Origin of the sequence: Rhodococcus koreensis (genome assembly GCF_017068375.1) — a bacterium.
Classification (GTDB): domain Bacteria; phylum Actinomycetota; class Actinomycetes; order Mycobacteriales; family Mycobacteriaceae; genus Rhodococcus_F; species Rhodococcus_F koreensis.
On the sequence record NZ_CP070610.1, the window covers coordinates 921,212 to 1,036,554 of the forward strand.

At 64.1% G+C, this 115,343-nt stretch carries 99 protein-coding genes and 10 pseudogenes (2 of these 109 running past the window's edge); 65 read left to right on the plus strand and 44 right to left on the minus strand.

Translation table 11 applies throughout. The annotated features are described in order from the left end of the window. From JWS14_RS45135 to JWS14_RS45155, 5 genes are all read left to right on the plus strand, one after another. A protein-coding gene (locus tag JWS14_RS45135; RefSeq protein WP_061043346.1) for an SDR family NAD(P)-dependent oxidoreductase crosses the window boundary here: on the plus strand, positions 1-56 show its end. The gene continues 754 nt to the left of window position 1, outside the view; only the last 56 of its 810 coding nucleotides appear in the window; the start codon falls outside the window, past its left edge; it ends in the stop codon at positions 54-56. 13 nt (positions 57-69) lie between these two features. Then, complete coding sequence (locus tag JWS14_RS45140; RefSeq protein ID WP_206016727.1) at positions 70-1,329, plus strand: Tm-1-like ATP-binding domain-containing protein; 1,260 nt, start codon at positions 70-72, stop codon at positions 1,327-1,329. After that, positions 1,322-2,341 (plus strand): Gfo/Idh/MocA family protein, encoded by a 1,020-nt coding sequence (locus JWS14_RS45145; RefSeq protein WP_061043348.1) that lies wholly within the window; start codon positions 1,322-1,324, stop codon positions 2,339-2,341. Before JWS14_RS45140 ends, JWS14_RS45145 begins: the two co-directional genes overlap by 8 nt. A gap of 11 nt (positions 2,342-2,352) precedes the next feature. Continuing rightward, positions 2,353-3,693 (plus strand): MFS transporter, encoded by a 1,341-nt coding sequence (locus JWS14_RS45150; protein ID WP_061043349.1) that lies wholly within the window; start codon positions 2,353-2,355, stop codon positions 3,691-3,693. Between the two features lie 139 nt (positions 3,694-3,832). Next, complete coding sequence (locus JWS14_RS45155; protein WP_061043350.1) at positions 3,833-4,645, plus strand: mycofactocin-coupled SDR family oxidoreductase; 813 nt, start codon at positions 3,833-3,835, stop codon at positions 4,643-4,645. An 870-nt stretch (positions 4,646-5,515) separates the two neighbouring features. On the opposite strand, the gene JWS14_RS45160 is transcribed toward JWS14_RS45155, so the two are convergent. Beyond that, positions 5,516-6,829: an ROK family transcriptional regulator gene (locus JWS14_RS45160; protein ID WP_241031810.1), complete on the minus strand. Its 1,314-nt coding sequence runs from the start codon at positions 6,827-6,829 to the stop codon at positions 5,516-5,518. 158 nt (positions 6,830-6,987) lie between these two features. Between JWS14_RS45160 and JWS14_RS45165 the strand changes: the two genes are divergently transcribed. The 4 genes from JWS14_RS45165 (at position 6,988) to JWS14_RS45180 (ending at position 12,503) form a co-directional block, all read left to right on the plus strand. Beyond that, positions 6,988-8,436 (plus strand): aldehyde dehydrogenase, encoded by a 1,449-nt coding sequence (locus tag JWS14_RS45165; RefSeq protein WP_061043351.1) that lies wholly within the window; start codon positions 6,988-6,990, stop codon positions 8,434-8,436. A gap of 350 nt (positions 8,437-8,786) precedes the next feature. Then, positions 8,787-9,929: a substrate-binding domain-containing protein gene (locus tag JWS14_RS45170; RefSeq protein WP_061697486.1), complete on the plus strand. Its 1,143-nt coding sequence runs from the start codon at positions 8,787-8,789 to the stop codon at positions 9,927-9,929. Then, positions 9,926-11,452 (plus strand): sugar ABC transporter ATP-binding protein, encoded by a 1,527-nt coding sequence (locus JWS14_RS45175; protein WP_061043353.1) that lies wholly within the window; start codon positions 9,926-9,928, stop codon positions 11,450-11,452. The genes JWS14_RS45170 and JWS14_RS45175 overlap by 4 nt, the downstream gene beginning before the upstream one ends. 4 nt (positions 11,453-11,456) lie before the next feature. Next, positions 11,457-12,503 carry an ABC transporter permease gene (locus JWS14_RS45180; RefSeq protein WP_082764671.1) on the plus strand — a complete coding sequence of 349 codons (1,047 nt, stop codon included), beginning with the start codon at positions 11,457-11,459 and terminating at the stop codon, positions 12,501-12,503. Between the two features lie 1,057 nt (positions 12,504-13,560). Here the strand turns inward: JWS14_RS45180 and JWS14_RS45185 are convergent. From JWS14_RS45185 to JWS14_RS45200, 4 genes are all read right to left on the minus strand, one after another. Next, complete coding sequence (locus tag JWS14_RS45185; protein WP_206016971.1) at positions 13,561-13,929, minus strand: histone-like nucleoid-structuring protein Lsr2; 369 nt, start codon at positions 13,927-13,929, stop codon at positions 13,561-13,563. 131 nt (positions 13,930-14,060) lie between these two features. After that, positions 14,061-14,438, minus strand: a complete 378-nt coding sequence (locus JWS14_RS45190; RefSeq protein ID WP_206016728.1) for a hypothetical protein — start codon at positions 14,436-14,438, stop codon at positions 14,061-14,063. Positions 14,439-14,614: 176 nt separating this feature from the next. Then, complete coding sequence (locus tag JWS14_RS45195; RefSeq protein WP_005261941.1) at positions 14,615-14,977, minus strand: cupin domain-containing protein; 363 nt, start codon at positions 14,975-14,977, stop codon at positions 14,615-14,617. Between the two features lie 531 nt (positions 14,978-15,508). Then, entirely contained in the window at positions 15,509-16,702 is a 1,194-nt protein-coding gene (locus JWS14_RS45200; RefSeq protein ID WP_206016729.1) for an MBL fold metallo-hydrolase, read from the minus strand. 509 nt (positions 16,703-17,211) lie between these two features. On the opposite strand from JWS14_RS45200, the gene JWS14_RS45205 reads away from it, so the two are divergent. Together JWS14_RS45205 and JWS14_RS50820 are read left to right on the plus strand one after the other, a co-directional pair. Continuing rightward, positions 17,212-18,609, plus strand: coding sequence for an NAD-dependent malic enzyme (locus JWS14_RS45205; RefSeq protein WP_095869603.1), 1,398 nt, complete (start codon positions 17,212-17,214; stop codon positions 18,607-18,609). 206 nt (positions 18,610-18,815) lie between these two features. Then, positions 18,816-18,996, plus strand: a pseudogene (locus JWS14_RS50820) (glutamate dehydrogenase); the annotation flags it as partial. A 223-nt stretch (positions 18,997-19,219) separates the two neighbouring features. On the opposite strand, the gene JWS14_RS45210 reads toward JWS14_RS50820, so the two are convergent. The 6 genes and pseudogenes from JWS14_RS45210 to JWS14_RS45235 all read right to left on the minus strand — a co-directional run bounded on the left by JWS14_RS45210 (position 19,220) and on the right by JWS14_RS45235 (position 25,109). After that, entirely contained in the window at positions 19,220-19,513 is a 294-nt protein-coding gene (locus tag JWS14_RS45210; RefSeq protein WP_206016730.1) for a hypothetical protein, read from the minus strand. A 641-nt stretch (positions 19,514-20,154) separates the two neighbouring features. Beyond that, positions 20,155-20,253, minus strand: a pseudogene (locus JWS14_RS45215) (transposase); the annotation flags it as partial. 186 nt (positions 20,254-20,439) lie between these two features. Further along, positions 20,440-21,495: an acyl-CoA dehydrogenase family protein gene (locus JWS14_RS45220; protein WP_061698725.1), complete on the minus strand. Its 1,056-nt coding sequence runs from the start codon at positions 21,493-21,495 to the stop codon at positions 20,440-20,442. Between the two features lie 8 nt (positions 21,496-21,503). Beyond that, positions 21,504-22,742, minus strand: coding sequence for an acyl-CoA dehydrogenase family protein (locus JWS14_RS45225; protein WP_206016731.1), 1,239 nt, complete (start codon positions 22,740-22,742; stop codon positions 21,504-21,506). Continuing rightward, on the minus strand, positions 22,739-23,503 hold the full coding sequence (locus tag JWS14_RS45230) for an enoyl-CoA hydratase-related protein (protein ID WP_206016732.1): 765 nt from the start codon (positions 23,501-23,503) through the stop codon (positions 22,739-22,741). Before JWS14_RS45230 ends, JWS14_RS45225 begins: the two co-directional genes overlap by 4 nt. Positions 23,504-23,510: 7 nt before the next feature. Beyond that, positions 23,511-25,109 (minus strand): AMP-binding protein, encoded by a 1,599-nt coding sequence (locus JWS14_RS45235; protein ID WP_241031811.1) that lies wholly within the window; start codon positions 25,107-25,109, stop codon positions 23,511-23,513. 221 nt (positions 25,110-25,330) lie between these two features. Between JWS14_RS45235 and JWS14_RS45240 the strand changes: the two genes are divergently transcribed. The 5 genes from JWS14_RS45240 to JWS14_RS45260 all read left to right on the plus strand — a co-directional run bounded on the left by JWS14_RS45240 (position 25,331) and on the right by JWS14_RS45260 (position 29,079). Continuing rightward, entirely contained in the window at positions 25,331-26,122 is a 792-nt protein-coding gene (locus JWS14_RS45240) for a FadR/GntR family transcriptional regulator (protein ID WP_082764675.1), read from the plus strand. 147 nt (positions 26,123-26,269) lie between these two features. Next, on the plus strand, positions 26,270-27,622 hold the full coding sequence (locus tag JWS14_RS45245; RefSeq protein WP_133987647.1) for an MFS transporter: 1,353 nt from the start codon (positions 26,270-26,272) through the stop codon (positions 27,620-27,622). A 102-nt stretch (positions 27,623-27,724) separates the two neighbouring features. Further along, positions 27,725-27,967, plus strand: a complete 243-nt coding sequence (locus JWS14_RS45250; RefSeq protein ID WP_095869594.1) for a hypothetical protein — start codon at positions 27,725-27,727, stop codon at positions 27,965-27,967. Positions 27,968-28,207: 240 nt separating this feature from the next. Next, positions 28,208-28,834 carry a GIY-YIG nuclease family protein gene (locus tag JWS14_RS45255; RefSeq protein WP_206016734.1) on the plus strand — a complete coding sequence of 209 codons (627 nt, stop codon included), beginning with the start codon at positions 28,208-28,210 and terminating at the stop codon, positions 28,832-28,834. 95 nt (positions 28,835-28,929) lie between these two features. Continuing rightward, positions 28,930-29,079, plus strand: a complete 150-nt coding sequence (locus JWS14_RS45260; protein ID WP_206016735.1) for a hypothetical protein — start codon at positions 28,930-28,932, stop codon at positions 29,077-29,079. Between the two features lie 34 nt (positions 29,080-29,113). Here the strand turns inward: JWS14_RS45260 and JWS14_RS52050 are convergent. Both JWS14_RS52050 and JWS14_RS52055 read right to left on the minus strand, forming a co-directional pair. Beyond that, a pseudogene (locus JWS14_RS52050) lies at positions 29,114-29,464 on the minus strand (oxidoreductase C-terminal domain-containing protein); the annotation flags it as partial. Further along, positions 29,386-29,745: pseudogene (locus JWS14_RS52055) on the minus strand (hypothetical protein); the annotation flags it as partial. The pseudogenes JWS14_RS52055 and JWS14_RS52050, both read right to left, overlap by 79 nt. Positions 29,746-29,757: 12 nt before the next feature. On the opposite strand from JWS14_RS52055, the pseudogene JWS14_RS50825 reads away from it, so the two are divergent. After that, positions 29,758-29,946, plus strand: a pseudogene (locus tag JWS14_RS50825) (transposase); the annotation flags it as partial. 188 nt (positions 29,947-30,134) lie between these two features. Here JWS14_RS50825 and JWS14_RS45275 read toward each other — a convergent pair. The 4 genes from JWS14_RS45275 to JWS14_RS45290 all read right to left on the minus strand — a co-directional run bounded on the left by JWS14_RS45275 (position 30,135) and on the right by JWS14_RS45290 (position 35,015). Next, entirely contained in the window at positions 30,135-30,509 is a 375-nt protein-coding gene (locus JWS14_RS45275; RefSeq protein WP_206016993.1) for a hypothetical protein, read from the minus strand. A 455-nt stretch (positions 30,510-30,964) separates the two neighbouring features. After that, on the minus strand, positions 30,965-32,071 hold the full coding sequence (locus JWS14_RS45280) for a 2-oxo acid dehydrogenase subunit E2 (RefSeq protein WP_206016737.1): 1,107 nt from the start codon (positions 32,069-32,071) through the stop codon (positions 30,965-30,967). A gap of 16 nt (positions 32,072-32,087) precedes the next feature. Further along, entirely contained in the window at positions 32,088-34,424 is a 2,337-nt protein-coding gene (locus JWS14_RS45285) for a transketolase-like TK C-terminal-containing protein (RefSeq protein ID WP_206016972.1), read from the minus strand. A 303-nt stretch (positions 34,425-34,727) separates the two neighbouring features. Then, the gene (locus JWS14_RS45290; protein ID WP_206016738.1) at positions 34,728-35,015 is read right to left on the minus strand and encodes a hypothetical protein; all 288 of its coding nucleotides are present in this window, start codon (positions 35,013-35,015) and stop codon (positions 34,728-34,730) included. Between the two features lie 410 nt (positions 35,016-35,425). Here JWS14_RS45290 and JWS14_RS45295 point away from each other — a divergent pair. Continuing rightward, positions 35,426-36,117: pseudogene (locus tag JWS14_RS45295) on the plus strand (thiamine pyrophosphate-binding protein); the annotation flags it as partial. Between the two features lie 50 nt (positions 36,118-36,167). Here JWS14_RS45295 and JWS14_RS45300 read toward each other — a convergent pair. The 13 genes from JWS14_RS45300 to JWS14_RS45360 form a co-directional block, all read right to left on the minus strand. Beyond that, on the minus strand, positions 36,168-37,790 hold the full coding sequence (locus JWS14_RS45300; protein ID WP_206016739.1) for an AMP-binding protein: 1,623 nt from the start codon (positions 37,788-37,790) through the stop codon (positions 36,168-36,170). A gap of 166 nt (positions 37,791-37,956) precedes the next feature. After that, a complete protein-coding gene (locus JWS14_RS45305; protein ID WP_206016740.1) occupies positions 37,957-39,060 on the minus strand; it encodes a 3,4-dihydroxy-2-butanone-4-phosphate synthase in 1,104 nt (367 codons plus the stop codon). Beyond that, entirely contained in the window at positions 39,060-39,635 is a 576-nt protein-coding gene (locus JWS14_RS45310) for a flavin reductase family protein (RefSeq protein ID WP_332113150.1), read from the minus strand. The genes JWS14_RS45305 and JWS14_RS45310 overlap by 1 nt, the downstream gene beginning before the upstream one ends. A 156-nt stretch (positions 39,636-39,791) precedes the next feature. Continuing rightward, the gene (locus JWS14_RS45315) at positions 39,792-40,523 is read right to left on the minus strand and encodes a creatininase family protein (RefSeq protein ID WP_241031812.1); all 732 of its coding nucleotides are present in this window, start codon (positions 40,521-40,523) and stop codon (positions 39,792-39,794) included. Between the two features lie 32 nt (positions 40,524-40,555). Further along, complete coding sequence (locus JWS14_RS45320) at positions 40,556-42,475, minus strand: AMP-dependent synthetase/ligase (protein WP_241031813.1); 1,920 nt, start codon at positions 42,473-42,475, stop codon at positions 40,556-40,558. Further along, positions 42,472-43,629, minus strand: a complete 1,158-nt coding sequence (locus tag JWS14_RS45325; protein WP_206016743.1) for an ABC transporter substrate-binding protein — start codon at positions 43,627-43,629, stop codon at positions 42,472-42,474. The genes JWS14_RS45320 and JWS14_RS45325 overlap by 4 nt, the downstream gene beginning before the upstream one ends. 232 nt (positions 43,630-43,861) lie before the next feature. Beyond that, a complete protein-coding gene (locus JWS14_RS45330) occupies positions 43,862-44,581 on the minus strand; it encodes an ABC transporter ATP-binding protein (RefSeq protein ID WP_206016744.1) in 720 nt (239 codons plus the stop codon). Beyond that, positions 44,568-45,353: an ABC transporter ATP-binding protein gene (locus JWS14_RS45335; RefSeq protein ID WP_206016745.1), complete on the minus strand. Its 786-nt coding sequence runs from the start codon at positions 45,351-45,353 to the stop codon at positions 44,568-44,570. Before JWS14_RS45335 ends, JWS14_RS45330 begins: the two co-directional genes overlap by 14 nt. Continuing rightward, complete coding sequence (locus tag JWS14_RS45340; protein WP_206016746.1) at positions 45,353-46,342, minus strand: branched-chain amino acid ABC transporter permease; 990 nt, start codon at positions 46,340-46,342, stop codon at positions 45,353-45,355. Before JWS14_RS45340 ends, JWS14_RS45335 begins: the two co-directional genes overlap by 1 nt. Continuing rightward, a complete protein-coding gene (locus JWS14_RS45345) occupies positions 46,339-47,205 on the minus strand; it encodes a branched-chain amino acid ABC transporter permease (RefSeq protein WP_065491475.1) in 867 nt (288 codons plus the stop codon). Before JWS14_RS45345 ends, JWS14_RS45340 begins: the two co-directional genes overlap by 4 nt. 10 nt (positions 47,206-47,215) lie before the next feature. Beyond that, positions 47,216-48,010, minus strand: coding sequence for an enoyl-CoA hydratase/isomerase family protein (locus tag JWS14_RS45350; protein WP_164061887.1), 795 nt, complete (start codon positions 48,008-48,010; stop codon positions 47,216-47,218). A gap of 3 nt (positions 48,011-48,013) precedes the next feature. Next, entirely contained in the window at positions 48,014-48,880 is an 867-nt protein-coding gene (locus JWS14_RS45355) for an enoyl-CoA hydratase/isomerase family protein (protein ID WP_133987632.1), read from the minus strand. Beyond that, positions 48,877-50,070: an LLM class flavin-dependent oxidoreductase gene (locus tag JWS14_RS45360; RefSeq protein WP_164061888.1), complete on the minus strand. Its 1,194-nt coding sequence runs from the start codon at positions 50,068-50,070 to the stop codon at positions 48,877-48,879. Before JWS14_RS45360 ends, JWS14_RS45355 begins: the two co-directional genes overlap by 4 nt. 339 nt (positions 50,071-50,409) lie before the next feature. On the opposite strand from JWS14_RS45360, the gene JWS14_RS45365 reads away from it, so the two are divergent. Then, entirely contained in the window at positions 50,410-51,012 is a 603-nt protein-coding gene (locus JWS14_RS45365; RefSeq protein WP_065491471.1) for a TetR/AcrR family transcriptional regulator, read from the plus strand. Positions 51,013-51,855: 843 nt separating this feature from the next. On the opposite strand, the gene JWS14_RS45370 is transcribed toward JWS14_RS45365, so the two are convergent. Next, positions 51,856-53,034, minus strand: a complete 1,179-nt coding sequence (locus JWS14_RS45370; RefSeq protein ID WP_241031862.1) for a CynX/NimT family MFS transporter — start codon at positions 53,032-53,034, stop codon at positions 51,856-51,858. 126 nt (positions 53,035-53,160) lie between these two features. Between JWS14_RS45370 and JWS14_RS45375 the strand changes: the two genes are divergently transcribed. Further along, the gene (locus JWS14_RS45375; protein WP_164065310.1) at positions 53,161-53,826 is read left to right on the plus strand and encodes a FadR/GntR family transcriptional regulator; all 666 of its coding nucleotides are present in this window, start codon (positions 53,161-53,163) and stop codon (positions 53,824-53,826) included. A 231-nt stretch (positions 53,827-54,057) separates the two neighbouring features. Next, the gene (locus JWS14_RS45380; protein ID WP_164065311.1) at positions 54,058-54,411 is read left to right on the plus strand and encodes a VOC family protein; all 354 of its coding nucleotides are present in this window, start codon (positions 54,058-54,060) and stop codon (positions 54,409-54,411) included. Between the two features lie 484 nt (positions 54,412-54,895). Here JWS14_RS45380 and fdhD read toward each other — a convergent pair whose 3' ends face one another. The 3 genes from fdhD to JWS14_RS45395 all read right to left on the minus strand — a co-directional run bounded on the left by fdhD (position 54,896) and on the right by JWS14_RS45395 (position 59,022). Then, a complete protein-coding gene (gene fdhD / locus JWS14_RS45385) occupies positions 54,896-55,723 on the minus strand; it encodes a formate dehydrogenase accessory sulfurtransferase FdhD (protein WP_206016747.1) in 828 nt (275 codons plus the stop codon). Continuing rightward, positions 55,723-58,026 (minus strand): FdhF/YdeP family oxidoreductase, encoded by a 2,304-nt coding sequence (locus JWS14_RS45390; RefSeq protein WP_164065313.1) that lies wholly within the window; start codon positions 58,024-58,026, stop codon positions 55,723-55,725. The genes fdhD and JWS14_RS45390 overlap by 1 nt, the downstream gene beginning before the upstream one ends. An 81-nt stretch (positions 58,027-58,107) precedes the next feature. Continuing rightward, positions 58,108-59,022, minus strand: coding sequence for a LysR family transcriptional regulator (locus tag JWS14_RS45395; protein ID WP_206016748.1), 915 nt, complete (start codon positions 59,020-59,022; stop codon positions 58,108-58,110). Positions 59,023-59,750: 728 nt separating this feature from the next. Here JWS14_RS45395 and JWS14_RS45400 point away from each other — a divergent pair. The 3 genes from JWS14_RS45400 (at position 59,751) to JWS14_RS45410 (ending at position 64,783) form a co-directional block, all read left to right on the plus strand. Further along, positions 59,751-63,059, plus strand: coding sequence for a protein kinase domain-containing protein (locus tag JWS14_RS45400; protein WP_206016974.1), 3,309 nt, complete (start codon positions 59,751-59,753; stop codon positions 63,057-63,059). Positions 63,060-63,322: 263 nt separating this feature from the next. Then, a complete protein-coding gene (locus JWS14_RS45405) occupies positions 63,323-63,769 on the plus strand; it encodes an RES family NAD+ phosphorylase (protein ID WP_164065315.1) in 447 nt (148 codons plus the stop codon). Between the two features lie 252 nt (positions 63,770-64,021). After that, positions 64,022-64,783, plus strand: coding sequence for an NADPH-dependent F420 reductase (locus JWS14_RS45410; protein ID WP_338051748.1), 762 nt, complete (start codon positions 64,022-64,024; stop codon positions 64,781-64,783). A gap of 539 nt (positions 64,784-65,322) precedes the next feature. On the opposite strand, the gene JWS14_RS45415 is transcribed toward JWS14_RS45410, so the two are convergent. Then, a complete protein-coding gene (locus tag JWS14_RS45415; protein WP_206016750.1) occupies positions 65,323-66,333 on the minus strand; it encodes an NADP-dependent oxidoreductase in 1,011 nt (336 codons plus the stop codon). Positions 66,334-66,520: 187 nt separating this feature from the next. Between JWS14_RS45415 and JWS14_RS45420 the strand changes: the two genes are divergently transcribed. The 13 genes and pseudogenes from JWS14_RS45420 (at position 66,521) to JWS14_RS45480 (ending at position 75,977) form a co-directional block, all read left to right on the plus strand. After that, positions 66,521-67,537 (plus strand): polysaccharide deacetylase family protein, encoded by a 1,017-nt coding sequence (locus JWS14_RS45420; RefSeq protein WP_241031814.1) that lies wholly within the window; start codon positions 66,521-66,523, stop codon positions 67,535-67,537. Positions 67,538-67,589: 52 nt separating this feature from the next. Next, positions 67,590-69,110: a long-chain-fatty-acid--CoA ligase gene (locus JWS14_RS45425; protein ID WP_206016751.1), complete on the plus strand. Its 1,521-nt coding sequence runs from the start codon at positions 67,590-67,592 to the stop codon at positions 69,108-69,110. 92 nt (positions 69,111-69,202) lie between these two features. Then, complete coding sequence (locus JWS14_RS45430; protein ID WP_206016752.1) at positions 69,203-70,150, plus strand: helix-turn-helix transcriptional regulator; 948 nt, start codon at positions 69,203-69,205, stop codon at positions 70,148-70,150. A 118-nt stretch (positions 70,151-70,268) separates the two neighbouring features. Continuing rightward, entirely contained in the window at positions 70,269-71,105 is an 837-nt protein-coding gene (locus tag JWS14_RS45435; RefSeq protein WP_206016753.1) for an SDR family oxidoreductase, read from the plus strand. Positions 71,106-71,343: 238 nt separating this feature from the next. Then, positions 71,344-71,543: pseudogene (locus tag JWS14_RS45440) on the plus strand (hypothetical protein); the annotation flags it as partial. 15 nt (positions 71,544-71,558) lie between these two features. Continuing rightward, the gene (gene fabG, locus JWS14_RS45445; protein WP_005563657.1) at positions 71,559-72,332 is read left to right on the plus strand and encodes a 3-oxoacyl-ACP reductase FabG; all 774 of its coding nucleotides are present in this window, start codon (positions 71,559-71,561) and stop codon (positions 72,330-72,332) included. Then, complete coding sequence (locus JWS14_RS45450; RefSeq protein ID WP_005563656.1) at positions 72,329-72,784, plus strand: MaoC family dehydratase; 456 nt, start codon at positions 72,329-72,331, stop codon at positions 72,782-72,784. Before fabG ends, JWS14_RS45450 begins: the two co-directional genes overlap by 4 nt. Positions 72,785-73,395: 611 nt before the next feature. Continuing rightward, a complete protein-coding gene (locus JWS14_RS45455) occupies positions 73,396-73,815 on the plus strand; it encodes a MarR family winged helix-turn-helix transcriptional regulator (RefSeq protein WP_206016754.1) in 420 nt (139 codons plus the stop codon). Positions 73,816-73,851: 36 nt separating this feature from the next. Next, positions 73,852-74,307 carry a hypothetical protein gene (locus JWS14_RS45460; protein ID WP_206016755.1) on the plus strand — a complete coding sequence of 152 codons (456 nt, stop codon included), beginning with the start codon at positions 73,852-73,854 and terminating at the stop codon, positions 74,305-74,307. Beyond that, positions 74,304-74,570 (plus strand): hypothetical protein, encoded by a 267-nt coding sequence (locus tag JWS14_RS45465; protein ID WP_169695331.1) that lies wholly within the window; start codon positions 74,304-74,306, stop codon positions 74,568-74,570. The genes JWS14_RS45460 and JWS14_RS45465 overlap by 4 nt, the downstream gene beginning before the upstream one ends. Before the next feature lie 13 nt (positions 74,571-74,583). Beyond that, positions 74,584-74,897, plus strand: a pseudogene (locus JWS14_RS45470) (rhodanese-like domain-containing protein). A gap of 261 nt (positions 74,898-75,158) precedes the next feature. Continuing rightward, complete coding sequence (locus JWS14_RS45475) at positions 75,159-75,329, plus strand: hypothetical protein (protein WP_005563647.1); 171 nt, start codon at positions 75,159-75,161, stop codon at positions 75,327-75,329. A gap of 207 nt (positions 75,330-75,536) precedes the next feature. Further along, positions 75,537-75,977, plus strand: a complete 441-nt coding sequence (locus JWS14_RS45480) for a hypothetical protein (protein WP_206016756.1) — start codon at positions 75,537-75,539, stop codon at positions 75,975-75,977. A 47-nt stretch (positions 75,978-76,024) separates the two neighbouring features. Here the strand turns inward: JWS14_RS45480 and JWS14_RS45485 are convergent, their stop codons facing one another. Beyond that, positions 76,025-76,216, minus strand: a complete 192-nt coding sequence (locus JWS14_RS45485; protein WP_164065325.1) for an excalibur calcium-binding domain-containing protein — start codon at positions 76,214-76,216, stop codon at positions 76,025-76,027. A gap of 39 nt (positions 76,217-76,255) precedes the next feature. Between JWS14_RS45485 and JWS14_RS45490 the strand changes: the two genes are divergently transcribed. The 3 genes from JWS14_RS45490 to JWS14_RS45500 all read left to right on the plus strand — a co-directional run bounded on the left by JWS14_RS45490 (position 76,256) and on the right by JWS14_RS45500 (position 80,374). Continuing rightward, positions 76,256-76,498 carry a type II toxin-antitoxin system Phd/YefM family antitoxin gene (locus JWS14_RS45490; RefSeq protein WP_241031815.1) on the plus strand — a complete coding sequence of 81 codons (243 nt, stop codon included), beginning with the start codon at positions 76,256-76,258 and terminating at the stop codon, positions 76,496-76,498. Next, positions 76,495-76,755, plus strand: a complete 261-nt coding sequence (locus tag JWS14_RS45495) for a Txe/YoeB family addiction module toxin (RefSeq protein ID WP_206016758.1) — start codon at positions 76,495-76,497, stop codon at positions 76,753-76,755. The genes JWS14_RS45490 and JWS14_RS45495 overlap by 4 nt, the downstream gene beginning before the upstream one ends. A 643-nt stretch (positions 76,756-77,398) precedes the next feature. Continuing rightward, a complete protein-coding gene (locus JWS14_RS45500) occupies positions 77,399-80,374 on the plus strand; it encodes a UPF0182 family protein (protein WP_206016759.1) in 2,976 nt (991 codons plus the stop codon). A gap of 327 nt (positions 80,375-80,701) precedes the next feature. Here the strand turns inward: JWS14_RS45500 and JWS14_RS45505 are convergent, their stop codons facing one another. Then, on the minus strand, positions 80,702-82,228 hold the full coding sequence (locus JWS14_RS45505) for a DEAD/DEAH box helicase (RefSeq protein ID WP_241031816.1): 1,527 nt from the start codon (positions 82,226-82,228) through the stop codon (positions 80,702-80,704). A gap of 743 nt (positions 82,229-82,971) precedes the next feature. Here JWS14_RS45505 and JWS14_RS45510 point away from each other — a divergent pair. Beyond that, on the plus strand, positions 82,972-83,226 hold the full coding sequence (locus JWS14_RS45510) for a hypothetical protein (RefSeq protein ID WP_206016761.1): 255 nt from the start codon (positions 82,972-82,974) through the stop codon (positions 83,224-83,226). 71 nt (positions 83,227-83,297) lie between these two features. Here the strand turns inward: JWS14_RS45510 and JWS14_RS45515 are convergent, their stop codons facing one another. After that, positions 83,298-83,942 carry a PAS and ANTAR domain-containing protein gene (locus tag JWS14_RS45515; RefSeq protein ID WP_095869556.1) on the minus strand — a complete coding sequence of 215 codons (645 nt, stop codon included), beginning with the start codon at positions 83,940-83,942 and terminating at the stop codon, positions 83,298-83,300. Positions 83,943-84,194: 252 nt separating this feature from the next. Between JWS14_RS45515 and JWS14_RS45520 the strand changes: the two genes are divergently transcribed. Both JWS14_RS45520 and JWS14_RS51340 read left to right on the plus strand, forming a co-directional pair. Continuing rightward, positions 84,195-84,347, plus strand: coding sequence for a hypothetical protein (locus JWS14_RS45520; RefSeq protein WP_005570150.1), 153 nt, complete (start codon positions 84,195-84,197; stop codon positions 84,345-84,347). A gap of 576 nt (positions 84,348-84,923) precedes the next feature. Next, complete coding sequence (locus JWS14_RS51340) at positions 84,924-85,052, plus strand: hypothetical protein (RefSeq protein ID WP_005570151.1); 129 nt, start codon at positions 84,924-84,926, stop codon at positions 85,050-85,052. Between the two features lie 21 nt (positions 85,053-85,073). On the opposite strand, the gene JWS14_RS45525 is transcribed toward JWS14_RS51340, so the two are convergent. Next, positions 85,074-85,718, minus strand: a complete 645-nt coding sequence (locus JWS14_RS45525) for a TetR/AcrR family transcriptional regulator (RefSeq protein WP_206016762.1) — start codon at positions 85,716-85,718, stop codon at positions 85,074-85,076. A gap of 147 nt (positions 85,719-85,865) precedes the next feature. Further along, complete coding sequence (locus tag JWS14_RS45530; RefSeq protein ID WP_241031817.1) at positions 85,866-87,308, minus strand: MFS transporter; 1,443 nt, start codon at positions 87,306-87,308, stop codon at positions 85,866-85,868. Positions 87,309-87,543: 235 nt separating this feature from the next. Here JWS14_RS45530 and JWS14_RS45535 point away from each other — a divergent pair, with 235 nt between their 5' ends. The 6 genes and pseudogenes from JWS14_RS45535 to JWS14_RS45555 all read left to right on the plus strand — a co-directional run bounded on the left by JWS14_RS45535 (position 87,544) and on the right by JWS14_RS45555 (position 92,552). Next, complete coding sequence (locus JWS14_RS45535; RefSeq protein ID WP_206016764.1) at positions 87,544-87,969, plus strand: acyl-CoA thioesterase; 426 nt, start codon at positions 87,544-87,546, stop codon at positions 87,967-87,969. A gap of 627 nt (positions 87,970-88,596) precedes the next feature. After that, positions 88,597-89,430 carry a phytanoyl-CoA dioxygenase family protein gene (locus JWS14_RS45540; RefSeq protein WP_005570156.1) on the plus strand — a complete coding sequence of 278 codons (834 nt, stop codon included), beginning with the start codon at positions 88,597-88,599 and terminating at the stop codon, positions 89,428-89,430. 28 nt (positions 89,431-89,458) lie between these two features. Next, positions 89,459-89,860 (plus strand): RidA family protein, encoded by a 402-nt coding sequence (locus tag JWS14_RS45545; RefSeq protein ID WP_206016765.1) that lies wholly within the window; start codon positions 89,459-89,461, stop codon positions 89,858-89,860. 9 nt (positions 89,861-89,869) lie between these two features. Continuing rightward, positions 89,870-90,853, plus strand: a complete 984-nt coding sequence (locus JWS14_RS45550; RefSeq protein ID WP_206016766.1) for a hypothetical protein — start codon at positions 89,870-89,872, stop codon at positions 90,851-90,853. A 24-nt stretch (positions 90,854-90,877) separates the two neighbouring features. Beyond that, positions 90,878-90,996, plus strand: a pseudogene (locus JWS14_RS52060) (acyl-CoA dehydrogenase family protein); the annotation flags it as partial. Positions 90,997-91,223: 227 nt separating this feature from the next. After that, positions 91,224-92,552: an NAD(P)/FAD-dependent oxidoreductase gene (locus tag JWS14_RS45555; RefSeq protein WP_206016767.1), complete on the plus strand. Its 1,329-nt coding sequence runs from the start codon at positions 91,224-91,226 to the stop codon at positions 92,550-92,552. Between the two features lie 183 nt (positions 92,553-92,735). On the opposite strand, the gene JWS14_RS45560 is transcribed toward JWS14_RS45555, so the two are convergent. Beyond that, a complete protein-coding gene (locus JWS14_RS45560; protein WP_206016768.1) occupies positions 92,736-93,704 on the minus strand; it encodes an alpha/beta hydrolase in 969 nt (322 codons plus the stop codon). 154 nt (positions 93,705-93,858) lie between these two features. On the opposite strand from JWS14_RS45560, the gene JWS14_RS45565 reads away from it, so the two are divergent. From JWS14_RS45565 to JWS14_RS45575, 3 genes are read left to right on the plus strand one after another with little or no spacing between them, the layout of a single operon-like run. After that, entirely contained in the window at positions 93,859-94,530 is a 672-nt protein-coding gene (locus JWS14_RS45565) for a hypothetical protein (protein WP_206016769.1), read from the plus strand. Continuing rightward, a complete protein-coding gene (locus JWS14_RS45570; protein ID WP_206016770.1) occupies positions 94,523-95,878 on the plus strand; it encodes a glutamine synthetase family protein in 1,356 nt (451 codons plus the stop codon). Before JWS14_RS45565 ends, JWS14_RS45570 begins: the two co-directional genes overlap by 8 nt. After that, positions 95,875-96,648, plus strand: a complete 774-nt coding sequence (locus JWS14_RS45575; protein WP_005570164.1) for a gamma-glutamyl-gamma-aminobutyrate hydrolase family protein — start codon at positions 95,875-95,877, stop codon at positions 96,646-96,648. The genes JWS14_RS45570 and JWS14_RS45575 overlap by 4 nt, the downstream gene beginning before the upstream one ends. A 68-nt stretch (positions 96,649-96,716) precedes the next feature. On the opposite strand, the gene JWS14_RS45580 is transcribed toward JWS14_RS45575, so the two are convergent. Then, positions 96,717-97,400, minus strand: coding sequence for a TetR/AcrR family transcriptional regulator (locus tag JWS14_RS45580; protein WP_206016771.1), 684 nt, complete (start codon positions 97,398-97,400; stop codon positions 96,717-96,719). 341 nt (positions 97,401-97,741) lie between these two features. On the opposite strand from JWS14_RS45580, the gene JWS14_RS45585 reads away from it, so the two are divergent. After that, complete coding sequence (locus JWS14_RS45585; protein ID WP_206016772.1) at positions 97,742-99,211, plus strand: MFS transporter; 1,470 nt, start codon at positions 97,742-97,744, stop codon at positions 99,209-99,211. Between the two features lie 75 nt (positions 99,212-99,286). Here the strand turns inward: JWS14_RS45585 and JWS14_RS45590 are convergent, their stop codons facing one another. Then, positions 99,287-99,955, minus strand: coding sequence for a TetR/AcrR family transcriptional regulator (locus JWS14_RS45590; protein WP_206016773.1), 669 nt, complete (start codon positions 99,953-99,955; stop codon positions 99,287-99,289). Between the two features lie 299 nt (positions 99,956-100,254). On the opposite strand from JWS14_RS45590, the gene JWS14_RS45595 reads away from it, so the two are divergent. From JWS14_RS45595 to JWS14_RS45640, 11 genes and pseudogenes are all read left to right on the plus strand, one after another. Beyond that, on the plus strand, positions 100,255-101,877 hold the full coding sequence (locus tag JWS14_RS45595; RefSeq protein WP_241031818.1) for a class I adenylate-forming enzyme family protein: 1,623 nt from the start codon (positions 100,255-100,257) through the stop codon (positions 101,875-101,877). A gap of 10 nt (positions 101,878-101,887) precedes the next feature. Next, on the plus strand, positions 101,888-102,667 hold the full coding sequence (locus JWS14_RS45600; protein ID WP_206016775.1) for an enoyl-CoA hydratase/isomerase family protein: 780 nt from the start codon (positions 101,888-101,890) through the stop codon (positions 102,665-102,667). A gap of 14 nt (positions 102,668-102,681) precedes the next feature. Then, complete coding sequence (locus JWS14_RS45605; RefSeq protein WP_025432631.1) at positions 102,682-103,776, plus strand: Zn-dependent alcohol dehydrogenase; 1,095 nt, start codon at positions 102,682-102,684, stop codon at positions 103,774-103,776. 44 nt (positions 103,777-103,820) lie between these two features. Further along, positions 103,821-105,278 (plus strand): aldehyde dehydrogenase family protein, encoded by a 1,458-nt coding sequence (locus JWS14_RS45610; RefSeq protein ID WP_206016776.1) that lies wholly within the window; start codon positions 103,821-103,823, stop codon positions 105,276-105,278. A gap of 111 nt (positions 105,279-105,389) precedes the next feature. Beyond that, entirely contained in the window at positions 105,390-107,054 is a 1,665-nt protein-coding gene (locus JWS14_RS45615) for a flavin-containing monooxygenase (RefSeq protein WP_206016777.1), read from the plus strand. Next, positions 107,051-107,428 (plus strand): hotdog fold domain-containing protein, encoded by a 378-nt coding sequence (locus tag JWS14_RS45620; protein WP_005246555.1) that lies wholly within the window; start codon positions 107,051-107,053, stop codon positions 107,426-107,428. Before JWS14_RS45615 ends, JWS14_RS45620 begins: the two co-directional genes overlap by 4 nt. Positions 107,429-107,430: 2 nt before the next feature. After that, positions 107,431-108,729 carry an NAD(P)/FAD-dependent oxidoreductase gene (locus JWS14_RS45625; protein ID WP_206016778.1) on the plus strand — a complete coding sequence of 433 codons (1,299 nt, stop codon included), beginning with the start codon at positions 107,431-107,433 and terminating at the stop codon, positions 108,727-108,729. A gap of 33 nt (positions 108,730-108,762) precedes the next feature. Next, positions 108,763-109,458, plus strand: coding sequence for a hypothetical protein (locus JWS14_RS45630; protein WP_005570176.1), 696 nt, complete (start codon positions 108,763-108,765; stop codon positions 109,456-109,458). Positions 109,459-109,500: 42 nt separating this feature from the next. Further along, complete coding sequence (locus tag JWS14_RS45635; protein ID WP_206016779.1) at positions 109,501-110,886, plus strand: flavin monoamine oxidase family protein; 1,386 nt, start codon at positions 109,501-109,503, stop codon at positions 110,884-110,886. A 64-nt stretch (positions 110,887-110,950) separates the two neighbouring features. Then, a pseudogene (locus JWS14_RS50835) lies at positions 110,951-111,104 on the plus strand (nitronate monooxygenase); the annotation flags it as partial. A gap of 63 nt (positions 111,105-111,167) precedes the next feature. Beyond that, positions 111,168-112,760 (plus strand): AMP-binding protein, encoded by a 1,593-nt coding sequence (locus tag JWS14_RS45640; protein WP_206016780.1) that lies wholly within the window; start codon positions 111,168-111,170, stop codon positions 112,758-112,760. On the opposite strand, the gene JWS14_RS45645 is transcribed toward JWS14_RS45640, so the two are convergent. Continuing rightward, a complete protein-coding gene (locus tag JWS14_RS45645) occupies positions 112,731-113,156 on the minus strand; it encodes a hypothetical protein (protein WP_206016781.1) in 426 nt (141 codons plus the stop codon). The genes JWS14_RS45640 and JWS14_RS45645 overlap by 30 nt on opposite strands. Positions 113,157-113,185: 29 nt before the next feature. Between JWS14_RS45645 and JWS14_RS45650 the strand changes: the two genes are divergently transcribed. Then, positions 113,186-115,343, plus strand: partial view of a protein kinase domain-containing protein gene (locus JWS14_RS45650; protein ID WP_206016782.1) — the 5' portion only. 1,091 nt of this gene lie beyond the right edge of the window; only the first 2,158 of its 3,249 coding nucleotides appear in the window; the start codon lies at positions 113,186-113,188; the stop codon falls past the right edge of the window.

A 115,343-nucleotide genomic window follows, 5' to 3' on the forward strand; every position in this document is an offset into this window, starting at 1 on the left:
CTCGGTTCATCACCGGTGCCACCCTGGACGTCAACGGCGGCATCCTCACCCTCTGAACAGGACCACACCGTGACCACAACAGTCGCCCTGATAGCGGCACTCGACACCAAAGCGGACGACGCCCGCTTCATTCGCGACCGCCTCCGTGAGCATGGGTTGCAGGTGCACCTCATCGATGTAGGAGTGCTCGACGTACCCCTTCTGCAGCCGGAAATCACCCGCGAGGAGGTGGCCGCCGCCGCCGGAACGGAGCTGGGCGCACTCAGGCGGCGGCACGATCGTTCGGCGGCTGTCGACGCCATGGGGATCGGCGCCCGACGAATCGTCGAAGAACTGGTCGCAGAACAAAAAATCGCGGGTTCATTCGCCCTCGGCGGCGGCGCAGGAACCACTATCGGATCGACCGTGATGCGGGATCTGCCGCTGGGCTTTCCCAAGGCAATCTTGTCCACTGTTGCTTCGGGAAACACCGCGAACTATGTCGGCACCTCGGACATTGTGATGTTCCCGTCGATTGTGGACATCGCCGGTCTCAACCGGATCAGCACAATGACCTATTCCCAAGCCGCTGATGCTTTCGCGGGCATGGTCAACGGCCTCAGTACCAGACCAAAGCCCACTCCGCTTCAGGACCGACCCCTCGTCGCCGCATCAATGTTCGGTGTCACCACGCCGACCGTGATGCGCGCCAAAAGGATTCTCGAGAACGCGGGATGTGAAGTTGTTGTCTTCCACGCAACGGGCGCCGGGGGCCGGGCGATGGAGCGCCTGATCGCGGAGGGCTACTTCGATGCAGTTCTCGACATCACCACCACTGAGTGGTCCGACGAGGTTGTCGGCGGCATTTTGTCCGCTGGCCCCACACGTCTCGAGAGCGCCGCTCTGCACGGCGTACCCCAAGTCGTGTCCCTCGGTGCCACCGACATGGTGAACTTCGGAGCACCAGACACGATTCCTGACGGATTCTCGAATCGTCTGCTCTACCACCACAACGCCGAGAACACACTCATGCGTGTCACCAGCAACGAAGCACGACAGATCGGCGAAGCGATCGGCAGAAAACTCAGCCTCGCCACTGGACCGTGCACACTTCTGATCCCCCTCCGCGGCACGTCGGCACTCGACGGCGACGGCGAACCCTTCAACTGCCCCGAGGCACGCCGAGATCTGTTCGACGCCGTGAAATCGTCCCTGACCGACTCAGCGGTGGCTGTGGTCGAAATCGACCAGCACATCAACGACGAGGCCTTCGCAAACTCTGCTGCCCGTCTACTCCTCGACTACCTCAACCACGTCCCCCACACAGCCCAAGCGAGTACCCATGTCTGAGAACAAGAAGCTCCGCGTAGCACTGATCGGCCCCGGCCGTATTGCGACAGCACATCTACCTGCCATTGTCTCCGCCAGCGACAGTGCCACTCTCGTCGCAGTGGCAGGCCTGCCACACGAGAAGGAACGCACCCTGGACCTGGCCACCCAATACGGAGCCGAGCGTGCGGTCCACGATGCTGAAGCGGTCATCCTCGCCGACGATATCGACGCGGTCGTCCTGACGGTCCCCAACCATGTGCACGCGTCACTGACCACGGCACTGGTCGAAAACGGCAAGCACGTACTCATCGAGAAGCCACTCGCCACCTCATTAGCAGACGCCGACATCATGATTGACGCCGCCAGGTCACATGACCGAGTGCTCATGGTCGGCCACTGCCGACGCTTCTTCGAGGGGGCGCAGACTGCCAAGAGGTCGGTTCCCGACCTCGGTCGGCCACTGACACTGTCTCACACGCTGGGTGTCTTCGCGGAGCATGTGGCAACGGAGTGGTGGAAGTCCGCCTCCAACGCCGGCGGGCTCGCACTGGGCCTCAACGGCCCCCATGTCATAGACACGATGCTGTGGCTTATCGGGAGCCGGCCCACGCGGGTGTATGCCCAGACTCGGCGCCTGCGCGATCTATGGGAGGGCGAGGACGAGGCCATGATGATGGTCGAATTCGAGGACGGCAGCTTGGCCTCCGGTCACATTTCGCTCAACACCCGAGTCCCTGTGAACGACAGACTCATCAACGGGCCAAAAGGCAGCATGCGGCTCACCGACGACCGGAACCTCTGGTTGAACAACACCCAAACGGTCACGGAAGAACTCACTCCCTACATCAACGGCGATTCCTCATTCAATAACCAATTCCGTGAGTTTGTCGACGCGATTCGTAAGGGCAGAGTCCCGCAGTCCTCGGCGGAGGAAGCACGGTCGGTGGTTGCCCTCATGGAAGCTGCGCACGTATCCCAAGCAACCGGGCAACCCGTCGACCTCGGCGCGTATCTGACGACCAGAACTTAAGGGAAACACCCATGTCCAGCAACAGTACGACCGTGAACCAGGTATCTCCGACATCGCGTCGAGGGCTCGCCCGCGTCGTCGCATCCAGCACGACCGGCATGGCGTTGGAAGCGTATGACTTTCTGCTGTACGGCTCAGCCGCTGCACTCGTATTCAACAAACTGTTCTTCCCGACCGAAGACCCGATCGTGGGCACGTTGCTTGCGTTCCTCAGCTACGCGCTGGGTTTCTTCGCTCGCCCCGTCGGTGGAATCGTGTTCGGCCACTTCGGAGACCGCATCGGACGCAAGCCGCTGCTGATTATCAGCCTGGTCCTGATGGGCGGCGCTACCTTCGCGATCGGACTCTTACCGACCTACGCGATGATCGGGGTGTGGGCTGCCGTCGCGCTCAGCGCGCTCCGGCTCATCCAGGGCTTTGCCCTGGGCGGAGAGTGGGGCGGGGCCATGCTCCTCGTCGCCGAGCGAGTTCCCGCACGGCGCCGCGGAGCGTGGACCAGCCTGCCCGAGGCAGGAATTCCGCTGGGCAACCTGATCGCAACCGGAGTTCTCGCCGTGCTTGCGGCCACACTCGATGACGACGCCTTCCTCGACTGGGGGTGGCGGATTCCCTTCCTGTTGTCGGCGGTGTTGCTGGTTGTGGGCTATTGGATCCGGTCGAAGGTAGAGGATGCCCCGTTGTTCGTGGAGGCCCACGAACGGGCCGAAAGCGCTGTGGCAGCGGAAGCGCCCGCCAGGACGGTTCTGCGCGAGCACCGCCGTGAGCTCGCCGCGTGTGCGAGTGCGCGCCTCACGGAGAACATCGTGTACTACGTTCTGACTGCTTTCATCCTCGTCTACGCCGTCGAGAGGAGTGGAGTAGACAAGGGCGTTGTGTTGAATGCTCTCGTCCTCGCCAACGTAGTCCAGCTCGTCGCGACGCCCTTCTTTGGTGCGCTGTCGGACAAACTTGGTCGCCGGCCCGTGCTGCTCGGCGGAGCGATTGGCACCGCGGGCTGGATCTGGGTCTTCTTTTGGCTCCTCGACACCGGGAACTCGGCACTGGTTTTTGTGGCCATGGTGGGTGGGCTGATCTTCCACTCTGCCCTGTACGGGCCGCAGGCAGCGTTCTTCGCCGAGCAGTTCCCCACCACGGTCCGCTATACGGGCATGTCGATCAGTGCCCAGGTCACGACGGTGATCGGTGGCGCTATCGCGCCGTTGATCGCCATTGCGTTGCTTGGCGCCTTCGATTCGTCGATCCCCGTGGCCATCTACGTCGCCACCGCTGCAGTGATCACTGTTATCGGAGTCGGTCTGGCGAGGGAATCGCACCGCCGGGACCTCGCGACGATGCGCGACACCACGAATTGACGCCCGGCGGTTGGGTAGACGGGCGCCACGAACGCTGAGCGGGGACAGCTTGTGACCTTTCGGTGGCGCCCACCAGCCCTCCCGCACTGACAATCAGCAACACGTGCTGAGACAACCGTACAAGCAGAGAGGAATCGTCATGGCAGGACGACTCGAGGGAAAAGTAGCACTCATTTCGGGTGCAGCGCGAGGTCAAGGTAGGTCTCACGCGGTCCGTATGGCCGAGGAAGGTGCAGATATCATCGCATTCGACATATGTCGGCAACTTGATACGGTGCAGTACCCGCTTGCCAGTTCTGAGGACTTGAAGGAAACGCAACGGCTGGTGGAAGCGCTTGGACGACGCATCCTGACCGCAGAGATAGATGTGCGTGACGCGGACACCGTTGCGCAGTTCGTCGGCGCCGGTGTCTCCGAGTTCGGTGGACTCGACATCGTCTGTGCCAATGCCGCTTTCACCTGCTTCGTCCCCAACACGTGGTCGATCACCGAGCAGGAGTGGGACGAGATGATCGGCGTCAATTTGACGGGGGTGTGGAAGACCGTCAAGGCGGCAATCCCCGCGATGATCACGGCGGGCCGCGGAGGATCTATCGCGATCACCAGCTCTTCCGCAGGTACCAAGGGCATGGTCAACCTCGCACACTACGTTTCCGCCAAGCACGGAGTCGTCGGTCTGATGCGCACGCTAGCCAATGAGCTGGCTCCGCATATGATTCGGGTCAACACCATCCATCCGACCGGAGTCAACACGAAGCTGATCAACAACGATCACGTTCGCACGTTCCTCGAGGCGCACCCCGAGTGGGACGCCAACATGGCTAACGCGCTTCCGGTGGATATGGTCGAGCCCGAGGACATCAGCAATGCCATCGTGTGGCTGGCATCTGATGAGGGCCGCTACGTCACCGGGGTCAGCTTGCCGGTCGACGCTGGTTTCGCGGGCCGCTGACACCCCTGCTGCTGGGTGTATCAACTGTATTGCGGTGTGGTGCGCACGATTCTTTACGTGCACGGCGGTTTGCTGGGCGAGAGCACAGTGCGAGGCACCGCTCCCCGCCGTATGAGCGGGCGTGGAAAGGACGGCAGCGGCCCGTGAGGCCCATCCGGTCAGTGCCCGGACCGGGCGCACCCCACCGGATCATCAGAGAGATCGAATGCCGTTATGCCTGAATATCCTGAGCGAGAGAATGTGTGGACGACGGGACGGAACCCGGGCTTTGCCGGTCCCGGTCCTGGACGGCGCGAGCCTGGCCGCGCGGCGATAGAAGCTGACGTGCGCAACTATCGACAACGGCATCGCGAACGAAGGCAAATCGGAACAACTCGTCACCCCCGGGACGAGACCGAAGCGTTTCTGTCGTTCGCTGGGATATGGGCACCTTTCGGCGGCCCGCCGGAGTGGGAGTTGTTCGTTACCTACGGAATAACTAGGGCGACATTCTTCGAGAGGCTCTGGCAGATCATCACTTCGAGGAAATGCGATCAGATCGTCGCTCAACGGCTTTCGGCCGCCTACCCGCGACCGCCATCCCATGGAGATGGGCTTGTCGGTGAACTGGTGCACGATGATCGGGCGGACACGCGTCCATGGATGCGTAGTGGGTGAACGGACGGGAAAGAGCACAGCGCCCACCGGGTTCATTGCAGTCGACGTCAGATTACAAAGGGGGAGTGGTGTCGCGGACTGTCTGGTGGTTGGTCCCCGGTGGCAATCGACGGAAATCCGTAGGAAGCAGTCGCCGCGTGCTTGCCCTGGAGTGCACACACGCTTCGACGCCGAGGATGTTGGTGCCGTCGTCCGTACGCCGGTCGAGAAACATCACCCGGCGTCGGCCGTTGCCACCAACTCGTCGATTGCTTCGGGCGCCAGGGCGTCCTCGATGACGGCCAATGCGGCCCCTCGCAATCCCGCGTCGTCGCCGAGACGCGCACGAGTAATGACCGAGGCGCGAGCTGATGAGGGAAGCGCTGACTTGTAGATCGACTCCTGCATTCCGACGAGGAACTGGTCGCCGGTGTCGACGAGGTATCCCCACACTGTCACGACGTCGGGGTTGAGGAGATTGATCACCGATGCCATGACCTCGCCGACGTGACGGCCGGCCTCGCGCACGGCTTGGCCTGCAGGTACGATCCCGGCGTTCGCCAGGTCAGCCACGTCGCGGGCGGTGTGCGCCTCGTAACCCTGCTCCACGAGGGCAGCAGCTAGGGCTGGTCCACCGGCAATGGTGTTGAGGCATCCCCGGCTCCCACACGGGCAGGGCAGGTCCACGCCAGCCATCTTGGTGTGGCCGATCTCGCCAACCATTCCGGTGGCCCCGCGCACGACGTTGTGATTGATTACGAGACCGCATGCGACAACAGTTCCGACTTTCAATGACACCAGCACGTTAGCGTCGCGCCACCCCGTTCGGTGCTCTCCGATCGCCATCAGGTTGACGTCTCTGTCCACGAAGGACGGTGCGTGGAAGGACTGCGAAAGACGTTCGGCGAAGTGGAAGTTTACCCACTCGCGACTCCCGCCCGATCGGTTTGATGCAGGGGCGGTGGAGATTTCGACGTCGCCCGGGAGTCCCAGTCCGACGCCGTAGACATGGCCTGCGGAAAGGTCGAGCTCCGCCAAGGCGTCCTTGAAGACAGTGCAGATCAGCTCGATCAGCGCGTCCGGTCCGCGGGCAACGTCGAACTGGACCTGGGTGCGCCAGAGGATCTCTGCGTCCAGGTCGGTGATTGCGAGCATCGTTCCACTCATGCCCACTTGGGCTACCAGAGTGACGCCTGCGGCTGCGTTGAACGCCAGTAGGCTTGCGGGTCGACCTCGACCCGGTGAGGTCTCTCCATCGGTGGTCAGCAGGCCGATTTGCTGCAGGATGTCGAGTCGTTCGTTGACCGTCGACCGGGCTAGACCCATCGTCTTTGCCAGCTCGGTGACGGTCTCGACCTTCCCAAGTCGGATGAGGTTGAGCACCTCGCCGGTTCTGGCCATCCGGCCGCCGGACCGTTTCGCAGGTGGTGTCCCGTTGCCGCTGCCGGTGAGGCGTCGTTTCGGGCGCATCGCCGACGGTTCCGGTGGTGATCCACCACCTCGATTTAGCGTCATGTAGTCAGCATATACGCCGACATCTGTTCCCATCCAGCCTATTGACGAAGCGTACCGACATGATTACGTTTACTTTCGACATATATGTCGTTGGGCTGCCTGCGGGCGCCACCACTCGAGCCGCGCCGTGCTGCGCCAGGTCTGCTGAAAATCTCACCACCGGTGCGGACCACCAAACAGAGGAGATCTAGATGAACGTCCCACATGCGAACGAGCTGTTTGTCGGTAGTCGTTGGGTGGCCCCCCGGAGCAGTGAACTCGCCGATGTCGTCGCACCATACGACGGTCGGGTGATTCGCCAGCTGCCTCGCCCGACTATTGATGACGCAAAAATCGCGGTCGACGAGGCGCAGGGCGCATTCGACAGCTGGGCTGGGTTGACCCATGACGCAAGACGCGAGATCGTCGCGAGGTTCTGTGGCGCGCTGGACAAAAGGCTCGATGAGATCGTTCGTGTCTGGGCACTTGAGGCTGGTATGCCGTTCCGCAACGGCGACGAACTCACCAAAGCTGCCTCGGAGCTATGGAATCGGGCGCTCGACGAGTCTCAGACCGCATCGTGGATCGAGACGCGTGAGACCTCGATGGGACGTATCGAGGTTCGACACGATCCGATCGGACCCACCGTGGGGATCGTAGCTTTCAACGGTCCTCACATGCAGTTTGCGCTGGCGATCATCCCCGGCTTGCTCGCCGGGAACACGATGATCATCAAGCTTCCGCCCGAGGCGCGGATGCTCGGATACATCTTCGCCGATGCGGCCGCGGACGCCGGATTTCCGTCTGGTGTCTTGAGCATCCTTGCTGGTGATGCCGATGTCAGTCAGTACCTCGTTGAGCATCCAGGGATCGCGGCCGTTCATTTCACCGGTGGAACCGAGGTAGGTGTTTCCGTCATGCACTCGTGTGCGGATCGCGTCGCCAACGTCGTGCTGGAGTTGGGCGGAAAGTCCGCGTCGATCGTAGCCGCGGACGCCGACCTCGACATGACTGTGCCTGCTCTCGTCGATGCGATGGCGCTTTATAGTGGCCAGATCTGCGTCGCTATGACGCGGCTTCTCGTCGCCCGAGAGATCCACGACGCAGTCGTGGACGGACTTGTCGCCGGCTTGAAGGCGCTGAAGATGGGCGACCCGGCAGACCCCGAAACCACCTGGGGCCCACTCGCGGCACCGCGCTTTCTGGACCGCGCAGAAGGCTACATCGAACGGGCCGTCGCAGGAGGCGCGACCATTGCCGCCGGAGGCGGCAGGCCGAGTGGCTTGGAAGGCTACTTCCTCGAACCCACCCTGCTGACCAACGTTACGAACGACATGGAGGTCGCACAGAACGAGATCTTCGGTCCGGTCTTCTGTGTCATTCCGTTCGACACCCTCGATGAAGCAGTCGCAATCGCGAACGCATCGCGGTACGGGCTCTCTGGATCGGTGTTCACCACCGACGAGCGGGCCGGCCTGGATGTGGCACGTCGAGTTCGATCCGGCGTCTTCATCATCAACGGCACATTCCCTTGCCTGGCGGCACCCTTCGGGGGAGTCAAGCAGTCGGGGTTTGGTCGCGAAGGCGGTCCCGAGGGGCTATTCGCGCTTACCCAGACCAAGAGCATCACCTTATCCAGCGCTGTAAGCGCGACTGCCTAACTTCCGACACCGCACTGTCCCAGTGGGCCGCCGGGCGAAAAGCTCGGCGGCCCAACCTGTATCAGGGCGCTCGGCAAATCTTCACTTGAGAGGTTCGTCAGGCCACAGCGGGTCGAATATGTGACGGAGATCTCGCGAAACCGTTGACGTCGAGAATCGACGTCATTAAAGTGATAATCGACATTAATGAGGCGGCGGTCGGTGCCACCGAAGAAACTCACGACCGACTGACGGGCCCACAGTCTTCCCATCACACATCACAGAGGTGCACCATGACCCGCGCGTCCGTACGTAGCCGGAACCCCAAACCGGACCATCCCTCCCAGCCCGGCCGCCGCCGATCCGCCCTGATGGCCGCAGCACTCCTCGTCACCGGCGCTGCCACCGCCTGCACCTCGAACGCGGCTGGCAGTGCGGGCGCGAACTGTGACACAACCACATACGACGGCGCGATCGCCGCCTACACAAGCGGCGACGTCATAGGCAAAGGCCCTAACGGTGAAATCTCCGTACCGGCAACATCCATCGAACTCACCGACGCCGAAGTAGCCCAAGTCCGCGCCATGAACGCCACCGCAGCGGTCGTAATGCACTTCTCCGGCGACAGCTGGAGCAACGCCCAGGTCGACGCACTCAAGGCCGAATTCGACAAACTAGGCATCCGAATCGTTGCCCAGACCGACGCCCAGGCCGACCCCGCCAAACAATTTTCCGATATCGAGACCGCGCTCTCGGCGAAACCGAACGTCATGGTATCGATCCCCTCCCTCGACCCCATCGCGCTTGCGCCCGCCTACCGAAAGGCCGCAGACGCCGGCGTCAAAATCGTCTTTATGGAGAACCCCGCCAAGAACTTCCAACCGGGACAGGACTACGTCGCCGTCGTCGCCACCGACAACTACGGGGCCGGCGTTCTCGGCGCACACCAATTGGCGAAAGCGCTCTGCGGAAGAGGCGAAGTGGGCGTGATCTACCACGGCGCACAGGCGCCGACGAACGTCCTGCGCGAACAGGGCTTCACCGAAACGGTCGAGAAGAACTACCCCGACATCGACATCGTGGAAAACAAGGGCCTGCTGGGCCCGGACTGGAAAGGCGAAGGTAACTCGAACGTCAACGCGTGGCTCACTAAACACCCGCGGCTGGGCGGCGTGTGGTGCTTCTTCGACGCCCCCTGTGAGGGCGCCATCGACGCCGCACGCGCCTCAGGACGCGACGACCTCGCCGTCACGACGGTGGACTTGGGAAACAACGTCGCCATCGACATGGCACAAAACGGATTCGTCAACGGGATCGCCGCCGCGCAACCGTACGATCAGGGTGCCGTCGAGGCGAAGCTTGCAGCCTACGCGCTGCTTGGCAAACCGGCCCCGGCCTTCGTCGAGCTTCCCTCCCTCCCTGTCACTCGCGACAATCTAGTCGACTCATGGAAGTCCCTGTATCACTCGGACGCCCCCAGTGACCTCCAGCAAGCCCTGGACAGCAGCCGATGAACACCACGGAGAATGCATCGATCGCGGTCTCCATGCGGGACATCCACAAATCCTTCGGCAAGGTGGAAGTTCTGCGAGGTGTCGATTTCGAACTGCGCCAGGGTGAAGTCCACGCCCTGCTCGGCGGCAACGGTGCGGGAAAATCGACACTGATGAAGATCCTGCAAGGCGTTCACCGCGCCGATGCCGGGGACATCATCATCGACGGGCGGCCAATGGACTTCCAATCACCGTTCGATGCGACAGCAGCCGGCATCGGCATGGTATTCCAAGAATTCAGCCTCATCCCGAGCCTCTCGGTCGCGCAGAATATTTTCCTCGGTCGCGAACCCCACAAGTTCGGACTAATCGACGACGGAACCCTGAACCGACGGGCGAGCACACTGCTCGACCGCATGGGCGCCGACATCGACCCGCAAAGCCTGATCGGAGATCTCCCAGTCGGGTACTGGCAACTCACCGAGATCGCCAAGGCGCTGAGTATGCAAGCACGTGTCCTCATCATGGACGAACCGACCGCCAGCCTCCCGTATTCCGAGGTCGAAGCACTGTTCACCCTTATCGGCAGGCTCAAAACACAGGGCATCTCGATCGTGTACATCAGCCATCGAATGGCCGAAATAGCACGCGTAGCCGATCGTCTGAGCATCATCCGCGACGGCCGCAGGGTCCTCACCGACGACGTGCACGCAGTCCCGCCCGAACAAGTGGCCGAATCCATCGTCGGTCGAGAGATTCTGCACGGCTTCAACAGAACCAAGCGAAACGCTGACACCCGTCCAGAGGTCACACTGTCCGTCGAGAACCTCAGCGCGGGAAACCGTCTCGACAACGTCTCGTTCCAAGTGTCCGCCGGCGAGGTCGTCGGAGTCGCCGGCCTGATCGGAAGCGGACGAACAGAATTGGCACGATGTTTATTCGGCATCGACCGAAGCGACTCAGGTCGGATAGTGGTCGACGGCAAACCCATCCGCCCCCGTCGGCCACTCGACGCCATCAGATCGGGCGTCATGCTCGTACCCGAGGACCGTCAATCACAAGGCCTCGTACGCGAACATTCCGTACGGACCAACCTGCTTCTGCCCAGCCTCTCGCGACTGACCCGGGGGCCGTTCATCGACGACAGCAGAGGCCGTGACCTCTGCGCAGACCTCGCACAGAGGCTCGGGATTCGCGCCACCGCCATCGATCAGCCAGTTGGCCGACTGTCTGGCGGAAACCAGCAAAAGGTCGTCATCTCAAAGTGGCTAGGCCTCAGCGAGATGGGAGTCCCACCGCGGGTGTTGATACTCGACGAACCCACCACGGGCGTCGACATCGCCTCCAAAACCGACATCATGCAACTGGTGCTCGACCTCGCTGACGCCGGCACCGCGATCATTCTCATCTCTTCCGAGCTCGAGGAACTCCTCGCCGTCGCCGACCGTGTCCTCGTCATGCGACGAGGACGAATCGACGCCGACTTCGACCGCGACAACATCCCCGACGAAGAGTCGCTCCAGCTCGCCATCCAAGGAGTGTGAACACATGCCCACCAAATCCAACGCCGCGAAAGCCGCGACGCTAACCACCACGTCACAGACCCAGGAGCCTCCTAGCGCAGGTACCGCACTCCCTGAACCTGGACGGCCCAGCTTCGCCTCACGATTCGGCGACCTGGAGTGGCGCGATTTCGCCATCTACATCGGTTTCGTCGTGGTCTTCCTGCTATTCGCAGTCTTCCTACGGGACGACGGATTCCTGCTGAGCAACAACCTGCTCAACATTGTCAGACAGACCGCCATCATTGCCGTCATGGCGGTAGCTGGAACCTTCGTGATCGCCGCCGCCCAGATCGATCTATCGATCGGATCCGTTGCAGGACTGTCCAGTGTCGTCACTGCCATGACCATCTCGTCGACCGGCAGCGTTCTGCTCGGAGTGTTGGCCGGACTCGGCACCGGCGTGGTGGTAGGTTCCATCAACGGAGGCCTCGTCGCTGTCCTGGGCTTGCCGTCCTTCTTGGTGACCCTCGCAATGCTGGGCATCGCCGCCGGAGTTGCGCAATGGATTTCAAACTTTCAGCCGGTGCCCATCCTGAACAAGGCCTTCACCAACCTGTTCGGCTCCGGAGACTTCGGACCTATTCCCGCACTCCTGCTCTGGGCCGGTCTCTTTGTCCTCACCGGCGTGGTGGTGATGAATAAGACGACATTCGGGCGCCAGGTACTGGCCGCCGGAGGCAATGACACCGCAGCACGCTTCACCGGCGTCCGTACCAAACGAATCACCTTTTATGTGCTGCTGATCTCGGCCATCGTCGCGAGTGTCGCCGGAATGCTCTACGCCGGACGCCTTCAGTCGGGTCGGTATCAATGGGGCTCCGGCGACGAACTCTCCGTCATCGCTGCCGTTGTTCTGGGAGGAACCAGCCTCTTCGGTGGATACGGCCGGGTCATAGGCTCGGCGATCGGAGCAGTCTTCATCGGGCTCATCAACAATGGACTGATTCTCGCGGGACTGGACGTGAGCCAGCAGATCATTATCCAAGGCGTCATCATCATCATTGCCGTCGCACTTGCGAAAAAGAAGTGAACCACCCACCCTCGGTACCTCGGAACGCGATAAACGGGCCGTTCATCAGGGGTACACCACTACTCCGGGTCGTCGTCCACATCCCGTCGAATGTCGCGAACATCGTGTAACACCAGCATCATTAGCGAACACCCCCAGGACAAGGTGATGACCATATGGACGCGGATGTTCTGATCGAGTTGACGGCGCTTTCCGTCACTCGACCCCCTCCCGGCGCGAGTGTCGAGGTTATGGCCGCATGGCACGAAGCACAATCACGCCAGTGAGTACAACTCGGTGCGAGCAGGACAGGACGGAGCCCGCGACAGCGCCCGCGCCGCACGAGCGCACCAGCGGTCACTGCAGTTGCTCCGCGACTCGGCGCGATAGCTCCGTGCGCCGCGCGCCAATAAAAACGCAGAGCGCTCGGGGCCCTGCCTCGAACAACGTTAAAGCCCTGATGTTTCGACGATGGGTGATGACCTGAAGATCTGGCTCATCACTCACCCTCTAGGCTCGTCGGGCGTCTCAGCCGCGTGTCCTCCCCGAGACCTCCGACGCCGGTGGGGACCCGCAGAACCGACGTATGCGGGTCCCCGCCACCCACGTCCTTAGGCATAGGATTGCGGAATTGACCACGCACGCGGGGGCCGTTAGTAGCGGACAAACCTGTGCCTGCTTCTCATCCTCGACGACTGTCTTCGGAACGCAACGGGGTGAGTGTGGCCCGGCCCCCAAGCGAAACGCCAACAGCAACCGCAACCGCTCGGAGAGCCAAGGCCTTCTGCAGAGCGTTGCGCGCGATGGAGCCTTCGCCGAGACCGTCGCCGCGACTTGTGGTCGGACGTGTGCAGTTGCCGGCAGTCAAAGCTGTCGGACAAATGGTTCATTGGAAGGGCGGGGATTGGTCGCGGCTGCTCCGAGGCGGGCATGCGTGTCGAATGACAGATCTGGGAGCAGAAATTAGTGCAGGAACTCTCGCCGATACGCCAGCCGCGAATGCCGACTCTCCTTCAGCCTGCCATTCCATCCACCCGATCGCGGAGCTCAAATAACAACGGCGCTCTTCTGGCGGTCGTCAGTGAGCAGCGTTGTACGCCTCCGCGATCTCGGTGGGAATTCGCCCGCGGACCCCGATGTCATAGCCCTGTTCCTGAGCCCATTCCCGTACCGCCCTCACATGGTCACGGTCCCGCCGCGCAGGTTTCCGCTTGACCTCACTACCCGACGTGAGTGTGCCTGCGGATCGATTCTTGCGGCCACCTATCTTTGTGGCGTGATCGATGTAGTGATCGAGTTTCTTGTGGAACTCCTTCGCATTCTTCGCCGATAAGTCGATCTCGTAGTCGATTCCATTTACGGAGAAGGCGATCGTCTCGCCCTTTCCTTCCACAATGGGAGTTCCGTCGATATCGTCGACGTGTTCGACAACTATTTGGCGCGCCATTCCAACTCCTTCGTCACTTTTATGCACCCACTCTACGTCCATTGCACAATGCTCGCCTCAGCCAAAATGCTGTGCCCCACACGCATGCATCGAAAATGACAACTCGGACGGAATTCTTGGCGGAAAAACCCTCATCCACCAGGCGGGTCAGCTCGAATCCACGGCGGGGTGTTGGATGTAACCGCAGTCAAGGGAGTGATACTCGATGTCCACAGGTCAGCGGCGGGCAGCGACAGGATTCCCCCAAATAGATACGGTGCCTCGCATTCGATTGTTTCGGAGTCGCCGAGGGTGAGTTGCTGTTCGTGGAAGTCGAAATGCCTTGTTGAATAACGGTACAGCTCGACAATGGTCATGAACCGCACCGGGAACGGCATCCCCCGCCGCAAGTCCTCGTCCGATTCACGGTGCAGGTGGCGGACGAGGGAGGCGCTCACTCGATCGAGTTTCGCGCCCGCTCTATTGTTGTTGAACACCAGTGCGGCGGCGCAGGAACCGTAGTAGTTCACCACCTCGAGGTGCCCAAGAGCATATGCACCGGGGTGATACAGCCGGCGAAGTCGTATTGGGAGGTGTGAGGGTGACGGGTCCGCGCACACTCGCCGGCCGTGCTACCTGGGCAAACGTCCACTACGGCGGTTTCCGCGCGCGTGTGATGAGCGGGCGGAACATGGGGCGCTGTCGTCTACCGCTTGGCGTAGTCGGCGACGCCGGTCCAGTCGATGACCACGCAGGGCTCATCGCCGAGGATCCAGGCGTCGTGTCCGGGCGGGCAGATCATGAGATCGCCGGGGCCGAACTCCATGTCTTCCCCGTCGTCCATGACGATCTTCATACGACCCGAGATGACGTAACCCATGTGAGCGGCCTGGCAGCTGTCTGTCTTGGCTATCGGTTTGACGTGTTTGGACCACTGCCAGCCGGGCTGGAAGGTCGCCCTCCCCACCGCGCCGGAAGTGACGTTGACGAGTTCGAGCTTGCCCATGTCGTCCTCGAAGGGGCGGGTTTCCTCGGGTGAATCGAGACTCTTGCGGATGAGACCGGACATCGGTTGTCCTCCCACGTCGTTGTGGCGGCACCCACAGATGCGGCGGACCTTCGACCGGCAAATAGGGAACCGCGGGCTGAAGCGATTTCCTGGCTCTTCGATTCTAGGCTGGCACTCGGGGTAGGCCTATTTGCAAAGGAGGCGGTGGTGATAACGAGGAAAATCAGGCCACATCCCGAACTCGATTGGCGAAGTTTTTTGGACTCGACATCGGGACCCCTAACAGTTGGCCCAGTTCGACGGAATCACCGCGAGCCCGAATCGGCATCCGTGCGTAAGCTCCTCGCGAGCGGAACCCTGAAGACCTACAAGGACTTCCCGCACGGCATGCCCAGCACACGAAGGCGACGCAGGTTTGGCGTGGGTGGCGAACGCACCGGTCCGCGCCATAGCCCTAGACCGATCCGGTTGCGGAATCGGCTTCTGCAAAGCTTGTCGCCTCGAAGGGCCGACGTGTCGCGGTAGCTCCCGCTGGGCCTGTGGGCAGTTCGGTGGCTGATGGACCCGTAGCTCCGATGATGAAGACCGGCGTCACGCCGCCGTCCCGTGCTCCAGGCTTCCGTGGACGAAAGTCGGGTGGGTGCCCGGTGCGAAGGGGCTGGCGGTCAGTTCGCTGGTGGGGAAGAACTGCACGAAGCGGCTGTCGTGCTGTGATCGGTCGACGAGGGTCTTTTCGACGACGCAGAAGGTGTATTGCTGTGCGGTGGACTCGATGGTGTTGGCGTTGATGATGAGTTCTTGGCCCCACCGCGAAGCCCACCCGGAAATGCCTGGCAACTTGCTGTGTTCGGGGGTCAGCAGCTCGGCGGCGAGCACGTTTTCCGACATCCCCCACACGCCGGTGTCGGTGTTGAGTAACAAGGTTTGGTTGCCAGTGGCGTGGCCGGGAGTGCGGATGAGGGCGACGCCGGGGCCGAGCAGTCGGTCACCATCGATGGGCAAGATGCGGTCGGGGTCGAGATCGATGAAGGTCTCGGGCTGGTACCAAGGCCGCTGCAACGGGTGCAGGTCCTTCATCGCTTCCAGCTCGTGGCGCTGGACCACCAGCTTGGCGTTGGGGAACCAACCCTGTACCGGGGTGTCGGGGGAAATGTCGGTCTGGGGCTTGGTGGTGCCGAGTAATCTGCGCACGTCTTGGGTGTGCAGGTGGTCGAAGGCCAGGTAGTCCACCTCGACCGGATCGATGCCTAGCCTGGCGAGGTTCGCGGGAACGGTGCCGTGCTCGGTCAGCATTCTGGCGAGCACCGGCGCCGGTGTTTGATCGCGGAGTGCGGCAAAATACGGGGTGTTGGCGTCGAGCTCGAAATCGCTGGGCTCCCAAACGAGTGTCTTCTGTGTCCCGTCGCTGTCGTTCCAGCGCACGATCATCATTCGGTTGGTGATGAACAGGAATGGTGCCGGTGAAGACGGGGCGCGCCACAACCCGAATTTCGTCGGATAGGGCAACGTAATCAGGTCGTGTGTGGAGACGCGCGAGGGCGTACCGGTCGCGGCGAACTCACGTTTGAAGTCGGCGGCGGCTTGCCGCGCGATGCGCAATGCCGCACCCGGTCCGCCCGGGGTGGTGTGGATGCGCTCGAGGGTGGGGATTGGTGCGCCGAGATCCACAGGGGCGGGTACCGGAATCGTCAGCGGGGCGCCGCTGGTCGCCGCCATGTGTCGTGGCTCTGCGGTGGGGATCATGCGTTTGAGCGCTTCGAGGGGGGCGGTGATCACTGTGGACATGTTCACGACGTTAGACCTGGTCAGGGTATGAGTGCTGAGCATGGGAGGACCAAGATGGTTGGCTTCTTTTGGACGTCGAGGGAGTGGGCGTGTTGCCCCCTCCGCAACGAACAGCGTCGTAGACAAATGCGCATTTGACGCCTGGCCATGGACTCGACCGGAATGGTGAAGTGCCCGATGGTTCGGGTAGTCCGGGTCGTCCCGCACGCCGATCCGCTAGCGGGCGCCCGGGTGTGTCCGTCTTTCAGTGAGCACCATCGCGCCGGTAGGCGACTGCAAGCCCAAGGGCGCAGAGTTCGGCTACGACACCGTAGCCCTGCCGGTGCGGGCGCTCCGAGGAACGATCGCCGCCGAGCGGAGCCGGATGGTTGTCCTCTTGTCCGGATCGGCGATGGCCGAGCAGACTAAGGGTGTTGCGGGCGGAAGCACCTGGTGCGTGCGTGCCGATCGGGCACCCGATGATCCGGCCGGAACCCTGCCGGTCATCATTCAGTATCCAGGAGCTTTACATGCCCAGTCCCAGCCCCGGTTATTCGATCACCGTCCGCGTCCATGCACCGGTCGGCGCTGGCACCACGTCGACGTTGGCGGCCGCGATCGCATCGGTGAAAGGTGCCATGACGGCGCTCGATGTCGTCGAGAGCCATCCCGACCACATGGTCATCGACCTCACCTGCGATGCCTCGGATGTCGCGCACGCCGACCAGATCTCTACCGCGATCGCCGAGGTTCCGGGGGTGATCGTCGGCAAGGTCAGCGACCGCACCTTCCTTCTGCATTTGGGCGGCAAGCTCGAGGTGGTCCCCACGGTTCCGCTCACACACCGCGACGACCTCTCCCGCGCCTACACCCCCGGCGTCGCCCGGGTGTGTACCGCCATCGCTGAACACCCCGAGGATGTGCGCCGCCTGACGATCAAACGCAATACCGTCGCCGTGGTCACCGACGGCTCCGCGGTCCTGGGTCTGGGCAACATCGGTGCCGCGGCGTCGATCCCGGTGATGGAGGGCAAGGCGGCACTGTTCAAACGGTTCGGCGGTGTCGACGCCTGGCCGGTCTGCCTGGACACCCAGGACCCGGATGCCATCGTCGAGATCGTCCGGGCCCTCGCGCCGGTGTACGGCGGGATAAACCTTGAAGATATCTCCGCCCCAAGGTGTTTCGAGATCGAGGCTCGGCTCCGCGGTATCCTCGACATTCCGGTGTTCCACGACGACCAGCACGGGACCGCGATCGTGGTCCTGGCCGCCCTGACCAACGCGCTGCGGGTGGTCGGCAAGTCGCTCGGCCGGGCTCGGATCGTGGTGTCCGGCGTCGGCGCCGCCGGGCACGCTGTCATCCGGTTGCTCGTCGCCCAAGGTGCGACGAACGTCATCGGCTGCGGGCGTCGGGGGATCGTGTCCCCGGACGACACCGCCGACGAGTTTCGTACCTGGATCGCCGAGCACACCAATCCCGAGGCTCGGACGGGATCACTGCGGGACGCGTTGGTCGGGGCGGACGTGTTCATCGGGGTCTCGGCGCCGAACATTGTCACGGGCGATGACATCGCGGCGATGGCCGACGAGTCGATCGTGTTCGCGCTGGCCAATCCGGTCCCGGAGGTCGATCCGGTCGCCGCCGGTGAGCATGCCACCGTGGTGGCCACCGGTCGGTCGGATTTCCCCAACCAGATCAACAACGTCCTCGCCTTCCCTGGGGTGTTTCGTGGTCTGCTCGACGCGCACGCGGTCGACATCACCGACGAGATGTTGATCGCCGCGGCTGGCGCGATCGCCGACAGGGTGTCGCCGTCCGAGCTCAATGCCACGTACATCGTGCCGAGCGTGTTCGATGCCACCGTCGCGCCGGCGGTCGCGGCGGCGGTTCGCGAGGTGGCCGAGCGGGGGCCACGGTCCGAGAAGTGAGCCGTTCGCTCATTGTTTTCCGTGTCCCAGGCGATCACAGCTGCGGGCGAGATGTCCCGAGGCCCGAGCCGGCGCCCATGGTGCATCGCGCCCACCCGTCCCTGCAGCGCGTCGCGCCGGGGCGGTGCTCTATGTGAGGTCATGGGTACTCCGCCTCGGGTCGCGAAGATTGGAGGACTGGAAGGGATCGGGGGAGGGAGTCGTATCTGAACGCCCCGGTGCCCAGCGGTTTTCTGCTGGGCGATGTGATCGGCGGTTACGGAGTCGCCCAGGCCTGCATCGGTGCGGTGAAAGCATGTGGCTGGACTCCGGCCGACACGACGGTGGCAATCCAGGGCATCGGCACCATGGGGGGCGGCCTGGCATCTGTACGAGGCCGGTATGCGCGAGTACCTGACCCTGCCTCAGTGGCGACGACGTTCGTCCCGGCGAGCCGGGAGTTTGATTCTGGCGGCGAACGCGGCCCGGAAGATCTCGTCGGCGGCATCCCGAGATCCGTTCGGCCAACGGCCCCACCGACCCGGCAGGCGCATTCACGACTGCCTCCCTGCGACGGGTACTCATCACTCCTGTCGGTTGTCTGGAAAGGGCGGGGGTGTGGCGCGCGCGATCACTGGGGGCCGTCCGCGGTGCGGGGTCGGGGTCGGGGTACGAGTTCGAACCAGGCGCTGATCCCGCCCTGTAGGTGCGGATCCGGATAGCTGAGGGCCAGGCCCTGCTGGTCGAAGGCGGCGAACCATTCCGTCCAGGAGATGTGTTCGAGTCCGGAGTCGACTCCGTGCAGGTCGATTCGGAGCACGTCGTTGGCCGTGGTGTGGGGGACCCGGGCGGGGATGCCGTGATGGGCTTGGGTCCATTGACGGATTTCCTCGTGGTCGGTGGTGAGATGCGTGTGTGTGGTCATGAGATCGATCCTGCTGTGTCGCGGCGTGGTGTCGTCGTGGCTCGGTCGCCGGGGCGGGTGAGGTGATCGTCGGGGCGATCGACACCGGGTGCGAGGCGGCCCAGGTGTGGGACCTGGAGCGGGGGCAGTGCCTGCATACCCACTGCGGCCGTATTCAATCAAGGCGTGACCTGCGCACCAGGGCTGCCTTCACGGAGCTGGTGTCGGGCGTTTCCGGCCGGGGGCATGCCGTGGTGGACGCTCATGGTTGCCGTCGAACGCCTGGTCGATCAGCCCGCTTGCGGTGCAGTCGGGGGTCCTCCGGAACTGCTGGCGGTGGGGTCGTTCGGTTCGGGGTTTGATCGGCCTGGTGGGCGGCGCGATCTGGTTCTGGCGGCTCTACCGTGCCAGCGACCGTGACGCGTGAGCGAGGAGCCGGTCGTCGTCGGCAGATGCAGAACGGACGGCGGCCAAGTGATCGCTCCGCGGGACTGTCGAGTGGACGTAGCTCAAGCCATCTGTCGGTGCGGGTGCCCGCGGTCTGCTTCCCGATCTCCAAGCCCAACCCTGGTCCGCCGACCGCACGGCAGCTGGGCACCCGACGTGGACCGGTTGCGAAACGCTCGGGCAGACACGTGAGAAAGGCGACTTTCCGTGTCGTGGACCGACGAGCGGTCGGGGAGAATCCCGACGACATCGGTCCGCCGCCGGATCTCCTTGTTGAGTTTCCTGGGGATTTTGGACCAGCTCTGCCGCCAGATCAATCCCAACTCCACGCATGGGTGCGGAGGACGTTCCTGCCGGATTGCCAGCCTGAGGGTGGACAGTGGGCCGCTCCATCCGATCTCGCGTGTGCGGGCGCGTCCGTTACCGACATTGGTGATGATCGGCTGCAATCATTCCGGCAGGCTAATCCGGTTGGAAGGAACCGACTCCCCGAACAACACCTATATCACCGAAGCGGCAATGACCTCGTGGTGCGTCTCGGTGCTGCCGAATAGCAGTGTGTCGCTCTTAGCTCGCCGAAAGTACCTGTGTAGGGGGTGTTCCCAGGTGAATCCGATACCGCCGTGGATTTGGATGGATTCTTCGGTGGCGTAGGTGAAGGCCTCGGACGCCAGCACATGCGCGATGCTCGCTGCAGTGGCTAGTTCGTTTGTTGGCTTTTCGTCGGAGTTCGCAGCGTCCAGCACTGCCGCGTGCGCCAATTCGAGTGCCACCAGCATGTCGGTGAGGCGGTGCTTGATCGATTGGAACGAGCCTATCGGTCGGCCGAACTGCTCCCGGGTCTTGGCGTACTCGACCGACATTTCCAGGCACGCCTCGGCGGCGCCGACCTGTTCGGACGCCAGTGCTACGAGGGCTGACGCCTGGGCGCGTGGCAGCGTCGCATCTAGGTTCGCGTCGCCGACCGTCTGTGCGTGGGCGTCGAAGAACTCGATCCGGGTCAGTGGGCGGGTGGTGTCCAGGGACTCTAGTGGGGTACGCACGACGCCGGGAGCGTCGCCGTCGATGACGGCCAGCTCGAGGCCTTTCTCTCCGCGTGCGACAACGACGAGAAGATCTGCGCTGTCGCCGTTTACCACGAAATCTTCCGTGCCCCGGAGAATCATCCCGCTGTCACCGGTTGCAGTGGCGGTAATCGGGGTGTCGAAGTAGGGGTACCCGGCGACCAGCGTGGCGGTGCGTTTGCCTGTTGCGATGGCGGGCAGATGTGCGGCGCGGCCCACGTCCGAGGCGCATTCCGAGAGGGTGAGGCCGGCAAGGCACACGGACGAGAAGTAGGGGGCGTCGGAGATGGTGCGGCCGAGTTCGTGCATCACGACCGAGGTGTCTTTGAGGGTGCAACCGGCTCCACTGAAGCGCTCGGGGAAGGGGATCTCGGTCAAGCCCAGGCCGATGAGCCCTTCCCACGGTACGTGTTTCGTATCAGCGTTCTTCGTGAGGTAAGCGCGGACGCTGTCGCGAAGTTGTTCTTGTTCATGGGTCAATTCGAGGGCCATGTTTGCTCCTAGCGCGGTTCTTTGGGCAGCCCGAGGCCGCGTTCGCCGATAATGTTTCGCTGGATCTCGTCGGACCCGCCGGCGATGCGGTAGCCCGGGGCGCCTAGGAGATGCTCGGTCCAGGCATAGGTGTTCTGGGTGCCCGTGTCGGCGAGGATGCGGGGTCCGAGGAATCGGGCTGCGGCGTCACCGATGCGTTTTAGATTTTGCGTCCACACGAGCTTGGCGATCGAGCCTTCGACTCCGGGGACATGGCCGGCGAGTTCGCGCTCGGCCTGCCGGGCGTTGAACATTGCGGTGGCGCGTTCGTAGACGACGACTTGGGCGAGTGTCTGACGCACGTGGGGGTCGTCGGTGATGCCAAGTTGCCTGGCGAGCCTGATCAGGTCGGCTGCGCTGCCGCCGGCGGAGACGATTCCGCCGCTGGAGCTGCGTTCGAATCCGAGGGTGGTCAATGCGACGTTCCAACCGTCGCCGACCTCGCCGAGACGCAGCGAGTCAGGCAGTTCGACGTCGGTGAGGAATACCTCGTTGAAGGTGGAACCGCCGGACATCTGGCGGATGGGGCGGGTTTCGACTCCTGGGGCGTCCATCGGCACCAGGAACGCCGTCATTCCGCGGTGCTTGGGTGCGGCGGGGTCGCTCCGTGCGATGAGTAGTCCCCATTCGGCGAATTGTGCGCCCGAACTCCACACCTTCTGACCGGTGATCTTCCAGCCGGTGTCGGTGCGAACTGAGCGGGTCGTGAGCGCGGCCAGGTCGGAGCCGGCGCCGGGTTCGGAGAATAGTTGGCAGCACAATTCGTCGGCACGCAGGAACGGTTGCACGAATCGTTGTTTTTGTTCCTCGGTGCCGAGCAGATGGATGGTCGGTGCGATCAGCTCCACAGTCACGAGGATGGTTTCGTGCCGCTCCGGGGCGCGGAACTGACGTTCGAGCTCGACGTAGATCCGTTCGTGGGAGGCGGTCAGGCCCGGTCCGCCCCATTCGGGGCCCCAGGTGATCGCGCCGAATCCGGCATCGACGCGTGCGGATTGCCAGGCCTTGCCGCGGACGAGTAGTTCGCGCTCTTCGGCCTCTGTGCGGTTGTGGAAGATGGCGTAGGACTGCTCCGCGTCGTTTCCTGGCAGGTCGGTTTCGGTGGCCGGCAGATGCCGGTCCAGCCGCTGGGACAGCCACGCGGTGGCGCGCTCGCCGAACGCGTCCAGGTCTTCCGGTGTTGCCAGTTCGCGCGTTGCGGTACTCATGGGTTCTTGCCGTTCGTCAGTGCGGTCATTCGTGCCTCGACCGCAGTCTTGGAGTCCGGATGCTCGGACAGCCGGACGGTGAAGGTCTGTTCGAGTTCGTAGCCGCGCTTGAGGTCCATACCCTCGCAGCCGTTCAACGATTGCTTCGCCAGGGTCAGTGCGTAGCGGCTCTTCGAGGCGATGGACCGTGCGCGGGTGAGTGCGGTGTTCATGAGCGTGTCGTGGGGGACTACCTCGATCGGCGCGCCCCACCGCTCGAGGGTGTGTGCGTCGACGGTTTCTGCGGTGAAGAACAGTCGGCGCATTGCTTGCTGCGGCAGCATGCGGGCGGTGAAGCGGCCGCCGCCCAGGACCCCGACGTTCATTTCCGGCAGCCCGAACGTCGCCTTTTCCGAGGCCACCACGAGGTCGCACGATGCGGTCAGGCCAAGTCCGCTGCCTAGTGCCGGCCCGTTGACGGCGGCGATGACGGGGATCGAGCAGTCGATGAGGTTGAACATCGCGCGGCGGACGTTGCGCATCTGTAGTTCACCGCTCGTCGTGTCCATGGTGCGGAAGTCGTTGAGGTCGTTGCCCGCGCAGAACACGTGACCGCGTCCTGTGAGCACGGCGACGTTGACTGTCGGATCGTCCGACAGCCGGTCGAAGGCCTCGGCGAGTTCGCCGTACATTTGGTGGTCGAGTGCATTGACCTTGCCGCGGGCGAGTTCGACCAGGGCGATCCCTGGTTCGGGTTGGGAGATGAGAATGTGCTCGGTCATGTCGTCCTCACTTCTCATGCGCCGCATGAAGGCTGACGCCGACCATCTGCGGCGGGAGGTTGGTGCGGTTGCGGGTCCAGTCTCGGAGCGCGAACTTCTGGATCTTGCCGCTCGCGGTCTTGGGTAGAACGTCCACCACGAAGACGCTCTCGGGGATTTTCTGTTTGGCGACCTCGCGACCGGTCAGGAACTCGTGGACGTCTTCGAGGGTGAGGTCCTGCGCGTGGTGGGTGACGACGAAGGCGCAGCCCCGTTCACCGGTCGTCGCGTCCGGCCCGGCGACGACGGCGACCTCGCTGACGGCGGGGTGCTCGCTGAGCAGGTTTTCCACCTCGTGAGTGCTGATCTTCTCGCCGGAGCGGTTGATGATGTCCTTGATTCGACCCTCGATGTGGATTGCGCCGGTTTCGTCGAACCGTGCGAGGTCACCCGACCGGAAGAAGCCGTCGTCGGTGAACGCCGCGGCGTTGAGCGACGAGTCGAGGTACCCGAGGAAGGTGTCGGGGCCGCGCCACAGGACTTCGCCGACGGAGCCGGGCGCGCCAGGGCGATCGGCGGGGTCGACGATGATCACCTCGGTGGGCCAGAGGACTCGCCCGTCGGTTCGGGTGCGTAATTGCGGTGTGTCCCAACGATTGCCTGCTGTGACGGACGGCCCTTCGGTGGCGCCGTACATGCGGACGACGGTGCCGAGCCGATCGGTGGCCCGGCGGGTCAGTTCGTCCGGCATGTCAGCGCCGCCGCACACGATGTACCTGATCGACGGAGTGGGGCGACCCGCCGAGACCGCGGCGTCGAGCAACCCTTGCAGAAACGGTGTGGAGAAGATCATGAAGCTGGCGTCGTCGCGGGCAATCTTGTCGAGCGCGGCGGCTGGATCCCACTGATCGTGCAGCACGACCGGCGCCCCGAGCAGGAACGGCAGTGTCAAGGCGCAGTTCACCCCGGTCACGTGCGTGACCGGCGACGGGTTGAAGATGACGTCGTTCTCGTTGAGGCCGAACAACTCGATCATCGAGAGGTTCTCGAATACGAGTGTGTTGTGGCTGTGCAGCGCGCCCTTCGGATCCGCGGTCGTCCCAGAGGTGTACAGCAGCAGGCAGACCTGATCCGGATCCGGCTCTTGCAGTGCGGCAACCACCTTCGCGGCTTCAGCCGGGGCGCCGCCTAGCAGCTCCTTCCATGTGGTCATCCGCTCGTCGGTGCTGCGCTCGTCACGGTCGCCGAGGACGACGACCTTCTTCACGTGCGGCAAGTCGTCGAGTAGCTGGTCATACATGGCGGCGTAGTCGAATCCTCGGTAGGTCGCGGGAATGAAGACGGCCGACGCCTGCGCCTGCCCGAGGATGAACCGCAGCTCGCGCCCTCGGTAGATCGGGATTATGGGGTTGGCGACGGCGCCGAGCTTCATGATCGCCTGGTAGATGATGACCGCTTCGGCCCGATTGGGGAGCTGGAACGAAACCACGTCGTCGGCACCGATCCCGACCGAATGCAGCGCCGCAGCGAGCGTGGTCGCGTCGCGGTCGACGTCGGCGAAGGTCAGGCGTGTGTCGCCGTCGATCACGGCCACTGCATCGGGGAACAGCGACGCAGCGCGTGTCAAGTAGTGCCCGATCGGCTGATCACGCCAGTGCCCTGACTTTCGGTAGGTACGGACAAGGTCGGGCGTCGGTGGGCGCGTCGGCCACATCTTTACCTCCGGGAGATTATTGCGTTCGGATGTTGAGTGGGTGCCACGGGTTGACTGGTGTCACGCTAGCCACTTTCCCTAAATATGTACAGAGTTTGTCGATTCGCGCTCCGGCCTGGGTAGGGTTTGTACGCATGGCGGCTATGCACCGAACTGTCGACGAGTACACCGGGGACGCAATGACGAAGGACGATGCCCATCGCGCAACGGGCAGGGCCCCGAAAATGTCCGAGCGCATCGCGAACCAGATAGCGGACAAGATCCTCGGGGGCGGCATCGAGGCCGGTGACCGACTGTCGACCGAGAAGGAAATGGTCGCCGAGTACGGCGTGGCGCGCACGACTGTGCGCGAAGCCCTCCGCCTACTCGAGAGCCGGGGCCTGGTCACCATTCGGGCCGGTGTCGGCGGCGGCCCAGTCGCGTGCCGGCCGCAATTCGAATCACTGGGCAACACCATGAAACTGTTCCTGCAGCTCGAAGGCGCAAATCTCAGCGACGTCATCGACACCCGGCTCACCCTGGAACCGGTGGTCGCGCAACAGGCCACGCCTCGAATTACAGACGGCCAACTGGACGAATTGCAGGCAGCGCTCGACAGCATGCGGACACAGCCCGACGACTACGACAACTTCATCGAGAAGAACGCGCTGTTCCACACCACCATCTACACCGCGTCCGGAAACCCGGTGCTGCGCATCCTCATGGAAACGCTGCTACTGCTGGTACGCGATGCGGAACCCACACGGCACCCTGAGATCACCCGCACCGCCGCCGTCGAAGCGCAGCAGCTGGTGCTCAATGCCATGCGCTCCCGAAATGCCTCCGCCGCAGGAGAGGCGATGGAGGCCTTCGTCCACGACACCGCGAAGTACTACCGTAAGCGCCTTGCACACATCATCTCCGAGCCCGTGCACTGGCAGCTCTAGCGGCTGCATCCCCAAGTTTTCGAAAACATGTACAGATTTAGCGGCCGCGCGGTTATGGTGTGAAAAGCGCTCGCAGGATATGACTCACCCCCCGCCTACGGTGAGCGCACCTTCGGTCCACACTCTCCGCACAGAAATGAGACGTTCGTGGCGACCCACACGAATTCCACCTCGCGCACCCCTACCCTCGAGCAAACTAGGCGCCGCGGCGTTCTCGCCGCCGCCGTCGGCACCATCGTCGAGTACTACGACCTCACCGTCTACGCCTACCTAGCCGTGGTCGTCAGCCCACTGTTCTTCCCCGGCAACGATCCCACCGCCGCACTGCTCGCCAGCCTCGCCGTATTCGCGTCGGCCTACCTCATGCGCCCCATCGGCGGCATCTTCTTCGGCCGCCTCGGTGACCGGCACGGACGCAAGCGCGCCCTGCTGGTCTCCGTACTGCTGATGGGGGTCGGCAGCCTCCTCATGGCATGCCTGCCGACGTACGCGTCCGCGGGCATCGCCGCGCCGATCCTGCTGGTCCTCGCGCGTCTGGTGCAGGGCTTCTCAGCAGGCGGTGAACTCGGCGGAGCATTGACCTACGTCTATGAGACCGTCGGGGAAAAACGTAAGGGCCTCGGCGCCTCGTTCGTCGCACTCGGCAGCAACGGTGGTTTCGCGCTCGCCGCGATTGCGGTCGGGACCGTGTCAGCGCTCACCACTGAACCGCAGATGACCAGCTGGGGCTGGCGGATCCCGTTCCTGCTGGGCGTCCCCCTCCTGCTCTTCTGCCTGTGGACCCGGACCCGCATCGACGACACCGCACAGTTCGAGAATGCCGCGGCCACGGACGACCTGGCGAAGTCACCGTTCGCCGAACTCATCCGCACACACCCCAAGCAGGTTCTGCAGGTGTTCGGGCTCGGCGTGGCACAGAACGCCACCGGCTACATGGTGCTCACCTACATCGGCATCCACCTGGTCCGCCAAGGCGGATTCGATCGGACCGCGGTCACCTGGACGACCGCGCTCATCATCGTGCTTATCGCGCTGTTGATGCCGGTCGCCGGTCTTCTCGTCGACAGATTCGGCAGCGTCCCGGTTGCGGCAGCCGGACTGATCGGATCCGGCATCCTTGCTTACCCGGCCATGTCCCTGATGGGCGGTCACGGGCTGGTCGTCGCGGGCGTGGCCTTCTTCGTCTTTGCGCTCGGCACCCCGCTCATCCAGGTCGCCACTGCACCACTGTTCCCGTCGCTGTTCAATTCTCGGGTCAGGCTCACCGGCGTCGCTCTGGGCTTCAATCTGGCGACGATCGCGACCGGCGGAACGGCTGCGTACATAGCCACCTGGCTGATCGACCGGACCGGGAGCGCCTTGTCGCCGGCATACTTTCTCGCAGGATCGTGCCTCATCGGGTTGCTGACGCTACTCAGCATCCGAACTGCAACCTACGGCGGCGTCCGCCGCGAGTCCGCCTCCCACACGGAAGCCGCTGCGTCCGTCGCACGTCGCTGATGTCGTCCACCCGAATGACATTTCCGAACGCTGCGTCTTTGCGACACTTACTACAGGGATCGTCCGTCTCTACCGTGGCGGGGTGACGTGAAGGGGGCAACCATGGCCCTGGCAGTGCGTACATCGCGTGTCGTGCGCGGCATCGCCGCCGCTTCCAGCGCAGTCCTCGCGTCCTTCGGTATCGCGTTGTCCGTGACGTCAACTGCGCACGCTGCGCCAACCGACGTGCAGTTCTTTCTTCCGACATATGGTGTTACGGCTGCTCCGCCCTACATGTTGTCGTCGGCCGTCGGTGGATGGGTCATCGCGCAGACCGACCTTGAAAAACCGGGGATGACGCTGTAAGCGATGACGCCAACTATTGCTTCTGCAGTATCCAGTGGCGAAACCTATCGACGGGGAAGACCGGCATAACGCAGGTGGCACCTCGAAGCATGCTGAATCGGGGGTATGTACGGACAGGTCCGGGAGTGCTCGTCGCCTCAGTCGGGATTCCCGGGACTCCGAGCTTCACGTTGCTGCCGGGTGCCGGGGTGTGGACGGTTCCGTAGATCGCTGTCGCCGCCCTATGACAACATCCTCCGCATGAGTCCGATCGTTGACCCGCAGGATGAATCTGCGCTCTACCTCGCTGCCTCACCGCACACCCGCGAGCAGGTACTCGCCAGGCCGTGCCCCGTTCCAGCGACTGCTGGTGTCTACGGCTGGTGGTTCCGCAAATTGCCGGCCGCGATCGACACCTCGGGGTGCGCGACGCGGGACGGGCTCACGCTGCTCTACACCGGCATCAGTCCGAGCAAGCCGCCGACCAACGGCAAGGCTCCTAGTACGCAGAACATCCGGAAGCGAATCAAGACCCACCACACCGGTAACGCTGCCGGGTCGACACTCCGCCTCACGCTCGGTTGCCTGGTCGCGGACGAGGTCGGGATCGAATTGCGCCGTGTCGGATCCGGTAAGCGGTATACCTTCCACATCGGGGAGACGCTGCTGTCGAAGTGGATGGCCGAGAACGCCCTCGTCTCGTGGATCGCGCATGAGGAACCGTGGGACCTTGAGGATCGGTTGATTGCGAGCTTGGACGTTCCGCTCAACCTGGACGGCAACTCGCGTAACTCCTTCTATCTCCAGTTGAAGGCTGCGCGTGCCGCTGCGAAGCGCCGGGCAGATGATCTGCCAGTCCTTCCGAACCCCGGCGTGGGCGGGCGGTAATCGAGGTTCGATCGGGCTTCATCCAAGTGTTGCGACCCAAGGTTCTCGTCAAAGGTTCTGGTAGACCATAGATATGGACAGTGTGGCGGAGATTCGTGGTGATGGACTTGTACGCGACGGTGTTCCTCACTGAGAAACTGCGATTCAGGAGCGTACGCCGGCTTGCGCCGTTCAAGCTGGTGATTCAGCGCCGTATCGAGGGGCGTTTCCTGTCGGGCTTCGATGATCAGCTCGAGGCGGCGTAGGTCGAAGTTCTCGACCGCGATGTCTTCGCGGGTTGGGTCGCGCGGGTAACGCGACGATCTTGCGGGACTCTATGTGCACGGCGGGGCTGTTGAGCGATTCGACGCACGTTAATGCGCCATCGCGGAAGCGGAGAACGGAGAACTTTCCGTTCGGGGGGTTGCCATGGACAACGGAGCCATCTTGTTTGCCGGGGATGCCGACGATCTGGAGTTTATGGGCCCCTGTTGAATCCAGAACCAGGGGACCTGGTGATATTCGGTGGGTGTGCCGCTCAGTGTGCGGGCCAGTGCTCGGGCGTGGTCGACTGCGTTGTGGACTGATTCGAGCCGTGTCGGGGCACCGGCGTGGGTGCAGGAGAAGTGGGCGCAGTCGCCTATGGCCCAACTGTGCGCGTCGCTGGTGCGTAGGTAGGGATCGACCGCAATCCCGTTGAGGTTTGAAAGTCGGCCGCTGTGGCGAGTTCGGTGTTCGGATCGACCCCGATTCCGATCACGACTATGTCGGAAGGGTAGCGTTCGCCGCTCCGGCCGCTTGCGGCACAGACGCGGGAGTTGTCGCCCTCGATCGCCTCGCCGAAGACGAGGCGGATCCCGGCGGATGCGTGCGCGTATGCGAAGTGTTGGGACACTCCTCGGATAGGACACGCGCCATGGGACGCTGCCCATGCTCGATCACGGTCGGCGGCCAAGATCATCGGTGAGAACGCCGACGTGGACCGCTTCCACTCGAAGGAGGCGTTCGCTCGACACAGTGGTACCGTGCCGTTACCGGTGTGGTCGTCGATCTGTGCTCGACATCGTCTCTCGCGCAGCGGGAACCGGCAGCGCAATGCAGCCATCCACCGGATCGCGCTCACTCAGGCCCGCTGCAAGATGATGCACGCCTACTCTTGGCCCGCCGCAATGCCAGTAGTGACGGCGGACTGGAGACGCTCCGCTTTCTCAACGCAGGCTCTCAGACGTCGTCTTTCGTGCCATGTTCGCCGACCAATCACTGTCAGTAACCATCGTCGCTGCTTGACAGCGGAGCTAGGGGCAGTCCTCCCATCGGCCCGTTATGGGCGTTGTGAGAAGTAGATGGATCGGAGGGTGGTGGCAATCTGGGGGTCGCAGTCAGGCATCGAGATGACGTCGGCCAGAACTTCGAAGTATCGGGCCGTTGTCATGCCGTATCGGACGAAAATATCTTCCGTGGGCATCTTTCCGTAGGGCGCCCATGCCTGTGCGAAACGTATGAGATCAATGCTTTCGCTTGGTAGCTGACAGTATCGCGCTCGGCGTAGTTCGTCGGATATTCGTGCGCGGCGCTGGCGGCGGTAGGCTTTCAGCTGGTCGGTGATGGAATCTGCGGACAAGGGTGTGTGGTTTCCGGTGGGAGTGCTGCGTTCGGGATTTTCCGAACGGCTAGTCGATTTCGGTTGTTCGGACATGATCGTTTCCTTTTCGCCCGCATCTCGGCCTGCTTGGTGATGAGAATCGTGCCGAGCAGAGATGCACGCTGAGGGTCCTAGTCGATCGCGTGCCAACTCTTGTTTTCCGCGGTGTGTCCCATTGGGGTTGTCGGCAGCGAGAATTGATGCTCGCTCTGCTTAATCGGGGATTGCTGGTCTTGAGGCGTCCAACTTGTGCTGGCAGAGTGTGATGATGCGTTGCCGGTCCGGTGGGTCCAAGCGTGGGCACGGTGGTGTCAGTAGGAGTGTGAGGAGTCTGCGGTAGTACATCGTTGGCTGCAGTCCGAACTCCGGCAAGATGTACTCGTCGAAGTCGGGGAGGGTGTAGTCGTTTACTGCAACTGTTGGGGCCCACCGTAGGGCGAATTCGACGAGTCGGTGATCGTCTCGGGTGCCGTGTCCGGGCACAGAGCCTGGGGTGTGTGCTGGCCCGTTCACTGTAGGTCCGAGGGGTCGAATCCGTCTTCCAGCCGCTGCCGGACGGTGGCGAGGTAGCGGGCGGCGTCGGCGCCGTCGACGATGCGGTGGTCGTAGGACAGTGACAGGTACGCCATCGACTTCACGTTGATCTGGAGTGCGCCGCCGTCACCGAGGGTGGGGACGAGGCGTTCGACGACGGCTCCGATTCCCAGGATGGCGGATTGGGGTTGGTTGATGATCGGGGTGTCGAAGAGTGCCCCGCGGCTGCCGGTGTTGGTGATTGTGAACGTGCCACCGGAGAGGTCGTCGGGGCGGATCGTTCCGGTCCGCACACTGGCGGCGGAGTCGGCGACAGCCCGGGCGAGTTCCGGGATAGGCAACGTATCGGCGTCGCGGATGACGGGCACCATCAGCCCCTTGTCGCTGTCGACGGCCATCCCGAGGTGTACTGCCCCGTGGTAGGTCACCTCGGTGCAGTCGGCGTCGAGCGAGGAGTTGATCACCGGATGCTCGGCGAGCGCGTCGACCGCGGCGGCGACGAAGAACGGCAGGAACGACAGCTTCACCCCGGTCCGGCGGTGGAAGTCTTCCTTCTCCCGGTTGCGCAGCCGGGAGATCTCGGTGACGTCGACCTCGAGGACGGTGGTCAATTGTGCTGATGTCTGCAGAGATTCGAGCATCCGCTGTGCGATGGTTCGCCGAATCCGGGGCAGCTTTTCCACCCGGTCGCCCGCGGCTGACAGTGCAGCAGCCTCCGGGGTAGTCGGGTTCGATACAGGTGCACGTGCCGGAGCAGAAGTGGCGGTTGTCGGTGCAGGCGCGGGAGTTGCCTCGGCAGCGGGTGCCGGCGTGTCCTGGGTATCACTGCCTTGTGCGCTAAGGACGGCAAGTGCCGCGCCGACCTCGACGACAGCGTCTTCCGTGGCGATGATCTCGAGGAGGGTGCCTGCGGCAGGGGAGGGGACCTCGGTGTCGACTTTGTCGGTGGCCACCTCGAGCAATGGTTCATCCTGCTCGATGTGGTCGCCTGGGGTTTTGAGCCAGCGGGTGATCGTGGCTTCGGTGACGTTCTCACCGAGCGACGGCAGCACCACTGTGGTGCCTGTCTGTGTCGTGGTCATTCTGGGTCTTCCTGGGTTAGTCGACGAGGTCGAGCGCGGTGCGGACGATGCTGTCGGTGTCGATGCCGTGGTAGCGGTAGACGTCGTCGAGGGAACCGACCTGCCCGAATTTGCTGACACCGAGCGCGGCGCCGGGGACGTGGTTGATCCCGGTCAGGAACGCGAGGGTGTGCGGGTGTCCGTCGAGGACGGTCACCATCGGCGCCGCCCGGCCGGCGGGGAACACCTGATCGAGGATCCACGACGGGCCGTCGGCGAGGCCGCGGCGCGCCTGCACCGCCTCGAACAACAACCCGGGACTGGTCACGCACACGACGTCGGCGGCAATCCCCTGCTCGGCTAACCGGTCCGCGGCCGCGAGGGTTTCGGTGATCATCGCGCCCATCCCGACCAGCGTGATCGCCGGCTTGTCGCTGTGCCGGAGGGTGTACGCGCCGGCGACCACCTGACGGCGGCGGCGTTCCCGGGCGGCGGGATCGGTGGGGACGGCGGCGAGAGTCTGATCGACCGGGCGGGTCGAGAGCCGCAGATACGACGAGGAGCCGTCCGGGCGGCCCAGGCGGGAGATGCTGTCGAGCAGCGTCCACTCGACGTCGATCGCGAAGGCGGGTTCGTAGCTGATGCAGCCGGGCTGTTCGAGGCCGATCGACGGGGTCTTGATCGACTGATGCGCCCCACCCTCCGCGGCGAGGGTGACCCCGGACGGGGTGCCGACCAGGATCGACTGCCCGCCAGCGTAGATCCCGTACGACCACGGCTCGAGGGCGCGTTCGACGAACGGGTCGTACATCACCCCGATCGGGAACAACGGCTGGCCCCAGCGACTCCAGGTGGAACCGAGCTCGCCCATCAACCCGACCAGGTTCGTCTCCGCGATGCCGAGTTCCATGTGCTGCCCGGTGGGCTTTTCCCGCCAGTGCATGATCGTCTCGGCGTCGTCGTCGAACCAGTTGCGGCGCTCGTTGGGTGACCAGACGCCGACCTTGTTCAGCCAGCCGGCCAGGTTCGTGGTCGAGGAGACGTCGGGGCTGACGGTGACCACCCGTTTCGCAGCGTCGGGGGCCTCCCGGGACAGGTCCAGCAGCGCCCGGCCCAGGGCGGCCTGCGTCGTGGACGTCCCCGACGGGGTGCGGCCGATATCGGCCGGGACCGCGGGCGGGGTTGCCGGTTCGACGGGGTTCCGCCGCAACCTGTTCGCAGTCGCCGCGCACACCTGGCCCGCCGCACTGTCGGCGTCGAACCTAGCCCACGGTTTCGGCGGGTCCATGCCCAGTTCCGCGGCGAGCTGTTCGTACTGCTCGACGGTCAGCAGCGACGAGTGATTCTGCGGATGCCCCTGCGTCGGCAGGCCGCGACCCTTGATCGTGTAGGCGATGATCACCGTCGGGCGGGTGTCGTCGATCTGCGCGTACGCGGCGCGCAGGGCGTCGAGGTCGTGACCGCCGAGGTTGCGGATCGCGTCGAGGAGGGTGTCGTCGTCGAGGCCGGCGATCAGTGCGGCAATGGCCATCGCATCCGGCCCCGCTCCTGGCAGCCGGTCCCGCACCTGCTCCGCGTCACACCGGAGCAGCCGCTGGTACTCCGGGTTGGGCATGTCCAGGATCCGGGTCCGCAGCGCCGCACCGCCCGCCCGGGTGAACAGCGACTCGAGCAGGGTCCCGAATTTCACGGTGATCACCTGCCATCCGGCGGCGGAGAACATGGCCTCGAGCCGGCCCGCGGCGATGTTCGGCACCACCCGGTCCAGGGACTGCCGGTTCAGGTCGACGATCCACACGATCTCCCCGAGTTCGGACACGGACGTGTCGAGGATCGCCTCCCACACCGCGCCCTCGTCCAACTCGGCGTCACCGACGAGCGAGTACTGGCGGCCCGTGCCCGCAGAACCGATCTGGGTGTTCACGTAGCGGCGGGCGATGGCACCCCAGATCGGGGCCGTCGCGCCGATGCCGACCGACCCGGTCGAATAGTCCACCGGATCAGGATCTTTCGACCGGCTCGGGTACGACTGGAGGCCACCGAACTCCCGCAGCGTCGTCAGATACTTCTCGTCCAGCTCACCGAGCAGGTAGTTGATGCCGTGCAGCACCGGCGAGGCATGGGGTTTGACCGACACCCGATCCCCCGGCCGGAGCTGCTCGAACCACAACGACGTCATGATCGAGACCATCGACGCGCACGACGCCTGATGCCCACCCACCTTCAACCCCGTCGGATTCGGGCGAACCCGGTTGGCGTGGTGGATCATCGCGGTCGACAACCAGAGCACCCGGCGTTCGATCTCGCGGAGCACCTCAGGGGTCGGTGATTGTTCAGAAGGGGCGTGGAGATCAATCGTGCGAGTGCCGTTCATCATGTCCGTCCTTGCTGTGAGATCCTGGCGCCAACGTTGATCAGCATGCTCAGGGTGTGAGCGAGGCAAATCGTGTGGCAAAGGGAGCCGGACTTGGATGAGGCCGGTCCTGTCGATGACAGCGTTTCGAGCTACCCATCGCGAGGTGCGTTCCGGATGCGGAACTAGAGACAGTCCATCATCCGCATGGGCTTTCGGCAATACCGCTCGCCGAACTTGCGCATTCTGCGAATCATCGCCCGCACAAGTGCAGTTGGGGGTTGGCAATATGCCCACCGGGAGCACTGTCGACTCCATCGACGCCTAGATCCTCAAGGCACTGACCGAGGATTCGCGGGCCACCGTCATCGCGTTGGCCGACATGGCCAGCCTGTCCCCCCGAAACACCGTGCAGGCCCGCTCGGTGAGCTCGAAAAACAGGGTGTGCTTCACCCGTTCGAACGCCGAATCGGACCTGGTCGCCCTCGGATACCCGCTGACCGCGTTCATCCTGACCGGTGTCACGCAGCGGAAGCCGACGCCCATCGCGGAGTCGCTGGACGGCATCCTGAGGTGGTCGAGGTGCACGGGACGCAGCGGGGTCACAGACATTCTCATCCACGTGGTGGCCTGCTCGCCCCATCGATGTCGAGGATCCGGCCCGCAATGCGGTAGAAGTCCGATGCGCCAGCTCGCTTACCGGCTGAACTCTCCGCTGGCATAGCTCGTCGACGGCCGTGACCGCGGCGGCGGCTCAAAGTGCTCACCGACGGTCTCGGAAAAGTCTCTGTCGCAGGCAGTCTGCTGAAGTAGTCACGGAGCGATTGGGGATCCGCCTTGGTTGATGCTGAATGCTCGTTCGCGTTTCCCGACCCGTAGTCGACACCATCCTCAGATCTCTAGGATGCGCGACAGGCAGCGACGTCGCACTCCGGATTACCGCCTCGCCGAGTCGCTCCCAGCGCTTTCGATTGCCACAGTGGATTCCCGTAAGCGTCCTGGCCCGTCTGCCAGCCCAATACATGACACACCGCCTCACCCAACGCTCCCCGGAAAGTGGCAGCGGAGCTCAGTCAGTGGTGCGCTGGCTCGAAGAACTCGGTGTCGACTGCGTGTTCGGCATCCCTGGGGAGCCATTTTGCCGGTATACGGCCCGCTGCTCGAATCGACCCGCATCCGACATGTTCTTGTCCGGCAGGAGCAAGCCGACGTCCATGCCGCCACAGGATATGTGCAGGCCGCTGGTAACGGCGGCGGCCACATGGCCACCTCCGGCCCCGGCGCCACCAATCTCGTGACCCCGGCTCGACGCACAGATGCACTCTGTTCCCCGCGTCGCGATCACCGGCCAAGTCTCCCGCGACCTCATCGGCACCGATGCCTTGTAAGACGCTGACATCCGCGGCATCACCATGCCAATCACCAAGCACAACTTCCTGATCACCGACCCGGCCGACTTCCCACGCACCCTCGCCGATGCCTTCCACATCGCCTCCAGCGGACGCCCGGGGCGGCACTCGTCGACATCGCGAAAGACGTTTTGCAGGCTGCAGCCACGCTCTCGTGGCCACCAGAGAAGCACCTGCCTGGCTATCGACCACCTGACGCGCCGTCGCCCGAACAGATCCGCGCCGCAGCCAGCATGATCGGCGAAGCCGAGAGACCTGTTCTCCAAGGTGGCGGCGTGATCAAGGCAGATGCCGCGAGCAAACTATGTCCCACGCGGTGCCGGGCGCCACCGACTGTGCAACAGCGCGGAAGATCTCAGCCGTTGATCATGTTTTGCAGTGAACTCCACTCCGCCTCACGCAGTTCGTTCTTGCGGATCTTTCCGGTTGAAGTTCTGGGAAGATCGTCGACGAACTCGACCGATCGTGGTGCCTTGTATGACGCGATACGTGATTTCACGTGTGCGATGACCTCGGCCTCGTCGATGTGCGCTCCACTGGCAGCCATCACGAACGCTTTTGGTCGTTCGCCCCACTTGTCGTCAGGTGCCCCCACGACGGCGGCTTCGAGTATCGCCGGATGCGACAGAATAGCTTGCTCTACCTCGATCGTCGAAATATTCTCTCCCCCGGAGATCACCACGTCCTTCGCACGGTCGAGAAGTTGCACGTATCCGTCGGGATGCATGACGCCCAGGTCACCTGAGTGGAACCAACCACCCTCGGTTGCTTTCCGCGTGCCGTCCTCGTCGTCGTAATAGCCTTTCATCACAGTATTGCCGCGCATGACGATCTCGCCCATCTCTGTGCCGTCTGCGGCCACGTCGGTCAACTCGCCCGCCGGTGAAAGTCCGGGACGCACAACCCGCAGCCGCTCGGCAGTGATCGTGCCGACACCCTGGCGCGCCGTGAGTTTCGCGTGGTCCTCGACATCCAGCTCGTCCCACTCGGGCTTGGGTTCACAGACGGAGTAGGGTCCGTAGGTTTCAGTGAGGCCGTAGATGTGCACTATCGATGCGCCCAGAGCGCGGATCCTGGCGATGATGGTGGGGCTGGGTGGCGCACCTCCATTGCTGATGGTCAACGGTGTTGTGAGGAGATGGGCCTGCTCAGCGTTGGCCAGGAGGGTCAGAACTGTCGGTGCTCCGTTGAGGTGTGAAATCTGGTGCTCGTCGATCAGCGACCACATGCTGTCGGCGCGCACCGCCCGGTAGCAGACGTGTGTACCGAGCGCGGCAGTGACCGCCCAGGTCGTGCACCATCCGTTGCAATGGAACATCGGCAGGGTCCACAGATACTTGGTGGTCTTACCAAATCCTGAATGTAGGATTCCGCCGAGCGAGTTGAGGTAGGCGCCGCGATGGGAGTACATGACTCCTTTAGGGCGGCCCGTGGTGCCGGAGGTGTAGTTGATTGCTATCGTGCGGTTCTCGTCGTCTATCTCCCAGCGTAGATCGTCGTCCTGGCCGCGAGTGAGCAGCGAGTCATAGCTGTGAAGTTCGTTAGGTGCGGTGAAAAGGCCTTCCACCGTGGGTAGTTCGATCCACTCGTTGACGGTGGCGAAATCTAGTCCGGCGTCGAGCAGCGGCTTCAGTAGCTCGATTTCACCGAAGAGCAGGTGCACACCAGCATGCCCGCAGATGTACTCGATCTCGGCCGCTGACAAGCGTGTGTTGATCGCGACGAGTACACCGCGTGCGAGGGGGACGGCGTAATGGGCGATGAGCAGCTCGGCGGAGTTGGTGGACAGATATGCGACCCGTTCGCCATCCGTAATACCGGAAGTTCGAAGTGCTTTTGCGAGGGCCTGTACTGCGGCGCCGAATTCACGGTAGGTCCATCGGCGCTCGCCGTCGATGATTGCGATTTTGTCGGGCATGACCTCGACTGCACGTTCGAGGAAGCGAATGGGTGTCAATGGAATGTCGAGACCGGTCACGGATCCTCCAGGTGAAGCAGCGCTTCATACGAGCGCTGGGCGGGTCGGGTGCTTGTTGCGAGTTTGCGGCGGCGACTACGTCGATGCCTCGAGGGGAAGTGGAGTTCCTGCGCCGGCGTTAAATTCGCGCCCACAGCTTTCGTCCCCCTGCCGCGGTTCGAGGCAGTCAGAGCGACGCGGCGGTCTTGTAGGCCGGATTGCGGACAGTCGGCGTCAGGTCGAGCGCGCAGGCCGACGTCGGGATCTGACCACCCGGCCATCCGCACACCATGACCGTGGTGAATCCAAGGTGAGTGAGGATGGAAGTGATGGATCCCTGTGCCAGTTCGTGTCCCTGAACCGTGTACTGGTTGGCGGGCCGCGGGTTCGACCGCAAGTAGACGATGATCCCGCCTTCTGTGGCGATTTGGGCTCGACGGGTCTCGAACTCATGGCGGCACCCGCAGTCGGATACGAGCGGATCGCGGTGCGAACATTCGAAGACGATGTACACCGTCGGAGCTGCCGCAGGCGTTGTTGAACCGATGAAGGCCGTGTGGTGGGCGCCGGTCAGTTCGTCGTCGAAGTCGACTACGCGCATGGACCTGTCTGGAACGTCCACAATCCGTGTAGCAGTATGGCGAACCCGCCCAACGTGGCCGTCGCCGTGATGTAGGCGGTAGTGCACCACATCCTGGAGCTGCACTACTGGAACGCTGTGAACCCGGGCGAATGCCGCGAGTTCGGTGCCCTGCAGCAGGGTTCCATCGTCACTCAGCAACGTGGCCGTCAGCGCTACTGGCGGAAGTCCGGCGATTTCGCACAGGTCGACCGCCGCTTCCGCACTGTTTCGGTGCTCGATCACTCCGCGTGGAGCTGTTCTCAACGGCAGGATGTGTCCCGGCCGCGTCAGATCCACTGGGCGGGTCTGCGGGCTGGCGAGCACCCGAGCGGTCCGCGACCGGTCTGTCGCACTGATACCGGTTCCGACGCCGGCAGCGGCGTCCACACCTATACCGAAGGCCGGAGTTGTTGCGCTGAAGCCGTTGCCCCGCACCATTGCGGGCAGTTCCAGCTCGTCTGCCCGGGTCGAGCGCATCGCCGAACACAACAGTCCGGAGGTGTATCGAACTGCCCATGCGGTCCACCGTGGGCTGGCGAGGGCGGCGGGAATCAGCACATCGGCGACTTCCTGATCGTCAGCTCCGCTGACGATCAGTACCGGCGCTCCGGTGGTCAACGCGTTTGTCGCGGATTGGATTCTTTTTTTCAGATCACAGACGTCGGTCATCACGATTCCTCACCGATCACGAGGGTGCGAAAACGGCTGTCATGAAAGACAAGGGGTTTCGCTGTCTCATTTACCGCGGTGCTGTTGACCTCCAGAAGTACAACATCGTGGTCCCCTGCGGGGATCGACGTTGAGATCCTGCAATCGAGCCATGCTGCGGCGTCGGCTAGGAATACTGCAGTGGATTCGCCTGCAAACCAAGAGATCCCGGCGAACCGATCGGTGTTCTTGGCCGCGATCTGGCGACTCGCCGCTTCGTGCGTCGATGCCAGGACCGAGATACCGAGATGGCCGTCCTTCGACAGAGTCGGCCACGTCGTCGAAGTGTGCTGCACGCAGATCGACACCAACGCCGGGTCCATGGACACTGGTGTGAACGAGGTAGCTACGATTCCCACCGGTCGTCCCTCCTGGAGCGCGCATACTGCCGCGACGCCAGTCGGGTACTGCCCGTACAGTCGGCGGAGCCTGGTGGTATCCCGTTCCGAGTCACCTGTCTTTACTGGATCGAAAGTCATCATGGCGTACCGCCTTGGCTGAGTGGTGAATTGATCTGCTCGTTGAACACACTGCATCGCTCACGGAGGTCGCCCTCCGAGTGGTGGAGGCGATCCGGCGACGACCGGTACGAAGTCGGGTTGAATGTCCCCTTCGTTGTGTGGGGACGATTGTATCGAGCGGACTTATCGGCGTCGGAGGATCGCGTAAGGGTTGCTCCCATGTCGTGCATGTCAGGCACCCCGGGCACGCGCATGCTGGACGATGAGGGAGGTGACGGCATCGAGGCATGCCGCCCCGATGGATGGCGACGCGCCCGCAGGGTCTCCCAGGACACCGTTTGGCGATATCGAACTGATGCCCTCACGGAAGGCGCGATCGAGGAGTCCCTTGTCAACCATGCCCGAGTATCCGCGGGCAAAGCGCTCGACGCGAACCTTGTCCGGGTGAAGTGCGAGCATCACAGAGGTTTCCGCGACGTCGGCGTGCCCACCGACGTTGCCGCCCAGGGAGGCCATGTCCTCGGCGGCCCAGCGCCAGGCGTCCAGAATCGCTTCACTGTCGGTGAAGACGATGACCGACAGTGGTGCCAATTTGTCCGCCAGACGCAACTCGAAGTCGCGCATGACCGGGTAGTTGCCGATGTGGCCCGAGAACAGGACAATCCGCTCGAAACCGGACGCGGCCAGGTGGGCGCCGTAGTCTTCGCAGATCGCCTCGAGAGTCGACGCCCGGAGAGACAGTGTGCCGGGGTATCCGAGATGATGTGGCGAGTATCCGACACGAACGGTCGGCAGGACGAGCGCACCGCCGAGGTCGTTCGCGACCCGCACGGCAAGCTCGTCGGCGTGGTCGGCGTCCATTGATAGCGGTAGATGCCGGCCGTGTTGTTCGACTGCACCGAGGGGCAGGATCGCTGTGCGTGCCCCGTCTGCGATTGCGTCACCGATTTCGGCACTCGTCATGTATTCGATCCGAAGTTCGTTCATAGTGGCACCTACTTGCGATCCGTCCTGGCAAATCGAGCCTGGCGGGCAATCTCGTCCTGCTCGCCGACGTCGTACATGTCGTCGACGAGATCGGTGAAGGAGGCGAGGATGTTGGAGCGCCGGATGGTGGCTTTGGCCGTCAGCTCGCCCGCTGCTGCTGACAGCGCCCGCGGCAGAATCCGGAACTTCTTCAATTGCAGTGGACGGGCGAGTTCGGAGTTGACCTCGTCGATCCATCGGGTCAGAGCAGCATCGCGTTCGTGTGGAGTCATTGCCTGCGTCTCGTCGCTGACGCTGAGCAGTACCGTGAGGTATTTCCGGCCTTCGCCTACGACGATCGCCTCGTCGATGAGCGGACTCGCTTTGAGCCGTACCTCTATCGGCTGCGGGCTGACGCTCTTGCCGCCGCTGGTCTTGAGGACATCCTTCATTCGCCCGATGATCGTCACCTCGCCATCGGAGCTCAGCTCGACAAGATCGCCTGTGCGATACCACCCGTCCTCCAGAGCCGAGGCTGTGGCTTCCGGATTGTGCCAGTAGCCGTCGAAGAGACATGGGCTGCGCACCTGCAGCTCGCCTTCGTGGGATACACGGACAACCCACCGGGGATCGGGCATGGCCTTTCCGATGGTTCCTGGCGCCGGAAAGGCCCGGTCCCATTGGGCGATCACGGAGCCACACGTTTCTGTTGTACCGAAAAGCTCGCGAAGATCGAGACCCCACATATGCCAGAGCGCGGCGACGTCGGGGGTCATGCTTCCGGAGGCTGTCCAACTGACCTTGATGCGGTCAATGCCGACCTTCGCCCGCAGTGGTAGGAAGACGCATTTCATGCACAATCCGTAGAGCGCTTCGAGGTACCTTGGCACCTGACGCCCACGCCAGCGTAGATCACTGACCTTGCGGGCGACCTTCATGGCAATCGAGTATCCGAGGCGGAAGGCTCTGCCGGACTCGGCAAGCGTCTGCAGCACTTCGCTGGCGAGCTTCTCATGCATCCTCGGCGGCCATAGGACGGCAGTTGGCCGCACCCCGATGAGCGCTTCAACTCGCTGATCCATTGTGCAGTACGTGATGACGAGTCGCGTCATTATCGGCGCGAAGACGCCGACTAGAGCCGGCGCGACGTGTGATAGTCCGAGGAATCCAACGAGATCGTGCCGGGTCGTCCCGATCTCGGGGTAGGACATTGCGAAACCAAGTACGGAGTACTGGAGAGTGCGGTGCGTGTGTCTCACGCCCTTTGGCGCGCCGGTGGATCCAGACGTGTAAAACAGCGCGGCCAGCTGGTCTATGTCGCCCGCTTCGACAAGAAGCGTGAACAGTTCCGGCTCAGCCACAGCCCGTGCGCTTCCGACGGCGCGTAAGTAGTCCCAATGTACGGTTTTGACCGTTTCCGGCAGGTCCGCTGGCTCGGCATCGAACCCGATAGTTGCACGCAAATGTGGCAATCCGGCAGCGACCGCGCGGACCTTGGCGATGTCAGATGTGCCCTCGGCGAAAATAGCAGTTGCGCCGCTGCTTTCGAGCGCGTACTCAACCTCGGGGACCGAGCTGGTTGGATACACGCCGACGGGAACGCCGCCGACACTCAGGATGGCGAGTGCCGCCACGACCCACTCCCGGCGGGTAGAAGACATGATGGCCACCCGGTCGCCCGGCGCCACCCCGAGATCATGGAGGCCCAGGGTGGTCTCCCGCACTTCCTCCAGGTACTCGCTCCAGCTGGTCGGGCGGGCATCGCCGTCCACCCAACTGCAGAATGCGACCGTATCCGGTTCGCGCTCGGCGCGGTCGCACAGCATCTGAGCGAAGGTGCGATCCACGGCTTCGAATCCCGACACGCTGCGCAGCACGGGTACCCCGTTCCTGCCGCCTTCAGGCGAACTCTTTGAAACCATGTTCTTCATCTCCGTCCCCACGGTCACTGCAATTCCTCAGCCAGATCATTGATCTCGGTGCCCGTGTAGCGCTTGACTACCTGCCACTTCCCATCGACCACCTGATATACGCCGTAGTCGGGTGCGGCCGTGTTCGTCGAGTTGAAGTCGACGGGGCCGCTGGCACCGTGATAGTCGATCTTCTCATCTCTGGCCAGGAGATCCAGGCCCTCATCCAGGGAGAACACCGGCGCGCCACCGGAATCAGTCACGTTGTGAAGATTCTCGGCAATCGCCGTGCCTGTAGCCTCGCCACCGGCCGCCATCGCCAAGAGTCCCGAAACGATCGCATCGTATGCCATGGCCGCCGTGGGCTGCTGAGCGATGGCCATGCCTTGCTCCTGGCCGTACTCCTCGATCAGCATATCGCGCATCCCCGAGACGGACGGCGAGTCTGCTGCGAACGCGGACTGCCCGTACGCGCCTTCGAGGTATTGGGCACCGACCTCGTCGAGTAGCACGGGGAAGGTCAGCTCGGCGATAAAGGACCATTTGCCAGGAATCCCTGACCGCGCCCACTCGCGCACGATCGGTACAGCAGGCTCGACGGAGCCGGCGAGAAACACCATATCGGGTTGGGGTTCAAAGGCACTGCGAACCTCCGGCAGATAGGAGCTCTGTCCCCCGTTGAATGCGACTTTCGCCACGACCTTGCCGCCGAGCCGTGTGTAGTAGTCCTCCAACCAGCTCGATGTGCTTCGTGCTGAGTCAGAGTTTTCGTAGAGTATCGATAGAGTCTTGAAACCGTTGTCCCAGATGTTTTTTGCAACCGCCAGGCCATCGAAAGTGTCCGGGCCAATGGTACGGAAGGTGTAGGGGTTGGCCTGGTCGTCGTACTCGACGATGCCGGCATACGGAGATGCGATGGCAACCTCGCTGCGTTCTGCCTGGCTGAGCGTCGCCATGAATGTCGATGACGTCGGACCCAAGATGAATTGCGCGTCATCTTTATTGATGAGCTTGGTGACGGCGCGGACTCCATCCTCGGCGTTGAACTTCTCGTCCTCGCTCACAACCTCGAGTGTAGTCCCGTTGATGCCGCCGCGTTTGTTGACATGGTTCACTACTGCTCGGGTGATCGAATCGACGGGCCCGCCGAAAATGGCGGCTTCACCCGATAGCGGCGCGGCCACACCGATCACCGTGGTTCCGCCGGACGCCCCTCCACCGTCGCCACAACTTGTGAGCACTGCCCCGGTCGCCATGACGACGCACGCGACTGACACCTTACCTGCTGTTGCTCTTAGTACTTTCATCCTCAAAATCTCCTGTGGGACTATTGCTTCGGGGAGGGCGGTAGACACTTCTTGGTAGAAGCAAGGAGAGTCAAACCGGTATTCTCTATCTGCGATCGCGTAAAACCATGCGTGGCGCTCACGCCTGTGGAATTCGGGCACCCAAAAACATCTCGGCGAAGCCCGGATCCGCGAGCAGTTGCGGCCCGTTCGCCTCGTGATGAATCTGGCCGGATTCCATGAGAAATACGCGTCCGCACAGCGGCAGGATTTGGCTGGGATGCTCTTCGATCACCCATAAGACGCCAGTCCCGCTGCGCTCGATAACGCAGATCTGCTCGATGAGTGAATCGACAATCTGTGGCGCTAGCCCGGTGGTGGGTTCGTCGAGGATCAACAGCCTCGGCCGCATGAGCAACGAGGAGGCGATGGCGAGCTGCTGGCGTTGCCCGCCTGAAAGCGTCCCAGATCGCTGCTTCCGGCGCTCGGCGAGGATCGGGAACAGTTCGAAAACCTCATCCACGCGGTCATGAGGCAGCCGCATCGCGCGCGTGACAACTTCCAGATTGTCCTCGACGGATAGTGCGCCAAAGACGTTGCGCAGCTGAGGCGTATATCCGAGGCCGCGGCGAGCTCGCTCGCGGGCGGGCATCCCATCGAGTGGCTCTCCACCAAGCTTGACGCTCCCGCCGCGCGCATCGACGACCCCGGCGATGGTCTGCACGAGGGTTGTCTTGCCGGCGCCATTAGGACCAATGATGGCTGTGATCGATCCTTCATCAGCAGCAAACGATATGCCACGGATGATGTTATTTCGACCGTACCCGCTGGTTAGGTTCTCGACATCAAGCAGTGGCACTGCGCACTCCCAAATAGGTTTCGATAACTAGGGGGTCGCGGATGACTTCCGCCGGTGGGCCGCTTGCGATGACATGGCCGTCGTGCATTACGTACAGTGCATCGGAAATCGCGTTCATGAACGACATGTTGTGCTCGATGACGAGCACCGTTACACCCTCGACGTCGCGCAGCTGACGCACTGTCGTCGATAGGCGGTGCTGATCGTCGGGGTTGAGCCCCGAGGAAGGCTCATCGAGCATCAACAGCGACGGCGGCTCCATGAGCAGTCTGGCAATCTGGAGCAGGCGCCCCTGGCCGATCGACAGATCTCCCGCGCGGGCATTCGCCAGTTCCGTCAATCCCAAGCGATCAAGCAATATCCATGCACGGTCGACCAAGCTGCGCTCACTCACCGAAATCTGCCGCGGAGACGTGAAGAGCCGTGACAGGCGCTCGCCTGGCACTGTGCGCACAGAGGTGAGCAGATTCTGCACGACCGACATGTCGGTGAAGTCGGCGGTGTTCTGAAATGTGCGCTTGAGACCCATCCGGGCAAGTTGATGCGTCGGAGCCCCTGTCACGACGCGACCGTCGAACAGGACCGTCCCCGCATCAGGCTCGAGGAAACCGGACACCGCGTTGAACAGCGTCGTTTTGCCGGACCCGTTTGGCCCGATGAGACCAGTAACCTTGCCTCGGCCCACTACCATGTCGACACCGTCGAGTGCCCGGAGCTGACCAAAGCTCTTCACAACGCCCTTCACTTCGAGCAAGGGATTCGGTGTAGTCATCAGCGACCACCTGCCGCAGAAGTGGCCAGCACAGCAGGCGCCACGGAGGCGGAGCGGGGTGGCGGGTAGACGGCCAGCCGCGGCCGGAAGAGACCACCCGGCCAGAACAGGAGTATCACAATGAGGACCAAACCCTGCAGTGCGTCCTGAAGACTGGCCAACAGCTCCGGCGTAATGAAGTCCACCTGGATGTATGTGAGGCCTTCGCGCAGACCCAACAGGACGACCGCACCAAGCACCGCGCCGGCATTGCTGCCTGTCCCGCCGATAATCAGAGCAATGAAGACCGTGAAGGTGATATTCACGTTGAAGAATGTCGGAGTAAGGATCGACAGATACCACACGTACATGACCCCGGCCAGACCCATGAAGAACGCGGCAAAGACGAAAGCCTTGAGCTTGACCGCGTAGACGTTCACACCGAGCGAGCGAGCGACTGCTTCGTTCTGGTTTATGGCGCGCAGGCTTCGACCGAAAGCCGATCGCGTCACACGCCGGAAGAGCAGGTAGCTGATTCCGAGAACAACCACAACGGCCGCGGCGACGAACAACGCCTGCGCTCGGCCCGGGATGATGTCGAGACTGGGCACCGGCGCGTTCAGCAGTCCGCGCGCCCCATTAGCGATCGCCGGTTGGTTGATGAACAGCTGGCGGATCACCTCGGCAAGCGCGAGCGAGACAACAGCGAGGTACTCACCACCGACCCTCAGTAGGCCGCTTCCCACAACGAACGCGAGTAGAGCTGATACAAGACCACCGATGATTGCGCCCGCCCACCACGGCAAGCCAAGCCCGAGAATATATGTGTAGGAGCCGGATGGAGCCGGCATGACAGCGAGTGCGTAGGCGTAGGCGCCGACACCGAAGAACGCCGCCACACCGAAGTTCACCATCCCGCCGACACCGAACTGAAGGTTCAGCGCTAGGGCTGCGACGGCGTAGATCCCCATAAGGGTGATCAGTCCGCCAAGAATCAGCAGAGTGCTCATGCGACACGCTCCTTCGGACCGCTGAAGAGGCCCTCAGGCCGGATGAACACGACCAAGGCGATGACCGCGAACACAACCATCTGGGTGTATTCGGACGGGATGACGAGGGTCGCGAGACTTGACGTGAGACCAACGAGGACGGCCGCAAGCATCACGCCGTAGATACTGCCGAGTCCGCCGATGATTGCGGCGGCGGAAATGATCAGCACCTGATCCCAGCCAAGCTCGGGGTAAATGCGTGCGGTGAAGGCGATGAGCGTTCCCGCCAGCGCAGCCAGCGCACTCGCCACCGCCCAGGTGAGGTATTGCAGATAGGAGGTGTTGACGCCGCGAATTTGAGCCAGCGCCTGATTGTTGGCCATCGCGCGCAACGCCCGTCCGCTGTAGGACTTCGACAGCCAAAAATGCAATGCCACAACCACCAGGGCGGCAATGATGACTACCGCGACCTGATCAATTCCGGCCACTGCAATCCCACCGATGCGGAAGGTCTCTTGCAGAGGGACGTTGAGCGTCTTTACGCCGTACCCCGTGAATACCTCGATCATTGCGTGAATGAAGAATGCGAGACCGACGGACGCGATCATCGGGATATAGTGCGGACGTCCGCGCATCGGCCAAAAGATCAGCCGAGCCGATACGACGCCCGCCACCGACGTGACCGCGATCGCCGCGAGACAGGAGACTATCCAGTGCAGCCCAAGCAGCACGTTGAATCCGTACGCACTGAACCCGCTGAGCACAATGAGCTGGGGAAGCGCGATATTGAGGAAGCCCTCCACCCGGCGCACGAGTTCAAAGCCCACTGTCGCGAGCAGCAGAACCGCGCCGCTGACAAAGCCTGCAACAACGACGGCTAACACGATTCCACCTTCATCCCTTTCCTCCTCGAGATCGGCTGCCGTTCCAGCTATCTCGCAATCCTCGGGCAACGGGGTCGTCGAAGTATTCGGCGGCAGACCCAAGTGTGCGTTGCAGAGAGGTACCGTCGCGGGCGTCGTCTGGATCGTTCAGGCTGCGTTTCAAAGCGCCGTAGAGCACTGGTGCCTTTGCCCCGGCGAGTCTCGCGGATGCGACTGCCGCATCGACAAGCTCTGCGGGGTCCGCGAGAACATCGACGAGGCCGATCTCCAGTGCGCGCTCGACATCAAATAAGTCCCCCGACAAGAGCAGTTTCCTCGCTGCGCGTGCTCCGAGTCGTCGGGTGGCGCGCTGAATGCCCTTATCGGCCGGTAGGAGGCCATGATTGATCTCTGGGAAACCGAATCGCGCACCTTGGACGGCCAACACGGTGTCGGCGAACAGGGCAATCTCCATGCCACCGCCCACACAGTGACCATTGATCGCGCCGATCACCGGTCGCGGGTATCGGTCCATGGCCACGAGTAGCGCATGAAACTCGCGCATCCGGGCGTCCAGCTCTTCTTGGGCGGCTCCCTCGAGCTCTCTTATGTCGCCTCCGGCACAGAAGAATCGTTCTCCCTGACCTGTGAGGACGACCGGCGGCGCTTCACGCATCTCGCCGAGTTCGGCAAACAGCGCCGCGAGACTGTGAATGGCTGATCGGTTCAGTGCGTTTGCCGGCGGCCGGTCCACGGTGACGACCAGGACGCCCGCGCGGTCTACAGTGGTGAACCCAGCGGCCTGTCGGGTCTCAAGTCCTGACATGCTTCACCTAGCAACTTCTTGCGTCGCCGGGGAATCAAAGACGGAGTGGTTATCGCGGCGGGCGGAGGGGAATTGGGCCGGCCGGCCCTCGCGGAAGGCTTGTCGGGCCTCTGTGTAGTCCGCGCCGGCGAAATTGAGGGTCTCCAACGCCGCAGACAATTCCTGCTGAGGGAGGGCGTTGGTCAGCCAACCTGAGTTCAGCGATCGCTTCGTCCAGCGGATTGCCTGCTGCGAGCCCTGCGCAAGATCGTCGGCGATCGCCAGGGCACGCCCGAGCACGGCGTCCTTCGGTTCGGTGAGGCTTACCAGGCCGATGCGTTCAGCCTCCGCGCCAGTCAGACTTGCTGAAGTTAGTTGGTAGTACTTCGTTTTGGCCATGCCGGCCAGCAGCGGCCAGATCAGGGAAGAATGGTCGCCGGCGACCACCCCGATGCGGGTGTGGCCGTCCAGGAGCAAGGCGTCCTCAGCGGCTACGCTGATATCCGCGAGCAGTGCCATCGACAACCCCCAGCCCACCGCCGGTCCGTTGATCGCCGAGATGAGTGGCTTGTCCATGTTCAGGAGGCTCATGATCCGTCGCCGTTCGTCCTCCATGAGTTCGATCGCATCATCCAGAGTGGGGTCCGGTTGGCGCACGTCCATGCCCGTGCAGAAGCCGCGGCCGGCGCCGGTGATGACGGCGACTCGCGTCTGGGGGTCTCGGTCGACGTCCTCCCAGATTTCGGACAGGTGCTTGAACATCGGCATCGTCAGGGAGTTCAGTCGCTCGGGACGGTTGATGGTGATGAGGAGGACCCCGTTCGGCTTGCGCTCGATCAAGATCTCCTTCGGGTATCGGCTAAAGATGTCATCCGCGGCCAATGTGCTCATCGTGCTTCTCCTACCTCGACGGTGTTGCTGGTTGTTTCCTTCTGTGCACTTTCGAACGCTTCGAGCTCGGCATAGTGGGCCGGTCGTGCGGTGCGAATATCGTCCAGAATCGCCTCAGGGGTGCGCACGACAGCCTTGGGGTTCTTGAACTTGGGGATTACGTATTTGCCGAACAGTTCGATCGACTTCATCAGTTCCTTGTGGGGGAGCCCGTCGATGCGCATGACGAGGGAGTCGGCGCCCAAGTCGGCGAATCGCTGGACCTGGGCGACGCAGTCCTCGGGATCTCCTACGATGAAGCCGGACGACTCTTCGAACATGTAACGTTCGTCGTTGAAGTCGAGATGCTTGACGGCTCCCATGTACTGGTAGTCATCGGAGAGTTTCGAGAGGCGCTGGTATGCGTCCGTCGATAGTGCGACTGATTCAGTGAGGCCCCTTGCCCACTTGAGGGCTTCGTCCCGGGTTTCGGCGCAATGCATACCGCCGCCGACCGCGACGAGCTTTTGTGCCTGTCGTGGGTATGTGTGCGTCGCGCCGGCGAGAGCGTCGTCGTAGATGCGGAGCATGTTCTCGAGGAATTCGAAGCCGAGGTAGAAGCCTCCGACAATCGCGCCGACGCCGAGTTCGGCGGCAGTTCGAACAGATTCGGGACTTCCGGTGGCCATGTGGATCGGTGGATACGGAGTTTGAATTCCTTTGGGTACCAGGCTTCGTGGTGGGATCTTGTAGTGCTCGCCCACGAACGAGAAGACATCGTTGTGCAGTGCGCGGCGAATGACTTCGAGCCCTTCAATCTGCTGCGCCTTGTTTTCCGTCGGCGAAACCTCAAAGGCGCGCAGTGCGAGTGTGGTATTGCCTCGGCCGACACCGAGTTCCACGCGGCCGTTGGACAGAATGTCTTCGGTGGCCAGCCTCTCGGCGACCCGAAGCGCGTGGTTGATGCGTGTGGGCAGCAGGGTGACCAGGTGCACGAACCGAATGCGTGTGGTGAGGGCCATCAGGTACGGATAGAGGACCTCCGGGGCGGATGTCGTCGCTGTGCCGATCGCCACGTGCTGCTCAGAAGTGCCGAACGCATCGAATCCCACCTCTTCGGCGAGGAGGACCTCGTCGACGAGCTCCCGGTAACGGTGCTCATGGGTATGCCCTGGGGGCGTTTCGCCCTCGCTCATGAAGATGAATCGCATAGCCACAACCTTTCGTGTGTGAATGCGCATTAACGTGAATGAGCATTAACGTAGAACGAGAGTGTGAGCTTGTCAACACTTGGCGGGCAATCCAGCGCCTTCATTGGGCCCGGCTAGCAACATGCCTGACCAGACGTGAAATCGTGGGGTCCCGCGGGGGAGTGTCGGCCCGCAGCTAACGACGGCAGGTGTCCGTCTGCTGTCCGATTGTGTTAATGAGTGTTACCATTGGTTGCATGGAACTGATCAAGATGGTTGGGCGCGCCGCCTGCGGGTGGTGTGCGACTCTTCATGCGCCGGTCCCTGATTTTTTGGGCTCTCCAGTTGCTGGTGTGAACCATGAAGACTGACCAGATGCCGGCAACGGCGCCAACGGTTCGCCCGTCACGCCGGGAGCTACTGCTAAGAGTCGCCGCCGATCTGTTCCTGCACAAGCCCTACGACTCGGTCACGGTCGAGATGATCTGCGCGAAGGCGGGAATCTCCGCTCCCGGGCTCTATCGTCACTTCCAGAACAAGCAGGCCCTCCTCATCGCAGTGGTGGAAAATCCGTTGGAGTTTCTCCATCAGTCCGCGCGGGCGACGGTGGAATCGGAGCCCGATCCGCGTGCTGCGCTGGACGCCATGGTCGACTTCCACATCAGGTCGGTGCTGTCTGCGGCTCCGACAACGCTAATTTTCCTCAAGAACGAGCACGCGTTTCCCGAAACGGATCGTCGGCGCATCCGACGAGCGATGAATATGTACGCCGAGGAGTGGATTTCGACAGTCTCGTCGCTGCGGCCCGAGCTGTCGGATCCGGAGGTGCGCCTGCTCACGCAGGCGGTGTTCTCGATGTTGAATACCGTACCCACCCTCAACAAAGGGCTTGACCAGGAGTCGATCGTCAAGACAATGTCGACTGCGGCGGTTCAGGCATTGATCTCGCCTCGAGCCGAGTGAGGTCGGACCCACCCGGATTGATAAGGTGCCTACGAAACGTCGCGATAGCAGCGGGTACTGGGCTGTGAGTCGATCCCCGTTCAATTAGATATCCTGATTGAACGGGGTTTGGCGTTTGATCGTCGTCGATCGGGCGAAGGCGGCTTCCGCCTGTGTCGGCCGCTTCAGTCTCGACCTCGAAGTTTCAAATGTGCTGTTGCACAATCAGTCTAGGCAGCTGGTTGATCCTCAATGCGGCATTTGCAACGGAACGACTTCATAGGGCCCGCCCGGGTGTCGCGCAATGACGGGATTCGCGCCCTTCCGTGCGGAAGTGTCTGGCCGGACCGGTAAACGTGGTGGTGCGGCGCCAGAAGGCGACGTCGTCTTCAGGGCAAACTATTACACCTTCGGCCCCGGGCGACGTCGACGAGGACGGTGCGACCGCCTAGGGGCGGACCCGGTATGGGTAGTCCGCTGCCATGGTCAGTCTTGGTGAGTGAGCGCCAGTCCGGCTCCACGCGCGTACGTCGCCGCGGAGACGATCACCGGCTTTGTGGACACCATCCTGCGCCGAGAATGCCCATGCCGAAACCGGAGATTTACTGCGGTGTCCCGCACGCTGCGAGAGGCGCCCCTCGGGTTCACGCCGGCGCCATTCAACTCTGGCTTAATCCAATGCGCATCGAGCCCGGGCCTTATCCAACGTTCGATGAAGCTACTCCGGGCGGGGCGCACGGCTACGTGCATGCGGACCTACTGACGACCGCCCGCGACGGCTTGCTTTACGAACTCGCCCTCGTTGACCGCCCGACGCAGTCCTGAGCGAGATCCGACACGGCAAGCGGCCGCGGGCGGCACGGGTCAGACGTACCGGTTACGTCCGGCCAAGGCGCCGGTGACGATTTGAACGGTGCACACCGCAAGAAACAGGATCCAAGAAGCGGTCCATCGATGCGTCAGCTCATGGAGAAGCCCGAAGAACAGGGGGCCCGCGCTGGCGATCAAGTACCCGAATCCTTGAGCCATTCCTGATAGCTGAACCGTTTCTCCCGTAGTCTTCGTCCGGAGGGCGATGACAGTGAGAGCCAGTGCAAAGACGCTCTGTCCGACACCGATGGCAATGCTCCAGATCAGTGGATGGGAGGCCGGGGCGACCATGGCCCCCACCGCGCCAATCACGCCGACCGTGCTGAGGCCGACGATCCACGCACTCTGGCTGCGTTTGCGCGCGGCTAGAGGGGCGATCACTAATGCAATTGGAACGCCGATCAATGCCGACATCCCCACGATTATCCCAGCCTGCAGTTTTGGCACGCCTGCATCAATAAAAACCTGTGGCAACCAACCCATTACGATGTATGCCATGAATGATTGACTGCCGAAGAACAGCGTGACGGTCCAAGCTAACCGGTTGCGAAGGAGCGATCGGCGCGTCTCAGACACTTGAGCTTGTACCCACGTAGCACCGTGTCGCCGCGCCGCCAGTACCCACACCACTAGGGCGGTGACTGCAAGTGCGGCCCAAATCGCCAGGGCAGGCCGCCATCCGCCCAGCGGTTGTTCCAGACCCGGGGTCAGCGCCGAGCCTATTGCTGCGCCGCCTTGAAGGGCTGCGGTGTAGATCCCTGTCATCAGGCCGATCTTGGCCGGAAACGAACCCTTGATAACGACTGGGATCAGCACATTCACCAACGCAATGCCGGCGCAGGCCACGAGGCTCGCTCCAAGAACCAAGGCCGGCCCGTCGAGGGCCCTCACGGCGAGACCGACTGTAATCATGACAAGAGAGCACGAGATCGCGCGACCCAACCCGAGATGGGTAGCCAGCCTCGGGGCTGCCAAGCCTGCGGCAGCGAAGCATAAGACAGGCAAAGTGGTGAGCACGCCTGCCCAGGCCGCCGAAACGGCTAAGTCCTGTTGCATGTCGCCCAGTAGTGGGGCCACGCTCGTCACCGCGGACCGCAGGTTTAACGCCGTGAGGATGACGGCTATGGCAAGCAAGGTGCCGCCAGCCAGCGCGGGCACGGGGCTCGCCCGCATCTCGATCGCACCGTCGATCTCCAGCGCCACGTTGTCGGCGTAGTCATTTTGTCGCTTTATTCGCTGCATCGGCCTCATTTTTGGTATCGTTGCATACATCCCATCATTGGATGAAAGGTTGTTTGTGTGGTGTTGAGCACCGTTCGACGAGCCGGTCTAGTCGACCAAGTCATCGCGCAGATCAGAGTGGGAATCACAAAGGGGGACTGGCCAGTCGGGCAACGCATCCCGAATGAAACAGAACTCGTACAGACTCTTGGTGTCGGCCGCAATACGGTGCGTGAGGCGGTCCGCGGTCTAGCTCATGCAGGAATCCTCGAGGTTCGGCAGGGCGACGGGACCTATGTCCGCGCCACCAGCGAGGTGTCCGGGGCGCTGGGGCGGCTGTGCGGCACCGAGCTGGAAGAGATTCTGCAGGTTCGGCGTGGACTGGAGGTCGAAGGCGCCAGGCTCGCCGCGAGTAATCGCACCGACGAAGAACTAGCCGAACTGCGCGCACTGTTGGCGAAGAGCCATCACGTTGCAGGCGGACCCCTCGATGAGGCTGCCGCCGCCGACGCCGAGTTTCACTTGGCCGTGGTGCGCTGCTCGCATAACACGATCTTGATTGAGTTATACCAGGGCTTAATTGAAGCCGTCGCGGCCAGTGTCGAGGCCACCGCAGACATCCCGGGGCATGAAGTCGTCCACACTGCATTGATCGAGCACATCGCCGCCGGCGACCACACTCGGGCCGCCCAGGCTGCGGGCACGCTTGTGGACCACATGCTGTTCGGGGTGAGACGACGCTAGGAAGGCACCGTTACGGCATCGGGGGCGGAAGATGAAGGAAGGGTGTCGAACTCGGTGTTGGTGAGCGCAATAGTCGTCGCTCATGCGCAGGATTTGTCGTACCGGCTGCGGTTGAAGCCGGGCACACGGTGATGACCATCTGTCTCAGTAACGGCGGGGTGCGTGCCGGCCCGACCCCGCCTGACTCCGTCACAAGGCCCGGAATGACCGAGAATTACATGGGAGGCACCGTTGAGCGAGCATGAAGTGCGAATGATCGTCCTGTCGACCGACAACTTGGACGAATCGATCCGGTTTTACTGCGAGACCCTGGGAATGCCGTTGAAGTTCCGCGACGGGGACCACTTCGCGGCCCTCGATGGAGGGACTGTCACTGTCGCGTTGGCGACTGCGGTGGACCATCCCATACCCGGGCAGGTTGTCGTCGGCATTAGGACAGTCGATGTCGACACTGCGGCGAAGGCCATAGAAGCCAGCGGTGGTGCCATTGTGGGAGGCCCGTATGACGACGGACATGAACGCCGTGCAGTGGGCTACGACAATAACGGCAACGGCTTGGTGTTCTACAGTCCGCTAACCCGATAAGATTTCGCCGCCACACCGGCGCTACGGACCGAGGTCATCTGCAATACTTCGCTGTGCGCGCACCGGCCAATTCGCAGATTAGCTATGCAACAAAGGTGAACAGACTCCGCGTCTCCTTCGGAGGCTGCGCTGTCTGCCCCATACCGCTTATGTCTGAAAACGCGAGGGAGTAACACGAGAGGATTGTCGGTACTCGAAACGCTGGTGGAAGGCGAGGACGGATGTCAGCGTCGCCGAAGTGATCGGAATGCCCACGAGTGCCGACCCTCGACGCGTTCGCATGACGACATGCGTCCACAGGATACTCGCGGAGCTCGCCGAAGCCAGTTGTGTACGACGGCACGGCCCCTGGGTCGAGTACACGTTTGACCGGTTCGTCTCCTGGGGCCCACGACACCTGTCCAACATCGGCGCAGTTGACCTTGCCGCGCCTCTCCGCGCAGAACTCGCGGCCGAAGCCCGCGGGCCCGTGCATTTCACGTGGTCAGCCCTGCACTACCCGTTGGGTGTGGGTGTAGAGGTTCATGTTCTGGCCGCGAAGAAACCCCACGAGTGTTAGTCCTGTTTCGTCTGCGAGGTCGACAGCGAGTGACGACGGCGCGGAGACAGCGGCAAGTATGGGTATGCCTGCCATTGCGGCCTTTTGGGCGAGTTCGAACGAGGCGCGACCGCTGACCATGAGGATGCTGCCCCTGCAGGGGATGCGGTGTTGAGCGATTGCCCAGCCGACGACCTTGTCGACGGCATTGTGTCGGCCGATATCTTCGCGGAGGGCGAGTAACTGCCCGTACTGATCGAAAAGTGCGGCTGCATGTAAGCCACCGGTGCTGTCGAATACTTTCTGCGACTGGCGTAGCCGGTCGGGCAGCGTCGCCAGAACATCGACATGCACCGTGGTGGTGTCCTCGGCTGGGGAATGGACCGTCGCGAGGCGAACGGCGTCGAGCGATGCTTTCCCACATACTCCGCATGAGGAGGTTGTGTAGAAGTTGCGTTCGACACCGGGTTGAGGTGGGGGGATGCCCTCGGTGAGGGTGATGTCGAGGACGTTGTAGGTGTTGAGGCCGTTGTCGTCCACTCCGTCGCAGTAGCGGGCAGAAGCGACGTCGTCACCGCTGTTGATGACTCCTTCAGTGAGGAGGAAGCCGTGCGCGAGTTCGACATCGTGGCCCGGGGTGCGCATCGTGACCGCGAGCGGGGAGGCTCCGACGCGGATTTCGAGTGGTTCCTCGACAACGAGTGTGTCGGGCCGAGATGTGGAGTTCGGTCCACGCACGCGCACGATGGGGCGGCGGGTGGTGATGCGTCCCATCAGGGTCGGTGCTCGAGCCGAATCAGGACGGCTTTGCTGACGGGTGTGTTGGATTTGTCTGCGACGTGGTCGAGGGGAATGAGGGGGTTGGTTTCGGGGTAGTAGGCGGCGGCGTTGCCGACAGGCGTGGGGTAGGCGACGAGTCGGAAGTTGTCGGCTCGTCGTTCTTCGATGGACCCGCTCCGGTTCTTCCATTCGGAAATCAAGTCGACGTGGTCGCCGTCTCGGTATCCGAGTTTCTTGATGTCGCGGGTGTTGACGAACAGAACTCGCCGGCCGCCTTTGACGCCGCGGTAGCGGTCGTCGAGACCGTAGATGGTGGTGTTGTACTGGTCGTGACTTCGCATGGTCTGCAACATGAGTCGGCCAGGCGGAACAGGTAGCCACACGAGGTCGTTGACGGCAAAGTTCGCTTTCCCAGTCTTCGTCTGGAACGTGCGTGAGTCTCGCGGCGGGTGGGGGAGTCCGAACCCTTCTTTCTGTCGGACCTTGGTGTTGAAGCCCTCAAAGCCGGGCACGACGCGTGAGATCGCGTCCCGGATGAGGTCGTAGTCGGCGGTGAACGATGTCCACGGCACGGGATGGCCGGGGCCGAACAGCGTCTCGGCGATGCCGCAGACGATGGCGACTTCGGAGCGCATGTGGATACCCGACGGGGTGAGACTTCCGCGGGAACGGTGGACCATCGACATCGAATCCTCGACGGTCACGAACTGCTTGCCAGTCGCCTGGACGTCCTTGTCGGTGCGGCCGAGCGACGGCAGAATGAGTGCGGTGCGGCCGTGAACGAGATGGCTCCGGTTGAGTTTTGTGGACACCTGGACGGTCAGCGAACAGTTCCGGAGGGCGGCCTCTGTGACGTCGGTGTCGGGCGTGGCGGACACGAAATTGCCACCCATTGCCATGAACACCGAGGCTCGCCGTTGTCGCATGGCGCGGATGGAGTCGACGGCGTCGAGGCCGTGTTCTCGTGGTGAGGTGATGTCAAATTCGGTGTCGAGGGCGGCGAGGAACGATTCTGGCATCTTCTCCCAGATGCCCATGGTGCGGTCGCCTTGGACGTTGGAGTGCCCGCGGACGGGGCATACCCCGGCTCCGGGTTTGCCGATCATGCCGCGCATCAGCAGCAGGTTCACTGCTTCTTCGATCGTGGCCACACCGTGTGTTTGCTGGGTCAGCCCCATCGCCCAGCAGATGATGGTGGCGTTCGACTCGATCAGAGCCTGGGCTGTGTCGTGGAGTTGTTCGATTGTCAGGCCGGTGGCGTCGACGACCGTGTCGAGATCGACTCTGCGGATGTGATCGAGCCATGCGTCGAACCCCGCGGTGTGGCGGTCGATGAAGGGGCGGTCGAGGACGGTGCCTGGTGCGGCGTCCTCGGCGGCGACGAGCAGTTTGGCCAACCCCTGGAAGAGGGCCATGTCGCCGCCGATGCGGATCTGCAGGAAGTCGTCGGAGATCGCGGCTCCGTCGCCGATGACACCATGAACCTTCTGTGGGTCTTTGAACCGCAGTAGTCCGGCTTCGGGGAGCGGGTTGATGGCGATAACCCGGGCGCCGTTGGATTTGGCTTTTTCGAGTGTGGAGAGCATGCGTGGATGGTTGGTGCCCGGGTTCTGGCCGGCGATGAGAATGAGGTCGGCATTCTCGATATCCGGAACGGATACCGATCCTTTGCCGATGCCGATCGAGGCGGTCAGTGCGCTGCCGGACGATTCGTGACACATGTTCGAACAGTCGGGCATGTTGTTGGTGCCGAACGAGCGAATCAGTAACTGGTAGAGGAACGCTGCTTCATTAGACGTTCGGCCGGAGGTGTAGAAGATCGCCTCATGTGGGCTACCCAGCGCGTTCAGTTCGTCTGCGATGATGCGGTTCGCGTCATCCCATTCGATTGGTTCGTAGTGTGTGGTGCCTGGGCGTAGCACCATCGGGTGGGTGAGGCGTCCCTGCTGCCCGAGCCAGTACTCGGTGCGGCCGAGGAGATCGTCAACGGAGTGCGTGGCGAAGAAGTCTGGGCCGACGGTCCGCTTGGTGGCTTCTTCGGCGACGGCCTTGGCGCCGTTCTCGCAGAATTCGGCGTGCTTGCGGTGGCCGGGTGTTTCCGGCCAGGCGCAGCCGGGACAGTCGAAACCTTTGCGCTGATTGAGTTTGGCGAGAGAGGCAGCGGTGCGCGTCGCACCCATCTGTGACATGCCGCGTTGAAGTGATACGAGCACCGCCGGTACGCCTGCGGCGTACTGCTTGTTCTTCGTCACGACGATGCTGTGCTCGTCGTATTCGTAGTCGTCTCGACGAGCCATCAGCAGTGCAGCCTTCCCCAGGTTTACAGACAGTCGGTCGAGGGTGCACCACGGATATGGGTGGTGTCCAAGATGCCCGTCCTACTGGTCGATAGGCGTCGCCGATGATGTCTGGTCGAGGACCGAAGCCGTCGCTTCAAGAGCCTGAATGAGGAGGGACGACGGGTCTTCTGCGCGGGTGATCAACCCGACCACTGGAGCTGTGCGACCTTCGATGAGTGGAGTGGACCGGAGGCCAGGTGGTTCACCGAATACTTTGAACCACACCTGAGGTACCACGGCGGCCCACTGCCCGGTCTTGACGTGGGCATAGAGGGAAGCGATGGAATCGGTTTCGACTTGTGCGGTGTGGACTGCTCCGTCGTCGGCGAAATAGTCGTCGAGGATGCGCCTGCCGCGCATGATCGACGGCAAAGTGCACATCGGCAACGTCGACGCTTCGCGCCAGGAGATGTCGGCGCGGCGCGGGCGGGTCGGATCGTCGGCGGTCAATAGTGCGTATCGCTCGCGATAGAGCGGGAAAGTGTGGTAGCGCAGGGCGATGTCGTCGTCGAGGTAGGTGATGCCGCCGTCGAGCTCGAAGCGATCGAGCCGAGCTGTGATTTCGCTCGAAGACAGGTCTTCGGTGAGACGCACCGTGATGAGGGGGTGCCTCACACACAATGGGCTCGACAGGTCGGCGACTGTCGCGGATGCGGTGGGAATGACCCCTATTCGGAGGGTGCCGGCGACGCCCGACCGTAGGCTGGCGGCCTCGTGCAGGAGTGATTCCTGGTTGGCAAGAATTCTTTGAGCCCAACGTACGATCTGCTCGCCCTCCACTGTGAGGCCTTCGAACTTGTGGCCTCGAACGATCAGCGGCAGATCGAGTTCGATCTCCAGTTTGCGGATCGCCTCCGACAAGGCCGGTTGAGAGACAGCACATGCATCCGCTGCGCGAGTGAAGTGCTTCTCGCGCGAGAGAACGACGAGGTACTCGAGCTGCCGGAACTGCACAGCATAATCTTCTCATCCCGTCTCGCTCCCGGTGGAGGCGGCGAAGCTTTGCGGCCAGATAGCCAAGTATCGGATGCGTCGCTCACGCCAGGGAGGCATATCGGTCTGCATCTCGAAATAGATTGTTGTACAGGGTTTATCCGCCGCGATTGCATGGTCTACACACAGGAACCTCAGTGGAGACGGAGACGGTGAGTCTCGCGGTAAGCGGTCTTCGAATCAAACGTCCTGATCAACAGAGTGCGCACCTACCGCGAGTTAAAGCCCAGGTTGACTGCGTGCACAGGCTCGTGCAGGGCCTTGCGCATCAGTCGACCGACCGATCGATCGTTTGGCCTACCCGGCTGGATCGGAAATGCGGACCGTGTGCGCCGACAATCTCATCGGGGGCGATCGTCGAGATCTGCCCCACAGTGATCACGCGAGAAGAACCGGCGATCGAGAGGTCAGAGTGGCCTGAGCGCGAGCGCACCCATTGGTGTCAAGGCCATCTCTCGCGCATCGCTGGCCGTGGTCTACTCCCAGTCCAGTCTGGCCGTTTCGGGCATCGTGGTGACAGGGCTTCCCCTGGCGACTGCAACGGAACCAGACGGTCGGTATCGATGATTTGATCAACATAAGTGCCCGACTCGATGCCAGGTGGAGCTACCCTGAGTGCACATCATTGAGGGACAAGGAAATGCTGTGTCTTCGGGAGACCGTCGGATCGAGTGAATCGCCAGCTGCGCATGGCAAATGGTGATCCGCTCGAGACTCAGCGTGACGTGGCGTCCGCCGTCGTCGCGGAGTTGACCACGGCAGGGTTTGCGGAGGTCCATGCAATCGGACATGGCGGCTTCGGTCTTGTCTACCGTTGCGGGCAGCCCTCGCTGGACCGCACTGTCGCGGTGAAGGTCCTCACCGCCAACCTGGACGAAGACAACCGGGCACGGTTCTTTCGAGAACAGCGGGCGATGGGCCGCCTTACGGGTCACCCGAACATCGCTAACGTGCTCCACATTGGAACCACAACCAGTGGTCGGCCCTACATCGTGATGCAATACCACTCGCACGGATCGTTGGACACCCGAATCCGCCGGCAGGGCCGACTTGAATTAGACGAGGCTCTGCGATTCGGAGTGAAGTTGGCCGGCGCGCTCGAGACCGCCCACCGTCTCGGCATCCTCCATCGAGACGTAAAGCCGGGGAATATCCTGATCACCGACTACGACGAGCCGGCCCTGACTGACTTCGGCATCGCGCATTTTGCTGGGGGATTCGAGACCTCGACGGGCATTATCACCGGATCCCCGGCTTTCACAGCCCCCGAGGTCCTCAAGGGAGAGGAGCCGCCCAGCGCGGCCTCCGACATCTACAGTCTCGGCGCGACCTTGTTCTCGGCCGTGACAGGGCACGCAGCTTTTGAACGTCACAGCGGCGAGCAAGTAGTCGCACAGTTCCTCCGCATCACCACCCAACCTGTACCAGATCTCCGTGAGCAGGGAATTCCGGATGATGTCAGCGCGGCCATCGAACACGCGATGTCAGAAGATCCTCGGGAGCGTCCCCTCAGCGCGGCGCAGTTCGGTGACGAATTACGCCAGAGTCAGCTCGCTCACGATTTTCCGGTCGAAGAGATGGACCTGCTCGCCGAACCAGGCGCGAAGCGCTCCGAACAAGACCTACCAAGAGCCCGTCGCCGCTCCACTGCCGGCCTGCTCCACAATGCGATCCCGCCGTCAACACGGGGAGCGGCGGGAGATCTTCCCTTGGACCTCACTAGCTTCGTAGGCCGCCGTCGCGAGCTGACCGACGCAAAGGCGAAATTGTCTACTTACCGTCTGGTCACGTTGACTGGGATCGGCGGGGTCGGCAAAACGCGCCTCGCGCTACGCGTTGCGACGGAGGCGCGGCGCGGGTTCACCGGCGGTGTGAGACTGGTCGAGCTTGGTGAACTGAACGAGCGGTCACTGCTCGTGGATGCGGTCGCTGCGGCGGTCGGCATACGCGATCGGTCGGCACGACCACTTGAACGCGTAATTGCGGAGTACCTCGCCACACGCAACCTTCTGCTCGTTCTCGACAACTGTGAGCGTTTGGTGGATGCAGTCGCCACGCTCGCCGGGAAACTGCTTCGGACCTGTCCCGAGCTTCGGATTTTGGCCACGAGCCGGGAGGCCCTCGGTATCGAAGGGGAAGCGGTACTGCGCGTACCGCCGCTGACGATTCCCGACACGGACGATGAGTCGTCCCTGCGCGGGCTTCCCCAGTACGACGCCGTGACGCTGTTCATGGAGCGTGCCGCCGCCGCGGTGTCCGGGTTCGAGTTGACCGAGGACAACCGGATTACGGTAGCGCACATCTGCCGTGCACTTGAAGGCCTACCCTTGCCGATCGAGTTGGCGGCCGCGCGGTTGCGGGCGATGTCCGCCGATCAAATCGCCGAACGACTGAATGACCGGTACAAACTGCTGACCCTGGGAAGTCGTGGAGCGCCGAGGCGCCAACAGACGCTGCGGTTGTCAATGGACTGGAGTTACGACCTGTGCAGTTCCCCGGAACAGCAGCTGTGGGACCGCTTGTCGGTATTCGCCGGTACCTTCGAATTGGATGCGGCGGAGGGCATTTGCGAGGGAGAGGTGGCTCCTGAGGATCTGCTCGACATGCTGACGGCGTTAGTCGACAAGTCGATCCTGATCAGGGACGCTCCGGGCGGAGTGGTCCGTTTCCGCCTTCTCGAGACGGTGCGTGACTACGGCCGACACAAAGCAGAGCAGTCCGGCGACTACCAGGCGTTGCGCTGGCGGCACCGGGTTTGGTACGAGAAGCTGGCACTGACAGCGGAGGCGGAGTGGGTCAGTTCCCAGCAGTTGAAATGGATCACACGTCTCGGGCGCGAGCAGTCGAATCTGCGTGAGGCGATGACGCTGTGCCTGTCCGAGGCTGGCGATACCGACACCGAGGCCGGGCTGCGGATCGCAGCCGCGCTCTATCCCTTCTGGCTTACCCGCGGCAAGCTCACCGAGGGACGGTACTGGCTCGACCGCGCCCTAGCCTGCCATCCCCGGCAGCCCACCGCGACACGCGTCAAAGCCCTGTACTACAGCAGTGTGCTGTCCGAACTGCAGGGCGACATCCCCGCGGCGACCGCCCTGGTCGAGGAGGGGCGAGTCTTGGCTGAGCAGATCGACGATCCGATGACGCATGCACTCGTCGCCCAAGCCGAAGGACTACTCGCGATCAACAACAGCGACCTTCAGCGCGCGAGCGGACTTCTGGAAGAAGCCCGCAATATTTACGCGACACTGAACGATGACCATCGGAAGGTTGCAGTTCTGTACCTGCTGGGTTTGGCATACGGACTGCGTGAGGACATTCCACGGGCGATTGCATGTCATGAGAAGGTAATTGCGATGACGGAAAACCTGGGCGAGTCGATATATCGCTCGTATTCGTTGTGGTCCATGGGCGTTGGGGTGTGGCAGCAGGGAGATTCCAATCGTGCCGCCCGCTTGCTTGAACAGAGTTTGCGGCTCGGCCGACTGGCGGACGATCAAATTACCGTCACCGTGTGTCTGGAATCCCTCGCGTGGCTCTGTGACGAGCGCCGTGCAAAGCGTGCTGCGGTCCTTATGGGTGCCGCCGAGGAATTGGGGCACACCGTGGGCAGCTCGACGGTGATGTTCCCCCACCTCCTCGTCCACCATGAAGAGAACAAGCGCCGGATTCGCCATGCGCTCGGTGAGCGCGCCTTTCAGGCCGCCCACCGGGAAGGGCGGACGCTCGGAATTCAAGGTGCCATTGTTTATGCCCTGAGCGAGCCGCCCAGGGGCACGACGCCGCCCGCTGGTACCGCGACGAACCTGACCAAACGTGAATGGCAGGTCGCCGACCTTGTAGCCAAGGGATTGACCAACAGGGCGATCGCCGCCAGTCTCGTCATCTCGGACCGTACCGCCCAAGGCCACGTAGAACACATCCTGACAAAGCTCGGATTCACCTCACGAGCACAGATCGCGGCCTGGTTCGTTGACCAGACCCGACGCGAAGAACTCTGATCGTTCGAGCTCAATCAAGTTTGATGCGGGCGTGCAGGCTGCGGTTGAGACGGGAGCCCGAACAGGGGTGAGCGGTACAGGGGCGTCTTGGGAACGAATGGGGACGGCGCGCGATCTTGGACAGTCCGTCCAGACCTCCGGCTTCGTACTGTTTGCGCCTGTCGTGACAGTTTGTCAGGAGACCTCGAACCGTTCGGGTACGTCGACGATGCGTGCGCCGTCACGCACCTCGGGGACGGCTCGTAGTCGGATCTCCACGGTCGGTGGCGCGTCCCGGTTACGGCATCTGGTACGGCGCCGTCAGTCCTCGCGGCGGGTTGGCCGAGGCGTTTCAGAGCGCCCGGGTGATCGACCGGCACCGCGGCGACCCGTATCTGACCGGGCTGCGATTCACCCGCCCGCTGAGACTGCTCGATGTGTCCGGCATCGGGGAGGGGGCGTGGGTGACCCGGGTCGGCGGCAACCACGCCCTCGACTCCGCCGCGCACGGCCGAACCCAGCACTGGGCCCGCACCATTCACCGGGCCCATGACGATCTCGATGGGATCGCCTACCGCGGCCGGTTCGCCGGCGGTGTCTGCATCGCGATCACCGAACGCGCCGCCGACGCGTTTCCTGCGCTGCCGGCGTTGTCGCTGCCGTTGTCGCATCCCGGGTTGTCCGGGCCGATCGACAGCGCGGCCTATCAGCTCGGCTACACCATCACCTGACGCTGCGACGCACATGGGCGAACCGGCTGGGCCCGCGGCACACGGCGTCCGACGCCGGGGTCCGCGATGCTCACGCACGTGGCGCGGCGAGTAGAGCTCACACCGCCACAACGCGAGTTCCAAGAGCAGCTCACGATGCACAGCACGATCCGTGCCGCAATCGGGGTAGTCCACTCACCCACGAAGGACCGAGAAAGCGGACCGTCGGCCGTCTGAGCCGAACTATCCAGTATTTGAATCAGTTCGAGCTGAATGCGCCCACGCGGAACTATCCGACGGTCTCCGTTGTTGACGCATACAGCAGTGGCGAAGTGTCGCGGCACTCGACGAAGGAGCACAAGAGATATGCGCATCGGAATCATCGGAGCTGGTCAGATCGGTGGCACGCTGACACGCAGGCTGACTGCGCTCGGTCACGATGTGCGCGTCTCGAACTCTCGGACACCCGACACCCTCGCAGACCTCGAGGCGGAGACCGGCGCAAAGGCGGTACTGAACACCGAAGCCGCCGAGGGTGCAGACCTGGTGATCGTGAGCATCCCGCAGAAGAACGTCGTGGACCTTCCCGCCGGGATCCTCGCCGGCGCTGCCGATGGTGCTCCGGTGATCGAGACCAACAACTACTACCCGCAGCAGCGAGACGGATTGATCGCCGCCATCGAAGACGGTCAGGTAGAAAGTGAATGGGTGCAAGAACATCTCGTAGTGCCGGTGTTCAAGGCATTCAATGGAATCTGGTGGAAGCACCTTCTCGAGAAGGGCCTACCGGAAGGGTCGAGCGGACGGATCGCGATCCCCGTCGCCGGCGACGACGCACTGCAGAAGCAGGTGGTATTCGATCTGATCAATCAGCTCGGCTTTGACCCTGTCGACGCGGGCACCGTCGAAGATTCCTGGCGTCAGCAGCCGGGAACCCCGTTCTACGGCAAGGATTTTGATCGGGAAGCTACGTTGAAGGCACTGGCGCAGGCAACGCCTGAGCGCACGGACGAGTGGCGTGCTGTGGCAGAGTGAGCGTTCGGTGTCGAGTGGCGGTTCCGAATAGGAAGACGCCGCTCGGCCGTTAGTCCTGGTGCGGAGCGCGCCCGGGACGGCATCGGTATCGCGGCGGCGGGGGCGCGGGCGCCTGGTCCGGTGTACGGCCAGCCGCTGGGCAGCGTGCGGCGCGGTACTCATTTCGGTGGTTGTTGCGGGTGGCGGACCCGGATCGGGACCTGGTCGACGATTCGGGCCCGCTGGCTCCCGGGGTGGCCTGCCTGCACAAGACCACATCGCGACCCGCGCTAGCCGCGATGTCCTGATTTGGCTCGTTGACGCACAACTTGTTGGACATGCACAATCGCTGAACGCCACTTCCGGTGCCGTCGCCCTCCGCAGCGCGTTCAACCACAAGGTCTGGCGCACTCGACTGCCCTTAATGCATACAGCTCCCAGGGACTCCACCAGCTCCCAGGCAAAAATCGGCCGGATACCGCGTGCATGCGTCGGAGGCTGTATCCCGGCTGCGCGGTGACGGGATACGAACCTCCGACTGAGGTGGCTTCAGAGGCTGGCTACGCAGTCAGATCGATGATGAGCTTGCCTGGTTGGCCGTGGGAGAACGAGTCCACGAAGGCAGCCGGCAGCTGCTCGAATCCGGGCAATACCGATTGCACGGCCTCCAACTGTCCGGAACTGATGAGTTCGGCGAGCGTGGCTTCAACCTCTGCCGCACGGTCCATGTAGTCGAGCACGACGAATCCCTGTGTGAGGATACGCTTGGTGAGAAGCTGTCCGAAATTGTTTGGGCCGGAGGGGCGTTCGGTCAAGTTGTAGCCGTCGATCAGGCCACACAACGCGATGTGGGCGTGGTTGTTCAGCCGGGCGATCGACGCCTCGAACATCGGGCCCCCCGAGTTCTCGAAGAGGCGGTCGATGCCGTCCGGTGTTGCCGCCTCGAGCTGGTCCTTCCAATCAGGGGCCTTGCGATCGACGACGGCGTCGGCGCCCAGTCGAGCCACCATCGAGCACTTCTCGGCGCCTCCTGCGATGCCGACAACCTGTGCGCCCGCCTGCTTCGCGAGCTGGACTGCCACGCTTCCGACTGCGCCAGAGGCGCCGGAGATCAGAACGGTGTGCCCTGGTTCCGGCCGCAAGATGTCGCACACTCCGGCCCACGCGGTCAGGCCCGTCATCCCGAGGACGCCAAGGTAGTGCTCCAAGGGAACGACCTCGCGTGATGCGATCCGGTCCCAGTCAGTGCCGGGCGAGCTGACGATCTGGTGCCGTTGCCAGCCGACGAAGCCACGAACGATGTCGCCCGAGGTGAAGTTGCTGTTGCGTGAGGCGGTCACGCGGGCCAGTCCGAAAGCGCGAACTGGCTCTCCGATTGCGACTGGCGGAAGATAACTCGGTCGGTCGTCGAGCCAGCCCCTGATGGCCGGATCGATCGAGATGAAGAGGGTCTCGAGTGCGACGTCGCCAGCCTCGAGTTCGGGCAGGGCGACGTCCTCCACGCGGAAGTCCTCCAAGCTCACGTGCCCGTGGGGGCGCTGCGCGAGGACGATCTGTTGTGATGAATTCACGGTGTGCTACTCCTTCGTCACCAACGACGGTAGAAGTCATGACAAGGCGAAACTTGGCCCTATGCGCACGGGATGCGAAGAGCGCGCACAGCGCGCATCTCGATGCCGAATGCGATGCGCCTGAGGAAAGCAGGTGCGCGCAAACAGCCAAGACGTGATGTCCATCACTTCATAGGGTCGGTGACAAATGGGCTTCGTGCCGAAGAGCCCTCCTGGTAGATCTGGAGTCAACGCAATGAATGACACACGCGCCGACCGACCTCTCGAGATTGCGGTCACGATCGATGACTTCGTCCTGTGGGACGGCGTTCCCATGCCGGACGACACGACTCCCACCGACATCACGCGGTCTGTGGCGAAAACGTTGAACGACTACGGACTCAAGGGGACCTACGGCTTCTCTCACACATACCGGCTCGAGAACGAGCCAGAGCAAATCGAGGCCTTCGAGGCGTGGGCCGAAGCAGGCCATCACCTGGGTAACCACACTCACCAGCACGCTCCACTGCGCTGGATGCCCGACGCGGCATTCCGACGCGATTTTGAGACGGCCGAGAAGTACATCGGTCATCTGATCGACGCCGCACCGTCGAAGTACTTCCGGTACCCCATGGACATGTCGTCAGGATCCGAACGACGTCGAGGGGAAGTCGAGAACTACCTCGCTGATCTCGGCTACCGCACTGCCCCGATCACCAGTTGGTTCAGTGATTTCGCGTTCATCATGCCGTACTTCCGCGCGATGACCCTAGGCGACAAAGACGTGCAGAAGCAGGTACGCGACCTGCACGTGTCGACCGCGGTTGACATGCTCTACCAGCACGCGGACACCGCGCATACCCTGTTCGGTGCCGACGCGCCCCTCATCTGGCTCGTACACGGCACCACGATCTCTCGTGACACCCTCGCTCCGATCCTCGAGGCATTCCTCGAGCGTGGCGTGGAGTTCGTAGCCCTCGATGAGGCGATGAAGCATCCGGTGAACTTCGGGAAGCCGCCGTGTAATGAGAGCTTCACCAACCAGCTTCAGAGGTTCGCGCTTGCTGCGGGCTTGCCGAAACCTGAACTCGACGTCGAGCGGCTTGCCGAGATCCTGAACCTCGCGCCCATTCCCGGCCTCGACACGATGGCGACTTACGAAGAGCGCATGTTCAAGCCGTTGGCGAAGCGGGTGGGAGCTGAGTACGACTGGGATTGGTCCTGAGTCGGCAATCCACATTCACAACGTCACACCGTCATTATCTGAAAGCAGGATCATGCTCAACCTGGCCACCATGCTTGCCGACACTGCTCGACGCACTCCCGGCAGAACCGCTGTCATCGAAGGTGACCGAACCCTCACCTTCGGTGAGATCGATGCGGCTGCGAACAGTGTTGCCCGTTTTCTTCTCTCACGGGGGTTGCGCCCAGGCGACCGCGTTGCCCTGACGATCGCGAATGTTGTCGAGTTTCCGATTGTCTACTTCGGCATCCTCAAGGCCGGTGGAGCCGTCGTGCCGCTCAACACGATGCTCAAGCGGGAGGAGGTTGCCTACCACCTCCGTGACTCGGGCGCGACGGTGTACTTCTGTACCGTGCTGGGGCTCGACGACGAGGCGTGGCGCGGATTCCAGGACGTCGAGTCCTGTGAGCATCTGGTCACCCTTGGCTCCGCAGTGCTCGATGAGCCAGGCGTGGGAACTACCTTGGCTGACGCATTGGCCGAACACCCCGCGGAAGAGGTCCTGCAGGTGACCGAGGCAACGGACACAGCGGTGGTCCTGTACACGAGCGGGACGACCGGCAAGCCGAAGGGGGCGGAGCTCACCCACACCAACATGGTCCTCAACGCCATCGGGCATAACCAACTGCTCGACGCCCGAGCCGACGACGTACACCTGGTCACTCTTCCGCTCTTCCACTCGTTCGCACAGACCGTACAGCTGAACGCCGGCTTCGCAATGGGGGCCACCCTGGTCCTGCTGCCACGATTCGACGCAGCCGAGGCCCTGGCGTTGATCACGCAGCACCGGGTGACAGTCTTTGCCGGTGTCCCGACGATGTACTGGGCTCTGCTCAACAAGGCCGCTGACGGAATAGACGTTGACCTCGCCGGTCTCCTGCGAATCGCGCTTTCCGGCGCAGCTGCCATGCCCGTCGATGTGCTGGAGCGGTTCCGGGATGTCTTCGGTGTCGGGATCCGGGAAGGCTACGGACTCTCCGAAACCAGTCCCACCGTCACGTTCAACCCGCTCGACCAACCAAACCGGTCGGGATCGATCGGCAAACCGATCTGGGGAGTAGAGGTGGAGCTCATCGACGATCACTGGAACGAGGTCCCCGTCGGTGAACCAGGAGAACTCGCCGTACGTGGATACAACGTGATGAAGGGGTACCTGGGGCGGCCCGAGGCGACAAAGGAAGTGATCCGCGACGGCTGGTTCCGCACGGGCGATATCGCAACGCGAGACGAGGACGGCTACTACTTCATCGTCGATCGCGCCAAGGACTTGATCGTGCGGGGAGGCTTCAACGTCTATCCGCGCGAGCTCGAGGAGGTGATCATCGGCCATCCAGAGGTCAGCCTAGTGGCCGTCGTCGGAATCCCCGATGAGCGAATCGGTGAGGAAGTGAAAGCCTTCGTCATCCGCGAGCCCGGATCGGAGTTGAAGGAGGAAGACCTGATCGGCTGGTCACGGGAACGGTTGGCGGCTTACAAGTACCCGCGCCTGGTGGAGTTCAGGGATACCTTGCCGATGAACGCGACAGGAAAGCTACTCAAGCGGGCTCTACGATGATCACGCCGTTGGCGTGGGCGCCGGCGCGCGCTAGCGTCGACGGTGGCACGAGTCGCAGTTTCGGCATACCGGTGTGAGAAGGTGCTCTGACGTTGTATTCCGTCGATACGTTGCGCAGCAACGAGCACGACCAGCGCGAGCGCGGTGATTGGTGGCGCGATCAGGTCTCGTCGATCCACTGTCCGATGGCCTTCTCCCTTGCGGACAGCTACCAGGGAACCCTTCAGCATCAACATTCGGACACGTACCAGCTAGTTCGCTGGTGGGGCGAAGCGGAGGTCCTCTCCCGCACGGCAGCGGACATCCGTCGACATCCACATGGCGCCTACGAACTGCTTCTACCGGTCCGGGGCGAAGTGATCCTCGAGCAGGATCGTCGTGAAGCCACGATCACACCGGCGGTCATGGCTCTCACATCGCTGGACACCGCGACTGTTCTGCGCCATGGTGATGGCTTCTCTTCTGTTGCATTCGTGATTCCACGTGACCGGATCGAGGCGCGGGTGCCGACACTGCCGCAGGCTGGCACCGTCCTCGATGCGACATCTGGACTGGGACGCATCGTTGTCGACGTGGTCAGTAGTCTGCGCAGGGAGCGGCACGAGCTCACCGGGAGTCAGTTCGATGCGATAGCCGACCGAATCGTCGATCTCGTGGCACTCGCCTACAACGCAGACACGGCCACCCCCTCCGTCGATGTTCAGGAAGGGTTGGTCACCGCCATCCGGCGCTTTGTTCGAGAGAATGCGCACGACCCGAACCTCACAGGAGCCGTGGCAGCGGCGCGCCTCGGCTGGTCGCTCCGGCACGTTCAGGCCCAGTTGCAGCGGATTGGGACAACACCGTCGGATCTCATCCGAGAGGAGCGTCTGGCGTTGGCGCGGTTGCGTCTGCAGGACCGTGGCTGGAGCCACCAGAGCGTGACTCAGGTGGCATACTCCTCAGGATTCGGCGACCTCAGCACCTTCAGTAATGCGTACCGGCGGGCCTTCGGTGAGCGCCCGTCCGACACACGTTCTGCGGCATCCGCAAACGACTGAATCAGCGGCCCGCGGGCCCGCTCGACGACCCGGGTCTGCGCGTGTCTGCTGCGCGCGATGCAAGCGAAGTGCGCTGCCCCCCAAGAGATAAAGCCAATGCGGACCTAGCGTAGATGGCATGAATAGTGCAACCACCTCAGAAGTGCGACCGGCGCCCGACACCCTCTTCTCTGTCGCCGGGCGGACCGCCGTCGTAACCGGTGGCTCACGAGGGATCGGCGCCACGATCGCCCGCGGCCTGGTACTGGGTGGTGCCCACGTTGTCATCACCAGCCGAAAGGAAGAACAGTGCCGCGCGACGGCCGAAGCCATCAATGCCGAGGCAAACGCTGCGGGAACGGCAGGACGCTGCACCCCCGTCGCCAGTGACCTGTCGTCGGCCGAAGGGGTGACCGGTCTGGTCGACTGGCTCGGCGAGCACCTGACAAGCATCGACGTCCTGGTGAACAATGCCGGGGCCACCTGGGGTGCGCCACTTGAAGAGTTTCCCCTCATCGGTTGGACGAAGGTGCTCAACACCAACCTTGTCGCTCCGTTCTACCTCATCACGGGAACGCTTCCGCTTCTTCGCAATGCGGCACGCCCCGACCGGCCCGCTCGTGTCATCAACATCGGCAGCGTGGATGCCTTGGCTACACCTAGCTGGGAGAACTACTCCTACAGTGCGAGCAAAGCCGGGCTGCACATGCTCACCCACCATTTAGCCAAGCAACTGGCTTCCGACGGCATCACCGTCAACGCGATCGCCCCCGGACCGGTCTTGACGGACATGCTCGGACACGTCGCGGCGGATCCAGAGGTCGAGGCAGAGCTGCTTGAGCGCGTCCCGCTGGGCCGCTACGGACAAACCGACGACCTGATCGGCACGGTCCGGTTCTTGGCCTCCCGTGCCGGCTCTTACCTGACCGGCACCATCATTCCGCTCGACGGCGGGATCTCCGGCTGCGCCGGCTGAACCTTCGCCTCCACCTTCTTCCACGTACAGCAATCACCGATTCGAGGAACAACCAAGCCTGAAGTTGTCATCGTCGCCACTGCACGTTCGTCGATCGGAAGAGCCATCAAGGGCTCCATTGAAGGACAATCGGCTCGATGACCTCCCCCTCCAGATGGTCACGGCCGCGTTGGCGAATGTACCTGCACTCGATCCAAGCGCCATCGACGACCTCATGCTCGGTGTCGGCGAACAGTGACTGAACGTCAGCGGTGGGCCATCGCCATCGGCCACCCGTTCGGCATGACCGGTGCGCGGATCACAAGCACCCTCATCAACTCACTGCAGACGCATGACAAGCAGTTCGGCCTCGAAACCATGTGCGTAGGCGGAGGACAGGGCATGGCACTGATCCTCGAACGCTCTCCTGGCCCGAAGTCACATCGATCCAATCCTTGAGAGGTACCCCATCTCGTGAACGCATCACCTCATCCCGAACACCGCCGTACCGCAATCGTTACCGGTGCTGCACGGGGAATCGGCGCCGCCGTCGCACGGCGGCTCGCAGCAGACGGCCACGCTGTCGCCGTCCTCGACCTCGAGGAGGCCGCCGCCCAGTACGTGGTCGACACGATCACTCAGGCCGGAGGCACTGCACTTGCTGTCGGCGCAGACGTCTCCAACGGAACTGGTGTCGAGAAAGCAGTGGATAAGATCACAACGGAGCTCGGAGCGCCGGTCGTTCTGGTCAACAACGCTGGCGTCACCCGCGACAATCTTCTGTTCAAAATGTCGGCCACCGACTGGGATACCGTCCTGAACGTCCACTTGCGTGGCTCGTTCCTGATGACGAGAGAGGTTCAGGGACACATGACTCAGGCCGGTTTCGGACGAATCATCAACCTCTCGAGCGTGTCGGCGCTCGGAAACCGCGGTCAAGCGAACTACGCCGCAGCCAAAGCCGGGCTGCAAGGTTTCACCAAAACCCTTGCCCTCGAGCTCGGCAAATTCGGCGTTACCGCCAACGCCGTTGCTCCCGGTTTCATCGAGACCGAGATGACAGCCGCGACGGCAGCGCGAATGGGAATGAAATTCGACGATCTCAAGAAGAGGGCGGCCGCCGACATCCCCGTCGCCCGAGTTGGGGTCCCCGACGACATCGCACACGCGATCTCATTCCTTGCCAGTGAGGGAGCCGGATTCGTCTCCGGGCAGGTTCTCTACGTCGCCGGAGGGCCCAAAGTATGAAGACACTCAACGGAATCGATGAATTGCACGCGGTGGCGAACACCCCGATCGGCTACTCGTCATGGCACACCCTCACACAGGAGAAAATCGACGCGTTCGCTGACGCGACGGGTGACCACCAGTGGATTCACGTCGATCCCTCACGGGCTGCTGACGGACCGTTCGGTGCCACCATCGCCCACGGACATCTGCTGACTTCGATGATCCCGATGCTTGTATGGGAGGTCTACGTTGTCGACGGCGTCCGAATGGGAATCAACTATGGGTCGAACAAGGTTCGATTCCCGGCACCCGTCCCCGTCGGCTCGCGGATTCGGGCTGCGGTTGAAATAGCAGACGTTGAAACCGTTCCCTCGGGCGTCCAGGTTGTCACGGCCGTCACGATCGAACGCGAGAATGCCGACAAGCCGGTTTGTATTGCTGAGATTGTCAGCATCTACTTTCCGAATTAACGTCGCAACTTTGCGAAATCCCCACCGGATAGATTGCACGATGACAAATGATCGAAGGGGGCTGCACTGGCTCAGCGGGTCTTCGCGGTTGCGGCGACCACGTCGCGGCGGAAACTCTTCGGGGAACGGCTTCGGGATCGCGAAAGACTTCGGGATTTCCGAGCCGACCCTGCACAACTGGGTCAAAATGGGTCTCGGTGACGAGGGAAGTGGGGAGTGAGGCTCCGGTGAAGACGTCGCCGAAGGAGATTCGTGAGTGGGCGATCAGCGAGGGTCACGAGGTGTTGTCCCGCGGCGGATTTCGGCCGAGCTCGAGCGAGCCTTCCGTGATGCTCAGGTAGCGACGCCGGTCGCGTGAGTCGCAACATTGCCCTGTTCCAAAGTGTGGCCATCCTGCCAGGGAGGCTATGAGCCTGCGGGACGATGATCTTCGGCGCCGTGCGGTGCGGTTGTCCGCGTCAGCGGTGCCGGCGTCGGGTCTTCGCCGGCACCGGCGAGGCTGGTCAGGGCCGGGGTGGACTTCGGCTTCTCTCGGCGTGAACTCTGAGGGGGGAATCGACGGTTCGCCCACAAATCGAGCTGTGGTGGTGCGGTGTGGGTAGCCTGCTCCCATGTCGCAGCCTCCGCCTTTCAGTCCTACGGTCACGCTGCTCACGGTGAGCCGGGTGTGGGAGGCGGCATTCACCGACGGTTTGAAGCCGCTCGGGTTGACTACCCGCAAGTACGGGCTGTTGGGGCACATCCGCGGGACGCCGGGCATCTCGTTCAGTGAGCTCGCTCGGCGTTCCCGCATCACCGTGCAGAGCGCTCACACGGCGGTCGCGGCGTTCGTCGAGTCCGGGTTGGTCGACGACTCGACCGCGCACGCCGGGGCCGCCTCGACCCTGCGGATCACGGCGGAGTGCGAATCACTGCTGGCTCGCGCGGCCGAGGTAGTGGCCCGTCTCGATGACGAGTTCGCCGCGCAGCATCCCGAGCTGACCGAGGCGCTGCGGGCGCACACGGTGCGGGTGATGTCGGCGACTGACTGACACCTCACCCGCCAACCTTCAGTTAGGCTGAAGGTCATGGAATCATTGTTGCTCTCCCTCCACGTAGTGGCGGGCATCCTCTTCGTGGGCCCGGTCGCGGTGGCCACCAGCCTGTTCCCCCGGCACGCGCCGGTGACCGCCACAGTGGGCGGTGCGCAGCAGATCGAGCGGAACATCAACACCGCCCGGGTGCTGCACCGGATCACCCGCCTCTACGGCGTCCTGGCGATCGCGGTCCCGGTCGTCGGCCTTCTCCTCGCCACCGTGCAAGGCCGCACGAGCGAGGTCTGGCTCGTGGTCGCGATGGTGCTCACCGCGATCGCCGGTGGACTGCTCGCCCTGCAAATCGCCCCGCTCCAACAACAGGCGCTCACCACACCCGACGACGGAACCCAACTCCGGCGCCTCGGCATGGTGACCGGCCTGTTCAACCTGCTGTGGGTGGTCGTCGTCGTGCTGATGATCGCGCGACCCGGATCGAGCTACGTATGACCGGGTTGCTGCGCACGCTGGCCGTGCTCTCGGCACTCGAGACCGTCAGCGTCCTGGGGTTGCTGGCCAACCTCGGCACCGTGCACGACGCCGCGGTCGCCGGAGTCCTCGGCCCGATCCACGGTGCGCTCTACCTGTCCGTCGCCGTCACGGCACTGCTCGGTCGCGGCCTGACGACCCGGACCCGCATTGGTGCGCTCGTGCCCGTGCTCAGCGGCCCTCTCACGATGGTCAACCTGCGGCAGGAGGCGCGCAGCGCATGAGTCTCAGGATTATCTGCGCCGACCGCCGGCGATCAGCGCCGCGGAGGCGGTCCGCCTCGTCGAACACGGTGCCCTCGTTGTCAATGTCCGCCGCCAGTTCGAGTGGAACCGGGTACACATCCCCGGCGCGTGCACGCGCCACTCGAGGAACGGCTCGACCGCTGCCTGGAGTTCCCCGACGACCGTCTGCTCATCACCTTCTGTACCGGCGGAATTCGCTCGGCCGGGGCTGCGAACCTGCTGGTGGAGAACGGCTTCGACGCGGTGAACATGAGCGGTGGCCTCGTCCACTGGCGCGGTGCGGGCGGGTCACTGACCGCCCGGTGAGAGGGTGGCACTCTCTCCGCGATCCCGTCCCTTGCGACACTGGTCGAGCTGGCACCCGGCCTGGGCGGATCGTCTAAGGGTGTGCGCCGCCCGCCCGATACTTGGTGTCATTCGCTCGATATGCAATGGGTGTCGACTGGAGTGACGCCATGTCCCGCAAGGGCGGAGCGGTGGTCCGCGCTGCGTTGTCGGCGTTCTGCTCGGCGCCACGCGGGAGGCACAGTTCCTACTCGCACTCCGCCGGGGTGGGATGCTAAGACCGTGAGCGAGCGAAACGTAGCCGACGTCGAGCGTGAGCTCGCCATGCTCGCCTACGTCCGCGACCGCCTCCGGGTCTCGGAGGGCACAGACTTACGGATTCCGACCACCGCCGTAGACCGGGTTCTCGATGAGCTCAACAGTCTCGAACGGGCGCCGCGGAAGCGGAACTGACCCCCGCCGGTGCGGACCGATGGCGGGACCTCGCATCTGAGGTCGCCGGCCGCGCACGGTTGTAGCGGCCTCTATGAGGTGGATCCACCCGCCGATGACCCACGACAGCGCTCGCGTTCCGGCTTTCTCGTTGCCGTCCACCGGTTTTTCGGGTCGGCCGCAGGGCAGGAGTGGTGCAATGAAGGTGTGTGACGAGGTGAGTGAGCGATGAAGCAGGTCCTGAAGGCGGTGCTGGTGTGCCTGGTGGTCGGCGCCGCGGTGCTGGTGGTGTGGGCGGTCGCGTCGCGGCCGGACTCGCCCGAGCCGCCGCGCCCGCTGCCCGATACCGCGGTCATGGTCCACGGCGGACCGACGACGTGCAGTGAACTCTTCGGGCAGCCCTGTGATTTCGGGTTGCAGTCCGCCTTCAACCGGTGGGGGACAGGCCTCGCTCCGTTCGTCGATTCCGGGGTCCTGGGCCCGTACGCCGAGCGGATCGGGTTCGTGGCGTCGGCGAAGCTGAGTCTGGACGCCTGCGCACTCTCGCACACCACCGGAAAGACGGTCCTCGAATTCATCGACCAGGCGCAACGGCAACACCCGGACGCCGGCAGCCCCGAACTGTTTCCGTTCTGGAACCGGACCCGGCAAACCCTGTGCCCCCTGTGACCCGCACCGTCGACCACGGCACGACGTCACGCGATTTTGACGCCGCATCACTTGTCGCAGGCGATACCGTCCTTGTCCCGGTCGAGTTTCGTCGAGTAGCCGGGCTCGATTGGTAGATCGGCGCCCGCACCGGCTGCTTTTGCCCCGGCGCAGGACGCGAAGCTGAACCGTGTCGTCGAAGTCGTCGGCGAACACCGGTCGTCCCCTTGGACTGCGGAAGTATGTCGGGTTGCGTACAATTTCTTGTACGTAATAACGGAGGTGTGCTAAGGCGAACCATGACCTACTCGGAGTCTCGCGCGCGGTACGCCGAGGTCCTCAACGCCGTCGTCGATGACCGGGAAGAAATCGTCATCACGCGGGCGGGTCACGAGCCGGTGGTGATGGTTTCGCTCGACGACTATGAGTCGTTGAAGGAAACGGCATACTTGCTCAGGAGTCCGGAGAACGCCCGCCGGCTGTTGGCGTCGATCGATCGGTTGGAGTCCGGCGGGGGAACTGTCCGGGATCTGGCTGAATGAAACTTGTCTGGGACGAGTCTGCGTGGGAGGACTACGTCTGGTGGCAGGCGCAGGATCGGAAGATCGTCAAGCGGATCGACACACTACTCAAGGATGTCGAACGCAACGGGAACGACGGAATCGGCAAGCCCGAGCCCCTCAAGCACGGTTTTCAGGGCTACTGGTCCCGGCGTATCACCGATGAGCACCGGCTGGTTTATAAAATTGTCGATCATCAGATCCGCATTGCTGCCTGCCGTTACCGCTACGGACACTGATCGCGCTCACCACGGCGGCTGGGCTTAACGACAACGACTGCGGAATGGTTCTAGTCCACTGGGCATGACGCTCCGACTGTCCGCGTTTCGGGAGGGCGAGTAGTAGCCCCATTGATGGGTGAGGTGTGGCCGACCCGCCGAGTTGGGGGACGTCTTGGTGGCTGGGCTGGACGCCCTGACCGACCGCGGCCTGCTGACCGGTAGAACCGATCGGCAGCGTTTGCTGACGATCGGCTTCGACGACCTTCGGGGAATCCTGCACCACGCGAATCGCTGCACGGGCCATCACCTCAGCCGGCGAACGGCCTCCCCGCACCGACGCTCTCGTTGCAGCCAGCTGATGCGCATGGACGGCGTGTTTCGGCCGGCGAGTGGCAGGGTGCCCTTGACGGTCGTTTCCACGGTTCTGCCGATCACGGTCACCGCGATGTGTCACCGGCCGAGGAGGAACCGGCGACGAGCCGCGCCCTCGAACCCGGCGGCGCTCCACTCGCGGGTCCACTTCGCCCAATCCGATGCCGAGTGCGCGCCGGCCAGGATGAGCCCGGCGCCGCCTAGAATGGGGTGATACGGACGCCTTCGCTGGATCGGGCGAGGTGGTCCGCGGCGGGGCTGCTCGTGAGCCGACCCGTGGGAGGTGGCCATGCAACCGTCCGACCGGATGCGGGCGCTGCCGCGGCGGGCCCGGGTCATGATCATGGTGACGATGGCGCTCATTGCGTTGCTGGTGATCGGGCCGCGTCTGGTCGTGGGGTTTACCGATTGGCTGTGGTTCGGTGAGGTTGGTTACCGTCGCGTGTGGGGGACGGTCTTGGTCACCCGCCTGATCCTGTTCACGGCGGTGACGTTGCTGGTGGGTGCGGTGATCTTCGCGGCCGTGGTGTGGGCGTACCGGTCCCGCCCACTGTTCGCGGCCTCGGGCGCGAGCACGGCGAAGGATCCGGTCGAGCGGTACCGGGAGGTGGTGTCGCGCCGTCCGCGGTCGTTCACGGTGGGGATCGCATTGCTGCTGGCGCTGCCGTTCGGGCTGCACGCGCAGGCGAGTTGGGAGACGGTGCAACTGTTCTTGCACGGCGGCGCGTTTGGCACCGTGGACGCGGAGTTCGGGTACGACATCGGCTTCTATGTCTTCGATCTGCCGTTCTACCGGCTGATCCTGGCGTGGCTGTTCATCGCGGTGTTCCTGGCGTTGCTGATCGGTCTGGGAACCCACTACCTGTTCGGCGGCATCCGGCTGGCACCGAGCAAGGACCACGTCATCGAGGTGTCCCGGCCGGCGCGCATCCAGCTTGCGGTGTTCGCGGGCACGTTCATCGCGCTGAAGGCGGCGTCCTACTGGCTCGACCGGTACTCCTTGTTGTGGAGCGGCCGGAAGGAACCGACTTTCACCGGCGCCGGGTACACCGACATCAACGCGGTGCTGCCGGCCCGGTTGATCATGGTCGCGATCGCGGTGCTGTGCGCGGTGGCGTTCTTCGCCGCGATCGCGGTGCGGGACCTGCGGATCCCGGCGATGGCCACGGCGCTGCTGGTGCTCTCGGCGATCCTGGTCGGCGGAATCTATCCGGCGCTGATCGAGCAGTTCTCGGTCCGCCCGAATGCCGCCGACCGGGAGAGTCCCTACATCGAACGCAACATCGCCGCGACCCGGCAGGCCTACGGAATCGGCCCGGACCGGGTCGACTACCTCGACTACCCCGGGGTGGGCACCCGGTCGCCCCGGGACATTCCCGCCGACGTCACCACGATCGCCAACGCCCGCCTGCTGGACCCGACCGTGCTCTCGCGCACCTTCACCCAGCAGCAACAGCTGAAGAACTTCTACGGCTTTCCCGAGCACCTCAACATCGACCGCTACACCATCGACGGACAACTCACCGACTACATCGTCGCGGCCCGCGAGCTCTCCCCGAACAGCCTCAGCGGCAACCAGACCCAGTGGATCAACCGGCACACCGTTTACACCCACGGCAACGGGTTCATCGCCGCTCCCGCCAATAGGGTCAACGCCGCCGTCCGCGATGTCGCCGGGCAGAGCGCGAGCAGTGACAGCGGGTATCCGATCTATGCGGTCAGCGATATCGCCTCCCAGGTGGGCGGCGACCAGGTGATCCCGGTCGAGCAACCGCGCATCTACTTCGGTGAGGTGATCGCGCAGGCGGACCCGGACTATGCCATCGTCGGAGGCCCGGAGGGTGCGCCGCCGCGCGAGTACGACACCGACACCGCCCAGTACACCTATACGGGCACCGGTGGGGTGCCGGTGGGCAGTTGGGTCAACCGGTTGGCGTTCGCCGCCCGGTACGGCGAGCGAAACATCTTGTTCTCCGGCGCCATCGGGTCCGAGTCGAAGATCATCTTCAACCGGGACCCGGCCGCCCGGGTTGAACACGTCGCCCCGTGGCTGACCACCGACTCCAACCCGTATCCGGCGGTGGTCGGCGGCCGGATCGTGTGGATCGTCGACGGCTACACCACCGCCGCGCACTACCCGTACTCGCAGGTCGGTTCACTCGCTGAGCCGGTCGTGAACGACGCCGGCCGAACCCTGGCCCGCGAGGAGGTGTCCTATGTGCGGAATTCGGTGAAGGCTACCGTCGACGCCTACGACGGCACCGTCACCCTCTACCAGGTCGACGAGAACGACCCGGTCCTGCGGGCGTGGATGAGCGTGTTCCCCGGCACCGTGCAGCCGCCGACGGCGATCCCGACCGAGCTGCGCGCGCACTTCCGCTACCCCGAGGATTTGTTCCGCCTGCAGCGGGACCTGCTGGCGAAGTACCACGTCGATGATCCGCGGGAGTTCTTCACCACCAACGCGTTCTGGTCGGTGCCCAGCGATCCGACCGCCGACACCGGTGGGGAGCAGCCGCCGTACTACGTTCTGGTCGGCGACGCCGGTACCGCGGCCCCGTCCTTCCGGCTCACCAGCGCCATGGTCGGCTTCAACCGCGAATTCCTCTCCGCCTACCTCTCGGTGCACTCCGACCCCGAAAACTACGGCAGGATCGACATTCTGCGGTTGCCGACGGACACCCAGACCCAGGGCCCGCGGCAGACCCAGAATTCGATGATCTCCGACACCCGCGTCGCCTCCGAGCGCACCCTGCTCGAGCGGTCCAACCGGATCTACTACGCCAACCTGCTGACCCTGCCGATCGCCGACGGCGGCATTCTCTATGTCGAACCGGTGTTCACCGAACGTTTGACCAGCACGCCCAACAGTTCCACGTTCCCGCAGCTGGCCCGGGTCCTGGTCAGCTACCGCGAACCCGGCACCGGTGGGGTGCGGATCGGGTACGCCCCCACCCTCGCCGAGGCCCTCGACCAGGTCTTCGGCACCGGCACCGGCGCCGTTGCCACCGCACCCGGCGGCGACGCCACCACACCACCACCTCCCGGCGGGCAACCGCCGGCGCCGCCCCCACCGGGCGCCCCGCCCGCCCCGCCGCCGGCGGCATCGGACCAGCTGACCGCCGCGGTCCTCGAACTCAACGACGCCCTGGCCAACCTGCGCGAGGCGCAACGCACCGGCGACTTCACCGCCTACGGCGCGGCCCTGGACCGCCTGCAACAGGCCATCGACACCTACCTGGCCGCGGGCGGCACCCCGCACTGACCCATCCCCTCCGCGCGATCCGCGCAATGACGTTGTCCCGTATGGAAAATTGCGGGTTCGGGCTGTAGACCGGCCAGGACCACCCGCGGGCCGCGCACGCGTTCACCATCGCCGTCTCTCCGCCCCTCGAACTGATGAAGATCGACGGCGGCGAACTCTCTGCCGATCCTCGGTCTGGTTGCGCTCCCGCTCATCGGGTAGCGACCCATCCTTGTGTCGTTACTCGGCGGCCCACACCAAGGTGGACACCCAACTGTGAGCACACTTGCGGGGTTATGTACATCCGCTCGCTCTCGATTGCAGAGGTCCCTGGTCCAGGCATCATTCCTACTCGAAGATGCTTTCGGGAAGCCAGTCTGCGTCGAACAGTCGGGCGAGGTTTCCGAACCCCCCGAGATCGCCATCGACACTGGCTGATGTCACCATGAGCCGATTGATCATGATCCGAGCCGCCTGCTCCTCCACCGTTCCGGCGGCGAACAGGAGTGACCATGAGCAAACCTGCCCGTCGCGATGCGCACGACCCATCGTTTGGCGTGCGGTAATTCCGGAGTAGCGAGGCTGGTGGAAGAACCCGATGCGACGTGCCGATGAGGCGCGGGAACCGTCGACGATCAACTCGGAGGCCTGCAGATTGATCGCAGATGCGGTGTTGAACACCACGACCGGGTTGTGGCCGCGCTGAAATCTGATGCGTTCCGTCTCGAGATCGCCGCCGCCGAAGATGCGCGAGACGCCAATGCCGTGCTCCTCCAGGAGGTTGGCTACCGGGTCGGCGGCCGTGGTGACCAATTCGACGGCGACGAGTACCTGGTAGCCGCGTTCGACGTGTGCGGCTACCAGCTCGGCGGTCTGCGGGGCTCGCAGCATGCCTGCCTTCTGTCGGAACCGCATCAGAGCGGCACGGCCGCGGGCGGTGTCGTTCCCCTGGCGGGCGATTCTCATCGCGCTTCGGAACTCACTCCAGTCCTGGTGGTAGGCAGCCCATTGTGTGGCGGTGAAGTCGAGTGGGAGGCCGTCGATAGGTGGTGGCCCCCAGGGCGCGTCGCGATGCATCATGACGGGCGGGTCGGATTCGGTCATCCATTTTCGGACGCGGGTGACGGCCTGATGCTGCAGCCGCTGAGAGCCTTTTGCTTGGTCGTTCCAGTCCCATTTGCCCTTGTCCCACCCGGGAGCCAGGGGTAGGCCATGCTCGACCAGTTTCTTACCGAGATCGGCCCACTCGCCCGGCGGGTCATCGTGCAGTTGCGCGAAAAGCGAAGACAAGTAGGTGTATTCGCCTGGGTGATGACCCGGCGTCGCTGTCACGGTGATGACGAACGGCGCCTTCTCTGGTGATGCGGAGAGGCGGTTGATGCGCCGCTGGTATTGGGTGCGCTGGGCGGTGAGGTGTCTGAATTGCTGGGCCTCGTCATTGATGATGAGGGAAAAGGAGTACTTCGGTTGGCCGTTGCGTCCGAGCAACTTCTTGAGCTGGTCCGGGGAGATGATCAGCAACCGATAGCCTCCGTCGCCGAACGCAGCGAGGGCGTCGCGCCACGCGGCGATGGTGATCTGGGCCGGCCGGTCCACGGTGATGAGTACGGTGTCGCCGCCCCCTAATTTCAGCGCAGCTTTCGCGCCGAGGATTGCGCTGCCGGTCTTGCCTACACCGGGCTCGTCGGCCAACAGGAATCCGCGCTTGCCGTGGTGAAAGGCCGTCGCGATCGCCTTCGCGGCGTCCGCCTGTTCGGGCCGCGGTATCTTGTGGAAACCAGTAGCGCCCGGTTGCCGCACGCCGTTGAGGTCCTCTTCGACCCAGCGAGCGTACGAGTACGGTTTCGACGCGTAGGCGGTGAGTTCGTCGGGCAATTGAGTGCCGATGTAGGCATGTGCTTTGAGCGCTTTGTAGTACTTGGCACCGGGCGCGGATGCCCGGTACGGGACGTCGAGGATCCAGATCTGCTCCCCGTGCCCCGGGGTGGGTATCAGCGGCGCGGCGCTGGCTCGTCTGGGCTTGGAGCGTCGCTGGGTGGTCTTCCGTGCGGCCATGAGTGCAGGCTATTCCAAGACGAATCGTCGAGGTCAACGACCATCCTGGGCCGGGCCCGTCCGTCCATCGCCCGCGGCGACAGCACGCGATTTCTCGGCGTCAGCCACCGGGGAGGGAGGGATGGAGTGGAGGGATGGAGTGGAGGGAGGGAATGGAATGGAGGGAATGGAATGGAGGGGTGTTCACCTATGGCGAGCAACGGTGCGGGCCTGGGTACCTCCACGAACTGACTGGGCGGTAATCACGCGTAAGAGGGGCTACTAATCACACCTGATTCCGCTGCTGCGGGCACGCGCACTCCATGCGAACGGGTGGTTGCTGCAGATCGTTCTGGTGGGCGCAGTGCCGGCGGGGGAGTGGAGTGAGTGCCTCACCGTCAGTGTCCGCAGCGTCTCGGCAAAACGCCAGCTGAGGACAATTTTTGCTCTGCAGATCGCTTTCGGAGCACCTCGACCGGCGATTCCGGGCAGGTGGGACGGAATATGCCGTGCCGAGGGTGTTACCACGGCACTCGGGCCGGCGCCGCGGTAACAGCACAGCTGGTGATCGCGAAGTTGATCTTGTGCGGACATTGATATTGATCGGAACGGCCCTCGGACTCGGCGCGGGCCTGGTGTGTACCAGCTTGTTCGCCTGGTGGTTGTCGTACCCGGTGCGCTTCACCACGGGGTACGTCGGGTCTGGCGCCGGGCGCATGGAATCGGTGGACCCCATCCCGTTCCTGGTGGCCGGCCTGATTACCAGTGCGTGCCTCGGCGCGGCCGCCGGTTACGCAGCCGCCCACCGCGGCTGGCGGCTGATAGGACACTGCGCCTGACGTCCGTGTGCTTGATCCGGACATTCCGGTCCCGGTTCTGCGGGGTGACGACCCCGACCCGGGGCCGCCGTCTACACCGGGCGCGGGGCTCCTTCGTGGGCGGTGAGCAATAGGTGGTCGAACTGGGTGCGCAGACTCGCGCCGGATTCGCACTGGCCGAATCCGGCGACGATCTGTTCGGCGAGGATGCGTAGCCGGGTGTTGGTCTGCTGGGAGCGCCAGATGAGGATGTCGAACGCCCGGTCGGCGGAGATACCGTAGACCAGCATCAGCGCTCCCTTGGCCTGCTCGATTACCGCCCGTGACTGTTCGAGTTCGGCGACAGCTTCGTCGACCGACTCCTTCACTTCGTCGCGGTAGGAGTCGGTGAGGTCGATGTAGAACCCGGTTGTGCCGACCACGGCACCGGTGTCGTCGCGCAACCGGTCGCCGACGACGACGACCTGGTGGACGTTGCCGGTGGTGTCGAGGATGCGGTGTGTGCTGCTGAAGGGTTCGGCGGCGCTGATCATCCGGTCCAGTAGCCGCGCGACATTCGGGTGGTCCTCGGGGTGTTTGTGGGAGAGCAGCAGTTCGGTGGTCGGGACGATCTCACCTGGCTGGTACCCGTGCATCCGGGCGACGGCATCGGACCATTCCCACCGCTGCCCGTCCAGGAAGAATCGAAAACTGCCCACCCGCTGCGGTTCCCCACCGAATACCTGCTCTGAGTTCACGTCCTATTTCTAGCGCATCGCGGTAGCCGGAGAGTTGCCGTGGTCCCGTGGCCGAGACGGCCTCCGGCCGCGTCGCGACTCGGCGGCGCAGAAGGCGTCAACTGTGCTGCGGCAGGGAAGGGTTGGCGCCGACAGGGTCGGTGAGGTACAACCTTGACAGCAGAAAATGTGAAGCGAGTCACATCACTGTGACGGAGGTGCACACCAACAGGGTGTGCCGAGTCCGCAGACACGATGAAAGGCAGGGCGCGCATGACGACAGCCTCGATGATTCCGGCGTCTTCGATCACCTCGCCGCCGCCGGTGCGGCGCAGCGGCGGCATGAGCACCGCGGAGATCAAAGCGAGGATCGAGGCCATGTATGCCGACGACCGACGACCGGTCCACCAGACGGGTCCACGCTGACACATTAAGGGCGACAAAAATGAATGTGCTGCTTCTGCTGGGTTTGCTGATCACCGCGTTCGCTGCTGTGCTGGCGATGCAGACCGACGAGCAGTCCCGCTCTCGGCACTGACCGGCGTGAAATTATCGTGCCTAGTGCGCACACCATGAGTGACACGGAGCACTCGAGACCAGGACGAAGGTTTGTTGGAGGTGGTGTAGGTTCTCGAGTTCGATGTCAGTCGTCTCGATTTCGTGTCAGCAGCGTGGCAGTTTCTCAAATTGGTGTCAGCAAGGATGTCTAATCCTGCAAGTTGGTTCAGGTCCGAGCGTTTCTCTGGTTGTCGACAAACGCCACGGTCGACCTGGAGGTCGAGAATATTGACAAGATCGCGGGATCCTCTGATGACCCGACCGTGAGAATCCGCGGTTCGGGCCATTCCGATTCCGACAGAGCAGAGTTGACCAAGACCAGGTCGCCACTTGAAATTCTCACCCCAGGTCCAAGCGTCGGCTTTCAACGACTCGTTGGCGCAGGATACTCGGCGAGGAGGGTCGAGCCCTTCGTGATGCTGAAGTCCGGCAGCGCCGTCCGACGTGCAGGCGCTGACCGAGTACGCCAATCAGTACCGGCCGCTACAAGTCTCCCTGTACGTTCCACTGGTTGCCGAGCTCCCGAAGGGCGCCACCGGCAAGGTCCTCGAGCACGAACTGCGCCGAGGCTGAATTCGCTCCGGCTCATCGCCGCTACGGCGGAGAGATGAGCCGGATCACCCCATCGAGTATCAGCTCGATCTTGTCTGCGCCGAAGTTGTGGGGCTCGAGGGGGGCGATGATCGCCAACCCGTCACCCATCGCCCCGATTTGATCGACGAGGATCACCGCGGATACGTCATCGCGGATCGTGCCGCGCCGCTGGCCTTCCCGGACAACGTCGGCGAAGCGCGCACGATAACTCGCGTATCGCCGAGCGATGGTCTCCCGCAATTTCGCGTCGAATTGCGTATTGGCCAGCAGTTGCGACATCACATGGGAGAATTCCGGTTCCCCGACCGACATTTCCAGCCATTGCTGCAGCAATCCACGAATGTCTGCCTCCGGTGCGACGGCATCGAGCAGTGTGTCGTACCGGTCGAAGCGGCTTTCCGCGAGCGCGTGGACGAGGTCGCTCTTGTTGGCGAAATAGTAGGTCACCGCCCCCGTCGTATATCCAGCGCGTTCGGCGACTTTTCGAAGCGACGCTCTCGCGAACCCCTGCTCGGCGATGACGCTGGTTGCCGCTCTGAGCAGCTCCGCCCTCTTCTCCTCGTGATCGCCTACCGGGCGCCCGGGTCCTCGCATCGGGCGTGCCGTGTGTTCGGCACCACCCGGGTCGTTCGTCTGCGTCAGCATGGTCCCATCATCACATCGACGCCGCCCCGGATCGACCCGCAGGCATCTGCACGGTGCCGAGCAGCCTTCCAACGTGGTTTCGGTTCCTGGCGACAACGGGCCGCCGGGCCTTTCCAGACCGGGCGGCCCGCTCGTACGCGACTGTGGTCAGTCGGCAGGTCGCAACTCGCGCGCCGAGACTTCTTCCAACGACTTGTTGGCCGTCTTCGGGCCGAACCCGAACACCGTGATCGCGGACACGATGTACACCGCGGCTGCGCTGATCATCAGGCCCGACCGGTCGAGACCCCATTCGTCTGCGCTGTAGATGGCGGCGCCGAGCACGCCCGAGATTACGCCACCCAGTCGGCCGAGACTGAAAATGACGCCGGTGCCCAGACCTCGGGCCTCGGTGGGCATTGTTTCGGGAATGTAGGCGTAATAGACGGAAAACACGACACCGGTGAGAATGCCCGCGGCACCGCCCGCGATGGCGACCACGACATTGCTGGTAGCGAGGCCGAGCGCCAGGATCGGGAGCGCCGAAGCCGCCGACGACCAGAGAATGAGCGTTTTACGCTCCATCCGGTCGATCAGCAATACGGTGACTAGTGGAGTGAGCGCATACACGAGCGACCAGACGAACTGGAGTGTGTAGGCGTCGGTCTCGGAGTATTGCAGCGAATCGATTAGGACATAGACCGACCAATTCTGATACATGTAGAGCCCGAGCGTGGCGCCGAACCAACCGAAGCCGACGACGGCGACCAGCCGGAGCATTTTCTTGTTTCGCACCAGTTCGCGCAGGGTGTATTGGGTGCCGGTTTCGATGCGTACGACGGGCTCCGGCAGCGGTTTACCCGCGTGCCGGGCCCTGCCTTCGAGGTCGGCGACCTGCTTGTCGGCGGCGTCGAGATCTCCTTGGCCGACCTGCCAGCGCACCGATTCCGGGAGCAACAGACGGACGGCGGGGGCGATGAGCAAGCCGATTGTGCCGAAGAGGAACAGGTAGCGCCAGGTTCCCGGCGCGCTGTTGGGCAGCATGTACAGCGACAGGGCGCCGAGGATGGGGGCAGTGAGGGTGAAGGCGATCGTGGCGATGGCGACGAAGCGTCCCCGCGATTTCGACGGGAACATCTCGGCGATGTACACGAGCAAGACCGAGGTCGCCGCCTGCACACCTATGCCGGTGATGATCCGGGAGACCAGGAGCCAGGAGTATTCGGGCATTGCCGCCGACATCAGTGAGGCGAGGGAGTAGACCACTGTCGCCCACACCAGCACCGTGCGGCGTCCGAACCGGTCGGCCAGTCGCCCGCCGATGAGCGCGCCGACGAGCATGCCGACGAAGAAGGCGCTGCCGATGGTGCCGATCTGGCCGGTGGTGAGATCCGCGTCGGATTGCAGTGCCGGTGCGATGTAGATGAAAAGCCCGTTGTCGTAATACTCGATCATCAAATTGATCGCGATGAGGGCAATCCACAGGATGTGTGGTTTCAATACCGGGAGCCGGTCCAGTCGGGCGACGATTTCGGGCCCGTACAGGGGTGGGCTGACACGGTCGGAAGTGGTGGGCTGCTGTGTCAAGGTGTGCTCACTGATGTCGATCACACCGTCGCGGTGTGATGGGGATGGAGGCGTCGACACGTGGGGGACGCCTGCGAGCGGAACGGTCTCCCTCGCCGGGGCTCCGGCCCTCTGCTCTTAGGGTGACGCACGCCACATTATCGACCCACCATGATTAACGCAACAGTGGTTATGTAAACTCCGAGTTGCCGGCCGCGGAGGCCGGCCCGTCATGAGCTGGTCGGCGGGCGGACCCTGAGAAAGTGAGCAGGTGAGGTGGATGGACACATCGCAGGTCATCGGAATTCCGTTGCGTTGGAACGACGTCGATGCCTATCGGCACGTCTCGCACATGGCCCTGGTGGCAATCCTCGACGATGGCCGCGGCCGCTGGCTCGACAGCGTCGTCGGCTCCCTGGTTCCAGACTGGGGGTATGTCGTCGCCCGGCTCGAGCTGGACTTCCGGGCCCCCGCCTCACTTGGCGAACGGGTGCTCTGCGGCTCGTTCGCGGTGGAGCATGTCGGCTCGTCGAGCATCCGGCTGCACGAGCGACTGACGACCAATTCGGGCACGGTGGTGGTCGAAGCTGTCAGCGTGATCGTCGCCTGGGATCAGGACCAGGCGGTCGGCCGCCCACTGACCGGTGAGGAGAAGGCGGCGCTCACTCGCGAAATAGCGCCAGCTCACGGGCCCCGAAATTTCTGACGACATAGTTGTGCAAACCGTCCTGGTTTACCGCAGTGATCTGCGCACCAGGGATTCTGATTCGGTCGCCACGATGTGGGGCCGAACAATGACTGCCATCGCCGACCCGTTCTTTCTGCTGTCTGGGGGAGTTCACCGAAATCTTGTCCGACGGCACGGCGGTGATCGTGCGACTCACCGAGGAATTGGCGACCTCAGCCCTTCTCTCAGTTCAGCGCCGTAACACCGTAAATGTGTGGGTGTCGGGTTCGGGCGAGGTCGAACTCGCGGGCACCGGAGCCGATGCCAGCTGTGAGCCGTCGCTTCGGTCCCGGCCGATCACCCATCGGCTGCGTAGATTGTGCGCGATGTCGGCCGTGGCGCCCTGGGCTGCAAGGTGTCTGGTGGCCGACGACGCCGAGATGTCCTGGCGGGCCCCGCGCCGATCTGGTTGAGGTGATCGCGCCCGCCCACGGAGGTCGTCTGCGTGGAGCACGCGCTGTATCCGCTCGAGGTGTCAGCGCCTTCGACAGTGGGCGGGCCGGGGCGATTTTCACCCCGTAGGCCATTTACAAAACGACTGTTGTGCAAATATTGCCTAGCGGTTAGCGTGGTCTGCGTCACCCACTAGGAAATTAGGAGACCCCCATGATCGACGAATCCGTCAAGAAGGCCTTCTGGGAAGACGGCGCTACCGTTGTCCGCAACTTCCTCAACCCGGAACAGCTCGCGGAGCTGTACGAGGTCTTCAAGTGGAATGTGGCCAACCCGGGCCCGTTCGTCTTCCGTCGTCTCGACGGCACGAGCCTGCAAACCCACATCGACAACGCCAACCCGGCCGCCAAGGAACGGCTCGACGAATTGATGACCAGGCTTCCGTTCGGCGAGTTCTTCGCCGAGCTGTGGGACTCCGAGCACGTCTGGTACTACGCCGAAGAGGTGTTCGTGAAGGAGAACGGCGCGAGCGGTCGCGGCCCATTTCACCAGGACACCTCGAACCTGCCGTGGGCGGGCCCGGACTGGGGCAACGCCTGGATCTCGTTCCAGCATGTCCCCAAGAAGAACTCGCTGGAAATCGTGCGTGGCAGCTGGAAGGGCATTGAGTACGACGGTGCCAGCTTCGCCAACGCCGACGATCCCACCGAACCGCTGTACGGCGACGGATCGCTGCCGCGGCTGCCGTGGATCGACAAGGACCTGGAAAAGGACCCGAACTCCTGGGATCTCGTCTCGTTCGAAGTCAACCCCGGCGACGTGGTGTTCCTGCACCCCCGCTCGCTGCACGGCGGCGCCGCCGTCGACGCCGAGTGCCCCGATCGCCACACCCTGGTGCTGCGATTCTTCGGTGACGACGCGACGTTCCGCGAACTGCCGAAGTCGAACCCGCGCTACGCGCGCAACGGCGTGCTGTTCACCGACGAGATGGCGAAGCTGAACGCCGGCGACGCGTTCCGCTCGCCGGTGTTCCAGCAGCTCGTCTAATCCATCCCAGAACAGGAGACCTTTCCCGATGTCGAAGCGTCAGAACTTCAATCCCGGACCGCGTGCAGAGCGTTACCACAATGACCTGCATTTCTCGACGGCCACCCGCGTCGGTGACCTGATCTGGGTGTCCGGTCAGGTCGGGATCGACCCGGCCACTTCGGCGCCCGCCGACGGCATCGAGGCCCAGGCCCGGTTCGCGTTCGACGGCGTCAAGCAGGCCCTCGAAGCGGCCGGGTCCTCGATGGACAACATTCTCGAACTGCTCACCTATCACACCGATATGGGCCGTGACGGTGAAACTTTCGGCCGGGTCAAGGACGAATACATCAAGGAACCGTATCCCTGCTGGACCGGCATCGGAGTCACACACCTCGCCCGCCCGGAGCTGCTGTGTGAAGTCCGCGTCGTCGCCTATGCCAACGACTGAGGAGCGGTAATGAATTCGACGCAGTCACGCCGGGTCGGACTCTACGGAACCGGACGCGCCGCCGCCCAGCTCGTCGGCGCCATCGAGGCGAGCCCGCACACGCTGACCACCGCCATCGTCTTCTTCGACGAGCAGGCCGGCCAGGACATCGGCACACTCACCGGGGGTCGAGCCACCGGGATCACGGCGACCACCGACCTCGAGGGCGCGATCCGCTCCGGCGACTTCGACGTCCTGGCCTACGCCGGCCTGAAAGGCGAAGTCCTGCACCGGGCGATGGAACTGTGCGCCGATGCCGGTGTCGACCTCGTACACGCCTGCTTCGTCCATCCCCGGGTCAAGCTCGATCCCGAGATGTACTCGCGGTTGCAGACGCGCGCCGAGGGAACCGGCGCGCGCATCGTCGGCACCGGCATGCTGCCTGGATTCTGGCTCGACGTGCTGCCTGCGCTGCTGAGCAGCGCGCTGCCCGGGCCGGTCTCGATCATCGGCGAATCCTGCTCCGACATCACCGCGTGGGGCCGAGGCGTCCTTGCCGACGAGATGGGCCTCGGCACACTCGCAGACGGTCAACCCGGTCCTGTGGGCGGGGTGCTGCACGAATCCGCGGAGATGATCGCCGATGTCCTCGGCCTCACCGGGTACGAGTCGAAGGTGTACGGCGGATACGTCACAGCCGACGCCGCCACCGAGGTGGCGGGCATCCAGATCAGCCCGGGCGACAGGGTGGGTTTCGACGAGGCCGCGATGGTGGTCCACGACGGTCGCGAACGCGTCCGCATCGCATGGAAGGGACTGCCCAAGGGGTCTTTCGAGGGCTACGAGCGCTCGTTGACGGTCACCGCGATCGGCGGCGACGGCTTCGAGTGCACCCTGAGTATCACCCCGGCACTCGATCCCTACCCGGGTACCGCCGCACGCATCGTGCACGCCGTCGGCGCGCTCGGGGCGCTGCCGGGCGGCCAGCACACCCCCATGCAACTCGGTATCTGAACCAACAAGGTAAGCGTGGGCGCTGTGCGCCGCGCGAACTACGACGACCACGAAGCCTTCGAAAGACCGCCCGCGCCTTCATCGACGCCGAGGTCGTGCCGGTCTTCGGCGAGTGGCTCGTCGCAGGCATCGTGCCGAGGGACTTCTATCGCAGAGTAGCCAAGGAGATGGCCAGGGCCGGAGTCACGTTCGGTGGATCGCCAGTGCACATCTGTGCCTGCCGTACATTACCGAACACGCCCAGCCGACGGCACACACCACGATTGCCCGCTCTACGCCGACAATCGCGGCGGCACCAGCGAAGTCATGCGCTCGATCATCGCCAAAGGCATGGGTCTCTAGGCTCCATCCGAAACGCAAGGAGTGCATCATGAACGGGAGTTCGCTACCGGCCGAAGACGCCGACACCAGATACACCACTTTCACCGGCTGGGTCGACCGGCCCACCGACCTCACCGCACCACTGGACGCCACGATCAGCTGTGACGTCGCCGTAGTCGGCGGCGGTCTCGGCGGCATGGCGACCGCGCTGCGACTGGCCGAGCGCGGCGTCGATGTCGTCCTGCTCGAGTCGGATTTTTGCGGCTATGGGGCGAGTTCGCGCAATGCCGGACAGATCTCGGCCAAACCGACCGGTGAGCCCCAGATCCTGGCGAAGGTAAACCCGCAGCTGCTGCGTGACCTGGTCCGGTTCGCCGGGTCGTCGGTGCAGTTCGCGGAGGACCTGATCAAACAGCTCGGTATCGAGTGCGACTACGAAGCGGTCGGCAATGTCGGGGCGGCAGTCACCAAGGGGCAGATGCGCAAGGCGCTACGCGACGCGCAAGCGCTGTCCGACGCCGGTGCGACACTGCAATTCGGGGACCAGCACGAACTCGGCCTGCCCGACACCTTCCTCGGCGGCCTGCTGACCCCCGCCGGCGGCACGATGAACCCCGGCATGTTCACCCTCGGTCTCCGGGCGGCCCTGCTGGAATCGGGGGTGCGGGTATTCGAGCAATCGCCCGCACAGTCGGTGGACGACATCGGTTCCGGCGCAACGGTGACTACCCCGCTCGGCCGGGTGCGCGCGAAGAAGGTGGTGCTGGCCAACAATGCGTGGGCGCCCGAACTCGCGATCACGCCGCAGCGGCTGTCGCGGCCGGTGTGGGTCAACATGATCGAGACCGCACCGGTCGAGCGCGAGCGTATCGAGGCGACCGGCTGGACGAGCCGTTCGGGCTTGGCGACCAAGCACAACGTAATGGAGAGCTATCACGTCACCCCGACCAACACGATCGCCGTCGGGGTGCGTCGGCTGCAGATCGGGAAGAACCCGATTTCCGACCGCATCTCCGATCCCGTAGTGGTGGCCGACCTCACCGATGCCTTCCGTGCGCGGTTCCCGTCGCTGCGTGATGTGCCCGTGACCAAGACCTGGGGTGGCTGGATCGCCATGACGTCCTCGCGGGCGCCCGTGGCCGGTAAGGCGTCGAAGAACGTCTACTACGCGATCGGTTGCAACGGTCACGGGCTCGGCCAGGCACCCTACCTCGGTAGCCTCCTCGCCGATCGCCTCACCACCGACGAAATCCACCCGGACATAATGCCGTGGTGGCAGTCGGAGAACCACTTCCCCCGTTCGCTGTACCTGCACAACCCGGTGCTGCGGGCGGCGTGGCTGGCGGACCGGATCGGCGACCGCCGCGCGGGCCGTTAGTGGATGGTCGTCGCGGGGCGGGCCCCCGAGCTCGCGACAAACCGAACCGGCTGGTCCAGAGGTCGCGACTGGGTCCATGCGTGGTGTTCGGCGCGCTGCGAGAGTTGAATATCAGCCGTCGGCGGCGCTTGGCGTTGTGCCGCTGGCTGTCGGTCGGGTGACCGCGGCCCCAGTCGTCGACGACTAACCCCCGTCTCGGACCTCGCGCAGGTGCAGGCACACCTCGTCGATCGCTTGCTTGGCCTGAGCGAACGCGCCGATCTCGGTGACGAAGCCGTGGAAGACGCCGGCATACCTGGTCAGCGAGACGGGTACGCCGTCGCGCCCCAACTGTGCCGCGTAGGCTTCGGCGTCGTCCCTGATCGGGTCGACCTCCGCGGTCAGGATCAGGGCAGGCGGCAGACCGCGCAGCGACTCGGCGCGCATCGGTGCGGCGAGATGGTCGCCGCCCGAGTGGTGCTCGCCGACGTATTGCTCCCAGAACCAGCGGGCGTCCGCGGCGCTCAGCATCGGTGCGTCGGCGAATTCCGACCACGACGACGCGGTGAATGTCTCGTCGACGGCGGGGTAGGCGAGTACTTGCGTCACAGGGAGGGTGCTGTGCTCGTCGCGTCGGTACAAGCACAGGGCGGCTGCGAGATTGCCGCCCGCGGAGTCGCCCCCGACGGCGATGTAGCCCGGATCGATACCGAACTCCGATGCTGTCCGGCTCAGCCACGCGTACGCGTCGACGCAGTCTTCCAGCGCGGCCGGGTAGGGGTTTTCGGGAGCCAGGCGGTAGTCCAGTGACACGACCGTCCATCCGGATCCGGCGGCGATCGCGCGGCACAGCTCGTCGGCCCCGTCCAGGGTCCCCAGGACGAAACCTCCGCCATGCAGGTAGACCAGAGCAGGACTGTTGCCCTTCGCACCGGCACTGTCCGCGCGGTACAGGCGAGCCCGGATCGAACCCGCACGGGTCGGCACGGTCAGTTGTTCGACATGGTCCAGCGGCGTGATCGGCTCGGCGGGCGATGCCGTGTTCAAGAGCGCTCGGGTCTGTTCCGGTCCCAGCTCACGAATGGGTTTCTGCAGCACGCGGGTGATCATCTGGGCCACGGTCTGAGCCTGGTCGTCGAGCAGATTCCACCAGGTGGGAGCGTCGTCGTTCAATGGGAAACCTCGCAAGTCGTTGACAAGTAGTGATCTGTGCCTCACCATCATAGTCACGTGATCCAGTCGTTTGACAGTGACACGTTTTCCATTGGGATCCGCTGCTGACGGGTGTACCGCGCACACGATCTCGTCGAATCGAAAGGACAGAAGGATGACCGAAACGACGATCGGCCACGCGACACGCGGGGCTGACGCGGTCGGTGGGCTCGACATTCGGATCGAGGACGATGCGAGTCCGATCGTCCGGCTGATCGGTCGGACCATCGCCGATTCCGTCCGCGCGAACGGTGCGGACTCCGTCGTGGCGACGGTGGCAGGCACTGTGGCCGTCCGCTCGCACGACACCCCGCAGGCTGCGACGATCAGCATCTCTGACGGTGTCGTCGCGGTATCGAGCGGTGTGTTCGTCGAGCCCGACCTCACGTTGACCGTCGACTTGAACGGCCGGTTCGCCCTGGTCGGTGAGCCTGTTGTCGCAGGCGACGACGATCTCGCTGCCGCGGCGCTGGCACTGCTGGCGCCGCCGCTGCCGGACTGGAAGGTCGCCGCGGATTCGTTCTGGGCCGCGGCCCAGTCGGTGCCGGGGATCCCCGACACGCTCGTCGCGATCACGGAGGGCCCCGAGGGGCTGGATCAGCACGTCGTCGGCGAGGGCGAGACCCACTATGTGATCGCCGGGCCACCGGAGCTGCTGGCCGGCATCTTCTCCGGCGCCGACGACCTGATCGCCGCCCTGTCCACCGGTCTGATCGGCGTGCGCGGCACGTTCTCTCAGCTGTCGGTGCTGGTCGCCGCATCCTGGAAGGTTCGTTACGATGTCTGAAACCACCTACACCGCAACAGAGCTCGAGACCCCCGTGCACACGGTCCGGCTCGAGTCCACCAACCACGACGGCAGCTTCCTCGGCAAGAATCTGGCACCCAGGAAGTTCGCCGCGAGCGCGGGCTCGGGCTTCGCGATGGCCGACCTCCTGTTCGGCCTCGACCTGGGCAACGCCCCGACCTTCGGCTTCGCCTTCCCCGAGTGGCGTGGGCACGTGTCCGACGTGCAGTTCCGGCCTGACATGTCGACGCTGGTGCAGTGGGAGCCGGGTCTGCAGTCCGTGATCGGCGATTACTGGCAGGCCGACGGCAGCCCCATCGGAACCTGTCCGCGTAACCTCGCCCGAAAGTTGGTCGACCGACTCGCCACGCGCGGTTTCGCGGCAACCGTTGCGGTCGAGATCGAGGCGACTCTGTTCCAGGAGTCCATCCACGAGGCCCGGGAAAAGGGATATCGCGACCTGACCCCACTCGGCGGTTCAGCCGGAACCGCGTACCACCTCGCGAAGTCGAAGGACTGGATCGACTACATGTCGGCGGTCGCCCGTCGCCTCGACGAGATCGGCATCGAGTGGGAAGCGTGGAGCGACGAGGACGCGGCGGGTCAGGTCGAACTCAACCTGGTTCCCGGCGACCCGATCTCGGTCTGCGACAACTGGGCTCGCGCCCGGCAAGTGATGCGCGAGGTGGCCTTCGAGCGCGGTCACACCGTCACCTTCATGGCCAAGCCGACCGCGGGCTACGGCCAGGCCTCGCACGTCAACCTGTCTCTGCAGCGCGACGGGGTCAACGCCTTCTACGCCGACGACGGGCCGTCGCCCACGATGCGGCACGCGGTCGGCGGACTGCTCGCGACCATGCGCGGGGCGGCATCGGTCATGCTCCCGCAGATCACCTCGTACCGCCGCCTGGTCGACTTGAGCGGCCCGCCGACGACGATTACCTGGGGCATCGCCAACAAGAGCACCGCGGTGCGCGCAGTGTGCGGTCACCCGGCGTACTCCCGCCTCGAATACCGCGTTCCCGGCGCCGACGCGAACCTGTACCTCGCGGTCGCGGCCATTCTCGCCGGTGTGATCGCCGGCCTCGACGGCGAGATAGAGCCACCCGAGCCGGTCAGCGACCTGGCGTGGTGTGTGCCCGACCTCGAGCGGCTGCCGAACACCATCACCAAGGCGGCCGCCGCGCTGGAGACCGACCTGATCCTGCGCGAGCAGCTCGGCGACGAGTTCGTCGACTACTGGGTCGGTACCCGGCGCTGGGAGTGGATGCAGTTCCACACCGCAGGCGGTGATCCGTTCGCCGAGCTCTCCGAATGGGAGTCGGCGCGATACTTCGAGTTCCCGTGAGCGGGGGGAACGCGACGCCGGGCGCGATCCGGCCGATGATCGGCATCACCGGCCGACGGGTCCGGCTGGGGCTGGTCGACGGGCTGGACAAGCGCTACGGTCACCTGCTCACTGACACCTTCATGTCCGACTTCTCGGACCGGATCGCCAGGGCCGGAGGGATTCCGGTGAACCTGCCCTACGATGCCGACCCGGAGGCACTCTGCCATTGGCTGGCGGGCGTGGTCATCACCGGAGGTCAGGATGTTCATCCCGCGTACTGGGGTGGGGATCTGTCGGTGGTCCGTGACGTGGATCCACGGGATAATCCGATGGTCCACGACCCCGAGCGGGACGAGTACGAGATCGCGCTCGTGCGTGCCGCACTCGCCAGACATATCCCGGTGCTCGGGGTGTGCCGGGGCCTGCAGGTCCTGAACGTCGCTCTGGGCGGCACGCTGATCGCGGACCTGCCGCCCGGCTCCGTCGGGCATCAGTCGAGTTCGCCCCCGCTCACCGACGGTGCCGACGACCACAAGGTGACGTTCGAGCCCGGCTCGATCGCGGAAGGTCTGTTCGGTGCCGGCGCGGTGACCAACTCGTGGCACCACCAGGCGGTCGACCGCTGCGGGACCGGCCTGGTGGTCACGGGGCGCACGGCCGACGGCGTCGTCGAAGCGGTCGAGCTGCCGGGGGCCGCGGTGCTCGGTGTCCAGTGGCATCCCGAGTGGATGGAACGTGACGATCCGGCGCTGAGCTGGATCGTCGCCGAGGGCAACCGGCGGATCTGACTCGGGGAAGACTGTCGGCCGCCACCGAAGGGTGGCGGCCGACAATTACTTTCAGGTCAGAGCGGTTTTCACTCGACGCTCACCCAGGACACGAGCGAGCGCATGGCTTCTTCGGGCGAGGCCGTCTTCGGGGCCGGGGCCGCAGGCGCGGGGGCATCGCCGAGGTGGGCGGCCATCCAGGCGTCGAGCACGCCGAGGATGAGTTCGATCTGTCGTTCCGCCGCTGGGGGGTCGGTGAACACCAGCCAGTTGAGCGCGAATCCGTCCGACAATGTGGACACGATGTACGTCAGTGCGTCGATGGTGTGCGGGTCGACCAGCTGGTCCGCAGCGGTCGCGGCGGACTCGAGGATCGCTCGCAGGGTCGCGGATGCCTCGTTGTACACCATCTCGGCCTGCTGGCCTTCCTGACGCTGGCCCCAGCTGATCAGCTCGACGATCGCCGCGCCGAAGTCCGGATTCGCCAGGTACCACTCCATCACGCCGCGTAACAGGGCGCGCGCGGTGATCGCCACGTCGCCATGGACATCGTTGCGCGTCAGCACTTCTCGATACTGTCCGGCGACGTGCTCGAAGACCGCCGCGAACAGCACCTCCTTCGTGGCGAAGCAGTAGTGCAGGGTGGCCAGCGGAGCGTTCGCCTCCTGCGCGATACGGCGGGTGGTGGCGCCGTCGACCCCATCGGCAGCGATCACGCGCACGGCCGCCGCCACCAGTTCGGCGCGACGTTCGGCGGCGGGAATGCGAGCCATGCCCTCTCCTGTCAACAGATCTGAACGGATGATCAAGTCGGTTCCACGCTACCAGTCGGAAAGGTAAGCGTGTTGCCATATTTCCCCGGAGAACCGCGGTCAGGTGCGGGCAACAACGCGAAGCAAATTGTCATATGCCTTGATCAAACGACTCACTTGGCTTACGGTATGAGCTGGATCACATTGGCGGGTCGGCGCACTCCGATGCGACCACACCGGTTTCGAAGAAACAGACCCGTCATGACCGACGAACTCACGTGTCTCACCCCCGACGCCACCACAGAAGCCATGGTCGACATGATCATGCGAGACGGCGGCGTGATCATCGAAGGAAGCAATTCATGACAGAGATCCACCAGCAATCCGGACCCGGCCGTGCGGGGACTGCTCGCCCCGGGCCGAACAAGGCAGTGCTCATCGGTGTCGGCACGCTGCTGATCGTCCTGACCAACGCCGTCATCTTCATCCTGCCGCCGCTGTTGCCGATCATCCAGGCGCAGTACGGCCTCGCCACAGTGGCCGAGACGACGTGGCTCTACACGGCGCTGACCCTCGGCGGGGGAGCGGGCTTCATCTTGCTGCCGCGCCTCGCCGATCTGCACGGCGACCGTAACGCCGCGGTGGCGGCGTCCGCATTCCTTGCGGTCGGCGCGCTCGTTCCGGCTGCCGGCGACTCGTACTCGACCCTTCTGGTCGGCTGCATTCTCATGGGATTCGGGGGCGCGGCGCAGCTGCTTCCGCTTGGTTTCCTGCGCCGCAATCTCGGCGAGGACGGTATCACGGTGGGTGTCGCGGTTCTGGTCATCGCCACCGGTGTCGGCATCGTCGTGGGCATGATCGGCGGTGGCTTCATCGTCGAGAGTCTGTCGCTGCGAGGCTTTTTCATCATCCTCACCATAGTGTGCGCAGTGACGGCCATTGCGTGCTATGCCGTGATCCCACACACCCCGCCTGCTGAGCGTCCCGGCCGCATCGCGGTACTCGGCACGGTGTGGATGATCGCTTGGGTCGCCGCGATCCTGCTGACTCTGACGCAAGGCCTCGTGTGGGGCATCGCGGCACTCATTCCGTTGATGGCCGGCATCGTCGGGGGTATCGCCTGGGTGCGCGTCGAGCGCCGCTCGACCTCGGCGGTGTTCGACGTCGCACTGATGAAGGCGCCTTTGGTCACCGCGTCGTGCTTGTGTATCGCATTGTTCGCCGCGGTGAACTCGGCCTTCCTACTGCTGCTCAGCACGTACGCTCAGATCACTCCCGAGGATCTTCCTCCCGCGGACGCCTACGGACTCGGGCTCAGCGCCCTGCAGACCGGCTGGCTCATGGCACCTTTCGCGGCGGCGTTCTTGATCCGCGGAACCGTACTCGACCGCGCCTTGTTCAACGGCCGTGGTGCGACCGTCTTCGTCATCGGAGCGCTCATCAGTGCATCGGGGCTGGCCTGGCTCGCCGTCGCGCACGACCAGCAGTGGCACTACCTGGTGGGCGCTGCCGTCATGGGTCTCGGGATCAGAATCGGCTACGCAGCGGGGTTCACCATGGTGCAGATGGCAGTGCCCGAGGAGAAAGCCGGGATGGCGGCCGGTATCGCCGGCACGTCCATGGCCGTGGGTTTCGCCTTCGGCACGGCACTGGTCAGCGCCGACCTCAGCGCCTCCCTGGTTCCGGTGGTCGGAACCGGTCTCGAGGTCGCTGCCAAGGGCCTCTACGGCATCGGCTACTGGTTATCGGGACTCCTCGCCCTGCTGGTCGTGGTGAGCGTGCTGGTCTCACGCGCCCGGTCCGGTCGGCGCGTCGGCGCGGCGGCGTCCTGAACGTGGCTGGGTCGATTGCCGTCCCCGACCTGGCGCGATGATTCGTGCGGGCGGCCGCTGCCGTGGCGCTCACTATCACTCCACACTCACCCAGGACACGAGCTCGGCGGGGGAGGCCTGCGAGGGACGGGCCGCCGGTCCGGAGGTGTTGCCGAGGTGGGCGGCCATCCAGGCGTCGAGCACGCCGAGGATGAGTTCGATCTGTCGTTCCGCCGCTGGGGGGTCGGTGAACACCAGCCAGTTGAGCGCGAATCCGTCCGACAATGTGGACACGATGTAGGTCAGTGCGTCGATGGTGTCCGGGTCGACCGGCCGGCCGGAAGCGGTCGCGGCGCTCGCGAGTTTCGTCCGTATGGTCGCGGATGCCTCGTTGTACACCATCTCGGCCTGCTGGCCTTCCTGACGCTGGCCCCAGCTGATCAGCTCGACGATCGCCGCGCCGAAGTCCGGATTCGCCAGGTACCACTCCATCACGCCGCGTAACAGGGCGCGCGCGGTGATCGCCACGTCGCCATGGACATCGTTGCGCGTCAGCACCTCTCGATACTGTCCGGCGACGTGCTCGAAGACCGCCGCGAACAGCACCTCCTTCGTGGCGAAGCAGTAGTGCAGGGTGGCCAGCGGAGCGTTCGCCTCCTGCGCGATACGGCGGGTGGTGGCGCCGTCGACCCCATCGGCAGCGATCACGCGCACGGCCGCCGCCACCAGGTCGGCGCGACGTTCGGCGGCGGGAATGCGAGCCATGCCCTCTCCTGTCAACAGTTCTGAACGGATGATCAGGTCAGCTTCCGGCTACCAGTCGGAATGGACAATCAGGCCGCCATATCGGCGAGATGACCACCTTTCGGTGAGTGATCCTACAGCTTCGTGGTCATATGCCTTGATCATTTGACCATGTTCTTCTAGGCTATGACCGAGACCACAGTCCGGCGCCAACGGTGATCGGAAGGTCCCGGGCCTCGAGCTCACCGCGGATGCGCCGTTACGACCAGAGATCGCGAGCTGCATCCGCATCGCACCCGACAAGCGTGAAGAGGATGACCATGACCGGAGTCGAATCAGTTCCCCGGGAACGCGCGATCGCACTCGATCGCATGGCTGTGGACCCGCCGATCGACACCGTCGTCGGCCTGCTGGCGATCCAGGCCGCCCGCTTTCCCGACCGCGAGTTTCTTCGGTTCGCGGAAGGATCCTGGACCTTCGGCGAGATCGACGACTGGACGTCACGCCTGGCGCAGCGTCTGGTCTCCGAGGACGGGATTGGCGCCGGCGACCGGGTCGCGATCATGCTGCCCAACGTGGTCCAGTGGCCGATCGCCTGGCTCTCGATCCTCAAAGCCGGCGGCGTCGCGGTGCCGGTGAACTCGTCATACCAGCGCGCAGACCTCGAATTCGTGCTCCGAGACTCCGGCGCCCGGGTGATGTTCACCGACGACGGTCACAGCCCGCTCGTCGACGAGGTGCGCGCCGCGAACGGCGATCTGGCCGATGTCCGTATCGTCGAAGCCGCGTCGCGCGGCGAGCTCGCGCAGTACCCGGCGGACAGGCCCGATGTCGCGATCACCCCGGACACGCTGGCCAACCTCCAGTACACCTCGGGGACCACCGGATTCCCGAAGGCGTGCATGTTGACCCACGACTATTGGGTCCGGCTGGGCTGGATCTGTGCGGGTGCGGCGGGCCTCGGGTCCGGCGATGTGGTTCTCACCTCGCAGCCGTTCTCGTACATGGACCCGCAGTGGAACACCTCTTTGTGCCTTACGGTCGGCGCGCCGCTGGTGGTGCTGCCCCGGTTCTCCGCCTCGGGTTTCATGGCGGATGTCCGTCGACACCGGGCCACGTTCTGCTACGTGCTCGGCTCGATGCCCACGCTTCTGTTCAAGCAGCCGCCGAGCCCGGAGGACCGGGACAACGACCTGCGCCTCGTGCTGTGCTCGGCCATCCCCGTCGCGCTGCACGCGCAGCTCGAACAGCGTTGGGGCACGCCGTGGCGGGAGATCTTCGGGATGACCGAAAGCGGGGCCGACCTGGTCAGCCTCCCCGAGAGCACGGTCGACGTCGGCAGCGGACGACTGGGGCAGCCCGTTCCCACGAAGCAGGTCCGGGTGGTCGATCCGGAGGGCCGGGAAGTTGCCGCGGGAGAGTCCGGCGAGCTGATCACGTCGGGCAGGCCGATGATGCTCGGCTATTGGAACCGACCCGAAGACACCGCGGAGGTCCTCCGCGACGGCTGGCTGCACACCGGCGATGTCGCGGTCCGCGAGCCGGACGGCTACCGCCTGGTGGGCCGGATCAAGGACATGGTCCGCCGCGGCGGGGAGAACATCGCGAGCGCCGAGGTCGAACGCGTCCTCGAGCGCGACGACACCGTCGTCGCGACAGCGGTGGTCGGCGTCCCGGACGAGCTGTTCGGCGAGGAGGTCAAGGCCTTCGTTCAGCTGGCCCCCGGCGTCGAGGAGAGCCGCGCGACCGCAGAGCAAATCGTCGACGGCGCACGAACTCAGCTGGCGCGCTTCAAGATTCCTCGATACGTCGAGTTCGTCGCCGAGTTCCCGCGCACCCCGTCCGAGCGCGTGTCGAAGCCGGCCCTGCAGGCGCGCTCCGCCGAGCATCCCGGCATCACCTACGACCTGCAGCCGCCGCGCACCGCCGGCAACGGCAACTGAGGAGCCGGACATGACCGACAGTTATCTGGACGTGCACATCGACGACGACGTCGCGGTGCTCACGCTGAACCGCCCGGCGAAGCTGAACGTGATGGACGTGGCAACGAGGGTGCGGCTCGCGCAGACCATCCGCCGGTTCGGAACGGGCGATCTCGTCCGCGGGATCGTGCTCACAGGCACCGGGCGGGCGTTCTCCGCCGGTGAGGACCTGCAGGCGGTGCCGACCACCTACGACGAGATCCGCGAGGCCTTCGCGACCTTCCACGACATCACCCGCGCGATTCTCGAGACGAAGGTCCCCGTGATCGCGGCCGTGAACGGGATCGCGGTCGGCGGCGCCTCGGAGATCACGTTGTGTTGCGACTCCCGGATCGGCACTCCCGCCGCCGAGTACTACCAGCCGGAGAACCACCGCGGAATCATCATCTCGAACGCTTCGAGCTTCCTCATGGGCCGCCTCGTACGCAACCACGCGATGCGAATAATTCTGGGATCGAACCGCATAGGCGCAGACGAGGCCCTGCGGATCGGGCTGCTCGACGAGATCGTGGCCCCGGAGGCACTGGTGCACCGCGCGGTCGAGGTGATCAGGCAATGGAACCCCGATCCCCGGACCACCGCGCTGCACCTGGGTCTGCTGCGGCCGCGCCCCGAAGACATCGAGGCCGCGTTCACCCGCGAAGACGACGCCGCCCGCCAGTCGTGGGAGTCCGGCGCCTTCACCGAAGGCATCGAGGGCTTCTGGGCATCGAAGAACGCGGCGCCGACGGCGCCCGCGCAGAGCAATTGAGATCGGAGACGATGATGATCACCACCGAGGCAGCGCTTCTCACCGCGCTGAACGAACCGCTCGAATTCACCGAGATCCAGGTCGACGACCCGGATCCGAACGAGGTCCGCGTCGCAGTCTCGAACGTGGGCCTGTGCCACAGCGACCTGCATTACATGACCGGCACCGTGGGCGCCGACCTACCCGTGGTTGTCGGGCACGAGGTGGCGGGCATCGTCGAGTCGGTCGGCTCCGCGGTGACCTCGTTGCGCCCGGGCGACCGCGTCGTCGGCGCCCTCACACCCTCGTGCGGGTTGTGCCGCAACTGCCAGGTCGGGCACTCGACGCAATGCCAGCGTGTCTCGCAGATCCGACAGCGCCCCCGCCCCGCTTTCCAGCTGCCGGGAGGCCAGGTCGTCGAACGGCTCGGCGACATCGGCGCGTTCTCCCGCCACACCGTGATGCGGGAGAACTCGCTGGTCAAGGTTCCCGACGAGGTGGGACTGCACGTCGGGTGCCTGCTGTCGTGCTGCATCGTCACCGGCGTCGGCGCCGTGTTCCGCGGCGCGCAGGTACGCCCCGGCGCCACCGTGGCCGTGATCGGCTGCGGCGGTGTCGGATCGGCCATCATCCAGGGCGCACGGCTCGCGGGGGCCTCGGCGATCGTCGCCGTCGATCTCGACGATGCCCGGCTCGCGGCGGCGCGGACCTACGGTGCCACGCACGTCGTGAACGGTGCGGCCGATGTCCCGGCCGAGATCCGGAAGGTGCTCGGCGACGGCGTGGATTACTCGTTCGAGGCCGTCGGTTCCGCCCGGACCGCGGCTACCGCGCTGGCGGTCCTCCGCGGCACGGGCACGGCATGCCTGGTGGGCATCGCGCCCGACGGCACCGACCTCACTGTTCCGGCGTCGGATTTCTTCTTCGGTGAGAAGCGCCTCATCGGTTCCTACATGGGCTCGGGCCAAGCGCACGAGGACATCACCCAGTTCGCGCGCCTCTACCTGCAGGGACACCTGTTGCTCGACGAGATGGTCAGCGACGTGATCCCGTTCCACGAGATCAACAAGGGCTTCGAGGCGATGAAGTCGGGCGAGGTAACCCGCATCGTCGCCGACCTCACCGCGTGATCACCCCGACCCCATCCACAATTGCGCACAGAAGGAGTCCGCAGATGTCGAATACGCAACTGCCTCAGCCGATCAACTACATCGCGGACGGGTGGTCCGAGTGCCGGGCACTTCCGGACGCGTGGAATCTCGACCCCAACACGGGGCAACCCATCCACCGCGCCGTCACCACCGGACCGGACGACGTGGAGCGCGCGCTGCGCCATGCCGAGCGGTCCTACGGCTTCGAACGCTGGGATGACGCGGCGAGCGAGGAACGCGCCGCGGTCATCGAGCGTGCAGCCGACATCGTCGAGACCCGGATCGAGGACATCGCCCGGACCGATGCCCTCACCAGCGGCGTCCCGATCGCGAAGGCCCGGCTGGTCGCGCAGTTCCTCCCGCACCGGATCCGCTCGTCCGCTGCGGATCTGCGGGCCACCCCGCGGCGCACCGCGCTGGCGGCCGGCGGCCGCGACGTGCGGCTGTACAAGGTCCCGTGGGGCCCCGCAGCCATCCTCACCCCGTGGAACGGCCCCAGTTTCATTCCCGCCGCGAAGATGGTGAGCGCCCTCGCCGCCGGCTGCCCCGTCATCCTCAAACCGTCGGAGCACGCGCCGAGCAGCGCCCAGATCATCGTCGAGTGCTTCGTCAAGGCCGGGCTGCCCGACGGTGCGCTGCAGCTCGTCCACGGCGGGGGAGACGTGGGCGCGGCGATCACCGGCGACCCCCGCGTGAAGATCGTCTCGTTCACCGGCGGCCCGAACGCGGGTCGTGCGATCGCCCGTGCCGCCGCGGAGGACTTCAAGGTGCTCCAGCTCGAGCTCGGCGGCAACAATCCGGCCCTCGTGCTGGACGACGCCGACATCGACGTGGCCGCCGACGGGATCCTGGACGGGATGACCAAGCTCAACGGTCAGTGGTGTGAGGGACCGGGAAAGGTGTTGGCGCACAAGAGTCTCGTCGAGCCGCTCCTGGACGCGCTGCTCGATCGCATCTCCCGCATCGAGATCGGGCACTCGCTCGACGAGAACTCCCAGCTCGGCCCGATCTCGAACGCCCCGCATTTCGCCACCCTGCAGAGCCGCATCGACGGGCTGCGGGCCCACGGCGCGACGATCCATCAACCTGCGCAGCTGCCCGCGCTCGACGGGTTCTTCCTTTCGCCCACCGTCGCGTCGGGAGTCGACGCGTCGGTGGCGACGGCCGAGCTGTTCGGACCGCTCGTCAGTCTGCACGCCGTGGAGTCCGACGAGGACGCGCTGCGCGTTGCCAACGCCAACCCTTCGGGTCTGGACGCCTACGTGTTCGGCGGCGACCTGGATCGCGCCGTCGAGGTCGGATCCCGTGTGCTGTCCGGCGAGGTGCGCGTGAACGGTGCCAAGATCGCCGATCTCGCAGACGGTTCGGCACAGAGCTTTTGGGGCACTGCCGGAATCGGCGGTCACGCCCCCGGCGAGTCCGTCCGGGTGTTCTGCGGCGACCGCGTGGTCGGCGTCGATTCACCCGACCTCCCGCTGTAGCGATCGGCACTACTTTCGCGTCACCCCTTGACTGTGACCGGGACCACTGGTCTACTGAACTAAGTCAATTGATCCAGTCAAATGACCAATTTAACGAAAGCGGCAAATTCCATGAACTTCCCCTCCACCTCGGATACCGGGATCGTCGATGTCATCGGCGTCGGCGCCGGCTTCTCCGGCCTCTACCTCTCGCACCGGCTCACCACCGCCGGGTGGACCTTCGCGGGCTTCGAGGCCGGACCCAGCGTCGGCGGCACCTGGTTCTGGAACACCTATCCGGGCGCGCGCTGCGACGTCGAGAGCATCTACTACTCGTACTCGTTCGACGAGGCGCTCCAGCAGGAGTGGACGTGGAGTCAGCGATTCGCGCCGCAGGCCGAGATCCTCAGCTACATCAACCACGTCGCCGACCGCTTCGACCTGCGCAAGCACTTCACGTTCGATACCCGAGTGGTCGGCGCGACGTGGAACGCGGCCGACCGGCTGTGGGAGGTGCAGCTGGACAACGGCGAGACGCGCCGCGGCCGCTACCTGATCTCGGGCGCCGGCGGTCTGTCCACCCCCAAGGACTTCGACGTGCCGGGCCTCGAGAACTTTACCGGACTCCAGGTGTCCACCAGCCGCTGGAACATCGCGCTCGACGACCTGGCGGGCAAGCGTGTCGCTGTGATCGGCACCGGATCGTCCGGCGTGCAAGCCATCCCGCTGATCGCGGAGGTCGCCGAGCACGTCACGGTGTTCCAGCGCACCCCGAACTATGTGATGCCCGCGCGCAACGCCGACCTCCCCCCGGAGCAGGTCGCCGCCGTCAAGGACGGCTACCCGGCGATCCGTGAGGAATGCCGGCACTCGCCCGGCGGCATCCCCGACCGCCCCGTCACCGACAACGCCTTCGACGTCTCGGACGAGGAGCGTCGGCGGCGCTACGACGAGGCTTACGAGCGCAGCGGCTTCCAGGGCGTCGGCGCCGAGTTCGCCGACCTCCTCACCGACGCCGAGGCGAACCGGACCGCGTCGGAATTCATACACGACAAGATCCGTGAGATTGTCGAGGATCCGGCCACCGCCGAGCTGCTGGTGCCCAGGTATCACCCTCTCGGCGCCAAGCGCAGCGTTTTCGGTACGGACTACTACGAGACCTACAACCGGCCGAACGTGTCGTTGGTGTCGCTGCGTGACGAGCCGATCGAGACCATGACCGCGAACGCGATCGTCACCTCGAAGGGCACCTACGAGGTGGATGCGGTGGTGCTCGCGATCGGGTTCGACGCCTTCACCGGCCCGCTGTACGGGCTGGGTCTCACCGGCGCGTCCGGCAAAACGCTGCAGGAGACCTGGCACGACGGCATCCGCACCTACCTCGGATTCATGACCACGGACTTCCCCAACTTCTTCATGGTGGCCGGTCCCCTGAGCCCCGCGTTGGCGAGCAACGTGGTGGTGACCATCGAGCAGGCCGTCGACTGGATCGCCGATCTCATCGAGCACGCCCGCGACTCCGGCGCCACGCTGATCGAGGCCACCCCCGAGGCCCAGAACGACTGGGTGGACATCACCGAGGGGACCGTCGCCCAGACGCTGTACGCCACCACCGACTCCTGGTACCGCGGCTCCAACATCGAGGGCAAACCCAACACCTTCATGGGCTATGTGGGCGGTGTGGGCAAGTACCGCCGGATGTGCACCGAGATCGCCAAGCGCGGTTACCCCGGCGTCGAGATCGACGGGGAGACACAGTCCCGCAACCTCGGCCCGATCCATCAGGAGATCTCATGAGCAGGACGGTGCACCGGCGCTATGTCGCCTTCTCCGACGCGCACTACGCCGGAAACCTGGTCGACGGTGCGTTCGCCCTGAAATTGTTCGGCGACGCCGGTACGAACCTGTCGATCGAGATCGACGGCCACGAGGGGCTGTTCGCCGGCTACTCGTCGGTCGAGTTCCTCGCCCCGGTCCGCGGCGGTGACGTCGTCGAGGCCGAGGCCCGGCTGGTGAAAAAGGGCAACCGCAGCCGCACGGTCGATTTCGAGCTCCGAGTGATCTGCCGCGGCTCCGACGACACCGGCCGCGCACAGGTCCTCGAATCGCCACTGGTCGCGGTGCGCGCTCGCGGCACCGCGGTCATCCCTGCAGACGAGACGGAGAAGTAGCCATGGAGCTGATTCACGACACCGGTTGGGCCGCACCGCCCGCCACCGTCGAACAACCCCTGACCGGTGACATCGACTGCGATGTCGTCGTGATCGGCGGCGGCGGGGGCGGCATGTCGGCCGCCATCCGCCTCGCCGAGAAGGGCGTCGACGTGGTGCTCCTCGAGGCGCAGACCCTCGGCTGGGGCGCCAGCTCTCGCAACGCCGGATACATCACGAACTCGGTCGCCGCCGATCCGGAGCTGTTGGGTTTTCTGCTGAAGCGCGAGCGGCTGCGCGACCTCTACCGGTACGCCGCAAACGCGGTGCACTTCGCCGAGGACGCCATCACTCACTACGGGATCGACTGCGGCTACCAGCAGGAGGGCATCGTGATGGCCGCCGTGTCCAAGGGGCAGCTGCGGCACGCGCGCCGCAATGCGAAGGTCATGGCCGAGGCCGGATCGGCGGCCGAATTCGTCGAGGGCCGCGCAGCAGGCCTTCCGGACGGCTTCCTCGGCGGAGTGCGCGAGGGTGTCGGTGGCACGCTCAACCCGGGTGAGTTCGTCCTCGGTCTGCGGGCCGCGACGATCGCGTCCGGCGTGCGTGTCTACGAACGCACCCCCGCCCGCGACGTCACGGACTCCGGCGACGGTGTCACCGTCGACACACCGGACGGAAGGGTTCGGGCTCGCAAGGCGCTGCTGACCACCAACGCCAACAGCAACGGCTTGTCCATCGCGCCGAAGAATCTCGCCAGCCCGGTGTGGACCTCCCTGGTCGAGACCGAACCCGTCGCACCCGAGCGACTCGACGCCATCGGCTGGACCAGCCGCGCCCCGATGGTCACGCTGCACATGATCATCGAGAGCTACCGCGTGACCCCGCGGGGCACCATCGTGTTCGGCACCCGCCGCGTACAGACCGGGCGGAACCCACTGCCGAACCGCACCCCCGCACGGAACGTCACCGACGACCTCGTCCGCGGATTCCACGACCGCTTCCCGGGCCTGCGCGACGTCAAGCTGCAACAGTCATGGGGCGGCTGGATCGGCATGAGCTCCACGTGGCTCCCCGTCGCCGGCGAGGCCTCCGACAACGTGCTCTACTCGCTCGCCTGCAACGGCCACGGGTTCGCCCAGGCACAGTACGTGGGCCATCTCCTCGCGGACCGGGTCGGCGGCGCGCCGCTGCACGACGACCTGGCCGCGATCTGGCACGGCCGCAAGCATTTCTGGCCCAGCTTCGTCAGCGGACCCGCGCTGCACGCGGCCTGGCTCGCCGACCGCGCCTCCGACCGCCTGGCAGCCCTCACGAACTAACCATCGGCGCAAGCCACCCTCCAAGGAGAAATCATGTCCATCAAAGAACTGCTCTTCGCGGTCGCGGACATCTGGATGATCGCCGTCGGATTCACCTACGGCATCAAATTCATCCGGAACTACAAGAACTACCTGCTCGGCATCGAGTGGATCATCGTCGCGACATCGGGTTCGAACTTCCTGATCTACGGCCTGGTCAAGGCTGGTCACGACAGCCCGATGTACGCCTTCGCCTACTTCCTGGACGCCTTCTCCCGGTCCGTCGGCATCACGCTGATCCTGGTCCTGGGGCTGATGAAGGTCACCCACCGGTACAAGCCGTCCGCGGCGGTGGACATCGGCGCGTTCGCCCTCGCGGGCGTGGTGGGCTTCCTCCTCAGCCAATTCGCCGTGGAGATAGGTCTGCCCGGCAAGATCTTCTACATCGTGGTCAACGTGCTCACCACGATCTTCCTGATCTACTTCGTCAAACGCCTCTGGGGCATCGGCGAGCGCGGGCACGCCATCTCGGCCGCCGTCGCCACCGCCTGCGGCTTCGTCATCGCCGCGACCTACGACTTCGTCCACATCCCGGGCGACGACGCGGAGCACACGATCTTCTACATCTTCGCGCTGTCCACGTGGGGCCTGCAAATGTTCACGTACTACCGCGCCTACCGAGCGTTCGACGCCTACAACAAGCGCGTCGATGCGCAGGCGGTCAGCGGCAGCGCTCCCGCTACGGCCTGAGCCGCCGGACCTTCCTTGTGATCGAGAGTCAGGAACCGAAAAATGACAACGCACGACGTGTATGAAGAGACCACCGAGGTAGTTGTTGTCGGCGCCGGAATGTCGGGGCTGATGGCGGCCACCACGCTGGCGCCGGAGACCGACGTGGTGGTGCTCGAATCCACCGATCGCACGGGCGGACGAGTCGAGACCGTCCGGCGGGGCGACTACTGGATCAACGTCGGCACCCAGTTCACCGAGGGCACCGGCACGCTGATCGATGCCCTCGACCGGCACGGCATCGAGATGGGCTCGCTCGCAGGCAAGAGCGTCGCGCTGTACTTGAACGGCGAGGTGGTCGACACCTCGAACCCCGTCGCGCTCATGTTCCGCACGCGGATGACCATGATGGACCGTATCGGCATGGCCATCGTCGGTGCACGCATCCTCTCGGTCATGCCGTTCCTGGAGTCGCAGAGCCGTATCGCGCAACGGGTTCGCGCCAAGCTCGACACCAAGCTGGCGTCATACCTGCTGAAGGGTGTCCGGTCGGAGTTGGCCGCCGCCGTCGTGCGGTCGTGGTCGGCGCAGTGGATGGGATGCGAGGTGGAGGAGACGGCCGCCACCCAGTTCGTCACGTCGGTGGGCCTCGCGCTGGCCGACCCGGAGAAGATCCCGAACTTCTCGCTGCCGGTGGGTGGCAATCAGACGTTGACCGACGTGCTGACCGAAGATCTCGGTGGCCGGATCCGGCTGAACTCGGTGGTGCGCTCGGTGCGGCAGGACGGGGACGGCGTGGTCGTCGACTATCACGACGGCGACCGACCGGTGCGGCTGCGGGCAAAGCGCGCGATCGTGACCGCACCCGCCGATGTCGCCGAGCGAATCATCCCGGACCTCCCGCAGCAGCACCGGAATGCTTTCAACGACATCACCTACGGCCGGTACGTAATCGTCGGATTCTTCACCGACGAAGTCGGGCCGCAGCGCTGGGACGACTACTTCGCTGTCTCGACGCCGCAACTTTCGTTCCAGGCGATGTTCAACCACGCCGCAGCGATGCGGAACGGCGACGACCGTAAGCCGGGTGGAGCGCTGGCCTGTTTCGCCGGCGGCGCTCACGCCGACGCGTTGTTCGACCTCCCCGACGAGGAGATCGTGTCGCGGTACCAGCAGGACCTGCTCGCAGTGTTCCCCGAGCTGGAAGGGAAGCTGGGCGAGGGCATCGTGCGACGGCATCGTCGGGTCGTGCCCTTCTGGGCGCCCGGGCGGAGGAACTCGCTTCCGACGTTGCGTGATCCGCTCGGCACCACCTACCTCGCCGGCGACTACCAGCTCGATCTGCCGTCGCTCGCCGACGCAGCGACGTCAGGCGAGCGAGCGGCGAAGGCCGTACTGGCGAGCCTGAGCCAGGCCGCGAGAGAGAAGGACTCGGCAATCAGAGTTTGAGCAGTCGCTTCGCCAGCTTGCCGGAGGCGCGGGGTAGTTGCCGCGTGGTCTGGGCACGCCCTCAGCCGAACAACTCGGGGTCGACGCGATCGGCATCGACGGCTTCGAGTGCGCCGGACACCCCGGCGAGGACGACGTCTCGGGCTCGTGCTGATCCCCACCGCGGCCCGGGCGCAGTCCGTCCCGATCATCGCGCGAGCGGCGGACTCGCCACCGGCGCCCGGCGACCGGGCTACGAGACCAATTCACCACTGCTGCAACACTTCGAGGGAGAGGCCCCAGTGAGCTTCAAGAGCCCGTTTCCGGACGTCGAGATTCCGAACCTCAGTGTCTACGATTTCCTTTTCGGCCAGGTCGACACGGCCGATGGGGACCGGCCCGCGCTGATCGACGGTGCCTCCGGCGCGGTCACCACGTACCAGTCGCTCATCGCCCAGATCAACGGGGTGGCCGGGGCGTTGGCCGCGCGCGGTCTCGCGGTCGGTGAGGTGGTGGGTCTGCATTCGCCGAACGTTCCCGCGTTCGCGTCGGTGTTCCACGGGATCCTGCGGGCCGGGGGTGTCGCGACCACCATCAACGCCCTCTACACCGCCGAGGACATCGCCAAGCAGCTCACCGACTCGAAGGCGAAGTTCCTGTTCACCGTCTCCCCGCTGCTGCCGCAGGCCAAGGATGCCGCGGCCCGCGTCGGAATCCCGGTCGAGAACGTGATCGTCCTCGACGGCGCCGACGGGCACCCGTCGCTGACCGATCTGCTGGCCGAGCGCGCCTCCGCCCCGGAGGTGTCGTTCGATCCGGCGACCCAGTTGGCGGTGCTGCCGTATTCGTCCGGGACCACCGGCCGGCCCAAGGGGGTGATGCTCACGCACCGCAACCTGGTGGCGAATGTGTGTCAGATCAACCCGCGGATGGGCATCGGCGCCGACGACAAACTGCTCGCGGTGCTGCCGTTCTTCCACATCTACGGGATGACGGTGCTGCTGAACGCGGCCCTGTACAACCGGGCGAGCTTGGTGACGATGCCGAAGTTCGACCTGGTCGAATTCCTGAAGATCGTCTCCGGCCAGAAGTGCACGTATGTGTTCATCGCCCCGCCGGTCGCGGTGGCGTTGGCCAAGCACCCGCTGGTCGACGATTACGACCTGTCGAGTGTGCATTCGATCTTCTCCGGTGCCGCCCCGCTGGATCAGGAGCTGGGCAAGGCCGTCGCGAACCGGCTCGGTTGCCGGGTGCGGCAGGGCTACGGGATGTCGGAGATGAGCCCGGTCTCGCATGCGATTCCGTTCGACCGTGACGACATCGCCCTGGATTCGGTGGGTCCGTCGATCGCGAACATGGAATGCAAGCTGGTCGACCCGGTCACCGGCGAGGAGGTCGCCTACCCGACCGACGGGGTCAGCGCACCGGGTGAGTTGTGGTGCAAGGGCCCGAACATCATGGCCGGGTACCTCGGCAACGACGAGGCGACCGCGGAGACCCTGGACGGGGACGGGTACCTGCACACCGGCGACATCGCGACCGTCGACTCCGAGGGCGTCGTGACGATCGTGGACCGGATGAAGGAGCTGATCAAGTACAAGGGCTACCAGGTGCCGCCCGCCGAGCTGGAGGCGTTGCTGTTGACGCACCCGCAGATCGCCGACGCCGCCGTCATCGGGGTTCTCGACGACGAGGGTGAGGAGGTGCCGAAGGCGTTCGTCGTCCGCCAGCCCGGTGCCGAACTCGACGAGGCCGCGGTCATCGCGTTCGTCGCCGAGCGGGTGTCGCCGCACAAGAAAGTCCGCAAGGTCGAGTTCATCGACCTGGTGCCGAAGTCCGCCGCGGGCAAGATCCTCCGCAAGGACCTACGCGCCGCCGAAACTGCCGGGAGGTAGGCCCTCCGACAAGGCACACATCGAACCGACCACTACCGCCAACCTCATCGACGGTGTCCTGCAGCTGCCCATCTCCATGGCGGCCGCAGGCATGTCGATGGATTTCACCCAGATCGACGAGGCCACCGAGGCCGTGCGCCTCGGCTTGCTCGACCAATTTGTCGCCGACGACGAGATCCACACCGAGCACCCCAGAGCGCCACGCTCGACGGTATAAGGGCGCCGCCGCCAGCGTGAACGCAGCATCTGCGCTGCCACACGTGTTCGTGCAGCATCGAGTCTGTCGGTGTCGTGACGCGGTTCGAGGCTACCGTAGCCCGCATCGTTCAGGCTACCGTCAGCGATATCCTGGAAACACGTCGTCGAGAGGCTGAACGTGCAGATTTCATCGAACATATCGCGGACCGGATGAATCGATCCGGACGATGCCCGATATCGATCCGTTCGAGACCTATCGCGATGTGACCCCGTCAGTCGCGTCGGAACTGGCAGCCGACGGATTCGACGACGCCCGGGAGATCGGGCGTGGAGGCTTCGGTGTCGTGTACCGGTGCACGCAACCCGCACTCGACCGGACCGTCGCCGTCAAGGTGCTCACCAACGATCTCGCGGAGGAGAACCGGGAGCGCTTCTTTCGCGAACAGAGGGCGATGGGCCGCCTGACCGGCCACCCCAACATCGTCAACGTCCTCCAGGTCGGGGTCACCGACAGCGGACAACCATTCATCGTGATGCCGTACCACCCGCAGGGCTCCCTGGACGAACGTATCCGACGGCACGGCCCGTTAGGTGTGGACGACGTACTGCAGTTAGGGGTGAAACTGGCAGGTGCGTTAGAGGTTGCCCACGGCGAGGGCATCGTCCACCGCGACATCAAGCCGGCGAACATTCTCCTCACCGACTATGGCGAGCCGGCACTCACGGACTTCGGGATCGCGCATATATCCGGCGGGTTCGAGACCGCTACCGGCATCGTCACCGGTTCACCCGCGTTCACTGCGCCCGAGGTCCTCGGCGGCGCCGCCCCGAGCCCCGCCTCGGACATATACGGACTCGGAGCCACCCTGTTCTGCGCAGTCACCGGCCACGCCGCATTCGAGCGCCGCAGCGGCGAACAGTTGGTCGCCCAATTCATCCGCATCACAAAGGAACCGGCACCGGATCTTCGGGATCACGGCCTCGCCGACGATGTCGCTACCGTGATCGAGCAGGCAATGGCCCGTCGCCCCGAGGACCGGCAACCCTCAGCCCTAGCGTTGGGCGAGAACCTGCGCGAGATCCGACGTCGCCGCGGGATATCTGCAGACGACATGGCGCTCCACGTGCGACCCGCCCCGGATACAGAACCAGCACCGCAGGAGAGGATTCACCTGAACCCTTCCCGCCACGAGAGGGGGAATCTCCCCCTGGAGTTGTCCAGCTTCGTCGGTCGCAGGCACGAACTCGCCGAAGCGAAGAATCTACTGACGTCGTCGCGCCTGCTGACATTGGCCGGAATCGGCGGAGTCGGGAAAACACGCCTCGCACTTCGACTTGCATCGAGCATCCGCCGCGAGTTCGCCGACGGCACATGGTTCGTCGAGCTCGACGAGGTCGATACCCCGTCCCGCTTGATCGACGTGGTGGCCGCAACCCTCGGTGTGCGGGACCAAACTGACCGGTCGCTACGCGAGATTCTGCTGGACTTCCTGTCTTCGCGAGAACTGTTGCTGATCTTGGACAACTGCGAGCAAGTGATCGACGCGGTTGCCGACCTCGCGACGGTTCTGCTTCAGCAGAACCCGAATCTGCGCATCCTCGCGACAAGCCGCGAACCCCTTGCAATTGCCGGCGAGGCAGCACTGCGCGTTCCCCCACTCACCGTCCCCGACCCCGACCGCGAGCCGTCCCTGCAGGGTCTGCCCCGCTACGACGCGGTGTCGCTGTTCACCGAACGCGCCACCACCGCGGTCTCGACCTTCGCGTTGACCGATGCCAACAAGTCCGCTGTAGCGCGGATTTGTCACCGGCTGGACGGGTTGCCCCTGCCGATCGAACTGGCGGCAGCGCGGTTGCCTGCGATGTCGCCCGAACAGATTCTGCAACGGCTTTCCGACCGCTATGCGTTGTTGACTCGCGGGAGCCGAGGCGCGCCGTCGCGCCAGCAGACGCTTCGGTTGTGCGTCGACTGGAGCTACGACCTGTGCACCCCGCGCGAACAATCCACGTGGCAACGGCTGTCGGTATTCACCGGCAGCTTCGAACTCGATGCCGCAGAACACGTGTGCGGGGACAATACCGGCGACCTGCTGGACTCGGTGGCATCCCTCGTCGACAAGTCGATCCTCATCCGCGAAGAGCACGGCACCGCGGTCCGCTTCAGGCTGCTCGAGACCCTCCGCGCCTACGGACGAGAAAAGGCCCAGGAAATCGACGACTACCACGACTTGCGCCGGCGGCACCGGGATTGGTACCGCCAGCTGGCTCGCACCGCCGAGGACGAGTTCATCGGTCCCAGGCAGCTCGAGTGGATGGAGCGACTCAGCAGTGAGCAGCCCAATCTGCGGGACGCGATGGATTTCTGCCTCGCCGAAAGCGATGCCG

Bases quoted from the DNA above. Each gene is read 5' to 3' on its own strand.
- JWS14_RS45145 (WP_061043348.1), top strand. From the start codon at position 1,322: ATGTCTGAGAACAAGAAGCTCCGCGTAGCACTGATCGGCCCCGGCCGT.
- JWS14_RS45150 (WP_061043349.1), top strand. From the start codon at position 2,353: ATGTCCAGCAACAGTACGACCGTGAACCAGGTATCTCCGACATCGCGT.
- JWS14_RS45155 (WP_061043350.1), top strand. From the start codon at position 3,833: ATGGCAGGACGACTCGAGGGAAAAGTAGCACTCATTTCGGGTGCAGCG.
- JWS14_RS45160 (WP_241031810.1), bottom strand. From the start codon at position 6,829: ATGGGAACAGATGTCGGCGTATATGCTGACTACATGACGCTAAATCGA.
- JWS14_RS45165 (WP_061043351.1), top strand. From the start codon at position 6,988: ATGAACGTCCCACATGCGAACGAGCTGTTTGTCGGTAGTCGTTGGGTG.
- JWS14_RS45170 (WP_061697486.1), top strand. From the start codon at position 8,787: ATGGCCGCAGCACTCCTCGTCACCGGCGCTGCCACCGCCTGCACCTCG.
- JWS14_RS45175 (WP_061043353.1), top strand. From the start codon at position 9,926: ATGAACACCACGGAGAATGCATCGATCGCGGTCTCCATGCGGGACATC.
- JWS14_RS45180 (WP_082764671.1), top strand. From the start codon at position 11,457: ATGCCCACCAAATCCAACGCCGCGAAAGCCGCGACGCTAACCACCACG.
- JWS14_RS45185 (WP_206016971.1), bottom strand. From the start codon at position 13,929: ATGGCGCGCCAAATAGTTGTCGAACACGTCGACGATATCGACGGAACT.
- JWS14_RS45195 (WP_005261941.1), bottom strand. From the start codon at position 14,977: ATGTCCGGTCTCATCCGCAAGAGTCTCGATTCACCCGAGGAAACCCGC.
- JWS14_RS45200 (WP_206016729.1), bottom strand. From the start codon at position 16,702: ATGTCCACAGTGATCACCGCCCCCCTCGAAGCGCTCAAACGCATGATC.
- JWS14_RS45205 (WP_095869603.1), top strand. From the start codon at position 17,212: ATGCCCAGTCCCAGCCCCGGTTATTCGATCACCGTCCGCGTCCATGCA.
- JWS14_RS45210 (WP_206016730.1), bottom strand. From the start codon at position 19,513: ATGACCACACACACGCATCTCACCACCGACCACGAGGAAATCCGTCAA.
- JWS14_RS45220 (WP_061698725.1), bottom strand. From the start codon at position 21,495: ATGGCCCTCGAATTGACCCATGAACAAGAACAACTTCGCGACAGCGTC.
- JWS14_RS45225 (WP_206016731.1), bottom strand. From the start codon at position 22,742: ATGAGTACCGCAACGCGCGAACTGGCAACACCGGAAGACCTGGACGCG.
- JWS14_RS45230 (WP_206016732.1), bottom strand. From the start codon at position 23,503: ATGACCGAGCACATTCTCATCTCCCAACCCGAACCAGGGATCGCCCTG.
- JWS14_RS45240 (WP_082764675.1), top strand. From the start codon at position 25,331: ATGGCGGCTATGCACCGAACTGTCGACGAGTACACCGGGGACGCAATG.
- JWS14_RS45250 (WP_095869594.1), top strand. From the start codon at position 27,725: ATGGCCCTGGCAGTGCGTACATCGCGTGTCGTGCGCGGCATCGCCGCC.
- JWS14_RS45255 (WP_206016734.1), top strand. From the start codon at position 28,208: ATGAGTCCGATCGTTGACCCGCAGGATGAATCTGCGCTCTACCTCGCT.
- JWS14_RS45275 (WP_206016993.1), bottom strand. From the start codon at position 30,509: ATGTCCGAACAACCGAAATCGACTAGCCGTTCGGAAAATCCCGAACGC.
- JWS14_RS45280 (WP_206016737.1), bottom strand. From the start codon at position 32,071: ATGACCACGACACAGACAGGCACCACAGTGGTGCTGCCGTCGCTCGGT.
- JWS14_RS45285 (WP_206016972.1), bottom strand. From the start codon at position 34,424: ATGAACGGCACTCGCACGATTGATCTCCACGCCCCTTCTGAACAATCA.
- JWS14_RS45290 (WP_206016738.1), bottom strand. From the start codon at position 35,015: ATGTCTGTGACCCCGCTGCGTCCCGTGCACCTCGACCACCTCAGGATG.
- JWS14_RS45305 (WP_206016740.1), bottom strand. From the start codon at position 39,060: ATGACCGACGTCTGTGATCTGAAAAAAAGAATCCAATCCGCGACAAAC.
- JWS14_RS45310 (WP_332113150.1), bottom strand. From the start codon at position 39,635: ATGCAGTGTGTTCAACGAGCAGATCAATTCACCACTCAGCCAAGGCGG.
- JWS14_RS45315 (WP_241031812.1), bottom strand. From the start codon at position 40,523: ATGACGAGTGCCGAAATCGGTGACGCAATCGCAGACGGGGCACGCACA.
- JWS14_RS45335 (WP_206016745.1), bottom strand. From the start codon at position 45,353: ATGACTACACCGAATCCCTTGCTCGAAGTGAAGGGCGTTGTGAAGAGC.
- JWS14_RS45340 (WP_206016746.1), bottom strand. From the start codon at position 46,342: ATGAGCACTCTGCTGATTCTTGGCGGACTGATCACCCTTATGGGGATC.
- JWS14_RS45350 (WP_164061887.1), bottom strand. From the start codon at position 48,010: ATGTCAGGACTTGAGACCCGACAGGCCGCTGGGTTCACCACTGTAGAC.
- JWS14_RS45355 (WP_133987632.1), bottom strand. From the start codon at position 48,880: ATGAGCACATTGGCCGCGGATGACATCTTTAGCCGATACCCGAAGGAG.
- JWS14_RS45360 (WP_164061888.1), bottom strand. From the start codon at position 50,070: ATGCGATTCATCTTCATGAGCGAGGGCGAAACGCCCCCAGGGCATACC.
- JWS14_RS45365 (WP_065491471.1), top strand. From the start codon at position 50,410: ATGAAGACTGACCAGATGCCGGCAACGGCGCCAACGGTTCGCCCGTCA.
- JWS14_RS45370 (WP_241031862.1), bottom strand. From the start codon at position 53,034: ATGCGGGCGAGCCCCGTGCCCGCGCTGGCTGGCGGCACCTTGCTTGCC.
- fdhD (WP_206016747.1), bottom strand. From the start codon at position 55,723: ATGGGACGCATCACCACCCGCCGCCCCATCGTGCGCGTGCGTGGACCG.
- JWS14_RS45390 (WP_164065313.1), bottom strand. From the start codon at position 58,026: ATGGCTCGTCGAGACGACTACGAATACGACGAGCACAGCATCGTCGTG.
- JWS14_RS45400 (WP_206016974.1), top strand. From the start codon at position 59,751: ATGGCAAATGGTGATCCGCTCGAGACTCAGCGTGACGTGGCGTCCGCC.
- JWS14_RS45410 (WP_338051748.1), top strand. From the start codon at position 64,022: ATGCGCCCACGCGGAACTATCCGACGGTCTCCGTTGTTGACGCATACA.
- JWS14_RS45420 (WP_241031814.1), top strand. From the start codon at position 66,521: ATGGGCTTCGTGCCGAAGAGCCCTCCTGGTAGATCTGGAGTCAACGCA.
- JWS14_RS45425 (WP_206016751.1), top strand. From the start codon at position 67,590: ATGCTCAACCTGGCCACCATGCTTGCCGACACTGCTCGACGCACTCCC.
- JWS14_RS45435 (WP_206016753.1), top strand. From the start codon at position 70,269: ATGAATAGTGCAACCACCTCAGAAGTGCGACCGGCGCCCGACACCCTC.
- JWS14_RS45450 (WP_005563656.1), top strand. From the start codon at position 72,329: ATGAAGACACTCAACGGAATCGATGAATTGCACGCGGTGGCGAACACC.
- JWS14_RS45455 (WP_206016754.1), top strand. From the start codon at position 73,396: ATGTCGCAGCCTCCGCCTTTCAGTCCTACGGTCACGCTGCTCACGGTG.
- JWS14_RS45460 (WP_206016755.1), top strand. From the start codon at position 73,852: ATGGAATCATTGTTGCTCTCCCTCCACGTAGTGGCGGGCATCCTCTTC.
- JWS14_RS45465 (WP_169695331.1), top strand. From the start codon at position 74,304: ATGACCGGGTTGCTGCGCACGCTGGCCGTGCTCTCGGCACTCGAGACC.
- JWS14_RS45480 (WP_206016756.1), top strand. From the start codon at position 75,537: ATGAAGCAGGTCCTGAAGGCGGTGCTGGTGTGCCTGGTGGTCGGCGCC.
- JWS14_RS45490 (WP_241031815.1), top strand. From the start codon at position 76,256: ATGACCTACTCGGAGTCTCGCGCGCGGTACGCCGAGGTCCTCAACGCC.
- JWS14_RS45495 (WP_206016758.1), top strand. From the start codon at position 76,495: ATGAAACTTGTCTGGGACGAGTCTGCGTGGGAGGACTACGTCTGGTGG.
- JWS14_RS45500 (WP_206016759.1), top strand. From the start codon at position 77,399: ATGCAACCGTCCGACCGGATGCGGGCGCTGCCGCGGCGGGCCCGGGTC.
- JWS14_RS45520 (WP_005570150.1), top strand. From the start codon at position 84,195: ATGACGACAGCCTCGATGATTCCGGCGTCTTCGATCACCTCGCCGCCG.
- JWS14_RS45525 (WP_206016762.1), bottom strand. From the start codon at position 85,718: ATGCTGACGCAGACGAACGACCCGGGTGGTGCCGAACACACGGCACGC.
- JWS14_RS45535 (WP_206016764.1), top strand. From the start codon at position 87,544: ATGGACACATCGCAGGTCATCGGAATTCCGTTGCGTTGGAACGACGTC.
- JWS14_RS45540 (WP_005570156.1), top strand. From the start codon at position 88,597: ATGATCGACGAATCCGTCAAGAAGGCCTTCTGGGAAGACGGCGCTACC.
- JWS14_RS45545 (WP_206016765.1), top strand. From the start codon at position 89,459: ATGTCGAAGCGTCAGAACTTCAATCCCGGACCGCGTGCAGAGCGTTAC.
- JWS14_RS45550 (WP_206016766.1), top strand. From the start codon at position 89,870: ATGAATTCGACGCAGTCACGCCGGGTCGGACTCTACGGAACCGGACGC.
- JWS14_RS45555 (WP_206016767.1), top strand. From the start codon at position 91,224: ATGAACGGGAGTTCGCTACCGGCCGAAGACGCCGACACCAGATACACC.
- JWS14_RS45565 (WP_206016769.1), top strand. From the start codon at position 93,859: ATGACCGAAACGACGATCGGCCACGCGACACGCGGGGCTGACGCGGTC.
- JWS14_RS45570 (WP_206016770.1), top strand. From the start codon at position 94,523: ATGTCTGAAACCACCTACACCGCAACAGAGCTCGAGACCCCCGTGCAC.
- JWS14_RS45580 (WP_206016771.1), bottom strand. From the start codon at position 97,400: ATGGCTCGCATTCCCGCCGCCGAACGTCGCGCCGAACTGGTGGCGGCG.
- JWS14_RS45585 (WP_206016772.1), top strand. From the start codon at position 97,742: ATGACAGAGATCCACCAGCAATCCGGACCCGGCCGTGCGGGGACTGCT.
- JWS14_RS45590 (WP_206016773.1), bottom strand. From the start codon at position 99,955: ATGGCTCGCATTCCCGCCGCCGAACGTCGCGCCGACCTGGTGGCGGCG.
- JWS14_RS45595 (WP_241031818.1), top strand. From the start codon at position 100,255: ATGACCGGAGTCGAATCAGTTCCCCGGGAACGCGCGATCGCACTCGAT.
- JWS14_RS45600 (WP_206016775.1), top strand. From the start codon at position 101,888: ATGACCGACAGTTATCTGGACGTGCACATCGACGACGACGTCGCGGTG.
- JWS14_RS45605 (WP_025432631.1), top strand. From the start codon at position 102,682: ATGATCACCACCGAGGCAGCGCTTCTCACCGCGCTGAACGAACCGCTC.
- JWS14_RS45610 (WP_206016776.1), top strand. From the start codon at position 103,821: ATGTCGAATACGCAACTGCCTCAGCCGATCAACTACATCGCGGACGGG.
- JWS14_RS45615 (WP_206016777.1), top strand. From the start codon at position 105,390: ATGAACTTCCCCTCCACCTCGGATACCGGGATCGTCGATGTCATCGGC.
- JWS14_RS45620 (WP_005246555.1), top strand. From the start codon at position 107,051: ATGAGCAGGACGGTGCACCGGCGCTATGTCGCCTTCTCCGACGCGCAC.
- JWS14_RS45625 (WP_206016778.1), top strand. From the start codon at position 107,431: ATGGAGCTGATTCACGACACCGGTTGGGCCGCACCGCCCGCCACCGTC.
- JWS14_RS45630 (WP_005570176.1), top strand. From the start codon at position 108,763: ATGTCCATCAAAGAACTGCTCTTCGCGGTCGCGGACATCTGGATGATC.
- JWS14_RS45635 (WP_206016779.1), top strand. From the start codon at position 109,501: ATGACAACGCACGACGTGTATGAAGAGACCACCGAGGTAGTTGTTGTC.
- JWS14_RS45645 (WP_206016781.1), bottom strand. From the start codon at position 113,156: ATGTTCGATGAAATCTGCACGTTCAGCCTCTCGACGACGTGTTTCCAG.